Source organism: Flavobacterium sp. IB48 (assembly GCF_016405855.1).
Classification (GTDB): Bacteria; Bacteroidota; Bacteroidia; order Flavobacteriales; family Flavobacteriaceae; genus Flavobacterium; species Flavobacterium ginsengisoli.
Genome location: NZ_JAEFCA010000001.1, coordinates 634,170 through 749,512, shown reverse-complemented (window position 1 = coordinate 749,512; position 115,343 = coordinate 634,170). Strand labels below are relative to the sequence as shown.

100 protein-coding genes and 3 tRNA genes (1 of these 103 only partly in view) are annotated in these 115,343 nt (G+C 33.7%); 46 read left to right on the top strand and 57 right to left on the bottom strand.

The window, feature by feature from the left end; genetic code table 11:
- A protein-coding gene (locus JC605_RS03295; protein WP_198854860.1) for an efflux RND transporter permease subunit crosses the window boundary here: on the top strand, positions 1-2,822 show its 3' portion. It extends 355 nt beyond the left edge of the window; 2,822 of the gene's 3,177 nt are visible here — the last part of the coding sequence; its start codon lies beyond the left edge, outside the window; the stop codon is at positions 2,820-2,822.
- Between the two features lie 304 nt (positions 2,823-3,126).
- The gene (locus JC605_RS03290) at positions 3,127-4,377 is read left to right on the top strand and encodes a TCR/Tet family MFS transporter (RefSeq protein WP_198854859.1); all 1,251 of its coding nucleotides are present in this window, start codon (positions 3,127-3,129) and stop codon (positions 4,375-4,377) included.
- A gap of 51 nt (positions 4,378-4,428) precedes the next feature.
- Here the strand turns inward: JC605_RS03290 and JC605_RS03285 are convergent, their stop codons facing one another.
- The 5 genes from JC605_RS03285 to JC605_RS03265 all read right to left on the bottom strand — a co-directional run bounded on the left by JC605_RS03285 (position 4,429) and on the right by JC605_RS03265 (position 11,089).
- Complete coding sequence (locus JC605_RS03285) at positions 4,429-4,866, bottom strand: retropepsin-like aspartic protease (protein ID WP_198854858.1); 438 nt, start codon at positions 4,864-4,866, stop codon at positions 4,429-4,431.
- Positions 4,826-7,453: a CHAT domain-containing protein gene (locus JC605_RS03280; RefSeq protein ID WP_198854857.1), complete on the bottom strand. Its 2,628-nt coding sequence runs from the start codon at positions 7,451-7,453 to the stop codon at positions 4,826-4,828. Before JC605_RS03280 ends, JC605_RS03285 begins: the two co-directional genes overlap by 41 nt.
- A 114-nt stretch (positions 7,454-7,567) precedes the next feature.
- Positions 7,568-9,520 (bottom strand): PKD domain-containing protein, encoded by a 1,953-nt coding sequence (locus tag JC605_RS03275; RefSeq protein WP_198854856.1) that lies wholly within the window; start codon positions 9,518-9,520, stop codon positions 7,568-7,570.
- A 112-nt stretch (positions 9,521-9,632) separates the two neighbouring features.
- A complete protein-coding gene (locus JC605_RS03270) occupies positions 9,633-10,616 on the bottom strand; it encodes a hypothetical protein (protein ID WP_198854855.1) in 984 nt (327 codons plus the stop codon).
- A gap of 173 nt (positions 10,617-10,789) precedes the next feature.
- Positions 10,790-11,089 (bottom strand): hypothetical protein, encoded by a 300-nt coding sequence (locus JC605_RS03265; RefSeq protein ID WP_198854854.1) that lies wholly within the window; start codon positions 11,087-11,089, stop codon positions 10,790-10,792.
- A gap of 130 nt (positions 11,090-11,219) precedes the next feature.
- Here JC605_RS03265 and JC605_RS03260 point away from each other — a divergent pair, with 130 nt between their 5' ends.
- From JC605_RS03260 to JC605_RS03235, 6 genes are all read left to right on the top strand, one after another.
- The gene (locus JC605_RS03260) at positions 11,220-11,804 is read left to right on the top strand and encodes an RNA polymerase sigma factor (RefSeq protein ID WP_198854853.1); all 585 of its coding nucleotides are present in this window, start codon (positions 11,220-11,222) and stop codon (positions 11,802-11,804) included.
- Positions 11,805-11,806: 2 nt separating this feature from the next.
- Entirely contained in the window at positions 11,807-12,532 is a 726-nt protein-coding gene (locus JC605_RS03255) for a tol-pal system YbgF family protein (RefSeq protein WP_198854852.1), read from the top strand.
- A gap of 132 nt (positions 12,533-12,664) precedes the next feature.
- Entirely contained in the window at positions 12,665-14,308 is a 1,644-nt protein-coding gene (locus JC605_RS03250; RefSeq protein WP_198854851.1) for a S41 family peptidase, read from the top strand.
- A gap of 316 nt (positions 14,309-14,624) precedes the next feature.
- Positions 14,625-15,404, top strand: a complete 780-nt coding sequence (locus JC605_RS03245; protein WP_198854850.1) for a TatD family hydrolase — start codon at positions 14,625-14,627, stop codon at positions 15,402-15,404.
- Between the two features lie 63 nt (positions 15,405-15,467).
- Entirely contained in the window at positions 15,468-16,604 is a 1,137-nt protein-coding gene (locus tag JC605_RS03240) for a 1-acyl-sn-glycerol-3-phosphate acyltransferase (RefSeq protein ID WP_198854849.1), read from the top strand.
- The gene (locus JC605_RS03235) at positions 16,594-17,622 is read left to right on the top strand and encodes an asparaginase (protein ID WP_198854848.1); all 1,029 of its coding nucleotides are present in this window, start codon (positions 16,594-16,596) and stop codon (positions 17,620-17,622) included. Before JC605_RS03240 ends, JC605_RS03235 begins: the two co-directional genes overlap by 11 nt.
- Before the next feature lie 374 nt (positions 17,623-17,996).
- Here JC605_RS03235 and JC605_RS03230 read toward each other — a convergent pair whose 3' ends face one another.
- A complete protein-coding gene (locus JC605_RS03230) occupies positions 17,997-19,238 on the bottom strand; it encodes an MFS transporter (protein WP_198854847.1) in 1,242 nt (413 codons plus the stop codon).
- Positions 19,239-19,328: 90 nt separating this feature from the next.
- On the opposite strand from JC605_RS03230, the gene JC605_RS03225 reads away from it, so the two are divergent.
- Positions 19,329-20,198 carry a LysR substrate-binding domain-containing protein gene (locus JC605_RS03225; protein WP_198854846.1) on the top strand — a complete coding sequence of 290 codons (870 nt, stop codon included), beginning with the start codon at positions 19,329-19,331 and terminating at the stop codon, positions 20,196-20,198.
- 61 nt (positions 20,199-20,259) lie between these two features.
- Positions 20,260-20,346: transfer RNA gene (locus JC605_RS03220), tRNA-Ser, on the top strand.
- A 47-nt stretch (positions 20,347-20,393) separates the two neighbouring features.
- On the opposite strand, the gene JC605_RS03215 is transcribed toward JC605_RS03220, so the two are convergent.
- The 4 genes from JC605_RS03215 to JC605_RS03200 form a co-directional block, all read right to left on the bottom strand.
- On the bottom strand, positions 20,394-20,900 hold the full coding sequence (locus JC605_RS03215) for an N-acetyltransferase (protein WP_198854845.1): 507 nt from the start codon (positions 20,898-20,900) through the stop codon (positions 20,394-20,396).
- A 73-nt stretch (positions 20,901-20,973) separates the two neighbouring features.
- Entirely contained in the window at positions 20,974-21,939 is a 966-nt protein-coding gene (locus JC605_RS03210; protein ID WP_198854844.1) for a nitrilase family protein, read from the bottom strand.
- Between the two features lie 71 nt (positions 21,940-22,010).
- Positions 22,011-22,823, bottom strand: a complete 813-nt coding sequence (locus tag JC605_RS03205) for a helix-turn-helix domain-containing protein (protein WP_198854843.1) — start codon at positions 22,821-22,823, stop codon at positions 22,011-22,013.
- 15 nt (positions 22,824-22,838) lie between these two features.
- Positions 22,839-23,381, bottom strand: coding sequence for a cysteine hydrolase family protein (locus JC605_RS03200; RefSeq protein WP_198854842.1), 543 nt, complete (start codon positions 23,379-23,381; stop codon positions 22,839-22,841).
- Between the two features lie 317 nt (positions 23,382-23,698).
- Between JC605_RS03200 and JC605_RS03195 the strand changes: the two genes are divergently transcribed.
- Positions 23,699-24,046: an S-adenosylmethionine decarboxylase family protein gene (locus JC605_RS03195; RefSeq protein ID WP_198854841.1), complete on the top strand. Its 348-nt coding sequence runs from the start codon at positions 23,699-23,701 to the stop codon at positions 24,044-24,046.
- A gap of 7 nt (positions 24,047-24,053) precedes the next feature.
- Here the strand turns inward: JC605_RS03195 and JC605_RS03190 are convergent, their stop codons facing one another.
- The 3 genes from JC605_RS03190 to JC605_RS03180 form a co-directional block, all read right to left on the bottom strand.
- A complete protein-coding gene (locus JC605_RS03190) occupies positions 24,054-24,803 on the bottom strand; it encodes an SGNH/GDSL hydrolase family protein (protein WP_198854840.1) in 750 nt (249 codons plus the stop codon).
- A 68-nt stretch (positions 24,804-24,871) separates the two neighbouring features.
- Positions 24,872-25,654 carry a DUF3050 domain-containing protein gene (locus JC605_RS03185; RefSeq protein WP_198854839.1) on the bottom strand — a complete coding sequence of 261 codons (783 nt, stop codon included), beginning with the start codon at positions 25,652-25,654 and terminating at the stop codon, positions 24,872-24,874.
- 88 nt (positions 25,655-25,742) lie between these two features.
- Positions 25,743-26,921, bottom strand: a complete 1,179-nt coding sequence (locus JC605_RS03180) for an acyl-CoA dehydrogenase family protein (RefSeq protein ID WP_198854838.1) — start codon at positions 26,919-26,921, stop codon at positions 25,743-25,745.
- A gap of 166 nt (positions 26,922-27,087) precedes the next feature.
- On the opposite strand from JC605_RS03180, the gene JC605_RS03175 reads away from it, so the two are divergent.
- Positions 27,088-28,860: a helix-turn-helix domain-containing protein gene (locus tag JC605_RS03175; protein ID WP_198854837.1), complete on the top strand. Its 1,773-nt coding sequence runs from the start codon at positions 27,088-27,090 to the stop codon at positions 28,858-28,860.
- Positions 28,861-28,877: 17 nt separating this feature from the next.
- Here the strand turns inward: JC605_RS03175 and JC605_RS03170 are convergent, their stop codons facing one another.
- Genes JC605_RS03170 through JC605_RS03145 form a run of 6 tightly spaced genes read right to left on the bottom strand, consistent with a single transcriptional unit; the run spans position 28,878 to position 29,994 of the window.
- The gene (locus JC605_RS03170; protein ID WP_198854836.1) at positions 28,878-29,018 is read right to left on the bottom strand and encodes an rSAM-modified peptide; all 141 of its coding nucleotides are present in this window, start codon (positions 29,016-29,018) and stop codon (positions 28,878-28,880) included.
- Between the two features lie 51 nt (positions 29,019-29,069).
- A complete protein-coding gene (locus tag JC605_RS03165; protein ID WP_198854835.1) occupies positions 29,070-29,210 on the bottom strand; it encodes an rSAM-modified peptide in 141 nt (46 codons plus the stop codon).
- Positions 29,211-29,262: 52 nt separating this feature from the next.
- Positions 29,263-29,409: an rSAM-modified peptide gene (locus JC605_RS03160; RefSeq protein WP_198854834.1), complete on the bottom strand. Its 147-nt coding sequence runs from the start codon at positions 29,407-29,409 to the stop codon at positions 29,263-29,265.
- Positions 29,410-29,457: 48 nt separating this feature from the next.
- Positions 29,458-29,604, bottom strand: coding sequence for an rSAM-modified peptide (locus JC605_RS03155; RefSeq protein WP_198854833.1), 147 nt, complete (start codon positions 29,602-29,604; stop codon positions 29,458-29,460).
- Positions 29,605-29,653: 49 nt separating this feature from the next.
- Positions 29,654-29,800 (bottom strand): rSAM-modified peptide, encoded by a 147-nt coding sequence (locus JC605_RS03150; RefSeq protein WP_198854832.1) that lies wholly within the window; start codon positions 29,798-29,800, stop codon positions 29,654-29,656.
- A 47-nt stretch (positions 29,801-29,847) separates the two neighbouring features.
- Positions 29,848-29,994 carry an rSAM-modified peptide gene (locus tag JC605_RS03145; RefSeq protein WP_198854831.1) on the bottom strand — a complete coding sequence of 49 codons (147 nt, stop codon included), beginning with the start codon at positions 29,992-29,994 and terminating at the stop codon, positions 29,848-29,850.
- 588 nt (positions 29,995-30,582) lie between these two features.
- On the opposite strand from JC605_RS03145, the gene JC605_RS03140 reads away from it, so the two are divergent.
- The 7 genes from JC605_RS03140 to JC605_RS03115 all read left to right on the top strand — a co-directional run bounded on the left by JC605_RS03140 (position 30,583) and on the right by JC605_RS03115 (position 38,733).
- Positions 30,583-32,139, top strand: a complete 1,557-nt coding sequence (locus JC605_RS03140; RefSeq protein ID WP_198854830.1) for a vitamin K epoxide reductase family protein — start codon at positions 30,583-30,585, stop codon at positions 32,137-32,139.
- Positions 32,140-32,203: 64 nt separating this feature from the next.
- Positions 32,204-32,386, top strand: coding sequence for a hypothetical protein (locus JC605_RS03135; RefSeq protein WP_198854829.1), 183 nt, complete (start codon positions 32,204-32,206; stop codon positions 32,384-32,386).
- A gap of 68 nt (positions 32,387-32,454) precedes the next feature.
- The gene (locus JC605_RS23825; RefSeq protein ID WP_255562384.1) at positions 32,455-32,589 is read left to right on the top strand and encodes a hypothetical protein; all 135 of its coding nucleotides are present in this window, start codon (positions 32,455-32,457) and stop codon (positions 32,587-32,589) included.
- A gap of 563 nt (positions 32,590-33,152) precedes the next feature.
- Positions 33,153-35,345: a peptidase domain-containing ABC transporter gene (locus JC605_RS03130; protein WP_198854828.1), complete on the top strand. Its 2,193-nt coding sequence runs from the start codon at positions 33,153-33,155 to the stop codon at positions 35,343-35,345.
- A 2-nt stretch (positions 35,346-35,347) separates the two neighbouring features.
- The gene (locus tag JC605_RS03125) at positions 35,348-36,637 is read left to right on the top strand and encodes an HlyD family secretion protein (RefSeq protein WP_198854827.1); all 1,290 of its coding nucleotides are present in this window, start codon (positions 35,348-35,350) and stop codon (positions 36,635-36,637) included.
- 44 nt (positions 36,638-36,681) lie between these two features.
- Entirely contained in the window at positions 36,682-38,325 is a 1,644-nt protein-coding gene (locus tag JC605_RS03120) for a S41 family peptidase (protein WP_198854826.1), read from the top strand.
- A gap of 24 nt (positions 38,326-38,349) precedes the next feature.
- Entirely contained in the window at positions 38,350-38,733 is a 384-nt protein-coding gene (locus JC605_RS03115; RefSeq protein ID WP_198854825.1) for a hypothetical protein, read from the top strand.
- A gap of 17 nt (positions 38,734-38,750) precedes the next feature.
- On the opposite strand, the gene JC605_RS03110 is transcribed toward JC605_RS03115, so the two are convergent.
- The 4 genes from JC605_RS03110 to JC605_RS03095 form a co-directional block, all read right to left on the bottom strand.
- The gene (locus JC605_RS03110; RefSeq protein WP_198854824.1) at positions 38,751-39,458 is read right to left on the bottom strand and encodes a tRNA1(Val) (adenine(37)-N6)-methyltransferase; all 708 of its coding nucleotides are present in this window, start codon (positions 39,456-39,458) and stop codon (positions 38,751-38,753) included.
- 132 nt (positions 39,459-39,590) lie between these two features.
- The gene (locus JC605_RS03105; RefSeq protein WP_198854823.1) at positions 39,591-39,938 is read right to left on the bottom strand and encodes a four helix bundle protein; all 348 of its coding nucleotides are present in this window, start codon (positions 39,936-39,938) and stop codon (positions 39,591-39,593) included.
- A 151-nt stretch (positions 39,939-40,089) separates the two neighbouring features.
- The gene (gene rimM / locus JC605_RS03100; RefSeq protein WP_198854822.1) at positions 40,090-40,614 is read right to left on the bottom strand and encodes a ribosome maturation factor RimM; all 525 of its coding nucleotides are present in this window, start codon (positions 40,612-40,614) and stop codon (positions 40,090-40,092) included.
- Positions 40,615-40,629: 15 nt separating this feature from the next.
- Positions 40,630-41,190 carry a 30S ribosomal protein S16 gene (locus JC605_RS03095; RefSeq protein ID WP_144215896.1) on the bottom strand — a complete coding sequence of 187 codons (561 nt, stop codon included), beginning with the start codon at positions 41,188-41,190 and terminating at the stop codon, positions 40,630-40,632.
- A 190-nt stretch (positions 41,191-41,380) separates the two neighbouring features.
- Between JC605_RS03095 and JC605_RS03090 the strand changes: the two genes are divergently transcribed.
- Positions 41,381-41,881 (top strand): DUF6252 family protein, encoded by a 501-nt coding sequence (locus JC605_RS03090; protein ID WP_198854821.1) that lies wholly within the window; start codon positions 41,381-41,383, stop codon positions 41,879-41,881.
- An 85-nt stretch (positions 41,882-41,966) separates the two neighbouring features.
- Here the strand turns inward: JC605_RS03090 and leuB are convergent, their stop codons facing one another.
- The 7 genes from leuB to JC605_RS03055 all read right to left on the bottom strand — a co-directional run bounded on the left by leuB (position 41,967) and on the right by JC605_RS03055 (position 49,979).
- Positions 41,967-43,022, bottom strand: a complete 1,056-nt coding sequence (gene leuB / locus JC605_RS03085) for a 3-isopropylmalate dehydrogenase (protein ID WP_198854820.1) — start codon at positions 43,020-43,022, stop codon at positions 41,967-41,969.
- A 160-nt stretch (positions 43,023-43,182) separates the two neighbouring features.
- Entirely contained in the window at positions 43,183-44,703 is a 1,521-nt protein-coding gene (locus tag JC605_RS03080) for an alpha-isopropylmalate synthase regulatory domain-containing protein (protein WP_198854819.1), read from the bottom strand.
- Positions 44,704-44,848: 145 nt separating this feature from the next.
- Positions 44,849-45,319, bottom strand: coding sequence for an O-methyltransferase (locus JC605_RS03075; protein WP_233074018.1), 471 nt, complete (start codon positions 45,317-45,319; stop codon positions 44,849-44,851).
- Between the two features lie 85 nt (positions 45,320-45,404).
- The gene (gene leuD / locus JC605_RS03070; protein ID WP_198854818.1) at positions 45,405-46,001 is read right to left on the bottom strand and encodes a 3-isopropylmalate dehydratase small subunit; all 597 of its coding nucleotides are present in this window, start codon (positions 45,999-46,001) and stop codon (positions 45,405-45,407) included.
- 101 nt (positions 46,002-46,102) lie between these two features.
- Positions 46,103-47,497, bottom strand: coding sequence for a 3-isopropylmalate dehydratase large subunit (gene leuC / locus JC605_RS03065; protein WP_179003913.1), 1,395 nt, complete (start codon positions 47,495-47,497; stop codon positions 46,103-46,105).
- Positions 47,498-48,015: 518 nt separating this feature from the next.
- On the bottom strand, positions 48,016-48,936 hold the full coding sequence (locus JC605_RS03060; protein ID WP_198854817.1) for an AraC family transcriptional regulator: 921 nt from the start codon (positions 48,934-48,936) through the stop codon (positions 48,016-48,018).
- Between the two features lie 239 nt (positions 48,937-49,175).
- Positions 49,176-49,979 (bottom strand): SDR family oxidoreductase, encoded by an 804-nt coding sequence (locus tag JC605_RS03055; RefSeq protein ID WP_198854816.1) that lies wholly within the window; start codon positions 49,977-49,979, stop codon positions 49,176-49,178.
- Positions 49,980-50,312: 333 nt separating this feature from the next.
- Here JC605_RS03055 and dnaE point away from each other — a divergent pair, with 333 nt between their 5' ends.
- Both dnaE and JC605_RS03045 read left to right on the top strand, forming a co-directional pair.
- Complete coding sequence (gene dnaE / locus JC605_RS03050; RefSeq protein ID WP_198854815.1) at positions 50,313-54,851, top strand: DNA polymerase III subunit alpha; 4,539 nt, start codon at positions 50,313-50,315, stop codon at positions 54,849-54,851.
- A gap of 177 nt (positions 54,852-55,028) precedes the next feature.
- Positions 55,029-55,967: an outer membrane beta-barrel protein gene (locus JC605_RS03045; protein WP_198854814.1), complete on the top strand. Its 939-nt coding sequence runs from the start codon at positions 55,029-55,031 to the stop codon at positions 55,965-55,967.
- 228 nt (positions 55,968-56,195) lie between these two features.
- Here the strand turns inward: JC605_RS03045 and JC605_RS03040 are convergent, their stop codons facing one another.
- From JC605_RS03040 to JC605_RS03025, 4 genes are all read right to left on the bottom strand, one after another.
- Positions 56,196-57,191, bottom strand: coding sequence for a Gfo/Idh/MocA family protein (locus tag JC605_RS03040; RefSeq protein WP_198854813.1), 996 nt, complete (start codon positions 57,189-57,191; stop codon positions 56,196-56,198).
- Between the two features lie 269 nt (positions 57,192-57,460).
- Complete coding sequence (locus JC605_RS03035; RefSeq protein ID WP_198854812.1) at positions 57,461-59,569, bottom strand: prolyl oligopeptidase family protein; 2,109 nt, start codon at positions 59,567-59,569, stop codon at positions 57,461-57,463.
- Positions 59,570-59,708: 139 nt separating this feature from the next.
- Positions 59,709-61,916: a TonB-dependent receptor gene (locus JC605_RS03030; RefSeq protein WP_198854811.1), complete on the bottom strand. Its 2,208-nt coding sequence runs from the start codon at positions 61,914-61,916 to the stop codon at positions 59,709-59,711.
- Between the two features lie 163 nt (positions 61,917-62,079).
- Positions 62,080-62,433: a hypothetical protein gene (locus JC605_RS03025; protein WP_198854810.1), complete on the bottom strand. Its 354-nt coding sequence runs from the start codon at positions 62,431-62,433 to the stop codon at positions 62,080-62,082.
- A gap of 225 nt (positions 62,434-62,658) precedes the next feature.
- On the opposite strand from JC605_RS03025, the gene JC605_RS03020 reads away from it, so the two are divergent.
- A complete protein-coding gene (locus JC605_RS03020) occupies positions 62,659-63,363 on the top strand; it encodes a porin family protein (protein ID WP_198854809.1) in 705 nt (234 codons plus the stop codon).
- On the opposite strand, the gene JC605_RS03015 is transcribed toward JC605_RS03020, so the two are convergent.
- A complete protein-coding gene (locus JC605_RS03015; RefSeq protein WP_289058098.1) occupies positions 63,358-63,825 on the bottom strand; it encodes a hypothetical protein in 468 nt (155 codons plus the stop codon). The two genes, JC605_RS03020 and JC605_RS03015, sit on opposite strands and share 6 nt — an antisense overlap.
- A 339-nt stretch (positions 63,826-64,164) precedes the next feature.
- Here JC605_RS03015 and JC605_RS03010 point away from each other — a divergent pair, with 339 nt between their 5' ends.
- From JC605_RS03010 to JC605_RS02985, 6 genes are all read left to right on the top strand, one after another.
- A complete protein-coding gene (locus JC605_RS03010; RefSeq protein ID WP_198854808.1) occupies positions 64,165-66,636 on the top strand; it encodes a bifunctional UDP-N-acetylmuramoyl-tripeptide:D-alanyl-D-alanine ligase/alanine racemase in 2,472 nt (823 codons plus the stop codon).
- Between the two features lie 68 nt (positions 66,637-66,704).
- Positions 66,705-67,085 (top strand): large conductance mechanosensitive channel protein MscL, encoded by a 381-nt coding sequence (gene mscL / locus JC605_RS03005; RefSeq protein ID WP_198854807.1) that lies wholly within the window; start codon positions 66,705-66,707, stop codon positions 67,083-67,085.
- Positions 67,086-67,191: 106 nt separating this feature from the next.
- Positions 67,192-67,899, top strand: a complete 708-nt coding sequence (locus JC605_RS03000; RefSeq protein ID WP_198854806.1) for a hypothetical protein — start codon at positions 67,192-67,194, stop codon at positions 67,897-67,899.
- Positions 67,900-68,085: 186 nt separating this feature from the next.
- The gene (locus tag JC605_RS02995; RefSeq protein ID WP_198854805.1) at positions 68,086-69,075 is read left to right on the top strand and encodes an aspartate-semialdehyde dehydrogenase; all 990 of its coding nucleotides are present in this window, start codon (positions 68,086-68,088) and stop codon (positions 69,073-69,075) included.
- A gap of 109 nt (positions 69,076-69,184) precedes the next feature.
- A complete protein-coding gene (locus JC605_RS02990; RefSeq protein ID WP_198854804.1) occupies positions 69,185-69,694 on the top strand; it encodes an SMI1/KNR4 family protein in 510 nt (169 codons plus the stop codon).
- Between the two features lies 1 nt (position 69,695).
- Entirely contained in the window at positions 69,696-70,379 is a 684-nt protein-coding gene (locus JC605_RS02985) for a DUF6058 family natural product biosynthesis protein (RefSeq protein WP_198854803.1), read from the top strand.
- 41 nt (positions 70,380-70,420) lie between these two features.
- Here the strand turns inward: JC605_RS02985 and JC605_RS02980 are convergent, their stop codons facing one another.
- The 4 genes from JC605_RS02980 to JC605_RS02965 all read right to left on the bottom strand — a co-directional run bounded on the left by JC605_RS02980 (position 70,421) and on the right by JC605_RS02965 (position 72,937).
- Entirely contained in the window at positions 70,421-70,738 is a 318-nt protein-coding gene (locus JC605_RS02980) for a 2Fe-2S iron-sulfur cluster-binding protein (protein WP_091490641.1), read from the bottom strand.
- 55 nt (positions 70,739-70,793) lie between these two features.
- Entirely contained in the window at positions 70,794-71,273 is a 480-nt protein-coding gene (locus JC605_RS02975; protein WP_198854802.1) for a hypothetical protein, read from the bottom strand.
- A 213-nt stretch (positions 71,274-71,486) separates the two neighbouring features.
- A complete protein-coding gene (locus JC605_RS02970; RefSeq protein ID WP_095929732.1) occupies positions 71,487-71,726 on the bottom strand; it encodes a NifU family protein in 240 nt (79 codons plus the stop codon).
- A gap of 83 nt (positions 71,727-71,809) precedes the next feature.
- Positions 71,810-72,937 (bottom strand): Mrp/NBP35 family ATP-binding protein, encoded by a 1,128-nt coding sequence (locus JC605_RS02965; protein WP_198854801.1) that lies wholly within the window; start codon positions 72,935-72,937, stop codon positions 71,810-71,812.
- A gap of 419 nt (positions 72,938-73,356) precedes the next feature.
- On the opposite strand from JC605_RS02965, the gene JC605_RS02960 reads away from it, so the two are divergent.
- The gene (locus JC605_RS02960; RefSeq protein ID WP_198854800.1) at positions 73,357-74,958 is read left to right on the top strand and encodes a murein L,D-transpeptidase; all 1,602 of its coding nucleotides are present in this window, start codon (positions 73,357-73,359) and stop codon (positions 74,956-74,958) included.
- A gap of 66 nt (positions 74,959-75,024) precedes the next feature.
- Here the strand turns inward: JC605_RS02960 and JC605_RS02955 are convergent, their stop codons facing one another.
- From JC605_RS02955 to JC605_RS02945, 3 genes are all read right to left on the bottom strand, one after another.
- Positions 75,025-77,454, bottom strand: a complete 2,430-nt coding sequence (locus JC605_RS02955; protein WP_198854799.1) for an ABC transporter permease — start codon at positions 77,452-77,454, stop codon at positions 75,025-75,027.
- A gap of 131 nt (positions 77,455-77,585) precedes the next feature.
- A complete protein-coding gene (locus JC605_RS02950) occupies positions 77,586-78,293 on the bottom strand; it encodes an ABC transporter ATP-binding protein (protein WP_198854798.1) in 708 nt (235 codons plus the stop codon).
- Between the two features lie 128 nt (positions 78,294-78,421).
- A complete protein-coding gene (locus JC605_RS02945) occupies positions 78,422-79,672 on the bottom strand; it encodes an efflux RND transporter periplasmic adaptor subunit (RefSeq protein ID WP_198854797.1) in 1,251 nt (416 codons plus the stop codon).
- A 161-nt stretch (positions 79,673-79,833) separates the two neighbouring features.
- Between JC605_RS02945 and JC605_RS02940 the strand changes: the two genes are divergently transcribed.
- Positions 79,834-81,186 carry a sigma-54 dependent transcriptional regulator gene (locus JC605_RS02940; protein ID WP_198854796.1) on the top strand — a complete coding sequence of 451 codons (1,353 nt, stop codon included), beginning with the start codon at positions 79,834-79,836 and terminating at the stop codon, positions 81,184-81,186.
- 134 nt (positions 81,187-81,320) lie between these two features.
- Positions 81,321-82,646 carry a PAS domain-containing sensor histidine kinase gene (locus JC605_RS02935; protein WP_198854795.1) on the top strand — a complete coding sequence of 442 codons (1,326 nt, stop codon included), beginning with the start codon at positions 81,321-81,323 and terminating at the stop codon, positions 82,644-82,646.
- Positions 82,647-82,752: 106 nt separating this feature from the next.
- Here JC605_RS02935 and JC605_RS02930 read toward each other — a convergent pair whose 3' ends face one another.
- The 5 genes from JC605_RS02930 to JC605_RS02910 all read right to left on the bottom strand — a co-directional run bounded on the left by JC605_RS02930 (position 82,753) and on the right by JC605_RS02910 (position 86,915).
- Complete coding sequence (locus JC605_RS02930; RefSeq protein WP_198854794.1) at positions 82,753-83,079, bottom strand: MGMT family protein; 327 nt, start codon at positions 83,077-83,079, stop codon at positions 82,753-82,755.
- 136 nt (positions 83,080-83,215) lie between these two features.
- Complete coding sequence (locus JC605_RS02925) at positions 83,216-83,854, bottom strand: LysE family transporter (protein WP_198854793.1); 639 nt, start codon at positions 83,852-83,854, stop codon at positions 83,216-83,218.
- A 41-nt stretch (positions 83,855-83,895) separates the two neighbouring features.
- Positions 83,896-84,573, bottom strand: a complete 678-nt coding sequence (trmB, locus tag JC605_RS02920; protein WP_073408106.1) for a tRNA (guanosine(46)-N7)-methyltransferase TrmB — start codon at positions 84,571-84,573, stop codon at positions 83,896-83,898.
- 207 nt (positions 84,574-84,780) lie between these two features.
- Positions 84,781-86,163: an ammonium transporter gene (locus JC605_RS02915; RefSeq protein ID WP_198854792.1), complete on the bottom strand. Its 1,383-nt coding sequence runs from the start codon at positions 86,161-86,163 to the stop codon at positions 84,781-84,783.
- Between the two features lie 263 nt (positions 86,164-86,426).
- Positions 86,427-86,915, bottom strand: coding sequence for a nuclear transport factor 2 family protein (locus tag JC605_RS02910; protein ID WP_198854791.1), 489 nt, complete (start codon positions 86,913-86,915; stop codon positions 86,427-86,429).
- Between the two features lie 288 nt (positions 86,916-87,203).
- Here JC605_RS02910 and JC605_RS02905 point away from each other — a divergent pair, with 288 nt between their 5' ends.
- Positions 87,204-87,860: a hypothetical protein gene (locus JC605_RS02905; protein ID WP_198854790.1), complete on the top strand. Its 657-nt coding sequence runs from the start codon at positions 87,204-87,206 to the stop codon at positions 87,858-87,860.
- Positions 87,861-87,937: 77 nt separating this feature from the next.
- Here JC605_RS02905 and JC605_RS02900 read toward each other — a convergent pair whose 3' ends face one another.
- On the bottom strand, positions 87,938-88,252 hold the full coding sequence (locus JC605_RS02900; RefSeq protein ID WP_111286077.1) for an HPF/RaiA family ribosome-associated protein: 315 nt from the start codon (positions 88,250-88,252) through the stop codon (positions 87,938-87,940).
- 221 nt (positions 88,253-88,473) lie between these two features.
- On the opposite strand from JC605_RS02900, the gene JC605_RS02895 reads away from it, so the two are divergent.
- Positions 88,474-88,830, top strand: coding sequence for a hypothetical protein (locus JC605_RS02895; protein WP_370569047.1), 357 nt, complete (start codon positions 88,474-88,476; stop codon positions 88,828-88,830).
- Positions 88,831-88,891: 61 nt separating this feature from the next.
- On the opposite strand, the gene JC605_RS02890 is transcribed toward JC605_RS02895, so the two are convergent.
- From JC605_RS02890 to JC605_RS02880, 3 genes are all read right to left on the bottom strand, one after another.
- Positions 88,892-89,977 carry an HpaII family restriction endonuclease gene (locus JC605_RS02890; protein WP_198854789.1) on the bottom strand — a complete coding sequence of 362 codons (1,086 nt, stop codon included), beginning with the start codon at positions 89,975-89,977 and terminating at the stop codon, positions 88,892-88,894.
- Entirely contained in the window at positions 89,974-91,239 is a 1,266-nt protein-coding gene (locus JC605_RS02885) for a DNA cytosine methyltransferase (protein WP_198854788.1), read from the bottom strand. Before JC605_RS02885 ends, JC605_RS02890 begins: the two co-directional genes overlap by 4 nt.
- A 96-nt stretch (positions 91,240-91,335) precedes the next feature.
- The gene (locus tag JC605_RS02880) at positions 91,336-93,807 is read right to left on the bottom strand and encodes an AsmA-like C-terminal region-containing protein (RefSeq protein WP_198854787.1); all 2,472 of its coding nucleotides are present in this window, start codon (positions 93,805-93,807) and stop codon (positions 91,336-91,338) included.
- A gap of 231 nt (positions 93,808-94,038) precedes the next feature.
- On the opposite strand from JC605_RS02880, the gene trxA reads away from it, so the two are divergent.
- Positions 94,039-94,356 (top strand): thioredoxin, encoded by a 318-nt coding sequence (gene trxA / locus JC605_RS02875; RefSeq protein WP_008466289.1) that lies wholly within the window; start codon positions 94,039-94,041, stop codon positions 94,354-94,356.
- 177 nt (positions 94,357-94,533) lie between these two features.
- Here the strand turns inward: trxA and JC605_RS02870 are convergent, their stop codons facing one another.
- Together JC605_RS02870 and JC605_RS02865 are read right to left on the bottom strand one after the other, a co-directional pair.
- Positions 94,534-96,612, bottom strand: a complete 2,079-nt coding sequence (locus JC605_RS02870; protein ID WP_198854786.1) for an ATP-binding protein — start codon at positions 96,610-96,612, stop codon at positions 94,534-94,536.
- Positions 96,609-97,313, bottom strand: coding sequence for a LytTR family DNA-binding domain-containing protein (locus tag JC605_RS02865; protein ID WP_233074016.1), 705 nt, complete (start codon positions 97,311-97,313; stop codon positions 96,609-96,611). Before JC605_RS02865 ends, JC605_RS02870 begins: the two co-directional genes overlap by 4 nt.
- A gap of 230 nt (positions 97,314-97,543) precedes the next feature.
- On the opposite strand from JC605_RS02865, the gene JC605_RS02860 reads away from it, so the two are divergent.
- Positions 97,544-98,125 carry a hypothetical protein gene (locus JC605_RS02860; RefSeq protein WP_198854784.1) on the top strand — a complete coding sequence of 194 codons (582 nt, stop codon included), beginning with the start codon at positions 97,544-97,546 and terminating at the stop codon, positions 98,123-98,125.
- A gap of 34 nt (positions 98,126-98,159) precedes the next feature.
- Complete coding sequence (locus tag JC605_RS02855) at positions 98,160-98,738, top strand: DUF4082 domain-containing protein (protein ID WP_198854783.1); 579 nt, start codon at positions 98,160-98,162, stop codon at positions 98,736-98,738.
- 83 nt (positions 98,739-98,821) lie between these two features.
- Here JC605_RS02855 and JC605_RS02850 read toward each other — a convergent pair whose 3' ends face one another.
- Genes JC605_RS02850 through JC605_RS02835 form a run of 4 tightly spaced genes read right to left on the bottom strand, consistent with a single transcriptional unit; the run spans position 98,822 to position 103,212 of the window.
- On the bottom strand, positions 98,822-100,045 hold the full coding sequence (locus JC605_RS02850) for a hypothetical protein (RefSeq protein ID WP_198854782.1): 1,224 nt from the start codon (positions 100,043-100,045) through the stop codon (positions 98,822-98,824).
- Between the two features lie 50 nt (positions 100,046-100,095).
- The gene (locus JC605_RS02845; protein WP_233074015.1) at positions 100,096-102,303 is read right to left on the bottom strand and encodes a TonB-dependent receptor; all 2,208 of its coding nucleotides are present in this window, start codon (positions 102,301-102,303) and stop codon (positions 100,096-100,098) included.
- Between the two features lie 10 nt (positions 102,304-102,313).
- Positions 102,314-102,784, bottom strand: a complete 471-nt coding sequence (locus tag JC605_RS02840; protein WP_198854781.1) for a DUF4625 domain-containing protein — start codon at positions 102,782-102,784, stop codon at positions 102,314-102,316.
- Positions 102,781-103,212: a DUF4625 domain-containing protein gene (locus JC605_RS02835; protein ID WP_198854780.1), complete on the bottom strand. Its 432-nt coding sequence runs from the start codon at positions 103,210-103,212 to the stop codon at positions 102,781-102,783. Before JC605_RS02835 ends, JC605_RS02840 begins: the two co-directional genes overlap by 4 nt.
- 973 nt (positions 103,213-104,185) lie before the next feature.
- On the opposite strand from JC605_RS02835, the gene JC605_RS02830 reads away from it, so the two are divergent.
- The 9 genes from JC605_RS02830 (at position 104,186) to JC605_RS02790 (ending at position 115,062) form a co-directional block, all read left to right on the top strand.
- Positions 104,186-106,753 (top strand): M1 family aminopeptidase, encoded by a 2,568-nt coding sequence (locus JC605_RS02830; RefSeq protein ID WP_198854779.1) that lies wholly within the window; start codon positions 104,186-104,188, stop codon positions 106,751-106,753.
- Positions 106,750-107,676: a DUF58 domain-containing protein gene (locus JC605_RS02825; RefSeq protein ID WP_111367556.1), complete on the top strand. Its 927-nt coding sequence runs from the start codon at positions 106,750-106,752 to the stop codon at positions 107,674-107,676. Before JC605_RS02830 ends, JC605_RS02825 begins: the two co-directional genes overlap by 4 nt.
- An 86-nt stretch (positions 107,677-107,762) precedes the next feature.
- Positions 107,763-107,836, top strand: a tRNA-Asp gene (locus tag JC605_RS02820).
- Between the two features lie 691 nt (positions 107,837-108,527).
- Positions 108,528-108,601, top strand: a tRNA-Asp gene (locus JC605_RS02815).
- A 287-nt stretch (positions 108,602-108,888) separates the two neighbouring features.
- On the top strand, positions 108,889-109,710 hold the full coding sequence (locus tag JC605_RS02810; protein WP_198854778.1) for an AraC family transcriptional regulator: 822 nt from the start codon (positions 108,889-108,891) through the stop codon (positions 109,708-109,710).
- A 272-nt stretch (positions 109,711-109,982) separates the two neighbouring features.
- Positions 109,983-111,338 carry a TolC family protein gene (locus tag JC605_RS02805; protein ID WP_198854777.1) on the top strand — a complete coding sequence of 452 codons (1,356 nt, stop codon included), beginning with the start codon at positions 109,983-109,985 and terminating at the stop codon, positions 111,336-111,338.
- Positions 111,339-111,417: 79 nt separating this feature from the next.
- On the top strand, positions 111,418-112,467 hold the full coding sequence (locus tag JC605_RS02800) for an HlyD family secretion protein (RefSeq protein ID WP_073408093.1): 1,050 nt from the start codon (positions 111,418-111,420) through the stop codon (positions 112,465-112,467).
- A gap of 1 nt (position 112,468) precedes the next feature.
- Positions 112,469-114,052: an MFS transporter gene (locus tag JC605_RS02795; RefSeq protein WP_012023435.1), complete on the top strand. Its 1,584-nt coding sequence runs from the start codon at positions 112,469-112,471 to the stop codon at positions 114,050-114,052.
- A 350-nt stretch (positions 114,053-114,402) separates the two neighbouring features.
- On the top strand, positions 114,403-115,062 hold the full coding sequence (locus JC605_RS02790) for an HAD family phosphatase (protein ID WP_198854776.1): 660 nt from the start codon (positions 114,403-114,405) through the stop codon (positions 115,060-115,062).
- Positions 115,063-115,343 lie beyond the last annotated feature (281 nt).

The window sequence follows — 115,343 nt, the reverse complement described above, 5'->3', positions numbered from 1 at the left end:
TTCCAGATGATGCAGATCCACCGTCATTGACTAAATTCTCTTTGAGTGATTTACCAATTATGACGCTTGGTGCGAATGGAAAAATGGACGAAGCAGCGTTTTACGATTTGATCGATAAAAAGATTGCTCCTGTTTTATCTCGTGTACAAGGGGTTGCTCAGGTAAATATTATTGGAGGTCAAGAGCGTGAGATTCAAGTAAACCTTGATGCAGTAAAAATGCAAGGTTACGGACTTTCAGTTCCACAAGTGCAACAGACTATTTTAACTTCGAATCTAGATTTCCCAACAGGAAACATCCAGACTCGTAACCAAAAGATCTTAATCCGTTTAGCGGGTAAATATAAAAACGTTGACGAATTAAGAAACTTAGTGGTTTCTTCTAAAGACGGAATTCAGGTTCGTTTAGGAGATATCGCCGACGTTCAAGATACACAAAAAATTGCAGAGAAAATTGCACGTGTAGATCAAAAAAGTGCAATTGTACTTCAAATTGTAAAACAATCAGATGCCAATGCTGTTGCGGTAAGTGAGCAATTGATTAAGACAATTAAAACATTAGAGAACGATTACAAATCGGCTCAATTGAAATTGGAGGTAGCAAAAGACAGTACAGTCTTTACTCTTGAAGCAGCAGATTCTGTTGTACACGATTTATTAATTGCGGTTATTCTTGTGGCTTTCGTAATGTTGTTCTTCTTGCACAGTATTCGAAACTCGTTAATCGTAATGGTATCTATTCCAGCATCTTTGATTGCTACATTTATCGGGATTTATTTGTTAGGTTACACACTTAACTTAATGTCTTTACTTGGTTTATCTCTTGTTGTAGGTATTCTTGTAGATGACGCGATTGTGGTACTAGAGAATATTTACCGACACATGGAGATGGGTAAAAGCCGAATTCGTGCGGCTTATGACGGAACTGCCGAAATTGGTGCAACCGTAACTTCGATTACATTAGTAATTGTGGTGGTGTTCTTGCCAATTGCAATGAGTACCGGATTGGTATCAAACATTATTACACAATTCTGTGTTACGGTAATTATTTCTACAATGTTCTCATTGTTGGCTTCATTTACAATTATTCCATGGTTATCTTCTCGTTTTGGAAAACTAGAGCATATTGAAGGTAAAAACCTTTTCGGAAGAATCATTTTAGGATTTGAAAGCTACCTAACTCGTTTTACTGACTGGGTTTCTAACCTACTAAACTGGTGTTTAGATCACTATATCAAAACAATGGTGGCTATCGTAGTAATGTTCTTTGGTACAATCTTCTGGTTAATGGGAGGCGGATATATTGGAGGAGAGTTCTTCGCATCATCTGATAGTGGTGAGTTCTTAGTACAAATCGAGATGCCAAAAGATGCTTCGTTAGAGCAAACTAACTTTATGACGCAAAAAGCAGAAGCTTTCTTAAAAGGAGAGAAATATGTTTTCAGCCAGATTACAACAGTGGGTCAAACCAGTGAAGGTTTAGGAGCTGCTCAGGCAACTGCATACAAAGCAGAGATTGACGTTAAAATGATCGATCAAAAAGATCGTACAGATGACGCTAACGTATACGCTGCAAAAGTAAAACGTAAACTAGAAAAAGTTTTAGTTGGAGCAAAAGTAAAAACAGTTCCAGTAGGTATCTTAGGTACTGCTGAGGATGCAACTTTAGGTTTGATTGTAACAGGTCCAAACGTAGAAAGTGCAATGAAATTTGCTAAAATGGCTGAAGCCGAATTACGTACTATTCCTGGAACAACTGAGATTAAATTAACAGTTGAGGACGGAAACCCTGAAATCAACGTTCAGGTTGATAGAGATAAAATGGCCGCATTAGGATTAACACTTCAAACAGTTGGTTTAACTATGCAGACTGCTTACAGTGGTAATACAGATGGTAAGTTTAGAGCTGGTGAATACGAGTACGATATCAACATTAAATACAACGAATTTGATAGAAAAAACATCACAGACGTTAGTAACTTAATTTTCATCAACAATGCAGGTCAGCAAATTAAATTAAACCAATTTGCTACAATTACTGAAGGTTCTGGGCCAAGTAAATTAGAGCGTAGAGATAAAACAGCTTCTGTAACCGTACAAGGTCAGAATGTTGGGGTTCCAGCAGGAACAATCGTTCAGCAATGGCAGGCAAAATTAGATAAATTGCAAAAACCAACAGGAGTTAATTACATCTGGGGTGGTGACCAAGAGAACCAATCAGAAGGATTTGGTACTTTAGGAATTGCATTATTAGCGGCTATTATCTTGGTTTACCTTGTAATGGTTGGATTATATGACAGTTTCGTTCACCCGTTTGTCGTATTATTTGCAATTCCGCTTTCGTTCATTGGAGTTTTATTCGCCTTAGCATTAACAAACAACACCTTAAATATCTTTACGATCTTAGGGGTAATCATGTTGATTGGTCTGGTGTGTAAGAATGCGATCATGCTTGTCGATTATACGAATCAGCGAAGAGCAGCTGGAGAATCAATTAGAAATGCCCTAATTCAAGCTAACCACGCTCGTTTACGTCCGATCTTGATGACGACAATTGCGATGGTATTTGGTATGTTCCCAATTGCATTAGCATCTGGAGCAGGAGCTGAGTGGAAAAACGGATTGGCATGGGTAATCATTGGAGGTTTGATTTCTTCATTATTCCTTACTTTGATCGTGGTACCAGTTATCTACGACATTATGGAGAAAATTATCCGTAAGTTCTCTAAAGGAGAAAAAATCGACTACGAAGCTGAAATGCATGCAGATTATGAAGCGGCAGAATTAAGCGAAGACGGTTTTAATCCGAAACATACACATTAATAGTTTTGATTTACGATAGAAATTCCAAAGTCCGAAATTGGAATTTCACAATAAAAATCCCAAGTTCCTTTAAATTGGAATTTGGGATTTTTTTATTGATTCTTTAAAATTATTTCACGCAGATTTTACAGATTTTAGCGGATCAGATTAAAAATCTGCGTTTATCTGCTTAAATCTTTTTTAAATCTGCGTGAAAAAAATATAAGTTTTAATAATTCAATACTACGTTCTTCAAATTGGAATTTGGATTTTTTTAATGTTAATTGAAAAATCTGTTTATTTGCATCACCTTACTAAAATAATTATGCTACAAAAAGATAAATCTGCAGCAATTGGTTTTATTTTCATAACCATGTTAATAGACATTACAGGATGGGGAATTATTATTCCTGTAATACCAAAATTAATCGAAGAATTGATTCACGGAGATATTAGTGAAGCCGCAAAAATTGGTGGCTGGTTGACTTTCGCGTATGCGATAACTCAGTTTGTATTTGCTCCCGTTATTGGAAATTTAAGTGATAAATTCGGAAGAAGACCAATTATCTTGATTTCCCTTTTCGGATTTTCATTAGATTATCTTTTATTGGCTTTTTCACCAACTATTATCTGGCTTTTCATTGGAAGAATTATCGCTGGAGTTACCGGTGCTAGTATTACAACCGCTTCGGCTTATATTGCCGATGTTAGTACGCCTGAAAACAGAGCTAAAAATTTTGGGTTAGTAGGTGCAGCTTTCGGATTAGGTTTTATCATCGGACCAGTTATTGGTGGACTTTTAGGACAATATGGATCAAGAGTACCTTTTTATGCCGCAGCAGTTTTATGTATGCTGAATTTCCTTTACGGATTTTTCATTCTGCCGGAATCGCTTAAAAAAGAAAACCGCAGACCTTTTGATTGGAAACGTGCCAACCCAATTGGAGCTATTTTAGGATTAAGAAAACACCCAACTTTAATTAGTTTAATTGTCGCAATATTTCTTCTGTATGTTGGTTCTCATGCCGTGCAAAGCAATTGGAGTTTCTTCACCATTTATCAATTCAATTGGGACGAAAGAATGATCGGAATTTCGTTAGGAATCATCGGATTATTGGTCGGAGTTGTACAAGGTGGATTAGTTCGATACATCAATCCGAAAATAGGAAATGAGAAAAGCATTTACATTGGTTTAGCTTTATATACCATCGGAATGCTATTGTTTGCTTTTGCAACAGAAAGTTGGATGATGTTTGTCTTTCTAATTCCGTATTGCCTTGGTGGAATCGCTGGGCCAGCGTTGCAATCTGTTGTAGCCAGTAAAGTTGCACCAAGCGAGCAAGGAGAAATTCAAGGAACTTTAACCAGTTTAATGAGCGCTTCTTCTATTATTGGTCCGCCAATGATGGCCAATACATTTTATTTCTTCACTCATGATGATGCGCCGTTTAAATTTGCAGGAGCACCTTTTATTTTAGGAGGAGTTTTAATGTTACTTAGTACAGTTGTAGCTTATTTTTCATTGAAAAAACATGCTGCTCCAAAAATAGAAATTGAGAATCAAAAAATAATATAAAATAAAAAAGTCTTCAGTAAAATGAAGACTTTTTTATTATTTGGAATATCATTATTTTAAATACAAATAATGATTAAAATAATCAATAATTGCTTTTCCTTCCAATAAAACATCAGCGCCAATAATGCCGTGTACAGATTTTGCCTTGTACGATTCTAAAGCTTCGTTTACATGCGAAAGATCAAAAATTACAATGCTAAAATCTTTGTTTTTCCAGCTTCCTAACTGCAATTTGTTTTGAGATGAAATCTGTGTTGTCATTCCGGTTCCGCCTGCGCCAGAAGCTTTTGTTTTAGAGTTTTTTGCAGAAAGTTCAAAACGTTCAATAGACTCAAAACCCACGCAAGTATTGGATGCTCCCGTATCTAAAATGAAATTGCCAGAAATGCCATTAATTTTGGCTTTTATCTGCAAATGCTGTGTTTTAGTGATTTTGAATTTTATTTTTTTATAATTCTCTTTTTTGAGAATTTCGTGAAGATTTTCCATTCCTGTAATGATTGAAACCCAAAAATAAGCCAATTAAACCCAAAAAACTAATGATGTATAAGATATAATTGGTTTGCGTTTCGGGTTTTTCAAGAGTGCCGTAATAGACAAAAGCACTCCAGTAATAAGGAGATTTCTTTGCATTGGGAATATTTTCATCTTTCAAAAACTTCCTTTTTGCATTTGCTGTTGCATGTGCAAAAGAAGAATTATGTTTGAGATCTTTATAAAAATAATCCATAAAAACAGAAGTCGTATAATCGTTTACATTCCAAAGAGAAAACAATAGATTTTGCGCTCCCGCAAACTGAAAACCTCTGGCAATGCTCATGGCGCCTTCGCCTTTATAGAGTTTTCCAATTCCTGTTTCGCAGGCGCTCAGAACCACCAAATCTGGACTGAGCTGTAAATTGTACAATTCAGAAAACAGGATTTCCTGATCGTAAAACTTAATGCTTGCCGGAATTTCAAAATCGCCCGAAGAGGCATGTGTGCTCAGATGAATAATTGATTTTCCTGTGACATTATTTTTAAAGTTTGAAAAAGTGGCATTTTCATTTTCAAAAAACTGTCCGTCAAAATTGTGTTTTATAGATTGCAATTCATTTTTTGAAAAAGGAAGTTCATAATTGGTTTTTCCGAAAACAGGAAAAAGACCTAGAATATTTCTCTTGCCACTTGAAAGCGTATTCGCATTCAAATACAATTCTGCAGAATTGTTGTAGGCAATATCAAACTTGTCTAGTAAATAATGCATTTTCGTAAAATTTGTCGTTTTAGATTCCTTTGTTATTAAAGCTTCAAAAGGTAAGAAGTTTAACAGCCCATCAGGAATAATAATGAGATTTTTAGAATCCAATTTTGCAGGTAAAAGAAGTTTTTTATGAGTAAAAAATGCTGTTTTTTGGTAGTTTCCAACATTGCTGACAATACTCTCAGGATTATCAAAAAAGCGTATAAATCTTATTATCGGTTCACTGCATATATGACCAATACAAATTGATTTTAATTGAATTTTGTTGTTTTGAACGACAAATAGATGAATTGCTTTATAACCCATAAAATATTCATACAGTACAGCATCATCTTTATCAAGTTTGGCATAAAGCTTTTGCAAGTCGAATGAAGTTTGATTTTTTTTGTTATTTTTTTCTTCATTTGATTTTAGCAGCAACATTAATTTATTCTGTTTCTGAATGGCTTCATTTATTTTTGAAATATCTGCAAGATCTTGTTTTTGCTGTTCTTTCAAAATAATAGTGTTCCAGTTTTGCATCTGCTGCAAAATCAATTTTTCTTCTCTCGAAAGTAATTCAACGTTTTTCAAATGATCTTTTAAAACTACAGATTTTGTCTTTTCTGCAAGTTTAAAAGCATCTTCAATATAACTTTGTTTTTTTTCGCTGTCAAAAAGAGATTTATAAATATCAAGACACTTTTCTGTTCGGTTTCGATTTCTAATTTGAGTTATAATTTTAGAATCTTCGTAGATTAAAAGTGACTGAAATAATTCTTCAATATAGAAAGAAAGAGTATAGCTTTTTAACGCATTTTTGGGCTCATTTTGAGATAGATAAAGTTCTGCTTGTAAATCTAAAGCATCGAGTAGAACAGTTTCGGCATAAAGAGAACTTTCATTAGGAAGGATATTTTTCTGGCTTTGGTAATTAGGCAATAATGTTTTATAAACAGTCGTAAGTTCATTTTGTGCCTCTTCCAAACTATTTTGTTTCAATAATAAAAAGGCTTTTTCTAGATAAAATTGTGCTTTTTTTCTAGGTTCTTGTTGAGGTAATTTTTCAAAAATGGCTTGCGCTTTTGCAAAATATAGAGTGGCATCTTTTAAATTAAAGTTGAGTCTTATTCTATAAAGATTAATGTAAGTATTATATAAATTTTCTGAAAGTGCCTTATCTTTTTTTAGTAAAGGAATGGCTTTCAAAAAAGCATTTTCAGCCTCAGTAAAATCTTCATTGATATTTCTTAAGAGATAATTTGCGCCTAGATTGTTTAATAAAAGTCCTTTTTGAGAAGAGGTTATTTTTTCTGAACGAAGCGTTTTTTCAATTATTTCAATAGCCTCTTGGACTTTTCCTGAATTTTGATAAACGTTTGATAAATTAAGGATGGCCGCAATTTTCTGCTTTTCATTTTTCTCTTCGTTGTCAATAAAATAATATTGTTTAATAGTGTTTTCGGCATTTTTATAATCGCCTAAAATCGTGTACAAATTACCCAGAGGCTTCAGGCAGAATTCGGTAATATCGTAGTTTTTTAATTTGTTTTTCTGATAAATCATCCAAGCTTTTTCATAGCTTTTTATAGCATCCAAAGTCTGCCCAAACTGATTTTCATAATACGCTTTGTTGCAATTTAAAATTACAATTGCCAGTAATTCTTCTTTGGTTTTGGGTTTAGCGCTTTTCCAGAAATCAGTTTCAATACTTCTTAAATTTTGTAACGCTTCCGCGGAAGGATTTGCGGTAAAACTATCCACAGCATTATATATTTTATCTTCCTGACTTTGTCCGAAAACATTCAGATTCAGCAAAAGAAGGATAAAACCATATAAGTGATGTAAGTTCATATTAAGCTTTTTTTATTTCGCAGAGATGCACAAAGATTTTTTCGCAGAGATTCGCAAAAGAAAAAGACTTTGTGTCTCTCTGTGTAACCTTTGTGTCTCTCTGTGGTATAATCTTTAAAACTTCCAAATCCCATAAACCTGAAAATAATTAAAATTCTGTTCAAAATTAATCACATAACGAGCGCCTAAACTTGGTCCGATTCTGGCAAAACCCGCTGTTAAATCAAATAAAAGTCCTGCTTTAACATCTGTAAAATTATTCTTTATGGTATTTGAATTCGTTGTCGAACTGATTAAAGAATTTCCCTTATCGCCTTCGTAAGTATCAACTGTGATCGTTTGATTTTGTTCTGAATAAACATTGATATTTGCCTGAATTCCTGCTCCAACTCCGATATAATTATTGATGTTGTAGCGAATTAAAACTGGAATTTCCCAATTGATATTTTTATTTTCAGTTGCAGTTGTGGTCCGCACCAATTGCCTTGTTCCGTTGGCATTTGTATTAAATTCTTCGGAGACATTTACTTCACTATTATATTTGTTTAAAGCATTTTCCCATTCTACCTGCCAATAAAAGCGATACGATTTAAAAGGCGAAAGCGTAGCACCGACAAAATAACTGGTCGATTTATCTAAATCGGGATAAAAATTATAACCCGCTTTTGCTCCAATCGAAATTCCGGGCAAGAATCGGGTAGTAGTATAATTGGTAATGATGGGGTCGTTTTTATCAAAAATAATCGCAGTTCGGCTTTTGGTTTTTACTTTATGAAAATCTTCGCCAAATTTCATGGAGTATTTTACAAAACCTTTTGTAGAATCTTTTTCCTGTACATTTTTTTGTTCGCTTCCTGGCAGATAAATATTCTTAAAAGTAAATATGATTTGTTTTGATTTAATAATCGTATCGAGACAGCTTACAGTTGGTTCTTCTCCTTTTGGGCAAATTGGACATTCGGGATACATACTTTCAATCTGAAAAGTTTTTTTGTCAAACATCTCCGGAACATCGGTTTCTAGACGAATTTTTCTCGCGGGACCTTCACCATTATTCTGAAAGCGCGTTTTAAAATTTACTCTTTTAAAACGAACCAATCTGTAATTCATAAAACTTCCGTTAGAACCCATTTTGTTTGGATCATGAGAAGTCACAATTTCCATTTCCAGATTTTTCACTTTATGGTTTTTATAACTTCTATTCGGCACAAAAATACCACGCATTGTAACTGTTGCGCTGGTATCTTTTATCATTTCGGGAGTAGTTTTGAAAGTATAAAAAACATTTCGGGTTTCTCCAGGATTTGCATCATCAAATTCTAAAATCGAAACATTATGATACGTTTTATTGGCATCTAAAAGAGAAGCATCTAAATCTTCTTCGGTTGTAGTATTTCGGTATTTTTTGGTTTTGAAATTCCCTTCGGCGGAAGCCAGAAAAGTATTCGAATCATTTAAATCATCAACCGCAGCGACCAAGTTTTCTTTTACTTCACGTTCGCCCGCATAAGTTCTGAAATCGCTTAACTCGAAATTATTGTGTTTGAATTGCTTTTCATTATAAAACAAATAAAGCTTTCCGTTTGAAACATAATTTTCCAGATTTTGATAACTCACAACGACTACCATTTCCTGTTCTGGAATAGGATCACAGTTTTTAATAATTGCAAAACCGTTTTGGTCGGCAATAGAAGCAATGTCTTTATAATTGGTGTCAGTAATGTCATTTACCGCTACTTTTTTAGGGCGAGTTGCTGGAGGTTTTCCGTTATCGTAATTATTGGTTACAGCAAGTCTTGTGGTATAAGTGCCTTTGTTTTTATAAACATGTTTAGGTTCGGCTTCTTTACTGTAATGTCCGTCTCCCAATTCCCATAAATAAGAATAACTTGGTTTTGGAGCACCTGCAATCGGAATCAAAGGTGGCGTTTCGGGTTTAAAAGAAACCTGATTTCCGTTTTGGATAAAAACTATATTAGCTCTTCGCGTTATGGTGTCTTTCACTTTGGTTTGTCCTATTGCGAGAATAGAAAATAGAATAAAGAAAATAGACAGTTGTGGTTTCATAACTAGATAGTTTTGAGGTTTAAAAATTTCTGAATGAAATCTCAAACAAGATTAAATGTAAAAAAAAGTGATGAGCAAATCACCACTTTTTCTTAAAAAAAACATTTGTAAGCTACTGTATGGCATTAATTGCTGCAATCAGTTGAGCTTCGGTACCGACTGTTGTTTCGGATAAATTAAATTCGTAAACCGCATTGGCAGAAATTGTCACTCCTTTTATCGCATAACGCCAGTTACCATTATCTTCAGTAGCAAAAATGATGTGGCATGCTAATCCAATTGGAATTTGTCCATAATGTTCGCTAAACAAACCTTCAGCAGTAAAAGTATCCAGTTTGGCTAGAGCGTTTGTGCCTTCTCCATCATAAGAAAGATAAACAGCACTGTTTGTATTATTGTATCCATCTGGTACATCTACCAAAAGAGTTGTTTTTGGTCTTGGATCGCTGTAAAAACGATCTACGTTTGTCCATCCAAAGTTTCCAAAAGTTACATAATAATTGTTTCCTTCGCCTTGTACGCCACCTTTTCCGCCTGTTCCATCAGCATTTGCTTTTGCTTCTCGCCAGGCCAATTCACCATCTTCATCAATAACTCCAGCCCATAAAGTCATTAAATTATCAAGACCATTTGTCAATGCTGTCGGAACAATCATGTTCATACTGCATGAAGTTTGTAATTCGACTCCCCCCTGAGTTGCTTTGATGAAGAATTCTCCTCCAGAAATCAAAAGATTTTTCTTTCCATCTGCTGTAAGTCCCATAGTTGGTTTATTGGTTACCAGCATATTTCCTTTGTCAAAAAGTTCAATGTATTCTATATCGACTTGTCCTGTTACGGGATTTCCATTTTTGGTTAAGCAATCTCCGTTAATAGTAAGCTTTACACCATTTGCAGAAGTTAGGGTTACAGCGCCAGTTCCTGCTGTTATGGTAAAATTTTGCGTGTTTCTTTTTAGGCCTTTTTCGCTAATGCTTTTAAATGCTGCAGAAGTTGGCGGCGAAAGTTTGATATCTTCTCCATCACTATTATCGCAGCTTGTAAAAGCTGCCATTGCTACTATTAAAAGTCCGATTTTTCTAAAATTTGTTTTCATAATTTCTAGTTTTTTATAAATCTGTTCTGAATCTTTTCAGAGGATTTTCAGATTTGGTTAATTAATTTCAATCTTAAATCAATTTGGGTTTGATTTTGTTACCCTTGGTTTGAAAAAATATTTTTGAAGGCTTTTATACTGCTATATAAGCTGACTTTAAAATTTGTTACCCCTTAGATAGAAATGCATTTGTCTTCAAAAAGATTTCCGTCTTCGTCAACAGCAACCAAAATGTCTTTTTTGCGAGAGAATTTTAGAATAAGATAAATCCAGACAATTGCCCAAAAACCAAAAGTGATAATGCTGAGAAATAAATGAAAAGTATGATTGATGGCTTTCTTTTCTTTAGACAAAACCACATAAGGCAGTTTCTCATTTTGTTCTGTAATTACAAAGCCGCTGCGAGTTTTGGCAGCGATTATTTCGTAAAATCGATCTAAGTTTTTTTCAGTAATAAATTGGTAACTTTCCATTTCTTTTAATTTTTTAAAGGTTTTTAAAAGACTTTTATTTAGATATATACAATTGATTGTAATATTGTTACCTCGTATTTTTAAAAATTTCTAAGATTCTTTTTTTAAATTAGCTGTAAAATGTTTTTTTATGGATCAAAATAGAATTCATCCTGATCAAAAATATATCGACGGACTTGCTGCAAATGATTCGGTAGTAATTGAAATGATATATAAAAAGTTTGCGCCCAAAGTCGTTCAGTTTATCACGAATAACTCCGGAGATAAAGACCAAGCGCAGGATGTGATTCAGGAAATCATGATTTTGCTTTTTAATCAGGCGAAAGCGGGTAAACTTCAATTAACCTGTCCGTTTGATGCTTATTTTTTCTTGTTATGCAAAAGAAAGTGGCTTAACGAACTGAAAAATTCTGCGAATAAAGGGGTAACAATTTATGAGAATGTGGTATCTATCAATGAATCTGCTCACGAATTGGTTGCACAAGCCGAAGAATTTGATGAAAAACAGAAGCTTTTTGATTCCATGTTTCAGAAACTGGGAGAGAAATGCCAAGAAGTTCTGAAGCTCAGTTTTTCTCTAAAATCGATGGAAGAAGTGGCTCAAAAACTCAATGTAACATATGGTTATGTCCGAAAAAAGAAATCGTTGTGTGTAGGACAGCTGACGCAGTGGATTCAGGAAGCGAAAAATTTTAACTCTTTAAAAAACAATTAATCATGAACGAAGAACGCTATATATTATTTGACCAATATCTTCAAGGCGAACTGACCGTTGATGAAAAAAACAATTTCGAGAAACAGTTATCTGAGGATTCCGAATTGGCTTCGGAGTTTGAAAGTTTCAAAGAAATACATTTTCAACTGGAAAATAAATTCGGAATAGAACAACAGCGTGAAGTTTTTGAAGAAAACCTGACTAAAATTTCGAATAAATATTTCAATAAAAAGAAAAATAAAGTGGCTTCGCTTAAGCCTTGGTATTTTGCCGTTGCAGCATCGATAATCATTATGTTTGGATTATTTTTCTTTGATTATAAACATTATCCAAATTTTGATGATTACAACCACCCAGAAAGTGCTTATTTTACAGAAAGAGGAGTGTCTGAAGCAATTTTAAAACAAGCTGAGAATAATTTCAACGGAAAAAGATATGAAACCGCTATTCCGATTTTTGAAATGATTTTGAAAGAAAACAACTCAGACGAAATAAAATACTTTTATGCAGTTTCGTTGTTGCAAGTTGACAAATACGTAAAAGCGGAAACGATCTTTAAAGAATTAGAAGCTGGAAATTCTGTTTATAAAGAAAAAGCAAAATGGAATCTGGCGTTGTCGAAGCTAAAACAAGGAAAATATAACGAATGTAAAGCCATTTTACAGACCATTTCGCAAGACTACGAAGACTATGATGATGTAGAACAACTTTTGGAAGAATTGGAATAATTTTTAATTATTAAGAAAAATTTTATCTCTTTACGGAAAACCTCAATCGAATTTGGAATTTTAGTTCTAAATTCGATTTTCTTTTTTAAGAATTAACCCAAAAACAATTTAACCAAGCTATATAAACCCAAAATGAAAAAAGTTGCCCTACTATTTTTACTTGTTTGTTCGCAAACCATTTTTAGTTTCAATAAAATTACTGAGACTGAAAAGTTGGCCGCGACTTGTAAAGTTTGGGGTTTCTTGAAATATTATCATCCAAAGGTTGCTAACGGACAGACAGATTGGGATAAACAGCTTTTAGAAAAATTGCCTTTAATAGATAAAGCACAAACGAAAGAAGAGTTTTCATTAATCTTAGAAAATTGGATTGATGATTTGGGCGCAGTAGAAGAAATCGCACCAATTGCAATACCAAAAGACGTTAAGTTCTTTGATAAGAATTTTGATCTGAGTTGGTTTAATAATAAGTTGTTCTCTAAAAAGCTTTCGAAGAAATTAAAATTTATTGAAGAAAATAGATTCCAAACTGATGAAGAAATCGGGCCTGGATACAATCCTTTAAAAAATGGAAACTATTTTAAGCTAAACTATGAAGATAAGAACTCAAGAGTTTTATGGTTTTTTATGTATTGGAATTTAGTAGAATACTTTTTTCCATACAAATATATAATGGATCAAAAATGGGATTTGACTTTAAATGAGTCTATTCCAGCTGTTCTTAATGTAAAGGGCGAAGACGATTTTTACAAAGTGATTAGAAAAGTATCGACAAAACTAAACGATAGTCACGTTGAGTTTGCTCTTTATAAGAATAGTATTTTTGATGAAAGCAGAAGATTTTTTCCAGCTGACTGTAAAATAATTGATAATAAGATGGTAATTACCGAAATACTGGCAGACAGTTTGGCTCAAGCTGATGATATAAAGGTCGGAGATGTAATTACAAAAGTAAATAATAAGACAATTGCTGAACTTACTTTAGAATATAGAGATTTATGTACAGCCTCAAATGAGCCTGTATTTCTAAATAAAGCCGTGAGAAAAATTTTAACGGGTTATTCAGATAGTGTTGAAATTGAGTTTTTAAAAGATGGCAAGTTAATTTCAAAATCAATGAGATGGTATAATTATCACGATTCTCATAGAAATGAATTTAAAAAAGGAGCTCAAAAGAAAAAGGAAAGATTTAAACTCTTAGACAATAATATCGGATATGTAGATATGGGTATTATTAAACCTAAAAACATTCCTGATATGATTGAAGCGCTCAAATCGACTAAAGCAATAGTTTTTGATATGCGAAATTATCCGAATGGAACGTATTATGAGATTGCTAATTTTTTAAATGCTCACGAAGAAAAATTTGCGATTTACACTCATCCAGACTTTAGTTATCCAGGAAAATTTAAATGGACAAAGGGATCAACATGCGGTTCTGAAAACAAAGATAATTATAAAGGAAAAGTTATTGTTTTGCTTAACGAAGAATCGATGAGTCAAGCAGAATGGACAGCAATGTGTTTTCAAACTGCAGGTAATACCACAATAATAGGAAGTCAGACTGCAGGAGCAGATGGAAATGTGACTGAGCTTGATTTTGCAACATTTCATACAAGATATACTGGAGTTGGCGTTTATTATCCTGATGGCAGAGAAACGCAGCGTGTAGGAATTGTACCCGATATTGAAATAAAACCAACAATTTTAGGTATTCAGCAAGGCAAAGACGAAGTTTTGGAACGGGCTTTGCTATATGTTGAAACAGGTAAATAAAACCTCGTTTGTCATACTGAAGAACGAGGGGTCGCACTAGCTGATCGAGAGAAAAAATGGGGGTTTTCTTTTCGAAGCTTCTTGTGAGGCCCTTTGTTCTTCAGAATAACAAAAATTAGGTGATTATTGTTCTGGCCTTTGTCAAAGTTCTAAGTCTTGACAAAGGTTTTTCTTTTTTAAAAGGGTCATAAAATGAGAAAAATCCGTTTAGAGCAGCGTTTTCACGAAAGTGAATCCGTTTCATTCGTCTACCAAATAACACCGAATTGCTATTCTTTTAATATTGTCGTAATTTTGGCGTTTTAAAATTATAGTCTTGAATTCAACACCAATTATTACCGATACCCACACCCATTTATATTCTGAAGAATTTGATCAGGATCGCGATGCCATGATTCAGCGCGCCATTGACGCAGGAGTTACACGTTTTTTTATTCCCGCGATTGATGCTGCAACCACACAATCTATGTATGATTTAGAGAAAAATTATCCAGAAAATATATTTCTAATGATGGGTTTGCATCCCACTTATGTGAAAGATAATTATCTAGAAGAATTGGCACATGTTGAAAACGAACTGTCCAAAAGAAAATTCTATGCAGTTGGCGAAATCGGAATCGATTTGTATTGGGATAAAACGCATTTAAAAGAACAGCAAATTGCTTTTAAAAGACAAATTCAGTTGGCAAAACAATACAAATTGCCAATCGTAATTCATTGCAGAGAAGCCTTTGATGAAATTTTTGAAGTATTAGAAGAAGAAAAATCTGAAGATTTATTTGGGATTTTTCATTGTTTTTCCGGAACTTTAGAACAAGCAGAGCGTGCGATTTCTTACAAAATGAAATTAGGAATTGGCGGTGTTGTAACGTTTAAAAACGGAAAAATCGATCAGTTTTTAAACCAAATCGATTTAAAGCACATCGTTTTGGAGACAGATTCTCCATATTTAGCACCAATTCCGTATAGAGGAAAAAGAAATGAAAGTAGTTATTTAGTCAACGTTATTGCTAAGTTAAGCGACATTTATGGAGTTTCTGCAGAAGAAATTGCCAAGATTACGACTCAAAATTCAAAGGACGTTTTTGGGATTTAACCCAGACCTTACAAAACTTTAATTTTTTTTTTGTTCTTTTGCCCACTTAAACCCAAATAAATAATGCAGAGATTTGATGCCATTCGACCGTTTTATGATTCCGAAATAAATGAAGCACTTCATGGTGTTGTCAATCATCCGATGATGAAAACCATGATGAACTTTACTTTTCCGGATGTAGAAGATGAGGTTTGGAAGGAACAATTGAAGAAAACACATTCTATTCGTGATTTTCAATGCAACTTTATTTACAATACTATCCAGAAAGTTTTAGAAAAAAGCTCTGAAGGTCTTACAACTTCAGGTTTTGAAAAGCTAGAACCAAATACTTCTTATTTGTTTATCTCAAATCATAGAGATATTCTTCTCGATACTACATTACTGAATGTTTGTTTATTCGAACATGGTTTGGTAATGACTGCTTCGGCAATTGGTGACAATTTGGTTAAGAAAGCTTTCTTGGCAACTTTAGCAAAATTAAATAGAAACTTTTTGGTTTTAAGAGGTCTGACGCCTCGTGAAATGCTGCAAAGTTCAAAATTATTGTCTGAATATATGGGACAATTATTGCTTCGCGAAAATCGTTCGGTTTGGATTGCACAAAGAGAGGGAAGAACAAAAGATGGAAACGACGAAACCAATCCAGGAGTTTTAAAAATGATTGGAATGGGTTCTGATGAACCTAATTTAATGGATTATTTCAAGAAATTAAAAATTGTTCCAGTTTCTATTTCGTACGAATATGATCCGACTGATGTTCTTAAAATGCCACAATTAATGGCAGAAGCAAACAACGAAGTTTACGTAAAAGATAAAAATGAAGATTTCATGACCATTATAAGTGGTATCATGGGAACTAAAAAAAGAATACATATTTCTGTTGGCGATGTTCTAGATACAGAAATCGATCAGATTGTGGCCGAAAATGACAATGCAAACAAGCAAGTTCAGGCTTTGGCACAAACTATCGATGATGTGATTTTGAAAAACTACCAATTATGGCCAACAAACTTTATTGCGTACGATATTTTAAACGAAACAGACAAATTCGCTCATAAGTATAAAGAGAGTGAAAAACAGCTTTTTGAGCGTCGTTTAGAAATGAGAATCGGAAGCGATAATCCTGTGACAAGACAAGGATTTTTAGCAATGTATGCCAATCCTGTTGTCAACAAATTAAAATACCAAGATGTCATCTAAAGCAAAAATATTATTGATTTATACCGGAGGAACTATCGGTATGAGCAAAGATTTTGAAACTGGAGCGCTAAAAGCTTTTAATTTTGGTAAATTAATTCAGAAAATTCCAGAAATTAAGCAATTGGACTGCGAAATAGAATCAATTTCATTCGAACATCCAATTGATTCTTCGAATATGAATCCCGAAATGTGGACAAGAATTGCCACCATTATCGAGGAAAATTACAACGCTTACGACGGATTTGTTGTCCTTCACGGATCAGATACAATGTCGTATTCGGCATCAGCATTGAGTTTTATGTTGGAGAATTTGGCAAAACCAGTAGTATTTACAGGGTCGCAATTGCCAATTGGAGATTTGCGTACAGATGCAAAAGAAAACTTGATAACAGCAATTCAGATTGCATCTCTTCAAGAAAACGGAAAGCCAGTTATTACTGAAGTTTGCTTGTATTTTGAATACAAATTATACCGAGGAAACAGAACTTCTAAAGTAAATGCGGAGCATTTTAGAGCTTTTACAGCACCAAATTACCCTGAATTGGTAGAATCTGGTGTTCATTTAAAACTAAACAGACATTTATTTCTTCCAGTAAATAAAGATGCCAATCTGATTGTTCATAAAAACTTAGACAATCACGTGGCAATTATCAAAATGTTTCCAGGAATGAGCGAAATTGTTTTGGCTTCAATCCTTGCAACAAAAGGTTTAAGAGGAATTATTCTGGAAACTTACGGTTCAGGAAACGCGCCAACCGAAGATTGGTTTTTAAATTTAATTGAAAAAGCCATCAAATCTGGAATGTATATCGTAAACGTAACACAATGTTCTGGCGGAAGTGTGAATATGGGGCAATACGAAACCAGTACAGCGCTAAAATCGTTAGGCGTTATTTCTGGAAAAGACATTACTACAGAAGCAGCAATTACCAAATTGATGTATTTGCTTGGACACAATATTCCAGAAAATGAATTTAAAGATATTTTTGAAACTGCTCTTCGCGGAGAAATATCTTAAAGTTTAAATTACAATATTAGAAATCCCAAATTCCAAAATAAGGTTGGAATTTGGGATTTTTTTATTGAAAATTTCACCTTAACCGCGCAGTTTGTCATCCTGACGAAGGAAGGATCACACAAGAAACTCGGCAACGTTAAGATAGCGAAACCCGACAGATTTTAAAACCTGTCGGGTTTGTTTTTAATAGATTAAACGTTCAGTTTGTCATTTCGACGAAGGAGACCCGAGCGATAGCGAATTGGCGAAGCAAATCTCCACAAGTAACTCCGTTCCAATAAGCCAACCTTTGTCGAGTTTCTCGCGAAGATTTCTCCTTCGTCGAAATGACAATATTGTGTGTAATTGGAATTTGAAATTTCTTTTTTGAACTTTTAAAACTTGGAATTTCTATACTCAACCGGACAAGTTTCCAAATCGTCAATTGCTTTGTGTTTTTTATAATACACATAAACAATTACAGAAATAATACATATAATTCCCTGAATAGCAACTGTAGCTCTTACGCCTAAAAAGTGAGAAACATAACCGATAATTAAACTTCCTACAGGAATCATTCCCTGATATGCCATCATGTAGTAGCTAATGCTTCTTGAACGCATATTGACAGCACTATGAGTCTGAATATAAATGTTGATAGAAGAAGTTTGTCCCATCATTCCGATTCCGCTTAAAGTCATACAGATTAAAGCAATTGTTATACTGCTTGAAACAGCTAGAATAATTACGCTAAAACCAAGAAGTAAACTTGCCGAAATCATTAATTTGCTCATGTTTTCAGCTGATTTTAGATTGGCCAAATAAATTGCAGATAAAACAGAACCAATTCCGGCAGCACTTTCGAACCAGCTAAAAGTTTGGGCATTTCCATTAAAAATATCTTTTGCAAAAACAGGCATCAAAGTATTAAAAGAAATGACAAATAAACTACTGCAAGTTAACATCAAAAGCATTCTGGCCATTTCGGTTTCTTTTTTTACATAATCTAAACCTTCCATTAAATCGTCTATCATATTCAACTTGTTTTCGGCTTTAATATGTGGAGTGATTTTCATCATCATTAATGAAATCAAGACAGGAACATAACTCACGAAATTTCCAATAAAACAGATATCTTCTCCATATTGGTGCAAAATAATTCCGGCAAGCGCAGGACCTGCAATACGTGCAAAGTTGTTCAAAGTAGAGTTAAGCGCCACAGCATTTGGAAGATCTTCTTTATTGTCGACAATATCAATCATCATGGTTTGACGGCAAGTCATATCAAAAGCATTTATAATTCCTTGAATTAAACTCAAGGCTAAAATAAAATTGATATTGTAAATTTTAAGATAAATAAGCAACGCCAAAGCTCCGGCTTGAAGCATCGCCAAAGATTGCAAAACCATCATGGCACGGTGTCTATCGTAACGGCCAATAATGCTTCCTGCAAGAGGTGCTAGAAACAAAGACGGAATCATGCTTAAGAAAGTCGCTAAACCTAATAAAAAAACAGATCCTGTTATGCTATAAACCATCCAGCTTACCGCTGTTTTTTGCATCCAAGTTCCGATAACAGATACGGACTGACCGTAGAAAAATAATTTGAAATTTTTTGATTTTAAGGCTTTAAACATGACTCTAAATATTTAATACAAAGGTCGGGATTATGATTTCATTAGAAAAATTAATAATTTTACTGATAATAAGTAATAAAACTTATCAATATGGAAATCTATCAACTGCAATATTTTATTAAAACAGCTGAGGTTTTGCACTTTACCAAAGCTGCAGAATTGTGTTTTGTAACCCAATCGGGACTTTCACAACAAATTAAAAAACTCGAAGAAGAACTCGGCTTGCCTTTGTTTAAGCGAATTGGTAAAAAAGTGCAATTGACAGAAGCTGGTTCGGTTTTTTTAATTCATGCTAAAAAAGTAGTAGAGAATGTAGAAAACGGAAAACAGGCCATTGAAGATTTAAGCGAAATGATTGGCGGCGAATTACGCATTGGCGTGACGTATATTTTTGGGTTATTGATTCTGCCTGTTGTAAATGCTTTTGCCAAAAAATACCAAAATCTCAAAATTATTGTAGAGTATGGCACAACAGAAGTTTTAGAGCAAAAACTGATTGACAACGAATTGGATTTGGTATTCGTTATTTCATCACATGAAATTGAAATGCCGATTCAGAAAGTACCTTTGTTTACTTCAAATATGGTTATGGTAGTTTCTAAAAATCATGCCTTGGCAGATTTGGACAAAATTGCTTTTAAGAAAATAGAAGAGATTCCGTTGATATTGCCAGGAAAAGGTTCTAATTCGAGAGAATATGTCGAAGAGCTGTTTAAGAAGTTTAATATGAAACCTAAAATTTCGATAGAACTGCAATCAATTCATGCATTACTGCAAATGGTAGAAAACAGCGATTGGGCAACAATCGTAGCCGAAATGGCTCTAAAAGATTGGGATAACTTACAAGCCATTCAAATTACGGGAGTTTCCACAAAAAGAGATTCGTACATGCTGACAATGGGCGGCTATCAGAAAAAAGCGGTAAAACTGTTTATGGAAGAATTTAAAAAAAGCATCTAAAAGTAACTTGGATTTTACCTTTGTAAAGTCAGATTTTTTTGTGTTATTTGCAGACCAAAATAGAGAGGTGTCCGAGTGGTTTAAGGAGCTAGCCTGGAAAGCTAGTATATGGGTAACTGTATCGAGGGTTCGAATCCCTTCCTCTCTGCGAGAAAAAACAAACCCTTATGAAGTCTTTCATAAGGGTTTGTTTTTTTAAAGCTTAATCTCAAACAAACTAAAAGAACCTTCTTTATAATGTTCTGGTAATTCGTTTGTCCATTCGATGGTGCTTATTCCTTTGTATTCGAAACCACAGCTGGTATAATATTTATTTATTCTTTCGTTACCGCTGTGCGTATCAAGTCTAATGTATTCTTTATTATTTTCTTTAGCATATTGCTTAACCCAATCAATAATTTTTTTGACATAAGATTGTCCTCTAAACTTCGGGTTTGTAGCAATACGATGTAAATAAACTGCAGGATCTTTACTGGCTTCTTTCCAGATAATTAAATCATCAAAAGTAAGTACAAATGTACAGGCAATTTCGTTTCCTTCTTTGATTATAAAATGACGATCTTCGGCAATTTCTTTTTCTATTAATGCTTTTTCAAAACCTCTCCAGCTTTTATTGTTTACTGTTTTTTGATATGATGTCGCTTTGTTATAAATATCGAAAACAGCATCGATATCTTCGTTTGTAGTTTTAAAAAATTCCATTATTAAGCTTTATTCTGTCGATTAATGAATCTTCAAAGGTAAATCTTTCAATAGCTTTAGAGAGGAAAAATGTTTAATTTATGCTTTTTTTATCAGAGTTCAACCAAACAACATTTTGTTCCGATTTGTGATTTTGACCAATAATATCTCTATACAATTCTGGCCTTCTAGCTTTTATATAACGACTTCCTCCTGCAAGATTGCATTTTTCGGGAGTAATTAGTGCCATTGCAAAAGAATCATCAAAAGTGCGGCATTCGGCTAGAATATCTCCAAAAGGATCAATAATCATAGAGCAGCCATTTTTTAATTGATCGTCGTCCATACCAATTGGGTTCGAAAAGATGGCATAAATCGCATTGTCGTAAGCTCTTGCAGGAAGCCATTTCATTAACCAATCACGGCCTTTCATCCCGTCAAATTCTAATCGTAACGAAGTTGGATCTGCTTCGCGGTTTTTCCAAAGCTGTGGAGCAACAAAACCAGCGCCCGGTCGGGTAGAAGGTGTGCACATCGTTACGTGAGGCATAAATATAATATCGGCGCCTAAAAGTTTTGTGGCGCGAACATTCTCTATGATATTATTATCATAACAAATTAAAATACCACATTTCCAGCCCTCAATTTCAAAAATACAATAACGATCTCCAGATGTTAAATGCGGATTTATAAACGGATGCAGTTTTCGGTATTTTGCGACTAAACCATTTTTGTCTACACAAACATATGCTTTGAATAGATTGTCGTTTTCATCTTTTTCAAAAAGTCCAGCCAATATTACGATGTTATTGTTTTTGGCAATTTCGATTAATTTTAAAATGCTTTTACCACTCGGAATCAATTCTGCCAAGTCTAGCATTTGTTCTTTTGATAAGTTTCTTGCAAATGTATATCCGGTTATAGAACATTCATGAAACGAAATCACATCGCAGCCTTCGGCAGATGCTTTCTGAGAAAGTTTTTCGATTACAGATAAGTTATAGTTTTTGTCGCCACTTTTATTTTCGAACTGGGCTGTGGCTATTTTTAGATTTTTCATATTGTAAACTATTAATAATTAAATCAAAAATAGTTTGATCAATACGCTATGAATTGTACAAAACCGACATTTTAGAATGTTCTTTTTATGAGATTATTGGTTAATTTTCCAGTATTATAAAAATATTCCGTTGGAGTGATTCCAGTATGTTTTTTAAATTCCTTTATTAAATGTGATTGGTCTGAAAATCCCGCATCGTAACAAATTGTGGTGAGATTGGTATTGTCAGACTTGTCTTTTAATAATTTTAAAAAATGATGTAGTCTTACAACGTTACCAAATTTCTTCGGATTTAGTCCAATGCATTCTTTGAATTTTCTTTCCAGATGTCTTTCGGTATAACCGGTGTATTCAACTAATTGTTTTATAGAGAAATGTCCTTTATTATTTATAATAAAGTGTAAAGAATGATCTATTATAAACTGATTTGAGGCTGGTTTTGCTATGATTAAGGACTTAAAAAAAGAATTCAACAATAGAACGCGTTTTGAGTTGTTTTGCTGAAACAGGCTCTCTTGAAGCGTTCTGATTTTTTCATCGAATACATCTTCAACAGGAACAATGGCATCGTGAAATTCATTGGCCGGAATGTCTAATAATTGATGGATTCCGTTGGGCTGAAAAACGACAATAATCAGCGTTATTTCATTTTCAGAATAAAGATCTTTAAAACCGTTAAGTTGTCCGTATAAAAAGGAATCGGGCAGATATTCTTTTATATCGTATTTATTAATCCCAGAAATAAGTTTGCTTTTTAGAGAAAATACAAGGCCAGTATTACCATCAGAAAACAGGCGAAATTTTTGTACAGCAGTTTCGTTATTATCTAAAAACAGATAATGCTTAATATAAGGAGATAACTCTTTTGGGGGTGAAACTTGCATGTTTAAAATCGATGTTTATTCGAAATCAAGATTGTATTTTATTATAGCGCCTTGATTTTCTAAATTTACTAAAACTTCTTCGATTCTGTGCTGGACATCGTCTCCGGTTTGAATTAATTCTTTTAGGAGCACTATTTCATAACCGCTATTCAGTCCGTCCAGTGCTGTTTGTTTTATGCAGTATTCTGCCAAAAAGCCACATAAAACAAGTCTGCGAATTTGATTTTCTTTTAGGAAGTTTTTAAATTCTTCAGATGAAAAACTACTATGTTGTGTTTTTGAAATTAGGATTGAAGAATCATCAAAGTCGAGATCAATTTCATGGCCTTTTGTTTCTTCAATGCACATGGAAGTTCCAGACCCAAATTGGTCTTTTTGATAATTGGAAAAAATAATCACGAATTTATTCTTATCGAGCTTTTTGATTAAATCGTTTAGTTGACTTTGAACTCGTTGTATATGACTAATTGGATGTCTTTTTGCATAATCTCCGTCAAGATCTGTAAAATCTTTTTGAGGATCAATAATTACTAGTAATTCTTCGGGAGCTAATTTCATGGAAGTTTTTAATCTGCTTTTGTGGAATTTGAATCATAAAGAATCAACTTTAACAAAAGTAGATATATTTTCTATAAAAAACGGATACTTCTAATCTAGCCCCGATAGTAGCGGCATCCTTTTGTGGTGGGGTTCACCACAAAAGATAAAGCGGATAGCGGGACTAAAGCCGTACTGAAAAACAAAATTTCTGCTCCTTAAAAAAGAAAAAATCACAAACACATAGGCCTAAAAAGTTATTTTTAAAATACGGTTTCTCACATTACTTTATTGTAGAAATATTCTATATTTGGCTCCTGTGTAATATAAATAATTTGATGGATTTACCTCCTTATTCGCCAGGATTGCATAAACTGGTTACTTTACATGTCGGCGAAATTTCGAAGCTTACCAATAGCAGAGGTTTTGTTGCTGTTACCAATTCCATTTTAAAAAAACACGAATTGGAAAAAGTTGGAGTGGCGGTGCATGATTTTGAAAATGAAAGTTTTACGATTTCATACTGTTTGAAAGAATCACATATTTGTATACATACTTGGCCAGAATATAATTTACTTAATTTGGATGTTTATCTTCAAGATGTAGAAAAAGTTCGTGCTATAATAGTTGATTATATTGAATATTTTGAAGCAGAGGTTATCAAAGATTTCGAAATTACCCGCTAATATTTAATTAATCCTGCAGTGCTATTTTGATTTTAGGCATCATTTTATCCACAAACATTTTATAAGCAGCTTCTGAAGGATGCAAACCATCTGAAGCAACAAGATCTGGCTTATTAAGTCCTTCGCGAGTGATTTCTGTAATCGATACAAAAGCAATTTGATTGGTGTTGCAATAGTTCTCTGCAAAGTTATTGTATTGTGTGATTTCTGCTGAAATTTTGTTGCTCTGATTTCCTACAAGCGCTTGTCCGTATGGAGTATACGAGTAGTCTGGAATAGAAATAACGACAACATTTTTTTTATCGCCTTTGGCAAGCATTATGGCTTTGTTGACCAATTCTGGGAATTCTTTTTCGTAAACAGAGAAATTTTTGTGCTGATATTGATTATTGACACCAATTAAAAGTGTTACCAAATCGTAATTGGAGTCCAAATTTTGGGAATTGATTGCTGAAATCAAATCGGATGTTGTCCAGCCTGTTGTTGCAATTATTTTGAGTGAAACGGTGCTGGAATACATTGTGGCTAAACTTGTTTTAAGTTGTTCTGGAAAACGGCAAGTTGCACAAACGCTTTGACCAATGGTATAACTGTCGCCTAAAGCTAAATAATTTACTTTGTTGGCAATTGGAGGTTCTTGTGTTTTGGGTGGAGTTACAACTGGAGGATTTGTAGGAGTGGAGTTTTCTTCGGCGTTGCAACCCAAAAGAAATATTGAAAATATAACGGTAACTATTTGTTTAAAATGTGGTTTCATAATTTGTTTAAATAAGATTGTGAAGTCGCTTTAAACAAATAGTTACGTTAAATATATGAGTTTGGATTTTAAACCATTTCGGTTTTCATCACGATTTCTTCTTCGATGGCATTCCAAAGTGCAATGCGTCTTTCTAGGGCAAGAATTGAAACTTCTTCAACTTCTTTCCATTTTTGAGCATCTTCTTCGCACAATTCTGTAATCATTTGCATTGCCATTGGTCCGTGTTCGTCGGCATCTAATTCGATATGTCTTTCAAAATAGTAAAGTAATTTTGTTAGATCTGTATCTGGAAGGTTTTTTTGGAAATTTTTTAAAATCTGAGTAAACATGCTCGGAATTAAATCTTCTCTCCCGAAAGTAAATGCTGCAGCAATTTCGTGTGGTTTTCCTTCTTCGATAACTCTAAAAGTAAAGTCTAAGAATGATTTTACGTTTGGATGCAATGAACTTTGTTTGATGGCAACAAATATATTCTGAAGAGAGTGTACTTCTGATAAAAAGCTTAAAACTCCAGTGGTATTAGCGCCACAAGCTTCCATTGCTTCTAGGTACATTTCATAATGACTTTGTCTTCTTCCGTCAATCGTTAAGTCAGTTTCTTCTGCAAGAACAATTTCATTAATTAAATAACGAGTTTCTGGATTTTTGGTTGCAAACCACGGCGTTGTCGTACAAGTAAGTTTGGCTTGTAATGCTTTTAAAAGCGACATAAAATCCCAAACAGCAAAAACGTGAGTTTCTAGAAAGCTGTGTAAATCATCTATGTTTTGAATCTTATTGTATAAAGAATGGTTTAATAGTTGGTCTTTTTGTGATTGTATGCTTTTGTTTATCGTTTCGATATTCATTTTAAAAATTTTGATGCAAAGATAAAAAGCTTCTCCGTCAAGAAGAAGCTTTTTAGATTGATTTTGTATATATTTTAATAATTATCAATTATTTAAACGCAGGAATTCCGGTTACGTCCATTCCAGTAATCAATAAATGTATATCATGAGTTCCTTCATAAGTGATTACACTTTCTAGGTTCATCATATGACGCATAATCGAGTATTCTCCAGTGATTCCCATACCTCCAAGCATTTGTCTTGCTTCGCGTGCAATGGTAATTGCCATGTTTACGTTATTGCGTTTTGCCATAGAAATTTGTGCTGTTGTTGCTCTGCCTTCGTTTCTTAAAACACCTAAACGCCAAGTTAATAATTGTGCTTTTGTGATTTCGGTAATCATTTCTGCTAGTTTTTTCTGTTGTAATTGTGTTCCTCCAATTGGTTTTCCGAACTGGATTCTCTCTTTAGAATACCTTAAAGCAGTATCATAACAATCCATTGCCGCGCCAATTGCTCCCCAAGCAATTCCATAACGAGCAGAATCTAAACAGCCAAGCGGAGCACCTAAGCCAGATTTGTTTGGTAAAAGGTTTTCTTTAGGAACTTTTACATTATCAAAAATTAATTCTCCTGTTGCAGATGCACGAAGTGACCATTTATTATGAGTTTCTGGAGTTGTAAAGCCTTCCATGCCGCGTTCTACGATTAAACCGTGAATTCGGCCTTCCTCATTTTTAGCCCAAACGATAGCGATATCTGCAAAAGGGGCGTTTGATATCCACATTTTGGCACCATTTAAAAGATAATGATCGCCCATATCTTTAAAATTGGTAATCATACTTCCCGGATCAGAGCCGTGATCTGGTTCTGTTAAACCAAAACAACCAATAAATTCTCCTGTTGCCAGTTTTGGAAGATATTTCATTCGTTGCTCCTCGTTTCCATATTTCCAAATAGGATACATTACCAAAGAAGACTGTACAGAAGAAGTTGATCTTACACCAGAATCGCCTCTTTCGATTTCCTGCATAATCAAACCATAAGATATCTGGTCCAGTCCAGCACCTCCATATTCTACCGGAATATAAGGACCGAAACCACCAATTTCGCCAAGACCTTTTATAATTTGTTTTGGAAATTCTGCTTTTTGAGCATATTCTTCTATTATAGGAGAAACTTCTCTTTTAACCCAAGCACGGGCAGACTCACGAACTAATTTGTGTTCTTCTGTTAACAAATCATCTAAGTTATAGTAATCTGGAGATTGAAATAGGTCTGGTTTCATGTTATATAATTTTTTAGCAAACAAATTTACATAATATAAATATAACAAATACATGTTAAAATGTTATATTTATTTATTGCAAAAATAAAATTAATAGGAATTTGGCAAATTAATTGTAGTTTATTGATAATTTATAGACTATTTTTGAATTCCAAAAACAATTTAAATGAGGCTGATAATCTCTTTTGTCTTTTTCTTACTAATATTTTGCAATGGAACGGCTCAGACCAATGGAGAGCTTACAGAACAAAAGTACTTAGAATTACGGGATAAAATTCGTTTTAGTATAAACGGAAATTATGATGACGGTTTGATTTATGTTAATCAGGTCCTTAAATCTGATAATGAGGCTCATAAGACTTTTGCTTATGGGGCAGGTTCTTATTTGTATCAGCTAAAAGAAAATGCTGCCCAGTCTGAAAAAATGTATGCAGAGGCTTTAAAGCATTTAAATAAAATTCCTGAGTCTACTGATAAAATAAAACTGCACGCCTATTTATGTAACTATAGAGGACTTACATATTGGAAGAGATCTAATTATGGTAAAGCGCTTGGCAGTTATCAGGAAGGAGTTAAGCTTTCTTCTAAGATAAATGATGTTGTACAAATTGTAAAATTTAAAGCAAATATCGCGTTATTGAATGAGAGCGTTGGCAATTATCAGCTGTCAATAAAGATCTTAAGACAGAATGAAGCGTTTTTGGACAAGAACGAAGGTTTGTACGATAAAGATCAGTTTCAGAATGCAAAAAGTAATAGCTATATCAATCTTGGGAATTCTTATGAAGGATATTATACCAAAAATAGAGAAAAGACTTATTTACTAGATTCTGCAGAGTACTATTATAAGAAGAGTATAGCTTTTTCGGATAAATTTATCGACAATAAGATTACTTCTAAACTTAGTTTGGGTAATATTTATGTATTTAAAAAGGATTATACCAATGCCGAGAAAATTTATTATGATATCTCTTTTTATGCCAAACAGGTTGAAAATGAAAGCCTATATAAAATTGCTGCATTTAATTTAGGAGACCTTTATTATTCGATAAAAAAATATGATAGAGCTCTTATTTTTTTAAAGAAAGTAGACTCTATTAGCCAAAAGAACAAAACGGTTGATATTAACTTTTTTAGATCCAACTATTTACAGGCTAAAATTTACAGTATTAAAAATGAACCAGAGTTGGCTTATAAGCACTCTAAATTATACTTAGATTCTTATGAAAAATATGAAGGAAATCTAAGAGAAGAAGCATTAGAGGTAAACTATAAATTAGGTACCGCAGATTTAAGCCAAGAAATGCTTGATGTTCAGGAGAAATATAAATATGAGGTATTTTGGAACAAAGCCTTAAAGGTATTTTATGTAATTCTGGTAATTGGAATTGTCTTTTTCCTTATCAAAAATATTAGGGACAAAAATAGAGCTCAAAAGAAAATGAACGCTTTAATTGAAGAGTTCAAAGCTAATCTGGAGAAAAAGGAACATGAAAAAGTCGAAATAGAAAATGTCGCTCTCGAAAAAATAGTTGAAGTTCCTGAAACGGATGATGCTATTTTGAAAAAAGAAAATGCGAATTTGAGTATTGACGAAGCTAAAGAGAATAAAATCGTAGAGAAATTATTGGCTTTAGAAGAGAAATTAGAATATCTAAATGCCGATTTTACACTTGCTTATGCGGCAAAAAAAATCAAAACCAATACCACTTATTTGTCTTATGTAGTAAATAAAAGATTTGGAAAATCTTTTAGTGAGTATTCTAATGAGTTGAAAATTAATTATGTTATTAACCAGATGATTACGAATCATTTGTATCGTAAATATTCTACACAGGCAATTGCAGAAAGTGTTGGATTTAAAAATGCAGTTTCTTTTGCAAAATCATTTCGCAAAAGAACTGGAGTGTCTCCAGCTCAGTTTGCGAATAATATTTAGTTAAAAGTATTGGCTTCTTAATTGTTTCCGTTTCCTCCGCCACCTTTTTTAGGTTCGTTCGGATCAATTGGATCATCTCCTCCTTTAATAGTTTTTTGCTCTTTTTTAGAGATTGTATCTAATTGAAAATCTTTGAATGTTAATTTGCTATTTTTCATGACTTTATATTTTTTTGGATTAGTTTTAAAAAGGTTTATTCAGATATCATTTTAGTTATTTCCGTTTCCTCCTCCGCCTTTTTTAGGCTCGTTCGGATCAATTGGATCATCTCCTCCTTTAATAGTTTTTTGCTCTTTTCTAGAGATTGTATCTAATTGAAAATCTTTGAAAGTTAATTTGTTATTTTTCATGACTTTATATTTTTTTGGATTAGTTTTAAAAAAGTTTTATTCAGGTGGCATTTTAGTTATTTCCGTTTCCTCCGCCACCTTTTTTCGGTTCGTTCGGATCAATTGGATCATCTACACCTCCGCCTTTAATAGTTTTTTGTTCTTTTCTAGAGATTGTATCTAATTGAAAATCGCTGAATGTTAATTTGCTATTTTTCATGATTTTATATTTTTTTGATAGTTTTAAAAAGTTTATTCAGGTATCGTTTTAGTTATTTCCGTTTCCTCCGCCGCCTTTTTTCGGTTCGTTTGGATCAATTGGATCATCTACACCTCCGCCTTTAATAGTTTTTTGTTCTTTTCTAGAGATTGTATCTAATTGAAAATCGCTGAATGTTAATTTGGTATTTTTCATGATTTTATATTTTTTTGGATAGTTTTAAAAAGTTTATTCAGGTATCGTTTTAGTTATTTCCGTTTCCTCCGCCGCCTTTTTTCGGTTCGTTTGGATCAATTGGATCATCTACACCTCCGCCTTTAATAGTTTTTTGTTCTTTTTTAGAGATTGTATCTAATTGAAAATCTTTGAATGTTAATTTGTTATTTTTCATGACTTTATATTTTTGGATAGTTTTAAAGAGTTTATTCAGGTATGGTTTTAGTTATTTCCGTTTCCTCCGCCGCCTTTTTTAGGTTCGTTTGGATCAGTAGGATCAGGTACACTTCCGCCTTTAATAGTTTTTTGTTCTTTTTTAGAGATTGTATCTAATTGGAAATCTTTGAATGTAAATTTTGAATTTTTCATGTTGTATGTTTATTTAAATTAAAAAAATTAGTACTATAAATCTTTCATAAATATTTTAAGCAATTGTTATTAAAAGCGATAAAAGCAACGCTTAAAAATGGTTTATGCAAAGTTATTTTGGTTTTATTTTTGGTTTTTCACAGTAGTAAAAAAGGGACTTTATTGTAAGTTAATTCCTTTTATTTGAATCTTGCTACTATGCTTTTCAGGGGGTATTTTCTGCTGTTTTCAAGAGTCAATTTTTGACTATTTAAGTCATTTTTTTACTCTCTTTTCGATGATTTTTTTCTTATAAAATAATTCGTTTTTTGTGTTCTATTTTTCATGTTTGATATTGTTTCGATTATCGCCTTTCCAAAACTAGATAAAAAGGAAAGCCGTTAATCGAAAATAGACTTTTTGAGCTTTTTAACGAAAAATGTTGTATGTAACTAATTATTATTCAATTAGTTATAATGTTTACTATACTTGGTATAATTTATAAATTGTATGTGGTATAATTAATAAAATGTATGTGCGCATGCGATTTTTATCAATAAAATCACCAATCTTTGCAGTGTAATTATGATTTAAAAACGATCAAAAACGATGTTAAAGCTGGTCCAAAAATTTCTGCAAATCAATCGCTACTCAGATATCAAAAATGAGTTTAAGGATCTGTTTTTATCTCATCCAAATTATCCGAGTTTGTTTGCCATTACAGATTCGTTTGATTTGCTTTCTGTAGAGAATGCAGCCGTAAGAGTTTCGAAAGAGCAAATTGAAGATTTGCCTTCAAACTTTTTGGCGTATTTCAAAGATGAATTAATACTGGTTGAAAAGATTAAAAGTGGGGTTAGAATTACAACCACAAAAAAAGGAACGCAAAAATTATCGTATGATAAATTTCTTTTAGACTGGAATGGTGTAATCGTTGCCATTGAGCCAAACAATGTAGTAACAAGAGAGAATCTAAAAATAGAATACAATTGGCTAAAATATTTTCTGCCTCTTGCGCTCGTAGCGGGATTGTCTTTTTTCTACAATCGTTTTGATTGGTTTAGCGCTTCTTTTTTAGTAACATCAGTTCTTGGTTTAATTGTAAGCATATTTATTGTACAGGAGAAATGGGGAGTTAAAAACACAGTAATTTCAAAATTCTGTAATTTAAGTTCGAACTCTTCTTGCCATTCGGTAATAAGTTTCAATGATGATATTGCAAACAGATGGTTGAGTTTTTCAGATTTGCCATTACTTTTCTTTAGTTCAAGTATCATTGCAATATTAGTTCAGCCATTAAGCTCAGCTATTTTTGTTGGATTTTTAAGCTTATTAGCTATTCCAATAATAGTTTGCTCAATCTGGATTCAAAAATTTGAGATTCAAAAATGGTGCATAATGTGCTTAGCAATCTCATTTTTAATATTGGTTCAAAGTATTGTTTGGTTTTCATCAGATCTTTTTACGTTGAGCTTTAGTTTTAGTGAAGTTTTTCCATACATATTCTCTCTTTTGCTTTTAATGCCAATTTGGGCAACAGTTAAAGTGATGATTAGAAAAATGCTTGACAATGAAAATTCGTTAAAAGAGCTTAAGAAATTTAAAAGAAATTATTCGCTATTAAATTACTTATCTAAAAAAGTAAAATATGCAAAAGGATTTGAAGATTTAAGAGGCTTAACATTTGGAAATAGAAATGCCGGAGTTAGACTTTCTGTAATTCTTAGCCCAAGCTGCGGACATTGTTATAAAACTTTCCAAGAAGCTTTTGACTTAGTGATGAAGTTTCCAGACAAAATATTTTTGAATGTTCTTTTCAATATTAATCCAGAAAATAATGATAATCCTTATAAGGCTGTTGTTGAAAGACTTTTGACTATTAACAGAACAACACCTGGAAAAACGGTTGAAGCAATTTCTGATTGGTATATCAAAAGAATGACACACAAAAAATGGCTTAAAAAATGGAATGTTGAATCTGTAAGCATGATGATAAATCAGGAAATTCAGAAACAATACGATTGGTGCTCTATGAACAATTTTAATTACACACCTATTAAAATTGTAAATGAAAGGCTATTTCCAAATGAATATGAATTGAACGAGTTGAAATATTTCTTAAATGATTACATCGATGAAGTTCAAGTTTTGGAAAAGATAGCATAATATGAAACAGAAGTTTCGACTGTAAAAACAGAAATAAGTTACCCCCAACCTAAAACCTGCAGATATGTTAAAGAGTATCTTGAAATTAAAAGGAGCAGTAGAATTAACTGCAAGTGAGCTGAAAACAATAAATGGAGATCATGCTCCAATTTGTGAAGACGGATTTAAAGTTAAAAGATGTACAGAATTTGGAACTGTGCCAGCGTACTGGAACTGCATTCCAAATAGTTACGTCGGAAGTTGCTAAGAGAAAAATTTTAAGCATCAAGTTATTGCAAATTTGAGGCTTAAACCGAAAAATGTAAATAACCAGTTATGTTAGAGAAAATTTTAAAAAGCAAGGAAACAAGAAAGCTTACCAAAAAAGAGCAGAAGAACATCTTGGGAACTGATTATTCAGAAGAGATTAATTGTAATGATGCTGCTGTTGAGAAATATTATACTTGCTAATGCTAATATTTAAATAGTAAGAGAAGAAACTCGCTTACTATCTAAAAAAGATATTATTATGTTAAAGAAAATTTTAAACCTTGAAGGTGCTCAGTACATTAAAAAAAGTGAACAGAAAACCATAAAAGGAGGAATTCCAGAATGTTGGGTATATGCCTTGCAAGCAGGATGCATTTTAATATCACCAGACGAAACTTGTCCGTTAAATACATCATCGGGTATTTGTGATACAAGTCGTCTTTGTTGTTGATTTTTAACTTTTTTGAAAGTAATACGATATAGCCTTATTTAGAATTTAGTCATGTTTTTTTTGAATGTATAGGCGCTCGATCGTGGAACATTGAGCAAATTCTCAGTATTGATGATTGGTACTGAGATTCTTAGGAGTTGGCTGCTGTGTTAATTTTACTTGGTTAGGGTAACCGCAGCCATGTCCTAAAGAAATTGTGTTGCTAAAATTTGTTTTTAAATACCGAAACAGAGAAGATTTATATCTTCTCTGTTTTTTTATGGATTAACAAGATTTTTTTTTATTAAATTGGCCCAGAATAAATCAAAATAAATTGAAAAAATTCCCTCATTATAGACAAGCTGATAATAAAGATTGCGGTCCGACATGTTTAAAAATTATTGCTAAATATTACGGTAAAACAATCAACATTCAGGAGTTGAGAGATTTTAGCGAAACTACTCGCGAAGGAAGTAATTTGCTTTTTCTGAGTGATGCTGCCGAAAAAATCGGATTTAGAACTTTAGGGGTAAAACTTTCTGTAAAAAGAATTGAAGAAGCCCCACTGCCTTGTATTCTACACTGGAATAATGATCATTATGTAGTGCTCTATAAAATAAAAAAAGGCAAATATTATATTTCTGATCCCGCTTTTGGTCTTTTGGAATATAGTAGAGAAGAGTTTGTGAAGTTTTGGATAGGCAATAATGCCGATAATGAAACAAAAGAAGGAATTGCATTGCTGATCGAAGCAACACCGAGTTTTTTCCAATCTGATTTTGATAAAGAAGAAAATTCTGGATTAGGATTTAAGTTTCTTTTTCAATATTTATTTCAATACAAATCATTTCTTATTCAGCTTGCAGTTGGTCTTTTTGCGAGCAGTTTACTCAATCTAATTTTTCCGTTTCTAACACAGAGTATTGTTGATGTCGGAATACAGAATCAGAACATTCATTTTATCTATTTGATTCTTTTTGCAATGCTTTTTGTTTTTGCAGGAAGAACAGGATTAGAACTCATTAGAAGCTGGATTTTATTGCATTTATCAACTAGAATCAATATTTCTCTTATCTCAGATTTCTTTATTAAATTAATGAATCTGCCTATTTCTTTTTTTGATGTGAGGATGACAGGAGATATTATGCAGCGAATAAATGATCATCGCCGAATTGAAAAAATACTAACGACATCATCGCTTAATGTGCTATTTTCTGTAATCAATATGTTTGTTATGGGAGCTGTTTTGGCCTATTTCAATCTGCAGATTTTTTTAGTCTTCTTTGCAGGAAGTGTGCTTTATTTTGGCTGGATAGTTTTGTTTTTAAAAAGGAGAGAAGTTCTAGATTATAAACGATTTGCAGAAGTTTCAAACGAGCAAAGTAAAGTAATGGAACTTATAAACGGAATGCAGGAAATCAAGCTTCATAATGCCGAAAAACAAAAACGTTGGGGCTGGGAGTATGTACAGGCAAGACTTTTTAGGGTTTCGATAAAAGGATTGGTTTTAGAACAGACGCAAACAATTGGCTCTTCTATTATTAATGAATTAAAGAATATATTTATCATTTTTCTATCTGCCAAGTTAGTAATTGACGGATCTATAACTTTAGGTATGATGTTGGCTATAAGTGCCATTGTGGGGAGTTTAAATGGTCCTATTACACAATTAATTGAATTTGTGAGAGAATTGCAGGATGCGAAAATTTCATTGGCCAGATTGTCCGAAATTCATGAGAAAGAAGATGAAGTCCAGCAGGAAATTAATCAAACAAACGAAGTTCCGCAAAATGTAGATATCGAAATTAAAAATCTTTCTTTTAGATATTTAGGTTCAGATGTTCCTGTTTTAGACAATTTAAATTTAATAATTCCGTGCAATAAAGTTACTGCAATAGTAGGAGTTAGCGGAAGCGGAAAAACGACCTTGATGAAATTGCTTCTCAAGTTCTACGAACCCGAAAAAGGAGAGGTCTTGATTGGAAACTCACAACTAAAAAATATATCGCAAAATGCATGGAGATCTAATATTGGAGCTGTAATGCAAGAAGGTTTTATTTTTAGCGATACAATTGCCAATAATATTGCTTTTGGGGTAGATAAAATTGATAAAGAAAAATTGCTTTACGCAGCAGATGTAGCGAACATAAAAGAATACATCAGCGAGCTTCCTTTAGGTTTTAACACCAAAATTGGAGCAGAAGGATTAGGAATGAGCACTGGGCAGAAACAACGATTATTAATTGCGAGAGCAGTTTATAAAAACCCAGAAATTTTATTTTTTGATGAAGCCACTTCGGCATTAGATGCCAATAATGAAAAGGCGATTATGAAAAAGCTTGACATCTTTTTTAAAGATAAAACGGTAGTGGTAATTGCGCACAGATTGAGCACTGTAATGAATGCTGATCAAATTGTGGTTTTAGAAAAAGGAAAAATCATCGAAATTGGAAGCCATTCGGCATTGGTAGAACAAAAAGGAAATTATTTTGAATTGGTTAGAAACCAGTTGCAATTAGGGAATTAATTATGAACGAAGATACATTTGAATTAAGAAGCGAAGAGGTTCAGGATATCCTAACCAAAGTACCGCATTGGATGATACGATGGGGAACAGTCTTGATTTTTGCCATAATCATTATGCTGTTTTTTGTTTCTTGGTTTGTCAAATATCCAGATGTCGTAAAAACTGAAATTGTAATTACTACTAATATTCCTCCAGAGAAAATTGTGTCAAAATCTTCTGGACGAATTGAAGCAATTTTGGTAAAGAATAAAACATTGGTAGAAAAGAACAGCACATTGGCTATTATTGAAAACACAGCCAATTATAAAGATGTTTTTTTATTGAAAGGCATTGTTGATAAATATGATATCAATAACACTAAAAAAGAGTTTCCTTTTGAGTTATTGAAAAACACACAACTGGGAGAAATCGAAAGCGCGTATGCGGCGTTTCAGAAAGATTATCAGGCGCAGGAATTAAATAAAGATCTGCACCCTTTTCAGGTCGAAACCAGAGCGCAGCAGTCTGAAAAAATTCAGATAACAGAAAGGTTAGAAATCTTGCAGCAACAAAAGGTGATTAATGAGCGAGAATTGGAACTTCAGAAAAACGAAGTTGCACGTTTTGAAACGCTATTCAACAAAGGAATTATTTCTGCTCAAGAAATGGAAGTTAAAAAATTGACTTTCCTTCAAGCGCAAAAGAATTATAGAAGCTTGTTATCATCGATTTCTCAATTAAGGTCTTCTTTGATTGATAACACAAAATCAAGCCAGAATCTGCAAATAAACAGCACTAAAGAAGAGGTTAATCTTGGCCGCAATGTTTCACAATCCTTTTATCAGTTAAAAAAAGTAATAAGAGATTGGGAACTGGCATATGCGCTAAAATCATCAATTAGCGGAAAGGTTACATTTTTACAAGTTTGGAATGAAAATCAGACCATAAATGTTGGTGACAATGTATTTTCAATTATTCCAGATGCAAAAAATAGTTTTATTGGTAAAGTAAAAGCACCGGCTTTAAATTCAGGTAAAATAAAAGTGGGACAAAAGGTTAATATTCGCTTGGCAAATTATCCAGACCGCGAATTTGGTGTGTTAAAAGGCGAAATTAAAAATATTTCGTTAGTGCCAGATAAAGATGGAAATCTGCTAATTGATGTTGCGCTTCCAAAAGGCCTGAAAACATCATACGATAAACAAATTGCTTTTCAGCAGGAAATGAAAGGAAGCGCAGAAATTGTAACCGAAGATCTGCGTTTAATCGAAAGAATCCTGTATCAATTTAAAACCATTTTTGAACAAGTCTAAAAAAAAACTACTAACTAACCGAAACCCAAAACCACAGATCTTAAATGAAAAAAAAACTACTAATTGCTTTTGTTTTATTATTTCAAATTTCTTTTTCCAAACCAATAACTGAAACTCAAAAGTTAGCTGCGACATGCAAAGTTTGGGGCTTTTTAAAATATTATCACCCAAATGTCACTGATGGAAGCAAAAACTGGGATGAACAATTGTTTCAAATCTTACCAAAAGTCGAAGAGGCTCAAACTTCTGAAGCATTTTCTCAGGTGATAGAAAATTGGATTGTTTCTCTAGGCGAAATCAAAAAGCAGGAAAACGTAAAAACTAAAAAAGAATACTTTGATAAAAATTTCGATTTGTCATGGTTCAATAAAAATGAATTATTTTCTAAGTCGCTTTCAAAGAAATTAAAGTTTATTGAAGAGAATAGAATTCAAGATAAACAATACTATGTTGACTTTAAGCTTGATGGAGGAATGCCTTTACAGTTCAAAAATGAAGTAAAGTATACAGAGTTTAAATGGGAAGATAAAAAAATGCGCCTTTTGGCTCTTTTTAGATATTGGAATTATATTGAGTATTTCTTTCCATACAAATACCAAATGGATGAAAATTGGGATAAGGTGTTAACAGAAATGCTGCCGAGATTTTATGCTCCAGAATCTGAAAAGGACTTTGTTTTAGCAATGCGTGAAATCTCTATTAAGTTAAATGACACTCACGCTTCAACCCAAATGCCTCAATTGTTCGAATATTTTGGAGATAAATTTATCCCAGCTGATGTAAGTTTTATAGATGAGAAAGCAATTGTTGTTAGTTTGAAAAATGACTCTTTGGCAAAAGTTAGCGATATTAAAATTGGAGATGTATTTACAAGAGTTAACGGAAAAACGATAGCAGAACTTTTAAAAGAAAACCGAAAGTATGTCGAAGGATCCAATGAACCATCTATTTTAAAAAATGCTTATTGGACAATTTTTAATGGAAAATCAGATGCGGTAGAAGTGGAGTTCATAAGAAACGGAAAGTCTGAAGTGAAATCTATTAAACGTTATAAATATCAAAACCTAAGAATTCAATTTCCAGATCGTGAAAAATGGGAAATACTAGAAGGCAATATCGGTTATGTTAATTACGATGCATTAGATGAAAGTGATGTTCCTGCTCTGATATCAGCATTGAATAACACAAGTGCTATTATTTTTGATAATCGAGAGCGTCCTCATGATGTTATGTATGCAATTTCAGATTGGCTAAATCCTGAACCGAAAGAGTTTGTCAAATTCTTAGATCCAGATGTAAACTATCCAGGACGTTATTTATGGAGAAATGAAACTTTAAAATGTGGTAAAAACAATCCAGAATATTACAAAGGAAAAGTAATTGTTTTAATAAATGAAAAAGCAGTGAGCCATGCAGAATTTAATGCAATGAGTTTGCAAACAGCCCCAAAAGTTAAAATAATTGGAAGCCAAACAGGTGGTGCAGATGGTGCAAATTATGGTTTTCCAATTATAAAAGGATTTTATACTTCATTTACTTGTTATGGTGTTTTTTATCCAAATAAAAAAGAAACACAAAGAATTGGTATTGTTCCAGATATTGAAGTAAAACCAACAATTTTAGGTATTCAGCAAGGTAAGGATGAAGTTCTTGAAAGAGCGATTCTTTTTGCGAAAAATGGAAAATAATTAAAAATAACAGTAAAAAATATCATGAAAAAAATCATCGTTTTTTGTCTAATCTTATTGGGGACTGTTAGTTATTCTCAAAAATTAGATTGCACTAGATTTAAGAATGGAAAGTTTGCGGCTCCAGCTTTTCCAAATGAATATGCTATTCGAAAAGATTCTATTGAAGAGTGTTATTTTGATCGTAAATTGCAAACCGTTTGGAGTGTCAAATGGCTTAGTGATTGTAAACTTGAAAGGGTTTGTATAAAAAACTTAGGAGCCGAGAATGTTAAAATTGGAGATAAAAGTGTAGCAGAAATAATTTATACAGACGAGGAATGTGTTACTTATAACATAGTATATTTTAATGAAGAAAACCCGAATGGAATGGATTTTCAAAGAGGATTGTGTCTGCAAAAAGAATAATTTATTTAAAGATATTTTTACATCTTTAAATAAAAATCTTTAGTCAATTCAGTATATTCAGGAGTATAAACGTGTCTGTCGATTTCGATAATAAGTTCATCGGTTTCAATTTCAAGAACTTCATTTCGGCTAAAAGCTAATAAACTACGCTTAATTTCCGATTTAGGAGTTCCCTTAACTCTTGTGATTTTTATTGGATAAAGTTCTGATTCTTTTGCAAGAGCAATAAATTTTTCTTCTTCTTTAAAAGGAATAATTATAGCTAGAATTCCATTTTCTGAGAGCAACAAATCGGCAGCTTCAACAATTTCTTCAAAGGGCATTGCATCTTGAAAACGAGCTAAATCGCGTTGTTCGTTTTCGGTTTTATAATCCTCAGCATAAAAAGGCGGATTTGAAACAATTAAATCATATTCGTCTTCTGGTTCTTCAATAAACTCGTCTAAACCAGCATGAAAACAAAATAAGCGATCACCCCAAGGAGAAGCTTCAAAGTTTTCTACTGCTTGTTCATACGCATCTTCATCGATTTCAAGTGCATCAATTTGTTCTGCATGGCTTCTTTGTGCCAACATCAAAGCAATAATTCCTGTTCCAGCACCAATATCTAAAACACTAAACGGACTATGATGAACAGGAGCCCAAGCACCAAGTAAAACACCATCTGTGCCTACTTTCATAGCGCAACGGTCTTGGTTTATAGAGAATTGTTTAAACTTAAACATAGATAGAAAATTCCATTTTTTTTAAATTCCAAATTCCAACTAAAAAAAGAGATTTCTATTAAAAAATCCAAATTCCAATTGCAAAGAGATGTATTATTATGAACTGCAAAAATACTATTAAATATGGATTTATTATTTTGAAGTTTTAGTAATTATTGCGGATAGAATTTTTCGTAATTCTTCTACTTCGTATAATAGAAGTTCTGACGCTAATTTTTGATCTGGATTCAAGTCATTCAGTAATTGAAGCCAAAATTTAGATTCTTTTGCTTCTTTTCGAGCAATTTTAAGACGGAACAATAAATCCTTGTCACCCAATTTCTCATTTGCTTCGATATAATTTGCTCCAACGGAACCAGAAGAACGTACTAATTGTTTTGCATCTTCAATATTTGAAACTGTTTTTGGTAATGTTCTAATATATAATCTGCATTCTTTTGCAAATAGGAAAGCTCTTTTTTCTAAATTATATGGTTTCATATATAAAAATCTCAATATTTTAAATTACAAATTCCAATTTGGAAAGTAAATTTAAAATAAAAGAAATATAAAAAATAAGTTTTTTCTTTCTTTAAAAGCAAAACCTTCAGATTTTTGGGATTTGGAATTTAAAAAATTGGAATTTCTTAAATTAAAGGTACATCTCTACAAGACCTTCAGGAAGATCCATGATGACTTTTTTGTTCTCACGATCAATTTTTACAAGAAAATTATCAATCATTGGAACTAAGATTTCAACTTCGCCATTTAAAACTTCGAAAAGAGGTTGAGCAGTTGAATCATTAATAGAAGTTATTTTTCCGAAAACGCCTAAACGTTTGTCTTCGATTTCGAAACCAATAACTTCATGGAAGTAGAATTTGTTGCCAGTAAGTTTTGGCAACATAGTTAAAGGAAGATAGATAGCATTTCCAACTAAGGCATCTGCATCTTCTTCGGTGTTTACATCTTCAAAACGGACTCTTAAAAAGTCGTTTTTATGTAAAGAACTTGTTTCAATAAAAAAAGGAACCAAGTGTTTGTTGTGTTCAACAAACACTGATTCCAGATTTTCGTATAACTCAGGTTCGTCTGTATCTAAATAGATCAGAACTTCACCTTTGAAACTAAATTTTTTAGCGATTTTACCTAAATAAAAACAGTCTTCTTTACGCATTATCGCTAAGTAAAATTATGCTTCAGTTGTTTCGTTATTCTCTTCAGCAGCAGGAGCTTCTTCAGTAGCTTCAGCAACTTCTTCAGTAGCCTCAGCAGCTTGTGCAGCGGCAGCAGCTTCAGCTTGTGCAGCAGCAGCATCAGCAACACGTTTAGCGTTAACTTCTTTCTCTGCTTTTAATGCTGTAGCTTTAGCATCAGCTTTAGCTTTAGATAAACCATCTTTTTTAGCATCAACTTTACCAGCTTTTGCTTCTAACCAAGCAGTTAATTTAGCATCTGCTTGCTCTTGAGTTAAAGCACCTTTACGAACTCCTCCATCAAGGTGGTGTTTCAATAAAGCACCTTTGTAAGAAAGGATAGCTCTTGCAGTATCAGTTGGTTGAGCACCATTGTGTAACCATTTAACTGCGCTGTCAAGGTTTAACTCAACAGTTGCTGGGTTAGTGTTTGGATTGTAAGTACCGATTTTCTCTAAGTATTTACCATCTCTTTTTGAGCGTGCATCTGCAGCTACTACCCAGTAAAAAGGTTTTCCTTTTTTACCGTGTCTTTGTAATCTAATTTTTACTGACATAATCTAGTGATTAAATTTTGAGGTACTCGACCTCTGTTAATTAAGGGCGCAAAGATATAATTTTTTTATGAAAAACACGTTTTTAAAAAAGATTAAATATATTTGAGTTGTTTTTTTAGCATTTTTTTGACTTTTTAATGTAAGTATTTTGATCTTAATGCAATACTTTTGCAACAAATTCATTTTAAACATGAAAAAAATCTTTTACTTTTTATCAATTTTACTTCTACTTATATCTTGTACAGAAGATGTAAGATTCAATAATCCGGCTTTTCAAACCTTAAAAGATAACAACTTTTGGAGAGCTCAAGTCTATAAAGCAGGAATGGAATCGGATGGAACTTTTGTAATTGAAGGTTCTTTAGGTTACGAACAAATACGCTTCCAGCTTCCTGAACCAACTGAGAAGACATACGTTTTAAGTGCTGATGCTGCTGCAAAAGCAACTTATAAAAACACTTATAAAGGGCAAGAAGCAGAATTTACTACAAGCATAGGCAAAGGAAACGGGCAAGTTATTGTGACAGAATATAATACGGTTGAGAATACCATTTCGGGGACCTTTAAATTTACAGCAGTTAATGTCGATTCTGGTGCCGAAAAACAAACAATGTATTTTTCTGAAGGAGTTTTTTATAAAATTCCAATAACACAAGGAGGAAACTTTGTTCCTGTCAATAATTTAAATTAAAAAGAGGGATTAACGAAAGTTAATCCCTCTTTTTAATGTTTCGAGTTTCAGATTGCTTGAAGGTGCAACCTGAAACAAGAATAAACTATATGTTAGCAGCTAACCAGTCACCAACTTCTTTAGTACCGTATGCTTTACCGCCATTCGCTAAATCTTCGGTAACTACTCCAGCTTCTAAAGCTTTGTTTACAGCATCTCTCATTGCTTTTCCTTCTTCCATTAATCCGAAGTTTTCGAACATCATAGCAGCAGACAAAACAGTAGCCATTGGGTTAGCGATGTTTAATCCTGTAGCTTGCGGATATGAGCCATGAATAGGCTCAAATAAAGACACTTCAGCTCCCATAGATGCAGAAGGCATTAATCCCATTGAGCCAGAAATTACAGAAGCTTCGTCTGTTAAAATATCTCCAAATAAGTTTTCAGTAATTAATACATCATAAGAGTTTGGCCATTGAACTAAACGCATTGCTACAGCATCAACAAATTCGTAGCTAACTTCAACCTCTGGATAATCTTTTTCCATTGCCTGAACTGTTTCTCTCCATAAACGTGAAGTTTCCAAAACGTTTGCTTTATCAACGCAACATAATTTTTTAGAACGTGTCATGGCTAATTCAAAACCTTTTTTAGCTAAACGCTGTACTTCGGCTCTTGTATAAACACAGTTGTCGTAAGCAGTATCTCCGTTATCTTTTCTTCCTTTTTCACCAAAGTAAATTCCGCCAGTTAATTCTCTTAAGAAAACTAAATCAGTTCCTTCGATTCTTTCTCTTTTTAAAGGAGATTTATCTAATAAAGAAGGGAATGTAAAAGTTGGTCTTACGTTTGCAAACAAACCTAATGCTTTACGCATTTTTAACAGACCTTGTTCTGGACGGACTGGCGCAGAAGGATCGTTATCGTATTTTGGGTGTCCGATTGCTCCAAAAAGAACGGCATCAGCATTTTTACAAACTTCGTGTGTTGAATCTGGATATGGTTCTCCTACTGCATCAATTGCAGCTGCTCCAGTTAAAGCTGGTTTCCAAGTTATTTCATGTCCAAATTTTTGTGCAATTGCATCCGATACTTTTACTGCTTGATCGATTACTTCTGGTCCGATTCCGTCTCCGGCTAAAAGGGCTATGTTTAATTTCATTCTATATTTTTTAAAAGGTTCTAAGGTTCTGAGTTGCTAAGGTTCTAAGTTTTTCTTCTTAGTGGCTTAGTTTTTTTAAAAGGTTCTAAGGCTTTGAGTTGCTAAGGTTCTAAGGTTAAAGAAAAATCTTAGAACCTCAGAACCTTAGTCTCTTAGCGCCTTAGGTAATTATATTAAGCATTTTCTGTGTTGCAATAATCGCTGCAACGGTTTGATCTGAATCTAGTCCGCGGGTTTTAAATTCTTTTCCGTTGTTAACCCATGTGATAATGGTTTCGCACAACGCATCAGAACTACTTCCTGGCGGGATTCTTACGGCATAATCGATTAACTTTGGAAGCGTCAGTTTCTTGCTTTTGTAAATTTTAGATAAAGCATTCATAAAAGCATCAAACTGACCGTCTCCTTGTGCATTTTCTTCGATTATTTCTCCGTTTAAATTTAAAGATAAAGTCGTAGATGGGCGCATTCCTTTAGAATGAACCAGCATATAAGAGTTTATGGTAATTTTTTCTTCGTAAGTGTGGCTGTCCAAAACATCAGAAATAATGTATGGCAGATCTTCCTTGGTTACGGTTTCTTTTTTGTCGCCCAATTCGATAATTCTTTGGGTAACCAATTTCAAATCTTCGTTGTTTAATTTTAATCCTAGTTCCTGAAGATTTTTTTCGATATTGGCTTTTCCTGAAGTTTTTCCTAGAGCGTATTTTCTTTTTCTTCCAAAACGTTCTGGAAGAAGATCATTAAAATAAAGATTGTTTTTATTGTCTCCGTCAGCATGAATTCCAGCTGTTTGTGTGAAAACATTGTCGCCTACAATTGGTTTGTTGGCAGGAATTCTGTAGCCTGTAAAAGTTTCCACCAATTTGCTTACAGAATACAATGAAGTTTCTTTTACGTTGATGTTTACTTGTGGCAAATAGTCATTAATTACAGCAACCGTGCTTTCAAGAGGTGCATTTCCAGCACGTTCTCCCATTCCGTTTACCGTTACGTGAAGTCCGTTGATTCCCGCTTTTACGGCTTCCATGACATTGGCAATGCTTAAGTCGTAGTCATTGTGTGCATGGAAATCAAAGTGAATTTGCGAATATTTTGCTCTGATTTTTGAAATAAACTCAAAAGTTAGAGACGGGATTAAAACACCTAAAGTATCTGGAAGTAAAACTCTTTTGATTGGCTGAGTTGCTAAGAAATCCAGAAACTGAAAAACATAATCTTGAGAATTTCGCATTCCGTTGCTCCAATCTTCTAGATAAACATTGGTTTCAATGTTGTTTTCTCTAGCTAAAGCAATGATTTGAGCAATTTCTGAAAAGTGTTGTTCTGGAGTTTTTTTTAACTGATGTGTTAAGTGATTCATTGAGCCTTTGGTCAATAAATTTTGCACTTTTGCACCCGCTTTTTTCATCCAGTCAATTGAAACACCACCGTCAACAAACGTCAGAACTTCAATTCTGTCAATGTAGCCACGTTCTTCAGCCCATGAAGTAATGCCTTTTACGGCCTGAAATTCTCCTTCGCTCACGCGGGCAGAAGCAATTTCGATTCTATCAATATTTAATTCCTCCAACAACAATTGCGCAATGGTTAGTTTTTCTGCAGCAGAAAATGAAACTCCTGATGTTTGTTCACCATCACGAAGTGTCGTATCCATTATTTCAATTTTTCTTTTTTCCATTATTATATTGTTAGCTTTTGCAATAAGCCAAATGCTTACTATTTTATTTTTTTGTTATTAGAACTAGGCCTGTTGACCAGCACATTTTTGTCAATTGAATGTCTTTTCTTCCTTCAAGATTTTGAATAAGGATTTCGACATTTTTCTAATGATTTTCTGGCCAGTTGGGTTGTGGTAACATATCATCAATTAAATAAATTCCGCCAGGATTTAATAATTGTAATGTTTCTTCTAAAACAGCATATTTCCCAGGCCAGGCATCAGCAAAAATCAAATCAAACTTTAAATCTTTATAATTTAAAATCCATTTTTCTGCATCTTCACAGACAAATGAAACATTTGGTTTTTGGAAATATTTTTTAGCAATATCTTGATATTCTGCTGTATTATCAATTGAAATCAAGTTTGAGTTTTCTCCCAGTCCCTCAATCAACCATGCAAGAGATAATCCAGTTCCAGTTCCTAACTCTAAAAAATGACCGTCTTTTTTTGTGGCAACCAATGTTCTAAGAAAACTTCCTGTTTGAAGATCAGAAGGCATTGAAAACGAAATTTTCTCAGAATCACTTTTGATTTCCGAATAAAATTTTGGTAAAACAATGCTGTTGTCGTTCATTTTTTTGGAAGTATTTTTATTTAACTTATAAAGACCCGACAGGTTTCAAAAACCTGTCGGGTCTCATAGGACTGAACCTGATTTTTTAGTAAGGAAGTTTATCAGCAAAAGCCTTAATATCTTCTTTCATATCTTGTAAATAATCAATATCATCAAAACCATTAATCATATTGTTCTTTTTGTATCCGTTGATAGCAAAAGATTCTTGCTCGCCAGTTGACAATAAAGTAATAGTTTGGTCAGGAAGATTGATTTCTAATTCTGTTTTAGGATCAGCTTCGATTGCTTTGAAAATATTTTCCAAAAATTCTGGGCTGATTTGTACTGGCAAAACACCAATATTCAAACAGTTTCCTTTGAAGATATCAGCAAAGAAACTAGAAACTACAGCACGGAATCCGTAATCGTAAACTGCCCAAGCAGCGTGCTCTCTAGAAGATCCAGAACCGAAGTTTTTTCCTCCTACAAGGATTTTTCCGCTGTAAGTTGGGTTATTTAAAACGAAATCTGCTTTTGGAGTATCGTCTCCGTTATATCTCCAGTCTCTAAAAAGGTTGTCTCCAAAACCTTCACGTTTTGTAGCTTTTAAGAAACGAGCTGGAATGATTTGATCTGTATCTACGTTCTCAATTGGCAACGGAACTCCGCTGCTAGTAAGTATATTAAATTTATCGTATGCCATTTTAATTTTAGATTTTGGATTTTAGATTTTAGATTTTCTGAAATTGAGAATCTATATTAAACCTAAAAGCAATTTTATTGAATTTTTGAAATTGTCATTGACTAGAACAGCTCTCTAGGGTCAGTTAATTTTCCAGTAACTGCCGCCGCTGCCGCCATAATTGGAGAAGCTAAAAGCGTTCTTGAACCAGGACCTTGACGGCCTTCAAAGTTTCTGTTTGAAGTACTTACTGCATATTTACCAGCAGGAACTTTATCATCGTTCATTGCTAAACAAGCAGAACAACCCGGCTGACGTAATACAAACCCAGCTTCAGTCAAGATATCTAAAATTCCTTCTTCTTTAATCTGCGCTTCAACAACGTGAGAACCCGGAACTAACCAAGCCGTAACATTATCTGCTTTTTTTCTTCCTTTTACAATTTCAGCAAAAGCTCTAAAATCTTCAATACGTCCGTTTGTACAACTTCCTAAGAACACATAATCGATTTGTTTTCCGATCATTACGTCATCTTCGTTGAAGCCCATGTAAGCCAAAGATTTTTTGTAAGTTTCCTCACCGCCTTCAACTTGGTTTGCACTTGGGATATGTTTTGTGATACCAATTCCCATTCCTGGGTTTGTACCATAAGTAATCATTGGTTCGATGTCTTCAGCTTTGATGTTTAATTCAGCATCAAATACTGCATCAGCATCAGTTTTTAGCGTTTTCCAGTATTCAACAGCTTTAGTCCAAGCTTCTCCTTTTGGAGCATAAAGTCTTCCTTCTAAGAAATCAAAAGTAGTTTGGTCAGGAGCAATCATTCCTCCACGAGCACCCATTTCGATACTTAAGTTACAAACTGTCATACGGCCTTCCATAGTCATGTTTTCGAATACATCACCAGCATATTCAACAAAATATCCTGTTCCTCCAGAAGTAGTTAATTGAGCAATAATATAAAGTGCAACGTCTTTTGGACCAACACCTTTGCTTAATTTACCGTTTACGTTAATACGCATTTTCTTTGGTTTAGGCTGCATAATACATTGAGTAGAAAGCACCATTTCAACCTCAGATGTTCCGATACCAAAAGCAATAGCTCCAAAAGCACCGTGAGTAGACGTATGCGAATCTCCACATACAATAGTAGCACCTGGCAAAGTAATTCCGTTTTCAGGACCTACTACGTGTACAATTCCATTTTTTTGGTGACCTAATCCCCAGTGCGAAATTCCGTATTCGTTTGCATTGTCTTCAAGTGCCTGAAGCTGATTAGCAGAAAGTGGATCTTGTACTGGTAAATGTTGGTTTATGGTTGGTGTATTGTGGTCTGCAGTTGCAAAAGTACGTTGTGGGTATAAAACGTTAACGCCTCTTGATTTTAATCCTAAAAAAGCAACAGGACTCGTAACTTCATGAATGAAATGGCGGTCAATAAAAAACACATCTGGCCCATCTTCAATTTTACGCACAACATGTGAATCCCATACTTTGTCAAATAATGTCTTACTCATTTTTTATTTTTTTAAATTGTAATTTCTATAACCACAGCAATTTCCTGTTCATTATAATAGCAAAACAAAAGTAAAAAAAGATAAAAAAGCGTCAATTTCAATATTTCATTATATACGATACCCAAACTAATTTCCAAATTGCGAAACCGCTTTTTGGCATTAAATTTTGAAAGAAAAATGATGAAGAAACTAATTTACTTTTTCTTTTTTAGCTTTAATTTTCCTTGTTTGTTTTTTGTTTTAATAGTTTGTAAATTTATCTTAAAATCACTATAAAATATAAGGATTTAATTGAAAAAATCTAACAAATTAGATAAAAATAGTAATAATTGTTAGTTTTAAAATCTTTGTAAAAAGCATGTTTTTTAGGTTTTTTGCAGCTTTTAAAGGAGTTTTTCGGACGTTATTTAGATTCAATAAAACATCAAAATACTACGACATCCAAGAAGTGTATTTTTTTAAAATTTTATGATTTTTTGAAGCAGAAATTGATTTTTTGAGAGCAGTATTTTTAAAGATTAATTCAATGAATTTTTAAATTCTAATGGAGTAAGACTGGTTTTCTTTTTGAATAATTTACTAAATGACTGAGGATACTCAAAACCTAATTGATAAGCAATTTCTGCTACTGAAAGATTGGTCGTAATCAAGAAATCTTTTGATTTTTCTATTAATTTCGAATGAATATGCTGTTGCGCATTTAATCCAGTTAAATTACGAAGCATATCGCTGAGATAATGACTCGAAACATTAATCTGTGAAGCCAGAAATTCTACTGTTGGCAATCCTTTTTTCAAAGTTTCTGCATTGCTAATGTAGTTGTCCAAAGTTTCTTCAACTTTTAATAATAAATCGTTACTGATGGTTTTTCTGGTAATAAATTGGCGTTTGTAAAAACGATTGCTGTAATTCAAGAGAACATCAATGTAAGAAACGATCACATCCTGACTCATTTCATCAATTGCGGTATTGAGTTCGTTTTCTATGCTTTGTAATAATCCAATAATAATTGTTTTTTCACTGTCTGAAAGGTGCAGAGCTTCATTGGTATCATAAGAAAAGAAGCCATATTTTTTGATGCTTTTTCCTAAAGGATAATTACGAATAAAATCAGGATGAAATAAAAGTGTATAACCGCCATATTCAACGCCTTCTTCATTTTCAGTAAAAATTAATTGAGTTGGGGAAGCAAACATAAGTCCGCCTTCGTTGAAATCATAATAGCCTTGACCGTAGCCCATTTTTCCTTTGGTAGAAAACTTATAAGAGATCTTATAAAAATCAAGTAAAAAGGCATGATTCGCTAAATCTTCGTTGATGACCAATTGTGTATTGTCTACCAAACTCACCATCGGATGAAGCGGTTTTGGAAGTTGAAGCAGATCGTGAAACTGAGATATAGAAGAGATTTTTTCTGGATTATTGTTTTTTCTTTCCATGATATAAAAGTATGAAAATTTGATAGACTAAAATCAGCTTCGGAGAAGCGAAATATTTATAGAAATCATGTTTATTATTGAGAACAAAGCTCCAGCTGAGCGACATATTCACTGCGATAAATATTTCGCTCCGCTGGAGCTCTTTTGTATCTGGATTATTGAATTTCTATACATAATTTTGCTCCGTTGGAGCGTAATAAAAGAATGTTCAATATTTTGGATAGTTTTATTAGAAATAATTATTCTCCAAAGAATTGTTTTCCAAATTCGGTACGAAAAGTTTCTGCGCCTAATTCTAATCTTTGTTTGTAAAGCGCTTTTGCATCTTCGCCAGCAACATATCTTAATTGATTTTTACCGTCGGTTGCGGCTTCATAAACCACATCGGCAATTTGTTCTGGAGTTGATGCCATTTCAAACATCGTGTCAACACTTGCAAACATGCTGTTGGTCATCGCTTCGTATTCAGATTTTGTCGCCGTATCAAGAGAACCGTGTAAAAACTCAGTTTTAATTCCGCCTGGTGAAACGGTTTTAATATGTACTCCGAAAGGATTTAATTCGTAAGCCATACTTTCACTCCAGCCTTCTAATCCCCATTTTGTTGCGTGATAGATTGATCCTAAAGGAAAAGCGATCAATCCACCGATAGAAGTCGTTGAAATGAATAAACCGTTTTTTCTTTCTCTGAAATACGGAATGAATGCATTTGTAACTCTGATTACTCCCAATAAATTAGTATTTAATTGTTTTGTGATTTGATCATCTGTTAAACTTTCCAAAGGGCCAATTAATCCATAACCAGCATTGTTGAAAACGATATCAATGTCGCTTAATTTAAGTGCTTTTTCCACAGTAGTTTGAATTTGATCGTAGTTGGTAACGTCTAAAGGTAAAAGCGTTACATTTTTTAATTGAGAAAGTTCTGTTTCTTTTTCAGGAGTTCTCATGGTTGCAATTACATTCCATCCTTTTTCGTGGAATAATTTTGCTGTTGCTTTTCCTAAACCTGATGATGCACCTGTGATAAAAATTGTTTTCATGATTATTATTTTTTAATTGTTATAATTTGATGAAGCAAAGTTCAGGATACAGTAAAGCTTAAAAGTGTTCATTTTGGTTTAATGAGTATCCAAAATGAATAATTGAAGTTTTTAAGAGAAAATAAATGATTTTTTAAGGTTTTTGTCGCTCTTTCATAATCATGTTAAAAATGCTTTTGTTAACAACTTTAGCTTCTTTATTTCTCTAAAAAAAGCGTAAATTTGAATTCCTCCGATTTTTCATTTCACATTTTGTTATGTTTCATGTTGTCAATGTTTTGCAATATGTAAGATTTGGAATTTTGGACATCAAAATTTGACTTTTACAACTCTATGTATTTAATATTCGATACCGAAACAACCGGATTACCAAAACGCTGGGATGCCCCAATAACCGATTCTGATAACTGGCCTCGCTGTATACAGATTGCGTGGCAACTTCATGACGAAATGGGACAGCTTATCGAGCATCAGGATTATTTGGTAAAACCAGAAGGATTTAATATTCCGTATGATGCCGAGCGTATTCACGGAATTTCAACCGAATTGGCTGAAGCCGATGGAATCACTTTGGCCGAAGTTTTAGAGAAATTCAATATCGCTTTAAGCAAAACCAAATTTATCGTTGGACAGAATTTAGGTTTCGACGTTAATATTATGGGAGCCGAATTCCATAGAATGGGAGTGGAGTCTCAAATGGCTTCAATGCCGGTTTTGGATACTTGTACCGAAGTTACGGCTTCGTTATTACAGCTTCCTGGAGGTCGTGGAGGGAAATTCAAACTTCCAACTTTGACCGAATTACACAGCTATCTTTTCGATCAGCCATTCGCGGAAGCGCACAACGCAACTGCCGACGTTGAGGCAACGACGCGTTGTTTCTTGGAATTGGTTAGAAGAGAGGTTTTTACAAAAGAAGAATTAGACGTTCCTAAAGAATATTTCAGAGAATTTCAGGAAAGAAATTTTGAGCCATTTAAGTTAATTGGTCTAAAACACATCAACTTAAAAGCGGCTTCTGATAAAATCAGAGAACAGCTTAAAGCTTTAGCTGGAGAAGGTCAACAGACCGTTGTTTCAGATGAAGATAAAGCTGATTTTAAAGCAGCAAAATTTGCGCATTTGCATAATCATACACAGTTCTCGGTTCTGCAATCGACTATCGGAGTTGGAAATATTGTAGCTGCCGCAGCTAAAAACGGAATGCCAGCCGTGGCCATGACAGATACAGGAAACATGATGGGGGCTTTCCATTTTGTGAGTGCTGTTATGAACCATAACAAAGCAGCATCTGGAAAAAATAAAGCATTAGTTGAAGCAGGAGAAGAACCAACAGAAACCGAAGTAAAACCAATTGTAGGTTGCGAATTTAATATCTGTGAGAACCATTTAGATAAAAGCAAAAAAGACAACGGTTATCAGGTTGTTTTGATGGCTAAAAACAAAGCTGGATATCACAACTTAGCCAAAATGGCTTCGATTGCGTATACTGATGGATTTTATTATGTTCCGAGAATTGACAGAAAGATCGTTGAGCAATACAAAGGCGATATCATGGTTTTGTCTGGGAATTTATATGGAGAAATTCCGAGTAAAATCTTAAATATTGGAGAAAACCAAGCAGAAGAAGCTTTAATTTGGTGGAAAGAACAATTCGGCGAAGATTTCTACTTAGAAGTAATGCGTCACAATCAGGAAGATGAAAATCGTGTCAACAAAACCTTGATTGAGTTCTCTCAAAAACACAATGTCAAATTAATTGCGACTAACAATACCTATTATTTAAATAAAGAAGATGCCAATGCACACGACATTTTATTGTGTGTAAAAGACGGTGAAAAACAAGCAACACCTATTGGACGTGGTCGTGGTTACCGCTACGGACTTCCAAATCAGGAATACTACTTCAAGTCGCAAGACGAGATGAAAAAGCTTTTTGCTGATTTGCCAGAAGCGATTATCAATATTCAGGAAATTATTGATAAGGTTGAAGGATATTCATTGTATCGAGATGTATTACTTCCGAAATTCGAAATCCCCGACGAATTTATGGTTCCCGAAGATGAAGAAGACGGTGGTGTACGTGGAGAAAATAAATACTTGAGACATCTTACTATGGAAGGTGCCAAAAGAAGATATGGAGAAATTACGGAATCAATTCAGGAACGTTTGGATTTTGAGTTAATGACGATTTCAAACTCAGGTTATCCGGGTTATTTCTTGATTGTACAGGATTTCATCGCGGAAGCAAGAAAAATGGACGTTTCGGTTGGTCCGGGTCGTGGTTCTGCAGCGGGTTCTGCCGTTGCATATTGTCTCGGAATTACAAACATTGACCCAATTAAATATGACTTACTTTTTGAGCGTTTCCTAAATCCTGACCGTGTATCGATGCCCGATATTGATATCGACTTTGATGACGAAGGTCGTGGACGTGTAATGGAATACGTAATCAATAAATACGGTCAAAAACAGGTTGCGCAGATTATCACTTATGGTAAAATGGCAACCAAATCGGCGATTCGTGATACGGCGCGTGTATTGGATTTACCTTTATTTGAAGCTGATAGAATCGCAAAACTGATTCCGGGAATGATGCCGTCAAAATGGAATTTGGCGCGTTTTATTTCGGAGAGTGAAGAGGAAGTCAAAAAAGCCCTTCGTTCGGACGAATTTGATAATGTAAAAGAATTAATTGCGATTGCCAATGAAGATGACTTGGCGGGAGAAACCATTCAGCAGGCAAAAATCCTTGAAGGATCGATGCGTAACACTGGAATTCACGCCTGCGGGGTTATTATTACGCCGTCGGATATTACGAATTACGTTCCTGTAACAACAGCAAAAGATTCGGATTTATATGTAACACAGTTTGATAACTCGGTTGCAGAAAGTGCCGGATTGCTGAAAATGGACTTCTTGGGTCTGAAGACTCTTACGCTGATAAAAGATACCGTAAAATTGGTAAAGTATAGAACAGGAATCGAACTAGATCCTGATACTTTCCCAATCGATGACGAAGAAACGTATGCGCTTTTCCAAAGAGGTGAAACCGTTGGAATCTTCCAATACGAGTCACCTGGGATGCAGAAATACATGAAAGACCTTAAGCCAACGGTTTTTGGAGATTTAATTGCCATGAATGCATTGTATCGTCCGGGACCTTTGGAGTATATTCCGTCTTTCGTTCGAAGAAAAAATGGCGATGAGGAAATTAAATACGATTTAGATGCCTGTGCGGAATATCTTTCTGAAACCTACGGTATCACGGTTTACCAAGAACAGGTAATGCTTTTGTCTCAGTCTTTGGCAGGATTTACAAAAGGTGAGGCCGACGTTTTACGTAAAGCGATGGGTAAGAAACAAAAAGACGTACTAGATAAAATGAAGCCAAAGTTTGTTGAACAAGCAGCAGCAAAAGGTCACGATGCAAAGGTTCTGGAGAAAATCTGGAAAGACTGGGAAGCTTTTGCGAGTTATGCCTTCAACAAATCGCACTCTACTTGTTATGCCTGGATTGCGTACCAAACGGCTTATTTGAAAGCGCATTATCCTGCGGAATATATGGCAGCGGTACTTTCAAATAACATGAACGATATCAAACAAGTTTCGTTCTTCATGGAAGAATGTAAACGTATGGGATTACAAGTTCTTGGACCAGACGTAAACGAATCGTACTATAAATTTACTGTAAACGATGATTATGCAGTTCGTTTCGGAATGGGAGCGATCAAAGGAGTTGGATCTGGAGCAGTAGAAACCATTGTTGAAAACAGAAAAGACGGAAGATATAAATCGATTTTTGATTTGGCAAAACGAATTGATTTGCGTGCAGCTAACAAAAAAGCGATTGAAAATTTAGCATTGGCTGGAGGTTTTGATTCATTTGAAGGAACAACCAGAGCGCAATATTTCCACGACGATGGTGACGGAATTACTTTTTACGAAAAGGCAATGCGCTACGGATCTAAATTTCAAGAAAATGAAAACTCTTCGCAAGTAAGTTTGTTCGGAGAAGCTAGTGAAGTTCAAATTGCCGAACCAGTTGTACCGCCATGTGAAGATTGGAGTACAATGGAGAAACTGGCAAAAGAAAAAGAAGTTGTTGGAATCTATATTTCTGGACATCCGCTTGATGATTTCAGATTTGAAATGAAATACTTCTGTAATGCTCGATTAGAAGCGTTAAAGAGTATGAATGAATATGTTGGAAAGAATTTACATTTTGCCGGAATTATCAATAATGTGCAGCATCGTGTTGCCAAAAACGGAAAAGGTTGGGCAGCATTCAACTTAGAAGGTTATGATGAAAGTTACGAGTTTAAGATTTTTGGTGAAGAATATTTGAAGTTCCGCCATTTCTTAATTCAGAACAATTTTGCCTTTTTGAAAATAATGATCAAAGACGGATGGGTAAATCACGATACTGGTAAGAAATCCGATCCAAGAATGCAGTTTGTTGAGATTCGACAATTGCAGGATATCTTGGAGGCTTTTGCTAAAAAGCTAATTTTATTGCTAAATATTAAAGATCTTCATCCTGAGTTTATTCATAAACTGAGTCATTTGTTCAATGAAAATAAAGGAGATAATTCTGTGACTTTTGAAATCATGGAATTAGAAAAAATAAAAAAACTGGTTGAGGTAGAAACTCCAACAGATTTTGAAGACTCAGAAGATGGCGTTTTTGAAGCTGATAATGAGAGTGAAGATGCCGCAATGGAGGATACAAAAATCCAAGAAGTAAATGAGGTTGAAGAGATAAAAGTAGTGACCAAATTGAGTATGCCAAGTCGCCGTTTGAAGGTTAAAATTTCCACTGAATTATTGCAGGAATTGGAGAAAATGCAGATTAATTTTAAATTGAACTAAAAATTTAACAGTTAAATTTTAAACACATGTTAATTTTTTATGTTAAAAATATGCATGCATAATAGTTTTTTAGTAATATTGTCCAAAATTACAACGTTTTCGTTCCGAGTCTAACTTTACAAATTGTAAGAATGTGTTAAAATATTCTAAGTTTGTATAAATCAATAAATCAAAATTATGAAAAAGAACCTATTTTTATTAGGATTATTAGTTTGCTCAATGGCAACAATGGCGCAGACAGAAAAAGCGGACAAACCAGAAACATGGTACTTCAAATTAGGAGGATCATATTTCAATCAAACTGCTTCAACTGAGTTTCCAACTGTAGGTGGAAATGCTGCATTGGATAGAACTTATGTAGGAGGAAAATTAGTTTCTGAAAAAAGTATTACAGGTTCTTTTGGACAAGGTTTCAGAACTGGAATAACTGCGGGATACCGTTTTTCAACTCGTATAGGAGTAGAGCTTGGGGTTAACTATTACACTAGCCACGACAAAACAATGGCTCAAACAACTTCTGATCAGCCTTACATTCCAACATCTGCAACAACAGGTATTTATAATTTTAAATCAGTTGGTCAAATTACAGCTTTTGATATTGCGCCTGCAATTGTAATGTTTTTAGGAGAATCTAACGGATTTGAACCTTATACAAAAGTTGGGGTTTTAGTTCCAATTCATGGAGATTTAGAAATTAAAACAGATGCTGTTGCTCCAGTTGGAGTTAATCCAGGTACTGGTGCTCCAGTTTTTGGAAATGTTCACAGTGTTGATAAAGTAAAACCAAACCCAACAATTGGATTCACTGCTGCTGTAGGTACAACTTATAAGTTAACTTCACACCTTTCTGCTTTTGCAGAATTAGAATACCGTAATTTTACCGTTCACGGAAAAACAAAAGAAACGACTGATTTTACAGTTAACGGAAATGATGCGTTAGCTAGTAGAACTACAGCGCAAATTCACACAAATTATAGAGATAGTTTGAATGTTAATTCAAATAACGCTGCAACTAATCCAAACGGAGTTGATTCAACAAAAGCAATGGATGAGTTAAGCTCTTATGTTGGAATTTCTGGTTTAGGATTAACATTAGGTATCAAATACAGCCTATAATTTTCCATTTTTTTTATAGTTTACAGTTTAAAAAAGAGGATATTCGAAAGAATATCCTCTTTTTTTGTCTTTAGATTCTTTTATGAGTTGCCTCTAGCTTTAGCTCGTGGTTATTGAGATTGATGAGAATAAAAAAGGCTTTAGCCCAACTATTAGTTTGGTTAAAGCCCTATATGATTTTTTTGAAATTATTCCTTCAGCTAAAGCGGGAAGCAATTCAACAATATACTATTTTGAAGCTTCTCTAAATTCTTTCAAAACCTGATCAATAACCCAAGTGGTTCTTGCGCCAGAAGTTCCTTTAGATGGAGAAGCGTTTTCTTTGCCTAATAATTCAGCAAGAACAGTTTCAATAAATGGTTGTTGAATATGAAGAGGATTTTCTATCGTAATACTTTCTTTTTCTCCATTTGCATATTGAATATGAACAGGATCATTTCCAAAAGTAGAAAACGAGATTTTACCTTTATCTCCTACAATTTCAGTGTTATCATAACGTTCAAAGCTCGCAAAATTCCATATTCCAGAACCGTGAATTCCGTTTTCAAATAAAAATGACATTGAAACGGCATCTTCTGCAGGATAAGCCATTAATTGAGAAGTCGCATGTCCGCGAACTGATTTAATCGGACCTAAAACAAAATCAAGGAAATCTAAAGTATGGCAAGCCAAATCAACAAAAATTCCGCCTCCTGAAATATGTGGTAAAACAGTCCACGGAAGATTGATTTCGTCATCATAACGTGCTTCAAAAGGATGGTACAAAACACAATTGACGTGTCTGATAGTTCCTAATTTTCCTTGATCAATAATTTCTTTTATCTTTAAAAAACGAGGTAAAGCTCTTCTGTAATACGCAACAAATAGAGGAACATTATGCTCTTTGCAAGTGTTGATCATTTCGTTGCATTCTTCAAACGTCAATGCCATCGGTTTTTCTACATAAACAGGCTTTCCAGCTTTAGCACATAAAATGGTGTATTCTTTATGAGAAGATGGAGGAGTAGCGATATAAACAGCATCGACCTCCGGATCATTAATTAAATCTTCAGCATTCGAATACCATTTTGGAACATTGTGGCGTTTTGCGTAATCTTCGGCAAGTGCCGCATCTCTTCGCATAACAGCAACCAAAGCAGAGTTTGGAGCTTTCTGAAATGCAGGTCCGCTTTTTACTTCAGTCACATTCCCACAGCCAATAATTCCCCATTTTATAATTTCCATTGTGTAAGTTTTAAGTTTCTCAAATTTAAAAAAGGTTTGCCACCATTTGCACTAATTTCCACTAATTCTTTGTGGTTATAATATTTGCCACAGATTAAAAAGATTTTCACAGATTATAAAAATCATTTTAATCTGTGGCAAAAAAGCACTCTACAAATTCCCATTAATTAAATTCGTGCTAATTCGTGAAATTCGTGGCAAAAAAAAATAAAGCCACGAACTCACAAATAAATAGTGAATTCGTGGCTAAAAAAATTAAGTTTAAAGTTTTACTTTTTAGGCAAAGCTTTAAAACCCATATTGTAAAGTGTAAAAGCTTGAATGTCTACGTTCTCTTGAATCGTAGCGGCAACAGATTTTCCTGCTCCATGACCTGCTTTAACATCAATTCTAATTAAAACTGGGTTTTCTCCTGTTTGTTTTTCTTGTAATTCAGAAGCAAATTTGAAACTGTGTGCAGGAACTACACGGTCATCATGATCTCCAGTAGTTACCATTGTTGCAGGATAATGAGTTCCTTGTTTTACATTATGAACCGGAGAATATCCTTTTAAATATTCAAACATTTCTTTGCTGTCTTGAGCAGTTCCATAATCAAAAGCCCATCCTGCACCTGCTGTAAAAGCATTGTAACGAAGCATGTCCATAACTCCAACAGCTGGTAAAGCTACTTTCATTAAATCAGGACGTTGTGTCATTGTTGCACCAACTAACAAACCTCCATTAGATCCTCCGCGAATGGCTAAATAATCAGATGAGGTATATTTTTGAGCGATTAAATATTCTGCAGCAGCAATGAAATCATCAAATACATTTTGTTTTTGAAGTTTTGTTCCTGCATCATGCCATTTTTTTCCGTACTCGCCACCACCTCTAAGGTTAGCAACTGCATAAACACCTCCGTTTTCCATCCAAACTGCATTAGCAATGCTAAAGCTTGGTGTTAAACTAATATTGAATCCGCCGTAACCGTAAAGAATAGTTGGGTTTTTACCGTCTAATTTTGTTCCTTTTTTATACGTAATAATCATCGGAACTTTTGTACCATCTTTTGAAGTATAGAAAACTTGTTTAGACTCATAATCTTCGCTTTTGAAATCTACTTTTGGTTTTTGATATACTTCAGATTTGCCAGATTTTGGTTCCAAAGAATAGATGCTTCCTGGAGTTGTATAATTAGCAAAGCTGTAGTATAAAATTTTGTCAGCTTTTTTACCGCTAAATCCACCAGCAGTTCCAACAGCAGGAAGTTTAATTTCACGAACTAATTTTCCATTGTAATCATATTGTTGTACAAATGAAACGGCATCTTTAGTATAATTCGCAAAGAAATAACCACCGCCAGTTGAAGGAGATAAAATATCTTTAGTTTCTTTAATAAAATCTTTCCAATTCTCAGGTTTCGGATTTGCTGCATCAACGGTTACAATACGTTTATTAGGAGCCTTAAAATCTGTTTCGATAAATAATTTGCTTCCTTCGTTTTCGATAACATTATTATCGCTGTCAAAATTGTCAACGATTGTAACAATAGGACTATTTGCTTTAGTTAGATCTTTAATGTACAATTCATTTCCGTAAGTAGAGTTAGCAGCTGTAATTACCAAATAACGATTGTCTTCAGTAACATATCCGCCTACATATCTTCTTTTCTGATCAGCTCCAAAAATTACTTTATCGTCTTTTTGAGAAGTTCCCAATTTGTGGAAATATAATTTATGCTGATCTGTTTTAGCAGATAATTCACTTCCTTTCGGCTTGTCATAACTAGAGTAGTAAAAACCTTCATTTCCATGCCAAGAAACGCCACTAAATTTTATGTCAACCAAAGTATCTTCTAAAACTTTCTTAGAAAGTGCATCTATAATGATTACTTTTCTCCAGTCGCTTCCGCCTTCAGAAATTGCATAAGCAGCTTTGCTTCCGTCTTTAGAAAAATCAAGTCCGCCAAGAGAAGTTGTTCCGTCTTTAGAAAAAGTATTTGGATCTAAGAAAACTTCTTCTTTACCATTTTCATCTTTTCTGTAAACAACAGATTGATTCTGAAGTCCATTGTTTTTAGAGTAATAAGCAAATTTTCCTTCTTTAGATGGAGCTCCAATTTTTTCGTAGTTCCAAAGTTTTTCCATTCGCTTTTTAAGTTCGTTACGAAATGGAATTTTATCTAAATAACCATAAGTAACTTCGTTTTCGGCTTTTACCCAAGCACCTGTTTCAGCAGATTTATCATCTTCTAGCCAGCGATACGGATCGCTTACTTTGGTGTCAAAATAAACATCAACAGTTTCTCCTTTTTTAGTTTGCGGATATTGCAATTTGCCTTGTCCAAACGAAATTCCTGCGGTTGTAATTGCCATTAATAAAAATGTTTTTTTCATAGTTAGTTTTATCTGTTGTAACAAAAATAGCACTTTTTGTTGTGAAAATTGAAATGAAAAATTAAACCATATAAGTGATGTAAGTTCATTTAAACCGTTTGCTTAATTTTACTTATATGACTTATATGGTTTGAAATTGTTACAGATTAAAGTTAACCCCCAAAACGATATTTCTTCCAATATTCGGAATACCGTCTGTTTTTAATCTAGAAAGGTGAGCAATGTATTTTTTATCAAATAAATTGTTTCCGTTTAGGTTGATGTCAAAAGCAGTTTTTCCTAGTTTAACTGTTCCTCCAAAACCTAAGTTTACCAAAGTATAACCTTTAGAGGCAGTTTCGAAACCACTTACATTATCTTGGTTAAAAGTTGAAGAAACATTCAAAGAAGCAAAACCTTCGCTTAACCAGTTTTTAATATTAAATTCAGTTCTTAATGTATTATTCCAATTGTTTGCAGGAATCAAAGGCAGATAATCTTTGTTTTCTTTTTTACCTGTAACAGTTTCAAAACTAGTTTCAAAATGCAACCAATCTAATGGATGCGGGTGAAAGTGAAGGCCAACTTCTCCCCCGTACAATTGTGCATTGTCTTGAACATAAGCAAAAACATCATTATCGTCTCTAATTTCTCCAGTTGGCGAAGTGTAGATATAATTGTTTACATGATTGTAGAACCCGTTTACGAAAAATTCAAAATGCGTATTTTTATACTCTAAATTCAAATCGGTTTGCACGTTTTGTTCTGTTTTTAAATCAGCATTTCCAATTTCATAACGATTCGTTCCTTCGTGAACGCCGTTTGAAGTTAACTCAGCTAAGTTTGGCGCTCTAAAACCAGTCGCCACATTTAAGCGAAACGTTAACGGCTCTGCTAGTTTAGTTTTGTAACCTAAAGAAGCATTGAAACTATCAAAAGAACGATCTAAAGCCTGAAAATAACCTTCTTCGCCTTCGGTTCCGTGAGCGATAGAAGTAATGTTTCTGTTGTCAAAACGCAATCCGGCTTGAATAACGCTGTTGTCCCATTCGTAGTTGGCAGTTCCAAAAACACCAAAATCATTAGTTGTAGCGTCTGGAATCAAGTATTCTTCTCCAGAATTTTTGTTTGTCTGATGCATTCCTTGAACACCAAAAATAGTTTCGATTTTTCCGAATTTAGGAAAATGGTATTTTGCATTATAATTAAAAGTATTCAATTTCATGTGTAAAGAAGCCTCGTTGCTGTCTTCGAACTCGCTTCTGTCATTTGCGATATATCCTAAATCAACATCTAGTTTAGAGTTTTCGAAGAAAATAACATTATTCAAACTCAATAAATGATTAAAAATTCCTTGTCTTGGAAATTGAGTGTCTTTGCTTGAGGATTGTTCAGCAATTCCGTCTTCAGGAATTCCAATATCCAATTTGTTGTAATTATATCGTACAACACTAGAAAAAGTAGAGTTGCTGTAACCAATTCCAGTTTTAAAATCAGTTTCATTATAGCGAGAATTTGTTACGCGGTCGCCGCCAGAAATCTTGTAATCAGAATGTGTGTTGTAGCTTCCTCTAGCTAAGAATTTCCAATTATCAGTCGAAGTTTTTAATCCAATTGATGAATTGCTTCCTTCTGTATTTGTAAAATATTTTTGGCTGAAATTGGCTTTGAAAGTACCTGCATCAGCAAATTTTTCAGGATTGAAATATAAAACACCTCCTAATGCATCAGAACCATACAATAATGAAGCTGGACCTTTAATGACTTCAACGCTTTCAATTCCGGCATCGTTTAAACCTAAACCATGTTCATCTCCAAACTGTTGGTTTTCGATACGGACACCTTGAGAATAAACCAAAACGCGATTACCGCTAAGTCCACGAATTACTGGTTTTCCGATAGAAGTTCCTGTAGAAATCTGAGAAACTCCAGGAATTGTCGCCAAACCTTCAATCAAAGTAGAGGTTCCTTTTTGCTGTAATGTTTTAATGCTTTCATGCTCAATTTTCATTACGTTTTGAGATTGTAATTTATTGAAAGGCGTTGAAACTACCACTTCGTCCATTTCTAAAATAGACTCTTCAAGAACAATATCTAGGGTATTTTGTTTCAGTAATTTAGCAATTGTTTTGTTTTGATTGGCGTATCCAACATAAGTAAAAGCAATACGTAAGCTTCCATTAGGAAGATTATTCAATTCGTACTTTCCATTTGCGTCTGTCGTAGTTCCTTTATGTAATTCTGGAGCATAAACAGAAACTCCAGGCAATGGATTATTTTGATTGTCGGTTACTGTTCCAGAAACCGAGTTTTGAGCAGTAAGAATGCTCGAAAACCCTAAAATAAGGGCAATTATAAATTTTTTCATTTGAAAATGATGCTATAGTTAATTGAGTTTTTTCTCCGAATGAAAAACCAAAAACCAACAATAAAGCATTCTGATCCTGATTGATAAAAATAGGATTAGAAAACTCAATGTTATTTTGAATTTAAATTAAAAGAAATGTGAAGTTTTTCGAATAATCGAAACCTTAAGAAACTATATTAGCAGGAGGGCCACGTAAGAAATACGAGGTGGTTGAAATTGAAAAAATCTTCTCTGAAAATGGGAAGAAATAAGGTGTTTCTCTGTGGAATGAATGAAATTCAAAAGAGAAATTTTGTGGCAGAACAAAGGATTCAAAAGCAAAATGACAAACAAAACAAACGTCATAATCATGATGCTGATGTGTTATTTCACCATTTGGATCATTGTAATCATGATGGCATTGTTTTTCTGAAAGCTGTTTTACGATATGCTCATAACTGTGTATCGACTGAAACAATATCGAGAACAATATTGCTACAGCAAAAGATAAACTTAATATGAGCTGCTTTCTTTTCATGCTTTGCAAAGGTATAAAAGATAAAAATAAAATTGATGAATTTTTTGTTTCAACGAAGTGAATTATTGAAAAAAATGCAGCAATTAATTTTATTCGCAGTCAAAATGAGAATATTTTTACTTCTTATCTTTACTACAGAAAGCAATATATTATATTTGTATGTGAAATAAATACGCGCCAAAAAGCGTTTATTTGTAATCATCTCTTAAAAACTAAAACCACGATATGCGAATTATTTTTAGCTGTTTATTTTTACTCACTTTTTTTAACTCTTTTGCGCAAGCAGACGTTAAGCCTGAGATAAAACCAGTTATAAAAATAGATTCTCTGTATCGAGAAGATCAGTTTTACTTTTCGGTTACTTATAATATGTTTACCGATATTCCGGTTAATTTCAAACAAAATAAATTTTCTCTAGGACTTTCGGGAGGTTTCTTGCGCGATATGCCTGTAAATAAATCTCGAACAGTTGCAATTGCGGCAGGATTAGGTTTAAGCTATCAGAATTATTATCAAAATTTAACGATTTCTGAAGACGCTTCGGGAGCAATTATATACGGAGTAAATAGTTCTAGCGAATATGCGTCTAATCGTTATAGACAATATTCTGTAGATCTTCCAATAGAATTTAGATGGCGTAATTCGACTTACGAAAGCACTAAATTTTGGCGTATTTATGGCGGAGTAAAATTGAGTTATGTTTTTTCAAGTTCATCTATTCTTGATGATGGAGAAAAAACGTATAGAATCAACAATAACGGGGATATTAATAAATTTCAATACGGCCCATATCTTTCGGCAGGATATAATACCTGGAATGTGTATATATATTACGGCTTAAGTCCATTGTTTAATTCGGCGACCACTTTGTCTGGCGAAAAAATCAATATGAAAACGCTAAATGCAGGATTGATCTTTTATATTCTATAACCACAGATATAAAAATAAAAGTTGCGGCATTATTCCAATAAACAATCCAATTAGTATTTCTCTAGAAGTATGTGCATTCATTTCCAAACGAGATGAAGCTACAATTCCCGACAATAAAATAAGTAAAGCAGACCAATACGGATTGTGCAGTTGAAGATGAATGTTTAATCCGATAACGAAGATCGTTAAACCTGAAATGGCAACCATGTGAAGACTTGCTTTTGTTTTGAAAAGAACACAAACCAATGCCAAAATACTACTAAATAAGGCTCCAAGAAAAAAGAAATGAAGTTCAGGATAACGCGTAATTACAATACTTCTTTTAACTAATAAAATATATAAAAAACATTGCAAAATAAGCGGAATTGCTCGTTCTGAAGTTTGGCTCAGCATGATTGATTTTACATGTCCAGTTGATTTCAACAGTAAGTAAAATAAAACAGGAACAATTATGTTAATCACTAAAATTTGAATTAGAACAAAGTATTTTTCATTTGTACTAAATACGTCGTCTTTATAAAATAAATAAAACAAAGTGGCGTACATCGATATAAAAATCGGATGTAATATATAAGAAAAGAGTGGGAGTAATTTTTTCAAAATCTGCAAATTTGTGGTCTAAAAACAAATATACTCAATAAAAGTTTTCTGCCACGAATTACACTAATTTTCACGAATTCATTTATAAAAACCCTAAATCTGCAGCTCTAATTTTAAGAAATCAACAAATAGAATAATTAGTGAAAATTTGGGAAATTAGTGGCAAACCTTTTTTTAAATTTGAAAAAAAGAAATTACCAAATGAGCATAAATTTAAAAAGCCTGGTTTCAGTTCTCAACGCCAAATGGATTGGCTCAGATGCTGATGTTTTAATCGATCATATCTCCATTGACAGCCGTTCGCTTCAAAACGGATCGCAAACATTATTTTTTGCTTTGGCCGGTATAAACAATGATGCTCATTTATTTATTCCAGATTTAATAGAAAACAAAGTTCAGAACTTTGTTGTTCAATATATCCCAGAAGGTTATGCAGGCAAAGCTAATTTTTTGGTTGTCGAAAATACGCTTTGGGCTCTTCAGGAATTTGCAGCTTATTATAGAAATCTTTTTCATTTTCCAGTTATTGGCTTAACAGGAAGCAACGGTAAAACGATCGTAAAAGAATGGCTTAATTTCTTATTGAGTCCCGATTATAATATTATTAGAAGCCCTAAAAGTTATAACTCTCAAGTCGGAGTTCCGCTTTCGGTAATTGCGATTAATGAAAAACATAATTTAGGAATTTTCGAAGCAGGAATTTCAACAGTTAATGAAATGGTTAAACTGGAGAAAATCATTAAACCAAATATTGGAGTTTTAACAAGCATTGGTTCTGCGCACGATGAAGGCTTCGAAAACTTAGTGCAGAAAATTGATGAAAAACTACTCTTGTTTAAAGATTGCCCGATCATTATTTATCAAAAAAATGAAGTCGTAGATTCTTGCTTGTCTCAATTTGTTGCTGAATATATGCTTCATCCGAGAAAACTGTTCTCTTGGAGTTTTACTGATCAAAATGCAGATGTTTTTATTGAAAAAAGAGAACACAGAAACGATCATACTTTTATACAATATCAATACAAAAATGAGACTTTCAATTTAGAAATTCCGTTTAACGATTCGGCTTCTGTAGAAAATGCGATTTCTTGTTTATTGGTTTTGTTAAACTTTAATTATGATCAGGAAACAATTCAGAACAGAATCGAGATGCTATATCCTGTTCGAATGCGTTTGGAAGTAAAAAACGGAATCAACAATTGCAGTATCATTGATGATAGTTATAGTTCCGATTTTCAATCGCTTAAAATTGCTTTAGATTTTTTAGAAAGCCAGAAGAAAAAAGGCGCTTCTAAAACGGTTATTTTATCAGATATTTTCCAAAGCGGATTCACAAACGAAGAATTATATTCTAAAGTTGCTCAGTTAATTTTAGACAATAAAATAAATCGCATAATTGGCATTGGAGCAACAATTTCTTCCTTTGCTGATCAGTTTCCAAATAGCACAATGTTTGATAATACAGCTGATTTTATTGCCGAAATTGACAATCTGAATTTCAATAACGAAACCATTTTAATAAAAGGAGCTAGATCTTTTCAGTTTGAAGAAATTGTATCGCTTTTAGAAGAAAAAACACATGAGACTATTCTAGAGATTAATCTCGATGCTATCAGCCATAACTTTAATTACTATAAGTCAAAACTGGCGCCAAATGTCAAAATGATGGTGATGGTTAAAGCATTTGGTTATGGAAATGGCGGTTTAGAAATTGCGAAATTGCTAGAACATCATAAAGTTGATTATTTGGGTGTGGCTTTCGCCGATGAAGGAATCGCATTGAAAAATGGCGGAATAAAACTTCCAATTATGGTTTTAAATCCCGAATCGACAAGTTTTCCTTCAATCATTCAATATCAGCTAGAACCTGAAATTTATAGCTTGAAAGGATTAAATGCCTTTTTGAAAATTGCTCGAGAAAAGAACTTAAAAGAGTATCCTATTCATATCAAAATGGATACAGGAATGCATCGTTTAGGTTTTGAAAACAATACTATCGACGAATTAATTTCGACTTTAAAAGGAAATTCAACTGTTCGTGTGCAAAGTATTCTATCGCATTTGGCAACAAGCGATGACCCGAAACATTTTGATTTTGTGAGACAACAAATTGCATTGTTTGAAAAATTGTCTTCAAAATTAATGGCAGAATTAAGTATCAATCCAATTCGACATACTTTGAATACTTCTGGAATCAGTAATTTTCCTGATGCGCAATACAGCATGGTGCGTTTGGGCATTGGATTGTATGGAGTTTCAAATGATCCAGCCGAACAGAAATATCTGGAAAATGTTGGAACATTAAAATCAATAATTTCTCAAATTAGAACTATTCCAGCTGGTGACAGCGTTGGTTACGGGCGTCGTTTTATGGCAGATGCAGCAACCAAAATTGCAACCATCCCGATTGGTTATGCAGATGGGATTGCGAGATTATGGGGTAATGAAGTTGGTTATGTAACAATCAAAAATCAAAAAGCTAAAATCGTCGGAAGTGTCTGCATGGATATGCTGATGGTTAATGTAAGCGATATAGAATGTAAAGAAGGAGATTCGGTAATTATTTTCGGAGAAAGCCCAACCGTTATAGAAATGGCTGTAGCCTTAAAAACAATTCCGTATGAGATAATGACAAGTATTTCGCAACGAGTAAAGAGGGTATTTTTTAGGTAATTTTAAGAATTTCCAATAAAATTGCGTATTTTCGATATTCATTTATTATTCAACTAAACAGATCAAATATGGGATTTTTTTCAGAATTTAAGGAATTTGCAATGAAGGGCAACGTAGTCGATTTGGCTGTCGGTGTAATCATTGGAGCTGCTTTTGGTAAAATTGTAAGCTCGTTAATCGAAGATGTAATTACGCCGCTGTTATTGAAACCTGCTTTAGATGCTGCACATATGTCAACTATCGAACAATTAACTGCTTTTGGAGGAGTCAAATATGGTGTTTTTATTTCGGCAGTAATCAATTTTATTATTGTTGCTTTTGTTTTGTTCTTAATAATTAAAGGAATAAACCACGCTAAAAAGAAAGAAGTTCCTGCGCCGGCAGCTCCAGCAGCGCCAACTCAAGAAGAGTTGCTTACACAAATTAGAGATTTATTAAAAAATAAATAAAAATACAATACCGCTACACTAAGTCTAACTTAACCGCCTTCTAAAGAGGCGGTTTTTTTTAAATTTACTTTAAGATTAATAACTAATTGATTTGCACAAAAAAAATATGGGTTGTAGTGTAGATTTTTATCTTTTGAAAAGAGATATTTTAAGAGCTAAGTTTATTGAGCTAGAAAAAGAAGAAGATAAGTATGCTTTTTTTAGAAACTACTTGATTGAGAAAAACATTAAGGAAGGGAATACATATTCTTCAACTGATGCAAGTATTATAATTCAGAAAGTTAAGGAGGATACATTATTATTGAATAGACATGAATTAAGTGATATTAAAAATTATATTTATGAAGTATCTGTTGGGTACAGTTATAATCCAGAAAACGAGATATTTATAAGAAAAATGCGTGAATTTGGTTTCGAATTAATACATGATATTTCACATGGTTGTGCAAGCCTTTTTCTTTTGAGTCTTGGTGATTCTGAATCAGTAGATTATTCAAGTTGGAATTATGATGAAAGAGATAGAATGAACCTTAAAAGAGAGGAGTTTATTCAAGAACTCGATTATATTATACTCCTTCATAGTAAAATACAACTTAATGAATGTGATAATCTTGATGAAAAAAATGAACTAATTGCTACTATTGAAAATCTTGAAAAAAACGAATTATTGTATAGCGTTATAGAAAGTCATTTTGATTCTGCAATGGAAGATGAAAAGTTGGTGAATAATAGTGAGTCTATATTATTTAATGCTGTAGAATTAAATAGAAAGATTGAAAATACTAAGGATGGAATTATAATTCTCTATTCTTAATAGTTTTTTATGGATTATTTAATTTGTTTCGTTTTTTTTTAATTGAGAAAGAGCTTCTAATTAAATAAAACGTTTTGTTTAATTTGTAACATTTTGTTATTTTTTGTGAATCACCTTGTGGAGACTTTTATTATACTTACTTTTGCGTTACAAAATTAGATTAATTGATTATTTAAAAATATAAAAATGAGAATTGCAGTTGTAGGCGCTACTGGAATGGTAGGCGAAGTAATGCTTAAAGTATTAGCAGAAAGAAACTTTCCTGTTACAGAATTAATCCCTGTTGCATCAGAAAGATCAGTAGGAAAAGAAGTTGAATATAAAGGAACCAAATATAAAGTAGTAGGATTACAAACAGCTGTTGATATGAAAGCTGATATCGCTATTTTCTCTGCTGGAGGTGATACTTCATTAGAGTGGGCTCCAAAATTTGCTGCTGCTGGAACAACTGTAATCGACAACTCTTCTGCATGGAGAATGGATCCAACAAAAAAATTAGTAGTTCCAGAAATCAATGCTGATGTTTTAACTAAAGAAGATAAAATTATTGCAAACCCAAACTGTTCTACTATTCAAATGGTATTAGCTTTGGCTCCTTTGCACAAAAAATACAACATCAAAAGAATCATTGTTTCTACTTACCAATCTATCACAGGAACTGGTGTAAAAGCGGTTAAACAATTAGAAAATGAGTACGCTGGAATTCAAGGCGATATGGCTTACAAATATCCTATTCACAGAAATGCAATTCCACATTGTGACAGTTTTGAAGAAAACGGATATACTAAAGAAGAAATGAAGTTAGTTCGTGAAACTCAAAAAATCCTTTCTGACAACACAATCAGAGTTACAGCTACTGCAGTTCGTGTGCCAGTTGTAGGCGGACACAGTGAAGCAGTAAATGTTGAGTTTACAAATGATTTTGAGGTAAATGAAGTTCGTGAAATCTTACACAACACTGATGGAGTAGTGGTTCAAGATAATTTAGATACCTTTACTTACCCAATGCCATTATATGCAGAAGGTAAAAATGATGTTTTTGTTGGAAGAATTCGTCGTGACGAAAGCCAGCCAAATACATTAAACATGTGGATTGTTGCTGACAACTTAAGAAAAGGAGCTGCAACAAACACAATTCAAATCGCTGAATATTTAATTAAAGCTGGTTTGGTATAATTGAGAGATTAAATAAAATTGTTATAAAGAGAAAACCGTAATTGCAGTAATGTAATTACGGTTTTTTTGTGAGAAATAGTTTTAACTTAGCGGTTAAAATTGAAACGCTATGAATTTCGAGAACTACAAAATAATCCCCAATTACAATACCAATAAAACAGATCTTTTTACAGCCGATGAAGAAGATATATTGGCGTGCGAAAAAACATTAAACATAACTTTTGACGAAGATTACAAAGAATATGTTCAAAATTACGGAAGTGGAATTTTAGGCGGTACTTATGTAAGAGTTTATCTTCCTGAAACGATTGTTTTGACTCTAGAGGAATGGAAAAACCGTATTACTGAATATTGGTTTTGGGATGAAGGAAAAGAGGTATTAACGAAAGAAGAAGTATTGAAATCGATTAGAATTGGAGACACTTTTGATGGAGACGATATCATTCTTTTAAATAGTCAATATTACATTCTGCCACGATACAGCGAAATGATTTATAAAGCTGGAAATACGTTGGAAGAAACAGTTACCTGGTTGTGTTCGTCTGGAATTTTAACGGAAGCTTTTTCTGAACGTGAATTTGAACCTTTTAATCCATCAGAATTTTTAAAAAGTAATTAAAATGAGAGATGAAAATCTTGCTTATATCGTAGATAATTATCTGGAGTTTGAAGAAGTCAAAAGACTTACAGGATTATCTGATGATGAATTAAACAAGCTTATTGAAGAAAAGTTAATTCCGTCACCGTCTTATGTAATTAATTCAGAAATAACGATTAGTTCGCCTTTAAATGATCAGCATACATTGACAATATCTAAGAGATACTTTGCTAAAAACATTGTGAATCTGATTAAGAAGAACAATAAAGAATCTTATGGAGAATTAAAAAAGGAATTTAAAGAGAACTTGCTTCTGCATTTAAAAAATCATCATAATAAAGGATTTGCCTATGGAAACGTTTTTGATGAAAATGGAGAAATAGATCCTGAAAAAGCAGAAAATGCGTTAGAGGAAGAATGGAATTATTACTGTAAAGGGGTTTACGGAATCTGTACTTTGAATAATGACGAAAATGCTATTATCGATAAAGAAATCGCTATCAAACGAATTTTGGATTTTATCGCTAAGAAGTCGTCATCGCAGACAGTAGAAGAAGAAAATTATCTGAAAGAACTAAATGACGAACTGAATGAATCTACCAGTTTATTTGCTCCTTACCAACGAGAGTTGAGCAGTAGAGGCAAATATTTGGATAAACTGCTTAGAGAGTTTTCTTTAGATGATTTAATCAAAAAATATGATTAATAAAAAAAGCGAGAATCATTAAATTCTCGCTTTTTTTATTTTTAGTATTCTGGTGCCAATTCTAACTCCAATCCTTCTAAATCTTCAGTAATTGGGATCTGACAGCCTAAACGGCTATTAGATTTAACGTAAAATGCTTCCGAAAGCATGGCTTCTTCATCGTCACCCATTTCTGGTAATGCAACATCATTTAGAACATAACATTGGCAAGAAGCGCACATGGCCATTCCGCCACAGGTTCCTTCAACAGGAAGTTCGTATGCTTTGCATAACTCCATTATATTCATTGCCATATCAGTCGGAGCCTGTAATTCGTGTATAACTCCTTCTCGATCTTTAATTTTAATTAATACATCCATTTTAATTATTGGAATTTTGGCAGGATTTGATAACGTGAAAAAATCCTAATTTATATTAGCTAGTAGGTTTAGTACTAAATGCGTATTCTTTTCTGTTATTGTCCTTTAAGCGCATTTTTACACCAAGAACGTTGTCATTTTTTTCAAGAATGGTAATCACTGCAATTACAGAATAATAATCTCTGTCAGACTGGAAAACCAATGTTCCTTCGTAAGTTGTGTTTAAAACTCCTTGTTTATCAGTCGAAGCCGAAAGTTTTCTCGGATGAGAGAATTCAGCAGAACTGTAGGTCGATTTTATTGTAAATTTTGCTTTTCCTTCTACAAAATCATATAAGAAATCGTAGTTTCCAATTCGTAGTGATCCTGGTTCTTCATTTGGGTTGATTGAAAATACAATCTTACCCGAATATTGAAAATCAGACCATTCTTCTGATTCACTTACCCAAGCCTTGTCAACCACAACATTCTTACTTTGGGCATAATCTACAGAAACAAAAAACAATAATAAAAAAAGAGCGTAATAGTTTTTCATAGTTTTAGATTTAAGGGTTTTGTGACAAATTTAAGTTAAAATTGTAACAATTCCTTAACGGAAACTCTTAAATCTTTATATTGTTTTTTATGAATATAATAAAAAACGCCTTTTTTTTGGTGCTTTTTTGCCATTTTATTAATCAAACAATAAAACACCTATTATTCCTGTTAAACTGTGAAGGTTTTGATTCTGAGAAAAGACACTATTTTGTTACATTACATTTACCACAGTTTCAATTTGCGGAGCATATTTTTTGATAGTTGTTTCAACACCTGCTTTTAGCGTCATTTGATTAACACTACAGCTGATGCAAGCTCCTTCCAAACGAACTTTTACATGTTTGTCGTCTTCAATAGAAATTAATGAAATATCTCCACCGTCAGATTTTAAGAATGGTCTTATCTCATCTAAGGCCAATAAAACATTACTTGTTAATTCTTCTGTTGTCATAATATTAATGTGTCAATTAGAAAATGTTCCAATTAGAAATTCTTTAAAATTATCTAATTTATCTCATTATCTCAATTATCTAATTATTTTTTAACTGCCGAACATCCTGCCATCGTTGTAATCTTGATCGCTTCTGTTGCAGGCAAACTTTCGTTTCTGTTTACTGTTTCTTGTACAACATTTCTCGTAATTGCTTCAAAAACTTTTTCTATTGGAGAGGCAGTTTGCAATGCAGCTGGACGACCATAATCGCCTGCTTCACGAATAGATTGTACAATTGGAACTTCTCCTAAAAATGGTACGTCTAAATCTTCAGCAAGGTTTTTAGCACCTTCTTGTCCAAAGATATAGTATTTGTTTTCTGGCAATTCTTCTGGTGTAAAGTACGCCATATTTTCAATAATTCCCAAAACAGGAACATTGATATTGTCTTGCATGAACATTGCCACACCTTTTTTGGCATCTGCAAGTGCCACCGCTTGTGGAGTACTTACTACAACAGCTCCGGTAATTGGAAGCGATTGCATGATAGAAAGGTGAATGTCTCCAGTTCCAGGAGGTAAGTCAAGAAGCATGAAATCTAATTCTCCCCAATCTGCATCAAAAATCATTTGGTTTAATGCTTTTGCGGCCATTGGTCCTCTCCAGATTACAGCTTGACTTGGTGCTGTAAAAAATCCGATTGAAAGCATTTTGATTTCATAGCTCTCAATAGGCTTCATTTTTGATTTTCCGTCAACGGTTACAGAAACAGGTTTCTCGTTCTCAACGTCAAACATAATTGGCATAGAAGGTCCGTAAATATCAGCATCTAAAACACCAACTTTAAAGCCCATTTTTGCAAGTGTAACAGCTAAGTTTGCAGTCACAGTAGATTTTCCTACTCCTCCTTTACCAGAAGCAACAGCGATAATATTTTTAATTCCAGGAATTGCACGACCTTTAATTTCAGGTTTCTCTGGAGTTTCTACTTTAATGTTTACTTTTACTTTAGCATCAGGAGATATTAAATCATGAATTGTTTTTTTAATATCATCTTCTGCTCTTTTTTTGATGTGCATAGCAGGTGTATGCAATACAAGGTCTACAACAGCTTCATCTCCAAATGTTATAACATTGGTTACGGCACCGCTTTCAACCATATTTTTTCCTTCTCCAGCAATAGTGATTGTCTCTAAAGCTTTTAGAATTTCTTTTCTATCTAGTTTCATTGTAATGGGCTATTTTTTTATTCTCTAAAAACAGTCTTATAAGATTATATTTATTTAAACTGATTTCAGGGTGCAAAGATAACAGATTAAGTTCGGAAATTAAGCGTTTTTGAATTGTAATTATTGATATTGAGATTATTCAAAATTATTCAAAAGTATTTTTTATTGAAAATCATAATTAAGAATGATTAGTGTTCTGATGCTTTGAGAAAAGTTTTTCTATTTAAATGAATATTTTTTATGTAAGTTTTCTTTCAATTAAATAAAATTTCTCACAAAACTTCGTTATATTTGATAGCCCAAATCGATGATTGCCAGAGATGAAAAAAATATGTGAAAACTAAGGTTTTTTTAGAGTGTTTATTGGGTTTTCGGTATTTTTTTTAAAGTTATTTCCACTAATTTAAAACTTTAAAAATATGCGAAATTTTACTTTTTCTTTAATTATTGTTACAGTCGGTTTTTTTGCATTTTCATTCAATTCATTATCCAACAGTGCCAAAAACAATACTGATTTAACAAATCGAAAAGCTGTTTCGGTCATTACTCTCGATGCCGCTTCAATCAATGCTTTTTTTAAAAAATATCCTAAGCTTAAAAAATATCAGAAAGATGTCGAGGGTATTTACAAAGCCAAAGACTATAAATCTATTTGGTATGATGATAAAAGTATAACCGAATTTGGATCCTTATTGTACCAGAAAGTAAATGTTCTTAAAGATCAAGGTATTGAAGAGAAAATGCCTTACAAAGAGCAAATTGATGAGGCTTTTAATGAAAGTTCTTCAAACAAACCACCACAGCTTGATACCGAATTACTGCTTACAAGCATGTATGTATTTTATGCAAGTAATGTATATTCTGGGGTAGATCCTGCGACTTTGAAAAAAATAGGATGGTACTTGCCTGCAAAATCTATTTCGTATACTCACATTCTAGATTCATTAATGGTAGATTCAGATCGATTGAATGAAGATGATAATCTGTTATTCAGCCAATATTACAAATTGAAAGATGCACTTAAAAAATACCGTAAAATAGAAACCGATAATCTTTGGAAGAAAATTACAATTGATAGTCTCAATTTTAAAGACTTAAGACCAGACGATACAGCTATTGCTATAAAACAAATTAGAAATCGCTTATTTGTAGTTGGAGATTTAAAACAAGATTCTGGAAGTGATATTTATGATGAAGAATTGATGGCGGGAGTTTTAAATTATAAAAAAAGATATAATCTAAAAATAAATTATGCCCTAACAAGAGATATTATCAATCAGATGAATGAGCCGATTAGTAAAAGAATCAGGACCATTATGTTGAATATGGAAAGATGCAGATGGATTCCGACCAAATTGGCAAAAGCTGAAGAATATGTCATGGTAAATATCCCGTCATTCAGATTATTCTATGTTAAGGACGGAAAATACGATCTTGTTTCGGATATTTTTGTTGGTAACAGGCTTAGTGAGACTGTAATTTTTAGCGGTAATATGGATCGGATTGTTTTTAGTCCTTATTGGTATGTGCCAACGAGTATTATTCAAAATGAATTAAAACTCCAGATGGCAAGTGATAAAAACTATCTGGCAGAACATAATATGGAATGGAATGGAGGGAAAGTGCGACAAAAACCAGGACCAAAGAATTCTCTAGGATTAGTAAAATTTATGTTTCCAAATCCGAACGATATTTACATGCACGACACGCCTGCAAAAAGTTTGTTCGAATTTGAAAAACGTACTTTCAGTCACGGTTGTATAAATGTGAAAGAAGCCAAACAGCTTGCATTGCATATTTTAAAAGACGATCCAGACTGGCCGGTAGATAAAATTGAAAGTGCTATGAGCGGAGAAAAAGAAACAACTTGTATGCTTAAACGCAAAATTCCGGTTTACATAGGATATTTTACGTGTTGGGTTCAGGATAACGGAGAAGTCAATTTTTTCCCAGATGTATACGATCGAGACCAAAGTCTAGACAAACTGATCTATAACGATGCTGTAACGATGAAAGATTAAAAATAGAAGCCCGGCGGATTTAAAAAAAAATCTGTCGGGCTTCTTTAAAAAAAATGGTCTACAAGCTTATTCGTATTTTAAATACTTTAATATATCGATCTTGGTTACCTGAAATGCTTTTGTTAAAACAATAAATAAGGTTAAGAACAAAAGAGAAATCAAGGCAATTATGAAAGGAATAGTCGATATTCCAATTCTAAAAGCGAAATCTTCCAGCCATTTCTGTAATAATATATAAGCAGGAACAATCCCGATTACAAATCCTATAAAACAGTAAACAATATATTGTTTCGACAATTCTTTTAGGAGAATATCTGTTTCAGCTCCTAATGTTTTTCGAATGGCGATTTCTTTCAATCTTCTCTCCATCGAAAATGATGCCAAAGCAAACAATCCAAATATAGCAATTACGATTACGACCAAATTTAGGATGAAAAAGAGGTTTTTTTGCTTGACTTGCTCTTCATAAGTTTTCGAAAATCCTTTGTTAACAAATTCGTAATCAAATGGATAGTCTGGGTTTACGTTTTTCTCCCAATATAATTTCAATTTTTCTAACGTTTCTGTTAAATTATTTGGAGAAACCTTTACAAGCACTCTATTGAAATTATTCCATTTTAACGTTTTTAAACTAATAAAAACCATTGGCGGAACCTTATTCTGCAAATCGATTAAATTAAAGTCTTTTACAACTCCAACAACTCTAAACTTTAAGTTATCATCGCTGCCAATACTCCAGCCCGATGTTATCATAGTGTTTACTGGATTCTTAAGATTTAGTTCTTTAGCAAGAGTTTCGTTTATAAGCATGCCACTTACCGTGTCTGATGCAAATTGAGGAGATAAATCGCGTCCTTCGGCGATTTTGATTTTCATCATTTCAAGAAATCCAAAATCCATTTCGATGTTTTTGGGCTGTACAAAAATTCCATTATGCTTAAATCCTGAACTTGATCCAGCATTACCTCCAAAAGTGCCGGCAAATGTAGTAACATCTACAACTCCTGGGATTTTTTTAATTTCTTGTTTCTGTGCTAAATATTTATCTGTTCTGCTTAACCGCTCTTTTGTATTGTACGTAATAGAAAGTACTTGGTCACCGTTGAAGCCTAGATCTTTATTCATCATGTAATCAACCTGCGAATTAACAATCAATGCTCCAATGATAAAGAAAGCTGCAATTCCGAACTGAAAAATAAGCATTGAGTTTCGAATCCAGATGCCACTTTTACTTCTTGAGAAATTACCTTTTAAAACCTTTAATGTTTCAAAATTTGAGATATAAACAGCAGGGAAAATACCCGCAAGAACAATTACTAATCCAAATATAAAAATAAGCTGCAGGTAAAATTCGCCGCCATTCATAGTCAAAGTCTTTCTCAAGAAAGTATTATAATAAGGTAATGAAAGCTCAACAATAGCAAGTGCAAAAACAATAGCAAGCATTACTATTATGGAAGTTTCAAAAATAAACTGAGCAACAATCTGTTTTTTGGTTGCGCCAACAATCTTGCGAACACCAACTTCTTTGGCGCGTTTAATGGCCGATGCAGTTGCTAGATTGATATAGTTTACCATCGATAAAAATAATATTAGAACAGATAAACCGCCCATAATATAAAGCAATTTTAAATTGCCTTGTCCTTCGGGAAAATTTTGTCCTCCTGAACTTTTTGTGCCATACAAACGAGAGGTTTTCAATTGATCAAGCATCACTTCGACCTGTCCGTTTTCTTTTAGATATTGTTCTACAGTCTGTCCGCTGGCTTTTGCATCTTTTACTGTTCTGTTGATAAAAATTACATTTTGCATTTTCTTTATAAGAGCAGAAGGATTGGTTCCTTTTTTAGCTTTGACCATTAAAGCATAATTAAAATTTCCCCATTGATCTTTATCACCGTCACGTTTAACCCCGTTAAAAATATAATTTGGTTCGATCGAAGAAGGTTTAGTCACACGATAAACCGCTTTTACGATGTAATCGCCATTTCCATACGTAATTGATTTGCCAATTGGATCATCGTTTTTGAAAAGCAATTTTGCCTGATCTTCAGATACAGCAGCGCTATTTTTTTCTTTTAAAATATTCTCTTTGCTTCCTTTTATAATTTCAAAAGGAAAAAAATCAAAAAAGTTTTCGTCTGTACGAATAACTTTTTTATCTAATATTTTTAGATTTTGAAATTTAACAACGCCATCTTCGTACCAATTGTATAGAAAACAAACTTTGTCAATTTCTGGAATTGTAGCTTTACAGGTTTCTCCAAACGGAATCGAACTAGTCGCCCAAATATCTCCCGAGCCAATTTTGTTTAGAACAAGATAAGCGTTCTCTTTTTCAGGATTCCATTGATCGTATGCATTTTCATTGTTCCAATATAAAATTGCAAAAATAACAGAAGCAATTCCGATACTTAATCCCAGAACATTTAAAAACGAAAACAGTTTGCTTTGTTTTAAATGATATATAAATATTTTAAACCAGTTAAAAATCATTTTGAGGTATATTTTTATAGTTGATATGGTTGTTTTGGTAAACCTTTCGGTTTTAAATCATAGTAAATATTTTGCACACCAGTTCTACCAGAACTACCAGTGCAGTAACAATAATTTTAATCATCACTTTATTATTTAGCGTCCATAAAAACATCAACATTACGTTGATTTAACTTTTCAGAAAATATAACTCCGTCTTTCATGTGAATAGTTCTTTGCGAAAAAGAAGCATCATAATCAGAGTGGGTAACCATCAAAATAGTAGCGCCTTTAGCATGTAAATCGGTTAAAAGTTCCATTACTTCATTACCGTTTTTACTGTCTAAGTTTCCTGTTGGCTCATCCGCCAAAATAATTTTAGGGTCATTTACCAAAGCTCTTGCAACCGCAACCCTTTGTTGCTGTCCTCCAGAAAGCTGTTGCGGAAAATGTTTCAAACGATGAGAAATATTTAGTTTTTCAGCAATAGCTTCAATTTTCTGTTTTCTTTCAGAAGCTTTTACATTGTTGTAAAGCAATGGCAATTCGATATTATCGTAAACAGAAAGCTCATCGATTAAGTTGAAGTTTTGAAAAATAAAACCAATGTTTTCTTTGCGCACTTGCGATCTTCCTTTTTCTTTTAGACCAATCATTTCCTGATCTAATAATTTGTAGCTTCCACCATCTGCACTGTCCAAAAGCCCGATTATATTTAATAAAGTCGATTTTCCACAGCCCGAAGGCCCCATGATAGTTAAAAAATCTCCTTTTTTTATTTCTACGTTGATACCGCTTAAAGCAGCAGTTTCTATTTCTTCTGTTCTAAAAACTTTGGTTAAATTCTGAATTGTGATCATAATTTTTAAGGTTTTGAAATGTTATTAAATACGTTTTTTGATTGATGATTGATTTTTTATAATTGTGAATTGTAAATTGTGAATTGTAAATTGTAAATTGTGAACTGTGACTGAAAAACCGCGACTCTCTACTGCGACTGCGACTCAAGAGAAAGCTCTTCGATATCTTTATAATCGGTGTAAGAAGAAGTAACTACAGATTCGCCTTCTTTTAAACCTTCTAAGACTTCATAATATGAAGGATTTTCGCGTCCTAATTTGATATTTCTTCTTACCGCTTTGTTTCCGTTTATAACAAAAATCCATTTTCCTGCAGCTTCTTGGTTAAACGCTCCTCTCGGAATTACCAAAGTTCTATTCTTTTCAGACAAAATCAGTTTTACGCCAAAACTAAGTCCGTCCTGCAGGACAATATTTTCTTTGCTTACAAAAGCAAGTTCTACAGTAAAACGTCCGCCCTTAACCTCTGGAATTACTTTGGTCACGATAACTTCAAGATTTTTTCCTTTAAATTCTACCTGTCCTTTTAAGCCTTCTCTAAGTTTTTCCAGATAAAACTCGTCTACTTCGGCAATAAGTTTATATCCTTTGTTAGAATCAATTCTTCCAATGCTTGCGCCTGCTTGAAAAGTTTTTCCTAAAACCGGTTCAAAAGAAGTTAATCGTCCTGTTTCTGGAGCTGTAATTAAGAAGTTCTTTTTGTTGTTTCTAAGAATATCTAAACTTTTCTCCATAGTCTGGATCGAACGGTTTATTTGAGAAATCTGAACCTGATTGCTTTGTTTTTCTTTTTGAATACTCTGTTGAATTGTTCTTTTGCGTTCTTCCTGAAAACGAAGGCTTTCTTTAAAAGTATTCCAGTCATTTTTAGAAATTACATCTTTCTCATACAGCTTTGCATTCATGTCATATAATCTTTTCGCATCGTTATAATCATGTTCAATCAAAACTAAATCTTTGTTTAAGTTTAGTTCTTGATTTCTAATGTTTAATTTTCCTGTATTCAAATTGTTGATTTGCTCAATAATAGCAGTTTCTTGAGTAAGATAATTTAATTCTGTGTTCGGATTGTACAAACGAGCCAGCGATTGTCCTTTGGTAACCATTGCGCCATTTTCTACAAAGATTTCTTTTACAGAACCTCCCTCGGTAACATTCACAAGCATAACATTCAAAGGTTCTACTTTTGCTTGAAAAACTACAAAATCTTCGAAAAAGGCTTTTTCTGCTTTTTGAATTACCAATTCGTCGGCTTTTACATTTAAAGTTCTTTTGGTATTAAATGCGAAAACACTAATGGTTAGCAAAACTAAAAAAACAGCAATTGCTATTGCGAGATATCTAAATTTTTTACTTTTACGAGGAATTATCGTGTCCATTTTTTTAAATTATTTTACTGATAATCAATAGGTAAATACTGTGCCATAAAATTTATTATTTGTAAAGTGTTGAATTTAAAGGAGCTTTAGAAAACACTTCAAAAAAGCAGTGTCCGATAATGAACAGTTGACCGTTCGGAAGCGGACAGAAAAAAGACCAAATGAGAAAAAAACTAGCCCAAATATTAGTTGTCGACGATCAGGAAGAAATTCTTTTTTCTGCAAAAATGATTCTTAAAAAACATTTCGAGACGATTTTTACAACTAATAGCCCCAAAAAAATCATTTCAATCTTAAGCGAAAATGACATAAATGTGGTTTTGCTAGATATGAATTACCGAATTGGGTTTGAAGACGGGCGAGAAGGCATTCATTGGCTAAAAGAAATTAAAACGCTTTCTCCGCAGACAGTCGTTATTTTAATGACCGCTTTTGGTAAAATTGAAACTGCTGTAGAAGGTATTAAAATTGGAGCTTTTGATTATGTGCTAAAGCCGTGGAATAACGAAAAATTGCTAGAAGTTATTGATAAAGCAGTTACAGAAAGCAGAAAAAATAGCAAAAAAACAACTACAGAAAAAGCAGAGAAGACCGAAAAGAAATATTTTGTCGGTACTTCGGCTAAAATAAAACAAGCGTATTCAATTGCCGAAAAAGTAGCCAGAACAGATGCCAATGTTTTGATTTTGGGTGAAAACGGAACAGGAAAATATGTTTTTGCCGAATATATTCATCAGCATTCAGAAAGAAAAAATCAGCCTTTTGTACATGTAGATTTAGGTTCACTAAGCGACAATCTGTTTGAAAGCGAACTTTTTGGTTACGCCAAAGGTGCTTTTACCGATGCTAAAATTGATACTCCAGGACGTTTCGAAAATGCATCGAACGGAACAATTTTTTTAGATGAAATTGGGAATATCCCGCTTCATCTTCAAGCTAAATTATTACATGTTTTACAGACTAAAACCGTAACACGTTTAGGAGAAAGCAAACCACGACCGTTGAATGTTCGTGTTATTGCAGCAACCAACAGCGATATAAAAGTTGAGGTAAAAAATAAAACCTTCCGTGAAGATTTGCTGTACCGAATTAATACCATGGAAATCAATCTTCCGTCTTTACGCGAAAGAAAAGACGATATTGTGCCAATGGCAAATTTCATTCTAGAACAGATTGCAGAAAAATACAATCAGGAAAATTGGTGTTTTGAAGATAATGTTGCATCTTATCTGGAAAAATATCCGTGGAAAGGAAATGTGCGTGAAATGGAAAACAAAATAGAACGCGCTTTGATTTTAGCTGAAAACAATACCATTTCGGTAATGGATTTGGATATTTTGGACTTTGAAGAGATTCAGGAAAATGATGAAAATCCGTTATCAGAAATGGAGAAAGGCGCAATCGAAAAAGCACTTTTTAAACACAACGGAAACATCAGTAAAACTGCCGAAGAATTAGGTTTGTCGCGCGCTGCGTTGTACAGAAGAATAGAGAAATACGATTTGAAGAATTAAAGAGAAAGAAGCAAGAGTTAAGAGTCAAGATTTTTACTTTGTCTTAAATTTTAGTTTCACGCAGATTTTACAAATTCAGCAGATAAAAAATCCCTTTAATCTTTTTAATCTGTGGCTAGAAAAAAAAATAATAAATGAAGAACTGGAAATTTTATAATGCGTTGTTTGTTAGAGTTCTATTTGTCATGGTGCTCTTCCTTGCCAGTGCATTATTATTCTATAAAGGATTTCAATACAATGCTTTATTGGTTGGTGTTTTTGTTTTGATTTTCCTATTCGAAATGTATTTTTTTGTCAAAAACCAATTGCTATTTTATGACAAAACGATAAACTCTATTCTGCATAACGACTTTTCTGCTCATTTTCCAGAAGAACATAAAAAAGACAACTTCAATAGTCTGTATCTTTTATATGATACTTTAAAGGTTCAGAAACAAGAGCAGATTTCCAAAGAATTAATCTACCGTTCGATTTTGAACAGTATCGATACCGCCGCTTTAATCTTAGAAAAAGAAAATAAGGATTGGTCCATTTTTATAATGAATGACTGTTTTTCGAAGCTTTTTAAAGTGCCAAAAGTGAGTCATTGGAAATACCTGAAAAACTATCTTCCGAGTTTGTGTGGCGAAATTGAAAAGGTTGGTTTTACCGAATTAAAAACCGCCATTTCAATCAAAATTGAAGATCAGGATTTGCAGACATTTATGTTGCAGACTTCATATACGCAAACCTACGATAAAGAGTATTTTATCATTTTGCTAGACAGTATTCAACGTGTGATTGAGAAAAAAGAAAAAGAAGCGTGGATTAATTTAATGAAGATTATTTCGCATGAATTAATGAATTCTTTAACGCCTATTCGTGCGCTTTCGCAGAATTTGCTTCATATTGTAGATCAGGAGGAATTGGAAGAAGATGATTTTGAAGACATCAAAAGCAGTATTTCGACCATCATAAATAGGAGCGATCATTTACAGTTTTTTGTAGAGAATTACCGTAAACTGGCAATGCTGCCAACGCCAAACAAGCAAATGACGCCAATTAATGCTCTGTTTGAAGATTGTCTGCGTATTATGAGTCCGATTTTGAAAGAAGAAGGAATAGAATTGGTGAATGAAATACACAGTTCCCGTTCTATTATGATTGATAAAAATCAGATGGAGCAGGTAATTATCAATTTGATTACCAATAGTATTCATGCATTAAAAGAAAAAACAGAAAAGAAATTGATAATTTCCAGTTATACTGAAAATAATCGCTTTTTCATTGTGATTTCAGACAACGGAAAAGGAGTAGACGCAGAAATTAGAGATAAAGTTTTCTTGCCATTTTTCACCACTAGAAAAGATGGAGCGGGAATTGGTTTGACGCTTTCTAAAAACATTATAGAAGCTCATGGAGGTTATTTAAGTTATCAAACGGACGAAGATAAAACGAGTTTTGTGATTTGCTTGATTTAAAAATAATGAGGTGAAACTACCTTTGTCACCCTGAGCGAAGTCGAAGGGCTTATTACTTGATTGGGCTTCGACTCCGCTCAGCCTGACAGATGAGATATGATTGTTTTTAAATTTCAACTTCTGGTTTCCAGAAATGTTTCTCAAAATCTACAATCTGATTGTTGACTACTTTAATGCCTTCGTTTTCTAAAAGTTGCTGCATTAAATTAGTTCCGTCAAAGTGATGTTTTCCTGTTAGTAGCCCTTTTTGGTTTACGACTCTATGTGCAGGAACATCATCCATATTATGGCAAGCGTTCATTGCCCAACCGACCATTCGTGCAGAACGTGCTGTGCCCAATGCTTTTGCAATAGCGCCATAAGAAGTAACTTTTCCAAACGGAATTTGTCTGGCGATTACATAAACTCTTTCAAAAAAATTATCTTCTGCCATGGTTTTGTCTTTTTTTTGCCACAGATTAAAAGGATTAAATTGATTATTTGCAAAAAATCGTAAAAATCTGCGTGAAAAATTATTTACCACAAAGTAAAAAAAATCATTTTAATCCTTTTAACCTGTGGCTACAAAATTATCCGAAGTAGTAATTTAGGATATTAAAAAGTGTTGCAACAGCGACTAATCCAGTAATGGTTCCGATAATGGTATTCATGTTACGCATGAAATAATCGGTTTTCTTTTCTATTCTTCCGAAAAAAGCGATATAACTGTATAAAATTCCAAAAGCGCCAAGAACAGAACCTAATACGAATGTTAGTATAATTGGGTTTTGAAATGTAAAAAGATTGTATGAAGCCAATGTAACACTTACGACAACATAATACGGAATCGGAAAGAAGTTTAATCCAGAAAGCAGCATTCCGAGAAAGAAACTACTTTTTTTACTACTCTTCTTTATTTTGGTTTTTTTCTTTGCTATTGGATCTTTCGCAAAAAATAAAAAGTAAATAGTTAAGATTGAAAAAATAACAAAACCAACTTCACGCAATAAGGTTACAACATCTGGGCGATTGTCTATCACACGAGCAAACAATACCGCAATGTAAGCCTGAAAAAAAATAATTAGAACCGCGCCAATTACAAATGATAGAGCATTCTTTTTCCCTTCTTTCATTTTTATTTTGGCAGCCGTCATATTGAGCAATCCAGGCGGAATAGTTCCAATGGCAGCGGCAATAAAACCTGAAATTAGGGGAGTAAGGTAGATCATTTAGTTATTAAATCGGTTAGATAAAGGTTTCAAAATTAAAGTTAGTCTTTAATTTTGAAACGAATATACGTAATTGCCTTATTAATTTCTAAATATTGTTTTTCGTAAAAAGTCTGGATAGAAGTCACAACTTCTGGGCTTCCTTCGTTTTTATATACGTTATGATTTGCGTATAAAACTTCGTGACCTTCACCGTGAAGCAATCCAAGAGTATAACCGTGCATGAATTCGCTATCGGTTTTAAGGTTTACAACACCGTCTTTTTTCAAGATTTTTTTGTACAATTTCAAGAACTCAGAATTAGTCATTCTGTGTTTCGTTCTTTTGTATTTGATCTGTGGATCTGGGAAAGTAATCCAGATTTCGTCAACTTCGCCTTCAGCAAAAATATGATTGATCAATTCGATTTGAGTACGAACAAAAGCAACATTATGAAGTCCGTTTTCAACAGCAGTTTTAGCACCGCGCCAGAAACGAGCACCTTTAATGTCAATTCCGATAAAATTTTTGTTTGGGTATTTCTCTGCTAATCCAACAGAATATTCTCCCTTTCCACATCCTAACTCTAAAACTAATGGATTATCATTTTTAAAGAAATCAGAATTCCATTTTCCTTTTAAAGGCATTAAATCGCCTACAACTTCTTCTCTCGTTGGCTGAAATACGTTTTGAAATGTTTCGTTTTCTCTGAATCTTTTTAGTTTATTTTTACTTCCCACTTTTACAAAAATTTTCGGCAAAATTAAGGAATATAAACGAATGAAAATAGCGTAATTAGGTTTAAAAAGTTTTCAGCCACGAATTCATGTGAAGTATATTTTGTTTTTTGCCACGAATTACACGAATTTGCACGAATCAATTTAACTGCAATGCAGAAAAAAAATTAGTGAAAATTCGTGTAATTCGTGGCTGAAAAAAAATATTTTTTAACCGTAATGTGGTTCAGTAATGGGTTGTGCTTTTGGGTCAAGAGATTCATCGTGTTGTGATAAATCCAATCCGATGTGTTCTGACTCTTCTGAAACTCTTAGCGGAATAATGAAATTGGTTACTTTAAATAAGAAATAAGCTCCGAAGAAAGTAAAGATCGAAACTAGAACCAATGCCATCATGTGATGTCCGAAAACATTCCATCCGCCGTGAAGTAAACTTGCATCTTCGCCGTGAGCGAAAATAGCAGTCAAGATCATTCCCATGATTCCGCCGACACCGTGGCAAGCAAAAACGTCAAGCGTATCGTCGAATTTTTTAGAATATTTACAATTTACAGCTGTGTTAGAAACCAACGCTGTAATGAAACCGAAAAACATACTTTCTGGTACAGAAACAAATCCTGCAGCAGGCGTAATGGCAACAAGACCAACTACAGCCCCAATACAAGCGCCAAGGGCAGAAACTTTTCTTCCGTTCATTCTATCAAAGAAAATCCAAGTTAACATGGCTGCAGCAGACGAAGTTGTAGTGGTTGCAAAAGCCATCGCAGCAGTTCCGTTGGCAGCAAGAGCAGATCCAGCGTTGAATCCGAACCAGCCAAACCAAAGCATTCCTGTTCCTAATAATACAAATGGAATATTGGTTGGAATATGCTGGCTGTTTTTTCTTTTTCCTAAAACAATAACTCCAGCCAAAGCAGCAAAGCCTGAACTCATATGTACTACAGTTCCTCCTGCAAAATCTTTAACACCGAAATAACTTCCTAAAATACCCGTCGGGTACCAAACGGCATGACATAAAGGAGCGTATATAAAAATGGTAAATAAACTAATGAAAACTAAATAAGAGATAAAACGAACACGTTCTGCAAACGAACCTGTGATAATTGCAGGACAAATGATGGCAAATTTCATCTGAAACAAAGCAAAAAGCATAAACGGAATCGTACTGGCCAATTGTTTATGAGGCAGAACGCCAACATAATCCATAAAAGCAAAAGTAGTCGGATTGCCGAAAAAGCTATAAAAATGATCTCCAGAACCAAAACCAACCGGTTCGCCAAATGCCAAGCTAAATGCCACAACAACCCATAAAAGCGTAACGACACCCAAACAGATAAAACTTTGAAGCATGGTCGAAATCACGTTTTTCTTTCCAACCATTCCGCCATAAAAGAAAGATAATCCTGGTGTCATAATTAAAACTAGACAGCTCGAAGTAAGCATCCAGGCAACATCGGCAGGAACAATGTGATCTGTAGTTCCAAATTCTGATAAAACATAATTATTTTCTGTAACTGTTGGCCAAAATGCCCCTATCGTACATACGACGCTTATCATGATAAAGGAGATAATCCAGCGTTTTTCTATTTTCATTTTTAAAATACTTTGTTTAACCCTATTTTTTTTGGGGTCAAAGTTAGAAAAAAATAAAGATTCTTGTTTTTAAGGCTGTTAAAATAGAGGTGTGGGTTTTATTTTGATGAAATTTGTAAAATACAGGTTCTTTTTTTGACAGTATCTTATTCTAAAGTTACAAAAAAGCACTGTTTTTGCCGAATTAATTAAAAATAATCGGCGAACAGTGCTTCTAAAGTGCTCAAAAAGTTACGTTTATAATAAGAAAACCGTAAAATGTTTTATTTTTTCTGAAGTTTTGCAATCAAAGCGTCTTCAATTGGCGCTTTTATTTTGGTTACGGCATCAACTTCGTCATTTGGAACGGTCATTGACAGCACATAATGCTGAATTTTCCATTCGTTCCCTACTTTTATTAAAACTCCAGAACCGCGACAGATTTTCATTTGCGTATCTAATAATTCATCAAACCAAGCTATTTTTCCTGATTTATCAAAAAAGATATGACGTTCTAAAGCTTTAAAATTCCATGTAGTTCCTTTATCAAAAAATGGTTTTGCCCAGACAGCAAATTCTTTTTTGGTCCAATTTTCGGTTGCATCCGTTCCAATGTAAATAGCGTCGTCTGCTAATACATTAAAATAAGCATCAAATTTTACTTCGGCAGCTGCTTTATGCCAAGCATCTAATGTGTGATTGATTTTGATTTTGTCTGTTTGCGCATTGGCAAAAGAAGCAACAAATAAAAGGAGTAAAAGTATTTTCTTCATGAGATATGTTATTTGAGTTTAAAGGTATAATTTTTTTTGAACCATATAAGTGATATAAGGAAATGGAAGTTTTTATAATTCTGGTTTCACGCAGATTTTAAAAGATTCGAGCAGATAAACACAGATTAATTTCTAAAAAAAATCTGCTTAAATCTGCCAAATCTGCGTGAAATAAAAAAGTCATTGCAATAGCAATCCTAAAGTAAAGCTTAAATTATCTTACATTACTTATATGTTGTAATATCTCAAAAACCACTATATTTGATTTTCAATAAAAATACCCCAGTCATGAAGGCAAAAATACTTCTAAGCTCAATAGCTGTTACTTCTTTACTTTTTGTTTCTTGTAAAAAGGAATTAGAACCGCAAGAAAGTACAGCAACCTCAGAATTAGTAAGATTAGGACTTGCAAAAGATACAACAAAACCTGCTGCGCCAGTAGCACAAACTCCTGCAACAAACCCAAATACGGTTTTAAGTGATACAAAAGGAATTAATCCTGCTCACGGACAGCCGGGGCACCGCTGCGATATTGCAGTTGGAGCACCTTTAAATTCTGCACCACCACAACAAGGGCAGGTTACAGCACAAGCAGGACAAACTGTACAAGTAAGTCAGCCTCAAGTTGTAACTACCACTACGACAACACCAGTTAAAGTAGCAAAAGGAATGAATCCGCCTCATGGACAGCCAGGGCATAGATGTGATATTCCGGTAGGATCACCATTAAATTCGCCTGTTGCAAAAAATACAGCATCGTCAACTACAGCACAAACAGGAACAGTTACACAAAACTTTACTGTAAGCCCTCAGCCAAATGCAGTTCCAGCATTGTTGAGTACAGATGGTGGAGAAGCTACAGTAGCAGAAGGAATGAATCCGCCGCACGGAAAACCGGGGCATCGTTGCGATGTTGCAGTTGGAGCTCCTTTACCGAAAGAATAATAAGATTCTCAGAATAATATAAAACAAAAAAGACGTTTCAGCTGAAACGTCTTTTTTTTTATAGAAAGGAACACAGATTAATGTGCTTTTATTTTTTCGAAAGTAGAAGTCAATGTTTTTTTAGCTTTGGCCAATGCACCGCTAAAGGCTTTTTCTAGAGTGTCTGCGTGTTCTGTAACCGTAATAGGCTGTAGTTTTACAGGACGAACTTCAATCACACACTTTTTGTCATGCAAGCTGAATTTTTCTCCATTTTCATCTCCAAAATGAATTTCTACGCGAGTAATTTTATCTTGAAAACGGTCTAAGCTTTTTTCTACTTCTCCAGAAAAATAACTTTCTAATCTTGCACTTCCTTCAATGTTTTTGTCGGTGTTGATTTGTACTTTCATAACAAATAAAATTTAATGATTCATTCTCAAACTTATCGATTTTAAAGATAAAAGACAAGTAGGTTAAGGAAATATTATGAAATTTTAAATTGATTTATTTTTCAATTTTGTAATTTCGATTTAGAGAAAATATACTTAAAGTATTTTATTTTTTAAATAAGGAAAAAACTTACAATTTATTTTTGTTTTTCATATATTTGGAGATCCTAAAACTTCAAATAATGAACACAAAAAAAATTTTTGCCCGTACGGCATGCTGGCGGTATTGGAAACAACTGCAACGCGTATTTGAAGGCGTAGGACAGCTAACCCGTGCGGGTTTATTTTCCCTAAACTTCAAATTTATGAGTACCAACACCCTTTCCAAAGAAACCGAATTAAGGTTAACTGAATTCTTCAACAATTCAATTGATTCTAAAAGTATGGCGAAAACGATTAGGCAAGTCAATTTCCTAATCGCGTTAAATGCAATACGAGAAGATGGATTTATGAAAACCGAAACCGTAAATATTGAAGATGGTTTCTTTTGGTTAAATGAATTAGCCGAAATTCTTGATCCTTATTTGGTGATTGAGTAAGAAATGAGAAAAAGCCACGAAAGTGGCTTTTTTTATATTGTATAGTGCTAGCCAAAACAGATTACTTTTTAAATCTTATTTGTAAGTTCAGTTTGATTTTTTGTTGGTTGTTTTCAGTATATACATAACCAAAATTATGTTTTTTAACATCACCAGTTTCCAGTTTAGTATTGTTGAAAAGATAGTCTTCAAAGTTTTTTGCAAAATAAAAATGGTAGCAAAGTAATTCGCCATCATTTTTAACGACTAAATAACCTCCAGTTGCCTGATAGTTTCTTTTCCAAACTTCTGATGCTCTCATCCCTAAAGCGTAATCAGTTAGGAATTTTTTCATCATCATTTCATACATACTTGAATTAATATCTAAATCGTACCCTAAAAGGTTTCTGTTGGAAACTTTCCCAATAAATTTAGAGATAGTATTTTCTGATGGGATATTGTTTTCGTAAAAATATAATATAACTTCTGCGAGAACTTTACTAAAATGTGAATCGATTGTCTGTAAATTAGAAGTAAATATAGGATTATCCACTTTTTCAAATTCTAGATGCGCACCATACTGATTTAAAAATTTTATTTTATTTGAAAATAATTTTTCGTTATTTATTTTTAAGATTTCTTCTGCTGTAAGAACTTTATCTTTTACTAAATATGTAAAGTTAGTTGCTCCACTAGCGTTGACTAAAGTTGCAGGTCTTCCTAATTGAGATTTTACACTAAATCCTAAAGTTGGACTTATTATAGAATTTCTGTCTTCAATTTGTATGGTAATATCATTTTTTAATTTTGACTTTGCTTTTAAAGTTTTTATTGAAAATGACGCTAGAAAACTTTCTATCTCAGGAATTCCGAAAGAACCTTTTCCTTTTTCTGAATTTTTGATTTTTTCAAAACAAAGGTTCGTATTTAAAATAAAATCAACGAGAGGAATGTTAAATAGTGAAACCCCATCAGAAATGACAACAAATTGTTCATTATATGTAAAATTGACATCACGATTTTTTTCATGACGAACAACTTGTAAAATAGGGTAGAAAACATCTTTTATTTTGTTGAAATTTTCATCACCCAAATATAATTTTCTGTCAATTAGTAATTTTAATAAAACATATGGCTCGCTCCACTCTCCTTTATTCCCAGTAATCATAAGAAAGGTCTAATTAAATCGATTATTTTCTCAGCAGTTGCTTGAATTGCAGGAATAGCAACAGAATTTCCAAATTGTTTATATGCAGATGCATCAGCAACTGGAATTACAAAATTATCAGGAAATCCTTGTAATCTTGCCCATTCACGAGGAGTCATTTTTCTAATTCCTTCACGATTTACTTCTCCTTTAATATGTGTTGAAGGTGTATAATCTGTGATTCTATAATCTAAGACTAAATTTCTTTCTCTTCCCATTCCTCCAACTAAAATAGAATTTGATATTTCGTCATCTTTAATGATTTGATATCCAAATCCATTTCCTTTGTTGGCGTGTCTTTCTTTATGATTTTTTAAAGTTTGAAGATATTGAGATGATAAATAATATTTTGTAGGTACAACATCTTTCTCTTTTACATCTTTGAATGTAACTTTCTCATCTAAAGTTTCTGGATATTCAAATGAATTTATTCCTAAGTCACCTCTAAAACCAACAATATAAATACGCTCTCTGTTTTGAGGAACGCCAAATTCTTTAGCGTTCATAATTTCAGGATCAGGTACGTAATATCCCAAATCATTTCTTAGAACATTTAAAATTGTTTCTAAAGTTTTTCCTTTATCATGACTTTTCAATCCTTTTACGTTTTCTAAGAAAATTGCTTTTGGTTGTTTGTCTCTTATAATTTTGGCAACATCAAAAAATAATGTTCCTCGCGTATCTTCAAATCCGCCTCTTTTTCCTGCAATTGAAAAGGCTTGGCAAGGAAATCCTGCGCATAAAATATCAAAACCTTTTGGTATGTAGTTCTTTGTTCTTTCTTTTGTTATGTCTCCAAAAGGAGTTTCTCCAAAATTTGCTTTATAAGTTTTTTTTGCATTTTCATCCCATTCAGAAGTAAAAACACATTTACCACCTAAATTCTGCAATGCAATTCTAAAACCACCAATTCCTGCAAAAAGGTCGATAAATTTAAAAGTATAATTTTCGGGAGTAGGAAACGGAACATCTTCTACTTCAAAAAGCAATTGTTGTAATGCAGAATCAGAAACTATATTTAGTTTTTCTTCTTCATTTTTATATTCAACAATTTGTTTTATGTATTGAGCAGCTTCTTCTTCAAAATGATCTTTAACGCCATTGTGATAATTGTGCAGATAATGTGTAACAACGGCTTTTCTATTATCGTCTTCTTCTACAAAGCGATTTTTAAATTTTTTACCATCAAATTCGTCAATGTTGATCTTTTCTTCTCCCGTCATTTTGCGCTAAAATTAGTGGTGCAATTTATGAATAATAATCTAAAATTTGGAATTATGTTTTCCACAAACTGGATTTGATAAGTAGTAATTATTTCTTTACCCCTTATCCTTCTTACCCCATTTAACCTTCATTTTTCCTTCATTGTCATAAGCAATCAAATGCAGGACAATACCGCGTTCGCGAACGGCTTTTCGTTCTTCTTTGGTGGCGAGTTTGGCGTCGTTTTTAGAATTTCTTAGCGGAATAGTGAGGGCGAGATTGGTACCTCGGCCAAAAGAGTAAATTCCGTCAACGTCAAAGTTTAAGACACTCGAACTTATGGTAAGTTTATTGACATCGACTTGTTCTCCGCGCAAATTAAGCGAACCCGACAAATCGCTGAAAGTAATATTCTCGACATCACGAAACGGAAAAGCAAATTTTCCGACTTTCATAATCGGTTCAAAATTGAGTAAGGCACCTTGATTGACGTTAAAATCTAGTTTTCCTTTCATGGAGTTAACAATCAGATCGCCTTTGCTGCTCATTAAACCTGCAACATTGGCATTGCTGCTTAATCGTCCGCGAATGTTTTTTGGACTGAAAGATTTGATTCCGAAATTATTAAAAGACCTTAAAAAACTCGCAATATCAACTCGGTTTACCTGCGCATTTGATGTAAAAACATATTGGTTGCCACTTGGCTGTACAGAACCGCTAAACGTTATGCTTCCACCGGAAGTTTGCAATGTTCCGTTTTTGAGCAAAATCTTCGAATCAAGCATCTGGATTGTGGCCAGAGTATTGGTTGCCGTAAGTGATCCGTAAGTGATTTTATCGGCTTTGAGATTAATTACAGCGGCACATTTTTCTATTACAGATCGTAACTGATTCGTAAAATTGACATTCTTTTTTACTGGTTTTTTCTCCGCCACTTTTTGTTTAGGAGAATTTTCTAAAACGCCTATAAACTGTTTTACATCAATATTTGGACAGTAAATATTCCAGTTTACGACCATTTTTTCGGGTGCATCGTAATAGAGATTTAAGAAATTATCGATTTTTCCGTCAATGCGGATAATGTTCTTTTTGTGTTTGTAGGCTATTTTTTTAATGTAAAGTGCTTCTTGCGTAAACGACAATTGTACAGCTGTTTTTTCGGCATGAATCTTTTTCGGAATATAATCGAATGTGGCATCAGCAATATCAACATCGCCCGTAAATTTTGGTTTATTGATGTACAAATCGACAATATCAAACTGAAATTTCAAATTGGCTTTGGCATGACCGCTTTCAAAATGAAGTATTTTCTCGTTCATCATTCCGTTGAGTTTCGAAATGTCAAAATCAGAATTTACAACTCCTGTAGCAATTGGTTTTTCGAGATTATTGATAACTGCTTGTGCAATTGTCAACGGAATACTTGCGTATTCGGCTTTAAAATTGGTTAAAATAATAGCCGAGTTCGGATCGCTGGATTCCTTTTCGGGTTTAAAAGTGTTAGTAAAAATTCCTTTAAAACTGCAATTGGTAAACAAGCCATCTGGAATACTCACTTCGTTATCGCGAATGTCTGCCTGCACCACAATTTTTGGATCGCCTTCAACATTCAAATCACCTTTAATGTCGCAGTTTACTTTAATAGGTTTTTTTATATCAAATTGGTTGAGTTTAGAACTAATGTTTGCCGATAATAAATTGGAAGCATTTCGCCATAAAATATCCGTCCCGATATTGATTCCAAAAAGCGAATTGTTTTTTCCGATATTAAAATAAGCGACAATATCAAAAACGTCAGAACCAATTTTAAGTCCTTTGGTTTTAATATCTATTTTCTGATTGGCTTCGGCATACGAAATGCCAAAATTACCTTCCAGAACTTTCTCCTTAGCAAAACTTCCATGAACGGTATTAAAGGCTAGACTATTAATTTTGGTTTTCAAATACAGATTGGTCTGCCAGTTGTTATCGCCATAATTTACTTTAGATTCTAAACTCGCCACATCAAAATCAAACAATTTATGCCCCAGATGATTGTCAATAATGACGTGAACATCGTTGAGGTTTACTTCGTCAATTGTCGTTTCGGGTTTCTCTTTGTCAGTTTGCGTTTTCTTCTTTTTTGGTTTAAAAATATTGACGTTAGAATAACCGTTTTCGGCTTTATAAATATAAATATCGGCGTCGTTAATCAAGATTTTATGAATGTTGATTTCGTGCTGCAACAAACTCAAAATGTTCAAACGCGCTTCGATTTCTTTTGCTCTCAGCAAAGTATGTTTGTGGCTCTGCCATTGATTGTCTTTTATTTCGACATCATTAAGCGCCAATGTAAAGTTTGGGAAACCAGTTAGAAACTTGTAATGAAAATCTCTAATATGAAATTTGCCATTTATATTTTCGTTGATTTTAGTATTGACTTTAGCAATAATTTCGGCTTTATTTCGATTAAAATAAATAGACAAACCTCCGCAGGCAAGCAAAAGTATTGCAATTAAGCCCAAGATAAAATATCCAAAACGTTTGGCGTATTTTTTAAAAGAATCAGATTGCAGAAAGGATTTGGTTTTGGATAAAGCTTCTTTCATAGTAGCCGAATTTTGAATGTATTAAAGATACTATAAAAAATATTAACTTTTTATTGGTTTGATTTTCAAGTAAATAAGTTGTAATTTTAAAGTTATCTAGCTCATAATTAATGATAATACATTTATAACGAAAACTAATTTAGTAATGGTGTTTGATTTATTTTAAATTTTTAAATTTGTACTGTAGTTTGAAAGTTAATATTTCAGACCTAATTTTAATCTTAATATATTATGGCATTAGCAATAACAGATGCTACTTTTGATGAAGTAGTTTTAAAATCAGATAAACCAGTAATGGTAGATTTTTGGGCAGCATGGTGTGGTCCTTGTAGAATGGTTGGTCCAATCATTGACCAATTAAGCGAAGAGTACGCTGGTAAAGTAGTTGTTGGTAAAGTAGATGTAGATGCTAACCAAGAATTTGCTGCAAAATATGGTGTGCGTAACATACCAACCGTTTTGGTGTTTCAAAATGGTGAAGTAGTAGGAAAACAAGTAGGAGTAGCTCCGAAACAAGCCTACGCAGATAGTTTAGACGCTTTATTGTAATCTTAGATTGCAATTTATATAAAAGAGGTTTGGCGAAAGTCAAACCTTTTTTATTTTATTTTTTTTGCCACAGATTAAAATGATTAACACACATTATAATCCAATTAATCCTTTAATCTGTGGCAGAAAAAATTGAGTTAATTAAATTAGTGTCAATTTGTGAAATTAGTGGGAGATTTATTTAAAAATAATTGTAAAAGTTGTTCCAATATTTGGCTTTGAACAAACTTCGATTTTGCAGTTAATGGCTGTTGCTAAATCACGAATTAAATGCAATCCTAAACCCGATTTGATTCCGATTACTTCAGAGTCGTTATATAAAGCTTTAAATTTTTCTTGCGTTCCGCCTGGTCCGTTATCTGTTATAGAAAGATATTTTTTTTGATTTTCCTGCCATGCTTTCCAAACAATTTTTGCATTTTGCGTTTTGTCTAAAGCCTTAATTGCATTTCCGGTAAGATTTCTGATAATTGTTTTTAGATAGTTTTCATCAGTTTTTAAAATGATGTTTTCTGGGTTTTCAAATATAATTTCAATCTTTTCTATGCTCGAAAAATGATTTTTGGTTTCTTCAAATAAAACAGCAATTTCTGTTTTTCTAAATTGAGGTTTAAAATTCTCCATTTGTCCCTTGCTCCAAAGTAGAATATCTTCCATAGAAGACAATAAATTTTCGGCGCCAATTGTAATTTTCTGTTGCATTCTAGATGCTGTTTCTTCATCAATCAATTCTGGATTTTCTTTTTGAAGATGCAGAAAATGAATCAGATTTGAAATCGGACTTCGCAAATCATGGTTTAAAATACTGAAGAATCTAGCTTTGATTTTATTAGCTTCATCCAATTCCTGATTTAAAACTTGAAGTTTAAGATTAGTTTTCTTTCTGCTTTGATTTTGCTTGAACAATAATAATCCGATAATGCAGACTAAAGCAATTCCTGAAATCAAGAAAATACGCTGTTGTTTGGCATCTTGAATCTGAATGTTTTTGATGGCATTTTCTGTCGAAAGATTTTTAATTTCCTGAATTTTGGTTTTGTTCTGATAACGTGCTTCTGCGTTTGCAATGCTTTGTTTGGCAGATTGCTCCATTACTTCATCGCTGTATTTGCTGTAAATTTCGTTGTAATGATAAGCTTCTTTCCATTGGCCAAGCGCAGCATAGCTCTGAGAGAGTTTTTTGTTTATGGTTACAAAAGATTCCTTATCATAAGTTAAAGCATTTACAGAAGCTTTTTTTAATGTTTCAATGGCTTTTTGATATTCTCCTTTTTCATATAAAACTCTTCCCATTGCGGTTTCGGCTTCCATTAAAATTTCATCATCTGCCGATTTTTTTCCAAGCGAAACGGCTTTTTGAGCATACGAGTACGCTTTACTAATCTGTCTTTCATTAATATAATATTCAGATAAACTCCTATTGGCGAAGCTGAGATTTAAAAACAGAGAATCTTTTGCAGACGGATAAGTGTAAATCAGATTGTAATATTTCTTAATGCTGTCGCGATTTCTCAACGGAACAAAACATTGCAAGTAATAATTGCACAAAAAAGCACTCACGTAAGGAGACGTTTTTACATTTGGTTTGCCATAATTTAGATATTCGAGTGCTTTGTTGTATTGTTTCATTTTGGCATAAGCCGATCCGATTTGGCAATACGAAATTCCGATATTCTCTGTATTGGCAACATCTTTTGGGAGCTTTTTCTTGTAGTTTATAGCCGTTAATTGATAACCAATAAAAGTCTCATAATCATAATAACTTAGATAATATTCGCCAAGACTTCCGTTAAGAGTTGCCTGTGTCTTTATGTTTTTTGTAGTATCGATAATTTTTTTGATGTAAAGAATAAGATTGTCTCTTTTTTTAATTTCGTTTAACGAATAATACATATAATTCAATCGCATGCAATTTGAAGCAATACTCTTGAGATGTTTTGCTTTTTGAGCATACGAGAGAGAAATTTCGTAATTGGTTGTGGCTTCTTTGTACTGATTATTGTTGAATTCGTATCCAAAACCTTTCAGAAAATAAAATTTAGAAAGGTAAGCGGGTTTATTTTGGGCAAGTAAAACTCCTTTTTCAGAAGCATTTATAAGTTGAAGGTATTCATCGGCATCCAAAAGTTCGTTGCAATATTTTAGCCAGATTTTTAATTTTTCGTCTGCCGATTTGTAACGCGCTAAATTAGGTTCTTGCTGTGCAAAAGCATTAAAAGTAATAAATGCGAATAGCAAGAACTTAAAATTTTTCATGCAATTAGATTTAAGTTCTCTTTGTAGCTTCTTCCAATCGGAATTACAGCATTATTATTCAAAATAATCTCAGTAGAATTGATTTTCTGAACATATTGTTTCTGCACGGCATAACTTCTATGAATCCGGACGAATGACTGAAAATGATCTTCTTTAAGTAAATTTCCAATGCTCGAAAGCACGCAATGCCTTTTTTGTGCTGTAACGACCAAAGTGTAATCTTTTAAGGCTTCGAGATATAAAATTTCATGAAGCTTAACTTTAGTCTGCTCGTGGCCTTCTTTTATATAAATGGTATCGCCGCCAATACTGGCTTCAAAGAGAGAAGCTTTTAGTTTTATTTCCATAAATTCTTCAATTCGATTTATGGTTTGCGTAAAACGATCCAACTTCAAAGGTTTTACAATAAAATCCAAAGTTTCAATCTGAAAACTTTCTACCGCATGTTCTGGATGTGCTGTTATAAAAACACAGACAGGAATGTCTAAAGCTTGTTTTCTAAATTCAATTCCGTTTAAACCTGGCATATCGATGTCTAGAAACAAGATATCTACTTTTTCCTTTTCTAAAAAAGGCACAGCATCTTCAGCCGATTCAAAAACACCTGCAATATCCAAAACAGGAAATTTCTTGACATAAGAAACCGCTGTTAGTCTGTCAATTTCATCATCATCAATAATAATACAAGAGTATTTCTTCATCAATAACCAGTTTTTTTCAATAAAAAGGCAAAAAAACAGCTCCAAATAAGTTGTCTGTCTATTTAAAATGCTGTTCGTCTATTAAGGGTTTTTAAAGATAATCTAATCGGGCAACTTTGTCTTGTAATTCAATCAGAAAGTTAAAAAAAAGATCTTTTTGATTAATGCAAAAATAAAAGCTATTGAGTTAAAAAAGAACTATTTAATTAAAATTTTAAAACCAAAATGTTATGAAAACTTTTAAAACCATTTTTACAATTTTATTACTTCTAATAAGTATGATTTCTTGCAGTAGCGATGATGGAACTGATGGAGTTAACGGAACTAATGGAACAAACGGAGTTGATGGAGCGCCCGGAGCAACAGGAGCTCAAGGTCCGGCAGGAACAGCAAACGTAATTTACAGCGGATGGATTAATGCTCCGGCAGGAACTCCAGAAACTATCGACGGAACTTCAGGTTTATCTACTACGATTACTGCGCCGCAACTTACAACAGACATTATGGCTAAAGGAACCATATTGGTCTATTTAAGTTTTGGATCTGGAACTAATATTTTTACGCTTCCATATACTTCAACAGCTGGAGGATCAACAAATACTATTACTGCGATTGCAAGTGTTGGAACCATCAAATTGTTCCGATTTAAACATGCAAATGATGGAACAACTGTAGCGCTTCCTGCTTCTCTAAACTGGCGTTATATCTTGATTCCTGGAGGAGCTGCCGCTACAACATCAAAAATGGCGAAACAAGATTATTCTAAAATGAGTTACAAAGAAGTTTGTGCTGCTTTTAATATTCAGCCATAGTTTCAATACCAAATAACAAATCAAATTTAATATTATGAAAACTTTTAAAAGCATATTAATAGTCTTAGTTGTCGCTGTTTTTACCGTTTCGTGCAGTAGTGATAAAGAAGATAAACCAACATTTAAAACGGAAAATCCGTTAGACGCTTACTATACCGCAACTGGTTTCACGACGATAACAAATTTTATTAATTCTGGAGATTATGAATTCGGACTGGCATTTACCCCAACTGTAAAAGGAAAAATTAAAGCCATAACCTTAAAACTTCCCGCTACAAATCCTTCGGTGCGTGTAACGATCTGGGACTACACAGCAAAATCTGTATTACGTTCTGAGACTTTAAACGTTGTAACAGCAGATGTACAAGTTTCTAAAGAAATCAGCGAATTGGCTTTAGAAAAAGATAAAAAATACATGATAACCATGAATTCTAATGATTGGTACAAAAAGAACAAAGCTAACAATTCGAATGTGACTTATCCTATTATTGCAGGAAACATCACCTTTATCGAATACAGATGGATTTCTGGAACGGCACAAACTTTCCCGACAAATGTTTCGGCAAATTACAATGCAGGAGATTTAAGCTTTGATTTTCAACAAACTGAATAATTCTTTTTTTGGATAGCTTTGAATTAGTAAAGGAAAAGGTTTGACGATTGTCAAACCTTTTCCGTTTTTATTTGAATAATGAATTAGTGGCTGTGCGTTTCGCTGTTTTCATAACCTAAAATCGTAATCATATAAGGCGTGCTAGAAACCTTAGTCTTTTTGATAGCCAATGTAGAAAGATTTACTTGTATCAATTCTCCAGTTGTTGGCGAAGTAATATAAGCAAAACGATCTGTAACCGCCATTTGAGGTTTTAATGTGGCATCTGTAGCTGTTTCTGCAGTCGCTTTAGTTTCTTTTATGGCTTGTAAACTGCTGATGTCATAAAGTTTAAACTCTCCAGAATGCAATAAAACTGCCAGTTTTTTACGATCGTAGCTTGTTTTGCATTGCATAATGGTTGTGTTCGCAATAATTGGTTTTACAGTATTAGCGACAACATCAATTAAATAAGCGCCTTTTGCAGCCGTATAACCAATGAATTTTCCTGCCGAAGCCGTTTCTAGAATACTTCCAAACCAAGCCGTTCCAAAATCTGCTGGATGATCAATTAGTTTTTGGTTTCCGTTGCTTTCTACAACCAAAATTCCGCTTGACGAACCAAAAACAGCATAAACACCGTCTGAAGCATTTCCGTGAATTCCTTTTGTCGCAATTTTAGCATCAAAAAGTGTTTTTCCGGTATTGTCAATGATTTTTACTTTTTCTGGAAGTGTACCCGTTACCGAATTGTCTTTCTCAGTAATGGCATAAGTTCCGTTTGTAAAAGTCGCCATGGCACCGTGATGTGCCAATAAACCTGCGTTTATAGTTTTGAAAGTTGAACCAGCTTTGTTTACATCTGCTTCTTTGCCAACAGAAAGCGTTCCGTCTCCGTCGTTAAAAGTCAGGATTTCTCCAATTTTACTTTTAAAATGCGTTGGTTTTAATGCGCTTGTCGCTAAAATTCCAAATTTCGGAACATCATCAACATCAATATGATCGCCGTGTAATTCTAATCCGCTGTCGAAAGTTTCTACAAAATTATTGTCTCTGTGAACAAGTCCTGCATAACGTCCAGATTCTGTTGTGTACAAAGACGCTTTGGCAAATTTTGCCGTAAAAGAACTGATTTTATCTTCATGCGGATCAAAAAGCGTTAGCTCTGTAGTTTTTTCGTCAGAAAGTAAAACTCGAACAAATGTATGTTCTTCTGAAGTGTCGTGATCATGATCATGATCGTCGTGGTTGTCATCATCGTTACTGCACGAAACCGCAAAAAGCGATAAAGCAAATAAAAATAGCAGTTTGTAAAACTTGTTTTTCATTGTAATAAAGGATTTAAAATTTGTAAATAATTGAGTTTTGAATGGTTTGCTTATCGCAAAAACGAAAACGGAATCTTCATAGAAACAATAATGTTTCGTCCCGCTTCTGGAAGTTCGATAAGTCGGTAAAAGCTGGTGTGATTTAAATATCTTGTATTAAATAAATTTTGGATCTGAATATTGAGGCTGATATCCTGTTTTCCTGTTTTAATTTTTGAGCCAAAAGCCACATTAAAAACATGACTTTCAGCCGTTTTTTTCTCTGGAGGAACAATATTGTTTTGCTGTGCCGTAAAACGATAATCAACAGAAAAATAAGGTTCTTTTAAAAATGAGATTTGTGGTTCGTAATTCAATCCGAACAAAACCGATGGAGGCGGAGAAAACGGAAGTGTATAGCCTTTTTTACTTCCTGATTTTTGTTCAGAATAAAGATATTCGGCACCAATTTCTGCACTTAAAGATTTCAGGAAATAATATCTTGTTTGAAATTCTGCACCGTAACGAAAGACTTTGCTTTGTTCATATTCAAAAACCTGATTTCCTGCGCCATAATAAATATCGTGCGCTGAGGTTGGATTCAGATAAATGAAATTTGGAAAATAGTTCACAAACGGAGTCAGTTGAAAAGAGAAGTTTTGCGCTTTCCATTCCATTCCTAAATCCAATTGATACGAACGTTCTGCATCCAAATTCGGATTTCCTTTTTCGAATCGGAAATAATGATAATTGACGCCGTTTGAAGCCAGTTCTTTGGCAATTGGCATTCTAAAACTAGAACCCAAATTGGCTTTCAGCGAAAGTTTTCCAGGATTGTAATTTGCACCAATCGACCATGTAAAACTGTCAAAAGTTTTGGTCAAATCTTGAGAACGCTGTAAATATTCCAATTCCGTTTGATTGTTTTCGGAAACCGGACTTTGAAACCAATCGTAATACGATTTCATTTTTATTTTTCCGTAATCGTAACGAACAGCGCCGTTTAAAAACCACTTTTCGTTCAGTTCAATTTTATCGTAAGCAAATAAACCCGCGTTGAATTGTGTGAAAGACGGAATTAAAAAACTCCATCCGCCAATTTCATTTTGCTGAAAAACTACATTCGAACCAACTGTAATTTGATGGTTATCAATTCTAAATTCATCTTTAACAGAAAATGACCAGACATCCTTATCATATTGACGTTCCAAATCTTGCGGAGCGTACATGTCTTCAGGATAAATGGGTGGCATATAGCCGTGATTTACGTAATGGCTGTATTCTCTTCTAAAATTATTCTGAAAACCAATTTGTGTCTCAAAAGCATGATTTCCGAATTGAAAAGAAGTCGTATTGCTCACTTTTAAATGATTGACTTGCTGATACGGCATTAAAATATCACGGCTCGATTTGTCGTGTAATTCTAGATTTACATTTCGAGGTTCGAGTCCATGCGCATTCGCGAAAAAGCCGCTTTTAGTATGCACATTACTGAAATAGAAAACCGATTTAAAACGTTCTCCCGAATAACCCGAACTCAAATGAAAATCGAGTTCTTTCCCAGCCGTATTTCGCAAATGATTTTTGTACAGCGGAACAGCATAACTGTACACATGAACCACATCGGTTGGAACGCGATAATCGCCATAATCCATTGTGGTTACTCGAGAATCGAAGAACCAATTTTCGTTCCTTCCAAATAAATTAATAGAACTTCCAAATTGCGCATTGTTGCTTTTTCCGGTAAGATCAACGCTTCCGCCAAAAGTGTTTTGCGACGGAAGAGGCAAAGGTTTAATGTTTATCGCGCCGCCCACAGCATCAGATCCGTAGATAAATGAAGAAGGACCTTTTATAATTTCTACCCGATTTACAGCATATTGATCGATTTCCAATCCGTGATCGGCTCCCCATTGTTGGCCTTCGTGTTTCAAACCATTCTCCACCACAATAACCTGATTGAAACTCAAGCCACGAATAAGCGGTTTAGAGCCTCCAGAACCAATCGAAATAGTTTTAACACCAGGCAATTTCTGCAAAGACTGCATCAAACTTCCGCCAAGATTACGCTGAATGAAACTGTTGTTTACCGTTTCAACATTTAGCGATTCTTCTTTTTTACGTTTTTCGGAAGAATTTCCGTTAATTAAAACTTCGTCAAGTTCTTTGATTTCTGGTTTCTTTTCTGAAGACTGATTTTGAGAAAAAGCTTCGGTCGTAATTAATAAACTGATGAGTAAAAAACAAAATCTCCAATACATGGATAGGGCATTCTTCATTAATCTGATCTTATAAAATTTTAATACTTAAACCTCTTAGCGTCTGCCAGCCTTCTTTATCCGTCAAACGGATCATAAAATGGTAATCTCCTGGATCAACATCTGCAGGAATGGTGATTTGTGCTGTTGCTTCATAACTTTTTACTCCGTTTGGGATCGTGTAATTGTTTATAAAAAGCATTGGTTTTACAGGACTTTTTACAGCTTCGGTTTCGCAGGTATTAACTTCTGTACTATGTGTATGATGATCGAAATTGTGATGAATGTCAAGGCTGTAAGAACCCAAAGCGACATTGTCATTAAAAGTGGCTTTGAAAGTGAAGGTTTGTCCGCGTTCGATCGTGCTGCATTGAATCGGAAAAGCATTTGCTCCAGTACTATCAATTACTGGATATTCGCTGTCGATTTCGGCTTTGTCGCTGGAGCAGGATGAAATAAAAGTAAGAGCCAAAATGGCAATTACAAGCTTTAATTTTTTCATATTTTTTGAGTTATAATCGTTAAGTTTTTCTTCACTTCTAGCTTAGTTCCGTTTTGATCGTTTACGATAATGATAAAGTCATATTTTCCTTCTGCAGCATCTTCTGGAATGTCAAAATGTTTGTGAACAGTTGCGTTTTTTGCGCCCGCATATTGCGTCCACGTAATTTCGTGTGACCAGACTTTCGAGTATGTTTCGGTGCTTTTCTGTAGAATTTTTACTTGTACATTTTCGATTTTATCAGCAGCAGTTACTTCTGCATTAAAATGGAAATCTGCGCCAATAGTTGCTGTTTCGCTGTTGCTAAGACCAAGCTCGATTTTGTCAATAGTTGGAATTACCTGTTTTTCTTCTGAATCGTCATTGCTGCAGCTTGTAAAAGCCATTGCAGCAAAAAGAGAAGCCAGAATGAGTTTTATTGTTTTCATTTTTTCTAATTTGATTTTGATCATTTTATAAAGGGTATTTGGATTACAAAAGGGTATAGTGATTTCAATATTCAAGTCTCAGTGGGACAGAATAATGGTAGGAAATTCGACATTTGGCTAAGTCCCGGAGGGACGAAATCTTTATAGAAAATAATTTATGACCTAAGAAAAAGCCTCAGAGAGGCGACATATTTCTTTTCTCTGATTAGATAACACAACAGTAACTAGAAGCCTGAATAAGGATTTAGTTCTGAATGCGTTGATCGATAAAATGTTGAGTTTTTTTGTGTAGAAAAAGTTATTTCAATATCAATATCAATATCAATATCAATATCAATATCAATATCAATATGTTGTATTAAATGCTTAAAATAAATGAAATAGCTTTTGAATGTTTTTAGATTTTGAAATCATAAAAACAATTAAATAGCCGAATTGTAAAACAATCGGAAACACAAAAAAAAACTAAAGTGAAAAAGGCGGGGCTCGAAGTGAGAAAAGAGCACCCTTAAAAAATGCAAAATGAGGTTTGCTGTAAAAACTAAGGTGTTTTAGAACAGGATTATTCTTGAAAAACTGAAAAGCATTGAATTCAAATGTGCCAACTGCGCTAAATTTGAAATCGCAAATAGAACATTTATGAAACGAATGCAGTTTGGCTTTGAATTGCGGTTTTTCGGAAATAGAAAACTCTAATTTTTCTTTTGAATTATGAGTGTCTAAAATATGCTCATACGAATGGACAGCCGGAAAAAATATTGCGAACAATACAATCAAAGGCATTAAGAGATTTATAAATTTAAGTTTCTTTTTCATTCGTGAAGATTAACTTCTAGATGAGGTTTTTTATACTGTTTAATGCAATAGTGTTGCAAATATAGAAATCTTATTTTTAAATGCAATATTGTTGCGATAATTGTTTGCGAAAAATCAATGCTTTTGTTAATTTTAGCAAATCTTATATTCCTTAAAAATGAAAATTTTCTACAGCCTTCTTTGTTTTTTTATCTTGATTTTCAATAGCTTTTCCCAATTAAAAACAAGTGAATTGTTTGAAAACGGCGTTTCTGAACAGCTGGCAAATTTTCGTAAAAAACAGATTTCAGATCTTCAATACACTTTGTTTTTTGAAATTCCGAATCAGAAAGCAGAAAATATAAACTCTAATTTGATTGTAAATTTGAGTTTATCTGATTTAAGTCAGCCGTTGATTTTAGATTTTAAAGAGAAAACTTTGAACATTAAAACAATTGAAGCAAACGGGAAAAAGCTTTCTATTGTTCATGAAAATGGTCATATTATAATTCCGATTTCGACTTTGGTTTCAGGAAAAAATACGGTTTCGATTTCATTTATTGCAGGTAATTTGTCATTAAATAGAAATGACGATTTTTTATATACTTTATTAGTTCCAGACCGTGCCAGTACTTTATTTCCTTGTTTTGATCAGCCTGATTTAAAAGCGACTTATAAATTGAATCTTTCTGTGCCAAAAGATTGGTCGGTTTTGGCTGGAGCCGATGTTGTAGAGAAACTCGAAAAAGGTGATTTTACGTCTTACACTTTTGGGCAATCAGACAAAATGAGTACCTATTTATTCTCTTTTATAGCAGGAAAATTCAAAAGCACGACGCAGAAGCCAGGTTTAGAAATGACGATGTTATATCGTGAAAACAGTCCAGAGAAATTTCGCGTAAGCGCTGATACTATTTTCAATTTACATCAGCAATCGTTAGACTTTTTAGAAAAATATACCAATTATAAATTTCCGTTTCAGAAGTTAGATTTCGCTTCAATTCCTGTTTTCCAATATGGCGGAATGGAGCATGTTGGCGCAATTCAATATAGAGAATCAACTTTGTTTTTGGATAATAGCGCAACCGACACCGAAAAGCTAAACCGAGCAAAACTCATCGCTCACGAAACTTCACACATGTGGTTTGGCGATTTGGTAACTATGAAATGGTTTGATGATGTTTGGATGAAAGAGGTTTTTGCCAACTTCATGGCCGATAAAATCATGAATCCAATTTTTCCAAAAGTCAATCATAATCTGCAATTTTTTACGGCGCATTATCCTAGCGCTTTCGCGGAAGATCGATCTTTAGGAACACATCCGATCAAGCAACATTTGGCGAATTTGAAAGATGCTGGTTCGCTTTACGGAGCTATTATTTACAACAAAGCACCAATTATGATGCGTCAGTTAGAAGCTTCGATGGGCAAGGAAGCGTTTCAGAAAGGAATTCAAAAATACATTCTGAAATACGCAAATGACAATGCTGATTGGAATAATCTCGTAGAACTTCTTGATGCTGAAACTCCGCTTGATATGAAAAAATGGAGCGATGTCTGGGTAAATAAATCGGGAAGAGCAACCTTTACGGATCAAATAGAATATGATGCTAAAAACCGAATCAAAAGCTTTGAAATTCAGCAAAAAGCAGAAGATAAATCAGAGAATATCTGGCCTCAGGTTTTTCAGATTGGTTTAGTTTATGCTAAAGAGGTAAAAGTTTTATCAATCAATATTAATGACAAAAATACTGTTGTAAAAGAAGCTATAGGAGTTGAAAAACCGCTTGCGATTGTTTACAATTATAATGGTTTTGGATACGGTGTTTTTCCGCTTGACGGGAATAATTTAAATTATATTGCTGATTTGAAAGATGAAATGGCTAGAGCTTCCAGTTATAGTAATCTTTATGAAAACACTTTGATTGGTAATGTTTCGACAGAAAAAGCTTTTGATTGTTTTTTAAAGGGAATTCAAACAGAACAAAACGAATTGGTTTTGAGAATTGTTTCGGGAAGTTTAAATACGATTTATTGGAGATTATTGACGGGAAAAGAACAAAGTAAAGTTCAGAAACAGCTTGAAGGTGTTTTATATGAGCGTTTACAGGCCAATTTATCTGCGAATATCAAAAAGACTTTATTCGGATTGTTTAGTTCGATTGCTTATTCTGATTCGGCAAAAGCCAGTTTATATAAGGTTTGGAACAGAGAAATTTCGATTCCGAATTTGAAATTAAACGAAGACGATTACACCAATATGGCGATGAATTTAGCGATTTTCAAACATCCAAAAGCCGATGAGATTTTGGAGAAAACCAGAACATCTTTCACCAATCCGGATAAACAAAAGCGTTTTGAGTTTTTATTGCCTTCATTATCGAAAGATAAATCGGTTCGAAATGCGTTTATGGAATCTTTAAAAGACGATGCAAACCGAGAGAAAGAATCTTGGGTTTCGGTTGGTTTGGCAAATGTAAATCATCCGCTTCGTCAGGAAAGTGCTCAGAAATATATTAGATTTTCACTAGATTTGGTTGATGAAATTCAGCGAACAGGAGATATTTTCTTTCCGAAAGATTGGCTGGATAATACGGTTGGGAAATATTCATCGAAATTTGCTTTTGATGAAGTGCAAAGATTCTTAAAAGAAAATCCTAATTTTAGTCCGATCTTGAAACGCAAATTGTTTCAGGCGACAGATTTGCTTTATAAAGCACAAAATATTAAAAAAGAAACCGAATGAAAATCGAATCGGAAATAGAAAAAGTCTCCAGTTTTCAGCATCTCGAAATGCTGGCCAATCAGGTTGTGGAAGGTTTTATATCGGGAATGCATAAGAGTCCGTTTCATGGATTTTCGGCCGAATTTGCCGAACATAAAGTCTATAACGCTGGAGAAAGCACCAAACATATCGACTGGAAATTGTTTGCCAAAACCGATCGTTTGTACACGAAACGTTTTGAGGAAGAAACCAATTTGCGTTGTCATTTGATTGTAGACAATTCGTCATCGATGCATTATCCTGAACTGAAATCGAATCAGCCTTTTTATGAAAAGAAGATTGGTTTTGCGGTTTTGGCTTCGGCGGTTTTGATGAATATTTTAAAGAAACAGCGTGATGCAGTTGGTTTAAGCGTTTTCTCAGATAAATACGAATATTACGCTCCCGAGAAAGGAAGTGATCGCCATCATAGAATGCTTTTGAATAAACTGGAAGAATTATTGGTTCAGCCAAAAGTCAAAAAAACGACCGATACAATAACATATTTGCATCAGATTGCTGAGAAAATGCATCGCCGTTCGATGATTATTTTGTTTACGGATATGTTTCAGACGGAAGATGATGAAAAGCTTTTTAATGCATTACAGCATCTTAAACATAATAAACACAAAGTAGTTTTGTTTCATGTAGTTGATAATGAAACCGAATTGAAGTTTGATTTTGATAACACGCCAAGAAAGTTTATCGACTTAGAATCAGGAGAAGAGGTTTCGATTTTTGCTGATAATGTAAAAGAGCAATATGAAAAGAGAGTAGAAGCTTATTTTAAAAACTTGGCTTTAACCTGCGCAAAGAACCAAATTAAGTACGTTCCGGTAAATGTTGGCGATAATTTTGAAAAAATATTGACTACATATTTGGTTGAAAAACAAAACTTTGGATAAAAATTTGAAAATTTATTTCATTTTTTTTACAAAAACACTTGCAGAAATGAAATTCTGTACTATCTTTGCAACCGCAATAACGCAGAGGTTTGGTAGTTCAGTTGGTTAGAATACATGCCTGTCACGCATGGGGTCGCGGGTTCGAGTCCCGTCCAGACCGCAATATTGGGAAAAGCCTTTCGTAACAGAAAGGCTTTTTTGCCCAAATACGGTATCTAAGATTAGTTGTGTTGTTTTGCTACGACTTTGTAACTCGTAGCTGGTTTAGTAGTTAGACCAATGAAAAGCTTTCCACTTTTGTGGATGGCTTTTTTGATTTAAAACACTTTTGGTTTTTTGTTTTTACCGCAAAGAGCGCAAAGGTTTACGCAAAGAACACAAAGATATTTTCTAAAGAATGCAAAGTTCGCAAAGCTTAATTAATTTTAAGCTTTGCGATTTTTTTTGCTTAATTCTGATTTTAACGTAACAGTTTGTCATTTCGAGGAACGAGGCTCGAGCGATAGCGAATAGGCAAAGCAAATCTTCGCAAGTAACTCTACAAAGATTTTCCATTTATATATTAAAACATAGCCCGTGTTTTCAACCACGGGAATACAATCTATATAAATACGTTTCTCGTGGTTGAAATCATAAGCTATATGAATGAAAAACTTGCGGAATTTGAGTTCCCGATAGCTATCGGGATAGCGTTCTTAGCGGTTAAGTAAAAGAAAGTTCCTACTTTTTTATTAAAACTTGGATTTTTAAAATATTGGATTTTAATCGATTAAAAATTTCTTGAAATTTTATTTAAAAAAACGCTTGCAGAAACGAAATTCTGTTGTATTTTTGCACTCGCAATAACGCAGGGTTTGGTAGTTCAGTTGGTTAGAATACATGCCTGTCACGCATGGGGTCGCGGGTTCGAGTCCCGTCCAGACCGCCTAAGTTGTTAAAAGCCTTTCTTAACGGAAAGGCTTTTTTGTTTTTGTTATTTAACCGCAAAGCACACTAAGATTTACGCAAAGTTCGCAAAGTTTAATTTAGCCACAGATTATACAGATTAACACAGATTTTAAAAAATCCTCTAATCCTTTTAATCTGTGGCTAAAATTTTAAGTATAAAAAGCTTTGCGAACTTTGCGCTTTCCTTTGCGTCTTTGCGGTTAAATCTACAATCCAATTTTCTTCTTATCTTTAATATCACAAAAAGTGCTATATTAAACACCAATGGAACATTCTGGTCAGAAACTCGATAAATACTACATTAGGAAAGTAGATGCCGATAAAAAAAGCATATACTGTCACCATGATTTAATGGGTGAATTATTTATTCCGCCACATAAACATGTTAAAGCGCAATTGCTTTATGCAGAAGGTGATGTTGTTTTTGTGACTACAGAAACCAAAACGTATTTTTTGCCAGCTAGACATTTTATCTGGATTCCGAGTGGAGTGGAGCATAGCATCGAGCCGAAATCGGAAAGTGTGACAATGCGAAATCTGTATTTTCCTGTTGAAAAAGACGAAGATGACTTTTATAAAGTAGAAGGAATTTATCCGGTTAATAACTTATTGCTGCAAATGATGCTTTTTACCAATCGATGGAACGGTGATCTTAAAAAAGGAACTCCGAATTTTGCCATTGCCAAAGCGATAAAAGCGATTCTTCCGCAAATATGCACCAATAATCTTCCTTTAGAATTGCCACAACCAAAAGACAAACGACTTGGAAAGATTCTTCGTTATATTGAAAATAACCTCGGAGAAACGATTCTCTTTGCCGATGTAGCTCATGAATTTGGTTTCAGCGAACGCTCTTTGTATCGCTTGTTTCAAAAAGATCTGGGCATGTCGTTTATTCAATATTATACCATTAGAAGAATCCTCAAGGCAATCGAACTTTTATTAGAAAGAAAACTTTCGGTAAAAGAGGTAGCCGAAGAAGTTGGTTACAATAGTGTTCCGACTTTCAGCAATACTTTCTTCAAAATTTTAGGACAAAGGCCTTCCGATTACTTAAATGGAGAAGAGATTTTAGAAAGCAAATGATTTGTTTTTTCTCTCGCAGATTTGGCAGATTGTACAGATTTTTACTTTAATTCATTAATTATCTGCTTGATCTGCCAAATCTGCGGGAGAAATCAAAAAATAATCACAATCAAAATCTATTTTGTAATAAATTGTTTTTCAATGCTTTAATATAACGTTTTCGGAAAACACGATTTTAACATTTGTCTGAAATGAATATGTTCTTGGCTTTTTAGAATTATCAGTCACCAGAAAAATGAAGGAACTTTGCAGCATCAAATATTTAATTATTCATGTTCCTTAAAACAACAAATTCTACAGACGATTGTTTTCCCAGAATCCTGCTGTTATTCTTAATTGTATTAGCATTCAATGGCTTACAAGCGCAGGAAGTTCATACTGTTTCACTTCAAGATGCTTTGAAGCTGGCTAAAGAAAACAACAAAAAAATCCTTAGATCTCAATTGGAGGTCACGCTCTCAGAGCAGAATATCAAAGAAAGAAAAGAACTCCGACTGCCAGACGTACAGTTAAACGGCATGTATTCTCGAATTACGAATATTACCGAATTCAAAGGAAGCGGGTTTTTAAAAGACAAAGAAGTTACACCGGCAATTCCTGAAATTTATGAGGTTAATTCGACTTTTAAAATGCCAATTTATGTCGGAAATAAGATTAATAATGCCATCAAAATTGCCAATCAGGAAAGCGAGATCGCTAAAATAAAAACCGAAAAGGCCGAAAATGATATCGAGCTTGAAGTGGTGGCAAACTATCTGGCAATTTATAAAATGATGGAACTTCAGAAAATATTCGAAGAAAACATCAAAGAAGAAAAAAGCCGATTGAAAGAAGTGCAATCGCTTCAAAAACATGGAACGGTTACGAAAAACGAAGTTATTCGTGCCGAATTACAGCTTTCAGATCGCGAATTGAATGCGTTAACTAACTCCAAAAACATTAAAATCGCACTTCACGATCTGAAAACGCTGATCCAAATTCCAGAAAACGAAGAAATTGCGATTGATACAACGTCGAGTTTGGATGAAATGAATGGTTTGGATCCGTATGATTTTTATATGAATAAAGCTTTGCAAAACGAAGAAATGCGTATTGCTAGTCAGGAGCTGAATATCAGCAAAACGGAACTAAAAATGGTTAAAGGAAATTATTTGCCAAGCGTGCATTTCTTTGGGAATTACGGTTTTTATTATCCGAATTATAAATTCTTTCCGCCTAATCCGTATCTGTATACTTTAGGACAGGTTGGTATTGAAGCCACTTTTGATCTTTCGTCTTTATATAAAAATAAAACCAAAATGGAGCAGGCGAATACCAAAATCAAATGGCAGGAAATGCAGAATGAAATTGTAAAAGAGGAAATTCAAGATAAGCTTTATAAAGAGCATACGCAGTATCAGGAAATTCTTGAAAAGTTTGTTGTTGTGGACAAAGCACTGGATTTGGCCGACGAAAATTACCGTATTGTAAAGTTGAAATACTTAAATCAGCTGGTTTTAATTACCGAAATGGTCGACGCTGATAATGCTTTGCTTCAGGCGAAATACAACAAAATTTCTACGCGATTGGATGCGGTTTTAAAACATTACGAACTGCTTCATACGGCTGGAATGCTTCCGCAGAGCTAGATGGTGAGAGATTAGGCTAAAGCCTTAGAAAAAAGATTAAAGAAGAAAGATTTTTAGAAAAGAACTAAGTTAAAGAGATATGGTTAAGATAAAAAATGAAACTAGAAGAAATAAAACGTTTCATATACTAATAACAATTATTGCGTGTGTGCTTGTTATAAGCGGTGTTATTTTAGGAATTTGGTTTTATGTGTTCAACAGAAATCACGAAGAAACCAACGACGCGCAAGTCGAACAATATGTAACGCCAATTATGTCTCGTATTACGGGTTATGTGCAGGAAGTTCGTTTTAACGAAAATCAGTTTGTGCATAAAGGAGATACTTTGGTTGTGATTGACAATCGTGAATATAAATCAAAATTGAATGTGGCTCTTGCCGATGTTCAAAATGCGCAGCAAAACAGCGTTGTGGCGCAGAAAAATGCCATAAATACGGCAAGTGCGACCGCGATTAACGAAGCGCAATTAGAAGCTGCAAAATCGAATCTTTGGAAAACTAAATTGGAATATGAAAGATACAAAGCTTTGGTAAGCGAAGAAGCGGCTACTTCTCAGCAATTAGAGAAAGTAAAAGCAGATTACGAATCGGCTCAGGCGCATTTTCAGGAAATGAAAAACAGAATCCATTCATCTGCTTTAAGCACTTCTGTTGCCGAAGCAAATGTTCCGACAACGCAAACCAATATTGCTTCCAAACAAGCTGTTGCTGATAATGCTGCTTTATTTCTTTCGTACACCATAATTACAGCGCCTTATGACGGCTGGGTTGGAAAACGAACTTTACAGCCAGGACAATTGGTAAAAGAAGGTCAGTCTTTATTGTCAATTGTAAGTAAAGAAAAATGGATTACGGCCAATTTTAAAGAAACGCAATTGCAATATTTAACCGTTGGGCAAGATGTTGAAATAAAAGCCGATGCTTTGAGCGATAAAACTTTTGTTGGTACAATTGCATCCTTATCACCTGCGAGCGGGGCAAGATTTTCATTGCTTCCTCCAGATAATGCAACGGGTAACTTCGTAAAAATCGAACAAAGAATTCCGGTTAGAATTCAGTTGAAAGACAGCGACAAACAAGCCGACTTTTTAAGAGCGGGAATGAATATTACTGTGATCGCAGCACACTAAAATGGAAGATAAAAGTATTTTTAAATCATGGGTTCCAAAATGGGCAATCATTACGATTTTGTTTGTTTGTCTCTTGCATTCCATGATTTTATTGGGGGTTTATACGTCAAACGTAACGTATGCGGCAAGTTTTCTGGATATCGAGCCCGAAGATTTGCAGTACGCGATGTGCGTTACGTATGGAACTCTGCTGGCTACAATTCTTATAGAAAGCCGATTTTCGAGTTTTTTTCCTGCCAAAAATTACCTCATGGGAGTTTATTCCTTAATTGGAGTTACGATTGTAACGTCGGGTTATGTCGATAATTTTGCGGTTTTTCTATTGCTGAGAGTTGCCGAAGGAATCTTAATGGCGCTTCCTGCCATTACCATCAGACAATTGCTTATTGAGCAGTTTGATTCTAAAAATGCCATTATAATTGGTTTTTCCTTTTATTATGGTTCTCTACTGCTGTCTACGCCTTTTATTATGAATATTGCGGTTTGGTTTCTGGATCACTACGACTGGAAATACATGCTGTATGTTTCGGGCGGACTGCAGGTTTTAAATGTCTTTTTAATCTTGGTTACTTTTCGTGGGCACCGAACAACAAAGAAAATCCCGTTGTATCAAATCGACTGGATGAGCTATTTTTTGGTTTTAACAGCTATTCTTTGCGGTGCCTACTTTTTTGTGTATGCCGAGAAAAAATATTGGTTCGAATCTTCTCAAATGGTTTTAATGCTTATTACGGCACTTATTACGGGAGGTTTGTTCATCTTCAAAGAGCTTTTGGTTAAAAGGCCAACTTTTAATTTTGAAGTTTTTAAATACGCCAATCTGAGAATTGGGTTTTTATTGTTTTTCCTGTTTTACATCAGCAGAGCAACGTTGAGTCTTTGCCATTCGGCGATGTATTCGATTTGGAATTGGGATCCGTCTCGAGTTGCGGGTGTGCAATACATTAACGGACTCGGAAATATCATCGGATTGGTTTTGGCGGCTTTTTTCTTGATGAAATCGCTTTCGACCAAAATCATTTTTCTGATTGGTTTTTCGCTGATTGCGTTGTATCACTTTTGGTTTACGTTTCTATTTGTGCCCGATGTGGCTTTATCAGATATTATTGTTCCGTACTTTTTGCAGGGCATCGGAGTTGGATTGTTATTTGTTCCGTTGATTTTATTTACTACTTCTTCGGTTCCTGCAAATATGGCGGTTTCTTCAGGAATTGTCGGCGTTTCTGGACGTTTCTGGGGAAGTACGATTGGTTTTTGCGTCATGCAGAATGCAACCGTATTTTTAAACAAAAAACACTTTTTGAAACTTAGTCAGTTTGTAACTGGCGAAAATCCCGAAGCACAGCAAAACATTGCAAACGCCACGCAGAGTTTTATTGCCAAAGGATATTCGGCAGATAATGCGAATGTTCTAGCCATGAAAAAGATTTTTGGAAGCATTACAAAACAATCAACTTTATTGGCCGATATGGAGATTTATACCATTGTAGGTTACGGTTTATTGGTTTTGATTATTCTTATTGCGTGCAATCAGCATTTGAGACAGACTATGACTTTGGTTAAAAGCAAAATTTGGATTGGGTAAAGGTTTTGTTTCAGGTTGAATGTTTCAAGTTTTTGCCAATCTTTGTCTATTATTCTCGCAATCCTGATAGCCATCGGGAGTAGAGATGCAAAGAGTTTTATTTTTAAAGCCACAGATTATAAAGATTAAAAGGATTTTTGTTTCACGCAGATTCGGCAGATTTTAGCAGATTTAATTTTGATTTTAATAATATCTGCGCTTATCTGCTTAAATCATTTTAAATCTGCGTGAAATAAAACTCTGCGACTTTGCGAGATTCAAAAAAAATCTTGGTGAATCTCTGTGAGAAACCTCTGTGTAACTCTGCGGAAAAACTTATCTTGCATCCGTTAAAAACAACAAACAGAATTATGAGCCAGCAATGTGTAATTTTTGATATGGATGGCGTGATTTCGCATACAAATCCGCATCATGTGATCGCTTTTGAAAAGTTTTTCGATAAATATAATATTCCGTACACGAAAGAAGAATTTGAAGAACATATGTACGGAAAACATAATAGTTATATCATGACGCATTTCTTCAAACGTCCGATTGCGGGAGAAGAACTGATAAAATTAGAAGACGAAAAAGAAGGAATGTTTCGTGAGATCTACAAAGACAAAGTCGAAGCGATTCCGTATTATATGGACTTTTTAAACGAATTAAAATCTCGTGGTTTCAAAACAGCTGTGGCAACATCGGCGCCTCGTGCGAATCTGGATTTGATTGCAAACGCTTTGAAACTAGGCGAAAAAATGGATTCGATGATGTCGTCAGAAGACGTAACGTTTCATAAACCAAATCCTGAAGTATACTTAAAATCGGCAGAACGTGTTGGCGTTTCTCCGTCAGATTGTGTGGTTTTCGAAGATTCTTTTTCGGGTATTACAGCAGGATTAAATGCCGGAATGAAAGTCGTTGGAGTTTTGAGCACGCATACCAAAGAACAGCTTCCGCCGTGCGATTTTTATATTAATGATTATAGTGAGATTAATGTCGATAAGATTATTGAAATATTGGGTAGATAAATTCCAATTTTTTAAAATCCCAAATTCCAAGTGATACGAAACCTTTGTCAAAGTTTTAAACTTTGACAAAGGTTTTTTTCATATTGTAACCACAATCTTGTCATTTCGACGAAGGAGAAATCTTAGTTAGAAGCTCCACAAAGATTGTTGATATGCGTTACCGAGTTACTCGCGAAGATTTCTCCTTCGTCGAAATGACAAACTAAACGGATTTAAAAACCGTTTAATACTTCTCCTCTAGAAAAGCCATCTAGCCTTTTTCAAATTCCAAGATTAAAGAA

Excerpts from the sequence above, each read along its gene's own strand:
- JC605_RS03290 (WP_198854859.1), top strand. The coding sequence starts at position 3,127 with ATGCTACAAAAAGATAAATCTGCAGCAATTGGTTTTATTTTCATAACC.
- JC605_RS03285 (WP_198854858.1), bottom strand. The coding sequence starts at position 4,866 with ATGGAAAATCTTCACGAAATTCTCAAAAAAGAGAATTATAAAAAAATA.
- JC605_RS03280 (WP_198854857.1), bottom strand. The coding sequence starts at position 7,453 with ATGAACTTACATCACTTATATGGTTTTATCCTTCTTTTGCTGAATCTG.
- JC605_RS03275 (WP_198854856.1), bottom strand. The coding sequence starts at position 9,520 with ATGAAACCACAACTGTCTATTTTCTTTATTCTATTTTCTATTCTCGCA.
- JC605_RS03270 (WP_198854855.1), bottom strand. The coding sequence starts at position 10,616 with ATGAAAACAAATTTTAGAAAAATCGGACTTTTAATAGTAGCAATGGCA.
- JC605_RS03265 (WP_198854854.1), bottom strand. The coding sequence starts at position 11,089 with ATGGAAAGTTACCAATTTATTACTGAAAAAAACTTAGATCGATTTTAC.
- JC605_RS03260 (WP_198854853.1), top strand. The coding sequence starts at position 11,220 with ATGGATCAAAATAGAATTCATCCTGATCAAAAATATATCGACGGACTT.
- JC605_RS03255 (WP_198854852.1), top strand. The coding sequence starts at position 11,807 with ATGAACGAAGAACGCTATATATTATTTGACCAATATCTTCAAGGCGAA.
- JC605_RS03250 (WP_198854851.1), top strand. The coding sequence starts at position 12,665 with ATGAAAAAAGTTGCCCTACTATTTTTACTTGTTTGTTCGCAAACCATT.
- JC605_RS03240 (WP_198854849.1), top strand. The coding sequence starts at position 15,468 with ATGCAGAGATTTGATGCCATTCGACCGTTTTATGATTCCGAAATAAAT.
- JC605_RS03235 (WP_198854848.1), top strand. The coding sequence starts at position 16,594 with ATGTCATCTAAAGCAAAAATATTATTGATTTATACCGGAGGAACTATC.
- JC605_RS03230 (WP_198854847.1), bottom strand. The coding sequence starts at position 19,238 with ATGTTTAAAGCCTTAAAATCAAAAAATTTCAAATTATTTTTCTACGGT.
- JC605_RS03225 (WP_198854846.1), top strand. The coding sequence starts at position 19,329 with ATGGAAATCTATCAACTGCAATATTTTATTAAAACAGCTGAGGTTTTG.
- JC605_RS03215 (WP_198854845.1), bottom strand. The coding sequence starts at position 20,900 with ATGGAATTTTTTAAAACTACAAACGAAGATATCGATGCTGTTTTCGAT.
- JC605_RS03210 (WP_198854844.1), bottom strand. The coding sequence starts at position 21,939 with ATGAAAAATCTAAAAATAGCCACAGCCCAGTTCGAAAATAAAAGTGGC.
- JC605_RS03205 (WP_198854843.1), bottom strand. The coding sequence starts at position 22,823 with ATGCAAGTTTCACCCCCAAAAGAGTTATCTCCTTATATTAAGCATTAT.
- JC605_RS03200 (WP_198854842.1), bottom strand. The coding sequence starts at position 23,381 with ATGAAATTAGCTCCCGAAGAATTACTAGTAATTATTGATCCTCAAAAA.
- JC605_RS03195 (WP_198854841.1), top strand. The coding sequence starts at position 23,699 with ATGGATTTACCTCCTTATTCGCCAGGATTGCATAAACTGGTTACTTTA.
- JC605_RS03190 (WP_198854840.1), bottom strand. The coding sequence starts at position 24,803 with ATGAAACCACATTTTAAACAAATAGTTACCGTTATATTTTCAATATTT.
- JC605_RS03185 (WP_198854839.1), bottom strand. The coding sequence starts at position 25,654 with ATGAATATCGAAACGATAAACAAAAGCATACAATCACAAAAAGACCAA.
- JC605_RS03180 (WP_198854838.1), bottom strand. The coding sequence starts at position 26,921 with ATGAAACCAGACCTATTTCAATCTCCAGATTACTATAACTTAGATGAT.
- JC605_RS03175 (WP_198854837.1), top strand. The coding sequence starts at position 27,088 with ATGAGGCTGATAATCTCTTTTGTCTTTTTCTTACTAATATTTTGCAAT.
- JC605_RS03170 (WP_198854836.1), bottom strand. The coding sequence starts at position 29,018 with ATGAAAAATAGCAAATTAACATTCAAAGATTTTCAATTAGATACAATC.
- JC605_RS03165 (WP_198854835.1), bottom strand. The coding sequence starts at position 29,210 with ATGAAAAATAACAAATTAACTTTCAAAGATTTTCAATTAGATACAATC.
- JC605_RS03160 (WP_198854834.1), bottom strand. The coding sequence starts at position 29,409 with ATGAAAAATAGCAAATTAACATTCAGCGATTTTCAATTAGATACAATC.
- JC605_RS03155 (WP_198854833.1), bottom strand. The coding sequence starts at position 29,604 with ATGAAAAATACCAAATTAACATTCAGCGATTTTCAATTAGATACAATC.
- JC605_RS03150 (WP_198854832.1), bottom strand. The coding sequence starts at position 29,800 with ATGAAAAATAACAAATTAACATTCAAAGATTTTCAATTAGATACAATC.
- JC605_RS03145 (WP_198854831.1), bottom strand. The coding sequence starts at position 29,994 with ATGAAAAATTCAAAATTTACATTCAAAGATTTCCAATTAGATACAATC.
- JC605_RS03140 (WP_198854830.1), top strand. The coding sequence starts at position 30,583 with ATGTTAAAGCTGGTCCAAAAATTTCTGCAAATCAATCGCTACTCAGAT.
- JC605_RS03135 (WP_198854829.1), top strand. The coding sequence starts at position 32,204 with ATGTTAAAGAGTATCTTGAAATTAAAAGGAGCAGTAGAATTAACTGCA.
- JC605_RS23825 (WP_255562384.1), top strand. The coding sequence starts at position 32,455 with ATGTTAGAGAAAATTTTAAAAAGCAAGGAAACAAGAAAGCTTACCAAA.
- JC605_RS03125 (WP_198854827.1), top strand. The coding sequence starts at position 35,348 with ATGAACGAAGATACATTTGAATTAAGAAGCGAAGAGGTTCAGGATATC.
- JC605_RS03120 (WP_198854826.1), top strand. The coding sequence starts at position 36,682 with ATGAAAAAAAAACTACTAATTGCTTTTGTTTTATTATTTCAAATTTCT.
- JC605_RS03115 (WP_198854825.1), top strand. The coding sequence starts at position 38,350 with ATGAAAAAAATCATCGTTTTTTGTCTAATCTTATTGGGGACTGTTAGT.
- JC605_RS03110 (WP_198854824.1), bottom strand. The coding sequence starts at position 39,458 with ATGTTTAAGTTTAAACAATTCTCTATAAACCAAGACCGTTGCGCTATG.
- JC605_RS03105 (WP_198854823.1), bottom strand. The coding sequence starts at position 39,938 with ATGAAACCATATAATTTAGAAAAAAGAGCTTTCCTATTTGCAAAAGAA.
- rimM (WP_198854822.1), bottom strand. The coding sequence starts at position 40,614 with ATGCGTAAAGAAGACTGTTTTTATTTAGGTAAAATCGCTAAAAAATTT.
- JC605_RS03095 (WP_144215896.1), bottom strand. The coding sequence starts at position 41,190 with ATGTCAGTAAAAATTAGATTACAAAGACACGGTAAAAAAGGAAAACCT.
- JC605_RS03090 (WP_198854821.1), top strand. The coding sequence starts at position 41,381 with ATGAAAAAAATCTTTTACTTTTTATCAATTTTACTTCTACTTATATCT.
- leuB (WP_198854820.1), bottom strand. The coding sequence starts at position 43,022 with ATGAAATTAAACATAGCCCTTTTAGCCGGAGACGGAATCGGACCAGAA.
- JC605_RS03080 (WP_198854819.1), bottom strand. The coding sequence starts at position 44,703 with ATGGAAAAAAGAAAAATTGAAATAATGGATACGACACTTCGTGATGGT.
- JC605_RS03075 (WP_233074018.1), bottom strand. The coding sequence starts at position 45,319 with ATGAACGACAACAGCATTGTTTTACCAAAATTTTATTCGGAAATCAAA.
- leuD (WP_198854818.1), bottom strand. The coding sequence starts at position 46,001 with ATGGCATACGATAAATTTAATATACTTACTAGCAGCGGAGTTCCGTTG.
- leuC (WP_179003913.1), bottom strand. The coding sequence starts at position 47,497 with ATGAGTAAGACATTATTTGACAAAGTATGGGATTCACATGTTGTGCGT.
- JC605_RS03060 (WP_198854817.1), bottom strand. The coding sequence starts at position 48,936 with ATGGAAAGAAAAAACAATAATCCAGAAAAAATCTCTTCTATATCTCAG.
- JC605_RS03055 (WP_198854816.1), bottom strand. The coding sequence starts at position 49,979 with ATGAAAACAATTTTTATCACAGGTGCATCATCAGGTTTAGGAAAAGCA.
- dnaE (WP_198854815.1), top strand. The coding sequence starts at position 50,313 with ATGTATTTAATATTCGATACCGAAACAACCGGATTACCAAAACGCTGG.
- JC605_RS03045 (WP_198854814.1), top strand. The coding sequence starts at position 55,029 with ATGAAAAAGAACCTATTTTTATTAGGATTATTAGTTTGCTCAATGGCA.
- JC605_RS03040 (WP_198854813.1), bottom strand. The coding sequence starts at position 57,191 with ATGGAAATTATAAAATGGGGAATTATTGGCTGTGGGAATGTGACTGAA.
- JC605_RS03035 (WP_198854812.1), bottom strand. The coding sequence starts at position 59,569 with ATGAAAAAAACATTTTTATTAATGGCAATTACAACCGCAGGAATTTCG.
- JC605_RS03030 (WP_198854811.1), bottom strand. The coding sequence starts at position 61,916 with ATGAAAAAATTTATAATTGCCCTTATTTTAGGGTTTTCGAGCATTCTT.
- JC605_RS03025 (WP_198854810.1), bottom strand. The coding sequence starts at position 62,433 with ATGAAAAGAAAGCAGCTCATATTAAGTTTATCTTTTGCTGTAGCAATA.
- JC605_RS03020 (WP_198854809.1), top strand. The coding sequence starts at position 62,659 with ATGCGAATTATTTTTAGCTGTTTATTTTTACTCACTTTTTTTAACTCT.
- JC605_RS03010 (WP_198854808.1), top strand. The coding sequence starts at position 64,165 with ATGAGCATAAATTTAAAAAGCCTGGTTTCAGTTCTCAACGCCAAATGG.
- mscL (WP_198854807.1), top strand. The coding sequence starts at position 66,705 with ATGGGATTTTTTTCAGAATTTAAGGAATTTGCAATGAAGGGCAACGTA.
- JC605_RS03000 (WP_198854806.1), top strand. The coding sequence starts at position 67,192 with ATGGGTTGTAGTGTAGATTTTTATCTTTTGAAAAGAGATATTTTAAGA.
- JC605_RS02995 (WP_198854805.1), top strand. The coding sequence starts at position 68,086 with ATGAGAATTGCAGTTGTAGGCGCTACTGGAATGGTAGGCGAAGTAATG.
- JC605_RS02990 (WP_198854804.1), top strand. The coding sequence starts at position 69,185 with ATGAATTTCGAGAACTACAAAATAATCCCCAATTACAATACCAATAAA.
- JC605_RS02985 (WP_198854803.1), top strand. The coding sequence starts at position 69,696 with ATGAGAGATGAAAATCTTGCTTATATCGTAGATAATTATCTGGAGTTT.
- JC605_RS02980 (WP_091490641.1), bottom strand. The coding sequence starts at position 70,738 with ATGGATGTATTAATTAAAATTAAAGATCGAGAAGGAGTTATACACGAA.
- JC605_RS02975 (WP_198854802.1), bottom strand. The coding sequence starts at position 71,273 with ATGAAAAACTATTACGCTCTTTTTTTATTATTGTTTTTTGTTTCTGTA.
- JC605_RS02970 (WP_095929732.1), bottom strand. The coding sequence starts at position 71,726 with ATGACAACAGAAGAATTAACAAGTAATGTTTTATTGGCCTTAGATGAG.
- JC605_RS02965 (WP_198854801.1), bottom strand. The coding sequence starts at position 72,937 with ATGAAACTAGATAGAAAAGAAATTCTAAAAGCTTTAGAGACAATCACT.
- JC605_RS02960 (WP_198854800.1), top strand. The coding sequence starts at position 73,357 with ATGCGAAATTTTACTTTTTCTTTAATTATTGTTACAGTCGGTTTTTTT.
- JC605_RS02955 (WP_198854799.1), bottom strand. The coding sequence starts at position 77,454 with ATGATTTTTAACTGGTTTAAAATATTTATATATCATTTAAAACAAAGC.
- JC605_RS02950 (WP_198854798.1), bottom strand. The coding sequence starts at position 78,293 with ATGATCACAATTCAGAATTTAACCAAAGTTTTTAGAACAGAAGAAATA.
- JC605_RS02945 (WP_198854797.1), bottom strand. The coding sequence starts at position 79,672 with ATGGACACGATAATTCCTCGTAAAAGTAAAAAATTTAGATATCTCGCA.
- JC605_RS02940 (WP_198854796.1), top strand. The coding sequence starts at position 79,834 with ATGAGAAAAAAACTAGCCCAAATATTAGTTGTCGACGATCAGGAAGAA.
- JC605_RS02935 (WP_198854795.1), top strand. The coding sequence starts at position 81,321 with ATGAAGAACTGGAAATTTTATAATGCGTTGTTTGTTAGAGTTCTATTT.
- JC605_RS02930 (WP_198854794.1), bottom strand. The coding sequence starts at position 83,079 with ATGGCAGAAGATAATTTTTTTGAAAGAGTTTATGTAATCGCCAGACAA.
- JC605_RS02925 (WP_198854793.1), bottom strand. The coding sequence starts at position 83,854 with ATGATCTACCTTACTCCCCTAATTTCAGGTTTTATTGCCGCTGCCATT.
- JC605_RS02915 (WP_198854792.1), bottom strand. The coding sequence starts at position 86,163 with ATGAAAATAGAAAAACGCTGGATTATCTCCTTTATCATGATAAGCGTC.
- JC605_RS02910 (WP_198854791.1), bottom strand. The coding sequence starts at position 86,915 with ATGAAGAAAATACTTTTACTCCTTTTATTTGTTGCTTCTTTTGCCAAT.
- JC605_RS02905 (WP_198854790.1), top strand. The coding sequence starts at position 87,204 with ATGAAGGCAAAAATACTTCTAAGCTCAATAGCTGTTACTTCTTTACTT.
- JC605_RS02900 (WP_111286077.1), bottom strand. The coding sequence starts at position 88,252 with ATGAAAGTACAAATCAACACCGACAAAAACATTGAAGGAAGTGCAAGA.
- JC605_RS02895 (WP_370569047.1), top strand. The coding sequence starts at position 88,474 with ATGAACACAAAAAAAATTTTTGCCCGTACGGCATGCTGGCGGTATTGG.
- JC605_RS02890 (WP_198854789.1), bottom strand. The coding sequence starts at position 89,977 with ATGATTACTGGGAATAAAGGAGAGTGGAGCGAGCCATATGTTTTATTA.
- JC605_RS02885 (WP_198854788.1), bottom strand. The coding sequence starts at position 91,239 with ATGACGGGAGAAGAAAAGATCAACATTGACGAATTTGATGGTAAAAAA.
- JC605_RS02880 (WP_198854787.1), bottom strand. The coding sequence starts at position 93,807 with ATGAAAGAAGCTTTATCCAAAACCAAATCCTTTCTGCAATCTGATTCT.
- trxA (WP_008466289.1), top strand. The coding sequence starts at position 94,039 with ATGGCATTAGCAATAACAGATGCTACTTTTGATGAAGTAGTTTTAAAA.
- JC605_RS02870 (WP_198854786.1), bottom strand. The coding sequence starts at position 96,612 with ATGAAAAATTTTAAGTTCTTGCTATTCGCATTTATTACTTTTAATGCT.
- JC605_RS02865 (WP_233074016.1), bottom strand. The coding sequence starts at position 97,313 with ATGAAGAAATACTCTTGTATTATTATTGATGATGATGAAATTGACAGA.
- JC605_RS02860 (WP_198854784.1), top strand. The coding sequence starts at position 97,544 with ATGAAAACTTTTAAAACCATTTTTACAATTTTATTACTTCTAATAAGT.
- JC605_RS02855 (WP_198854783.1), top strand. The coding sequence starts at position 98,160 with ATGAAAACTTTTAAAAGCATATTAATAGTCTTAGTTGTCGCTGTTTTT.
- JC605_RS02850 (WP_198854782.1), bottom strand. The coding sequence starts at position 100,045 with ATGAAAAACAAGTTTTACAAACTGCTATTTTTATTTGCTTTATCGCTT.
- JC605_RS02845 (WP_233074015.1), bottom strand. The coding sequence starts at position 102,303 with ATGAAGAATGCCCTATCCATGTATTGGAGATTTTGTTTTTTACTCATC.
- JC605_RS02840 (WP_198854781.1), bottom strand. The coding sequence starts at position 102,784 with ATGAAAAAATTAAAGCTTGTAATTGCCATTTTGGCTCTTACTTTTATT.
- JC605_RS02835 (WP_198854780.1), bottom strand. The coding sequence starts at position 103,212 with ATGAAAACAATAAAACTCATTCTGGCTTCTCTTTTTGCTGCAATGGCT.
- JC605_RS02830 (WP_198854779.1), top strand. The coding sequence starts at position 104,186 with ATGAAAATTTTCTACAGCCTTCTTTGTTTTTTTATCTTGATTTTCAAT.
- JC605_RS02825 (WP_111367556.1), top strand. The coding sequence starts at position 106,750 with ATGAAAATCGAATCGGAAATAGAAAAAGTCTCCAGTTTTCAGCATCTC.
- JC605_RS02810 (WP_198854778.1), top strand. The coding sequence starts at position 108,889 with ATGGAACATTCTGGTCAGAAACTCGATAAATACTACATTAGGAAAGTA.
- JC605_RS02805 (WP_198854777.1), top strand. The coding sequence starts at position 109,983 with ATGTTCCTTAAAACAACAAATTCTACAGACGATTGTTTTCCCAGAATC.
- JC605_RS02800 (WP_073408093.1), top strand. The coding sequence starts at position 111,418 with ATGGTTAAGATAAAAAATGAAACTAGAAGAAATAAAACGTTTCATATA.
- JC605_RS02795 (WP_012023435.1), top strand. The coding sequence starts at position 112,469 with ATGGAAGATAAAAGTATTTTTAAATCATGGGTTCCAAAATGGGCAATC.
- JC605_RS02790 (WP_198854776.1), top strand. The coding sequence starts at position 114,403 with ATGAGCCAGCAATGTGTAATTTTTGATATGGATGGCGTGATTTCGCAT.